Origin of the sequence: Paraburkholderia sp. Cpub6, assembly GCF_014201065.1 — a bacterium.
Taxonomy (GTDB): domain Bacteria; phylum Pseudomonadota; class Gammaproteobacteria; order Burkholderiales; family Burkholderiaceae; genus Paraburkholderia; species Paraburkholderia tuberum.
Map to the genome: position 1 here is coordinate 169,805 of NZ_JACHDM010000005.1, position 112,953 is coordinate 282,757.

A 112,953-nucleotide genomic window follows, 5' to 3' on the forward strand; every position below is an offset into this window, starting at 1 on the left:
TGCTGCGGGCGCAAGCGACGATCGGCGAACTGCTGCGGCAGGCTGCCGGTTCGCATTGCACGGTGCTCGCCGGTGCCGGCTTGACGGTCGATGCGGTCGCGGAGTTCGTGAGCAAAACGCACGTCGAGGCCGTGCATTTCGGCTCCGGCGTGCGTGTGAACGGCAACGGACTCGCACCAGTCGATCCGGCGAAGGTGATGCAGGTGAGGGCGCTGCTCGACGCAATGCAACGGTGAGCAGCGCAACGAACCACTTACTTCGCAACCACCACCGGAATGCCGCGCAACTGTCCGGCGCCCTTCATCTCCTCGAGCGACTTCTTCACCGCGACACCCGTAGCCGCATCGATGCCAAGGCGCGCGGCGAGGTCATGCTCACCACGCTTGACCCCCGCCAGATTCGCCAGCTTCACGTGCCCATACCCGCGCACGCGCGCATGCAGTTCAGCGAGTTTCGCGACGTCGTCGAGATGGCTCGCGTCGAGTTTCGCTAGCGCACGTTGCAGCGTGGCTTCGTAATCGCTCGCGAGCTCGCGCTCCATCTTGCGCTCGAGCGTGCGGCCGAACGGATCGAGCGCAGAGCCACGCAGACCGCGCCATTTCGCGAGCAGGCCGAGCACGGGCCAGATCCACTGACCATAGGTTTTCTTCGTCGGCACGGCGCCGGGCTGCGCACGCGTGAGCGTCGGCGGCGCGAGGTTGAAGCGGATCGTGAAGTCCTTGCCGGCGACGCCCTCGAACTGCGCTTCGAGCGCATCGCGGAACGCGTCATCCGTATGCAGACGCGCAACTTCGTATTCGTCCTTCACCGCCAGCAGCCGGTAGAACGTGGTCGCGACCGCGCGCGTCACGCGCTCGCTCGCCGCATCGACGGCGGCTTCCGCGCGCCGCGCCGCATCGACGAGCGAGCGATACCGCTTCACATAAGCCGCGCCGCCATACGCGAGCAGCCGTGCTTCGCGATGGGCGATCAGCTCGTCGAGCGTATCGACCCGCACGCTCGGCTTCGGTGCATGACGCGACTGCCACAGCGATTCGAGCGCGGCGGGATCAGCCGCGGCCATGCGCCCGATCGAGAACGCGAGCTGGTTCATCTGCACGGCGACGTTGTTCAGTTCGATCGCGCGCATCATCGCGGCGAACGACACCGGCACGAGACCGAGCTGCCACGCGAAACCGAGCATCAGAATGTTCGCGCCGATCGTATCGCCGAGAAAACGCATTGCGAGCGCTTGCGCGTCGCACGTCGACATACGCTCTTCCCCGGCCGCGTGACGCATCTTGTCGATCAGCGCGTCGGCATGCAGCGTCGCATCCGGGTTCTGCACGAAGCTCGCGTTCGGAATCGCATGCGTGTTGACGACGATGCGCGTGCGGCCATGTCGCACCGTCTGCAGTGCATCGGCACTCGCGCCGACCACCATGTCACAGGCGAGCAGCACGTCGGCCTGCTGCGTGTCGATGCGGACCTGGTTCAGCCATTCGTCGCGGGCGGCAAAGCGCACGAACGACAGCACCGCGCCGCCCTTCTGCGCGAAGCCCATGAAGTCGAGCACCGATGCGCTCTTGCCTTCGAGGTGCGCGGCCATGCTGATCAAGGCGCCGACCGTCACGACGCCGGTACCGCCGACACCCGTGATGAGGATGTCGTACGGCGCGGCATCGAGTTGCGTCGCGGGAATCGGCAACGCGTTGACGTGCGTGGCGAGCGCCTGCGGATCGAACGCGTCGCCCGCGGCTTTTTTCAGCGTACCGCCTTCGATGGTGACGAAGCTCGGGCAAAAGCCGTTCACGCACGAGTAGTCCTTGTTGCACGACGACTGATCGATGCGGCGCTTGCGACCGAGCGCGGTTTCCACCGGTTCCACCGACAAACAGTTCGACTGCACGCCACAATCGCCGCAGCCTTCGCAGACTTCCTCGTTGATGAAGAGCCGTTTGTTCGGGTCGGGGAATTCGCCCTTCTTGCGGCGCCGGCGTTTTTCGGCCGCGCAGGTCTGGTCGTAGATCAGCACGGTCACGCCGTCGGTGTCGCGCAACTCGCGCTGCACCGCGTCCATCTCGCTGCGATGGTGAAACGTCGTGCCCTGCGGAAACTGGCCGTGATGGCCGTCGTATTTCTCCGGCTCGTCGCTGACCACGACGAAGCGCGACACGCCCTCGGCTTCGACCTGCCGCGCGATCTGCGGCACCGAGATGCTGCCGTCGACTGGCTGGCCGCCCGTCATCGCGACCGCGTCGTTGTAGAGGATCTTGTAGGTGATCGTCGCGTTCGCGGCGACCGCCTGGCGGATCGCGAGAATGCCGGAGTGAAAGTAGGTGCCGTCGCCGAGATTCTGGAATACGTGGCGGGTTTTCGTGAACATCGAATGCGCGGCCCAGTCGACGCCTTCGCCGCCCATCTGAATCAGCCCGGTCGTGTCGCGCTCCATCCACGACGCCATGAAATGACAGCCGATGCCCGCCTGCGCGATCGAGCCGTCCGGCACTTTCGTCGACGTGTTGTGCGGGCAGCCGGAGCAGAAGTACGGCGTGCGCTTCACGCTGTCCGCCGCGTTCGACAGGATCTGCGGCGCGACCAGATCGACGACGCGTTCACGGCGATCGAGCGCCGGCTTGTGCTTCGCGAGCCAGTTCGCGAACACCGGGAGAATGCGCGACGGCCGCAATTCGCCGAGCGACGACAGCAGCAACGTGCCATCTTCGGCGTGCTTGCCGATCACGACCGGCCGTGTGCCTTGTGTGCGGTTGTACAGATAGTCCTTGATCTGTTGCTCGATGACCGGGCCTTTCTCTTCGATCACGAGCACTTCGGACAGACCCGACACGAACGCGTCGATGCGCGTCATCTCCAGCGGAAACGACAGCCCGACCTTGTAGATGCGCACGCCGGCCGCGTCGAGATCGGCGACCGTCAGATCGAGCCGGCGCAGCGCTTCCATCAGATCGAGATGCGCCTTGCCGCAGGTGACGATGCCGACATTGGCGTGCGGGCTCGGCGCGATCCATTTGTCGATGCTGTTCATGCGCGCAAACTGGCGCACCGCGTCGAGCTTCGCGTGCAGACGCGCTTCGATCGTCAGGCTCGGCAGATCGGGCCAGCGGTTGTGCAGACCGCCGGCTGGTGCTTCGAATTCCGGTGGCGGTGTCCATTCGGTTTGCAGCGCGTCGAGATCGACGGTCGAGCCCGATTCGACGGTCTCCGAAATGGCCTTGTAGCCGACCCACGCGCCGGAGAAGCGCGATAACGCCCAGCCATACAGGCCGAATTCGAGCATGTCCGCGATGTTCGACGGATTCACGACCGGCATGTGCCAGCCGATCAACGCGAAGTCGCTCTGATGCGGCATCGACGACGACACGCAGCCGTGATCGTCGCCCGCGACCACCAGCACGCCGCCGTGCGGCGACGAGCCGTACGCGTTGCCGTGCTTCAAGGCATCGCCCGCGCGGTCGACGCCCGGGCCTTTGCCGTACCACATCGCGAATACGCCCTCGACGGTGCGCTCGGGATCGGCTTCGACGCGCTGCGTGCCGAGCACGGCAGTGCCGCCGAGTTCTTCGTTGATCGCGGGCAGAAAGCGGATGTCGCTCGCGGCGAGCAGTTTTTTCGCCTTCCACAACTGCTGATCGACCATGCCGAGCGGCGAGCCGCGATAGCCGCTGATGAAACCGGCCGTGTTCAGGTTGCGGGTCTTGTCGAGCGCGCGCTGCATCAGCGCGAGGCGCACGAGCGCCTGAGTGCCGGTCAGAAAGATCCGGCCGCGCGTCGCGGTGAGATTGTCGGAAAGCTTGTAGTCGGCGAGAGCGGGCGTGCCGTCGATGGGCAGGCGAGCGGTCATGGGGGAGTCTCCAATGTTCTGGCTTCGCGCGCGGGCGGTGGGGTCACGGATGCCGCGCAGCGAAAGAGACTCTATTTTTTAGCGCTCGTGAGAGTGAATTATTTCTTCTTTAATCGGGCGTGCGCGAATGGGCGCGACGAGTCGCGCGTTTCCGCCCGCTTTTGAGCCGGATTTGCCACGCGGCGGCGCGCTTCGGGTATGCCCTGGGGTGTCGTGAGGCGGCGAATGGGACGATGGCTATTGCCTATTGCTATTGCGCCGTGTTCGCCGCGATGTCCGGTTGGAGCGGTGCCGCATCGAGCGGCACGATTTCGTCGAAGTGCGCGTAGTCGATGTGGCTCACGCCGTCGCGCTCACTCATGATGTCGACGAACCGGTACTGCCAGACGATCTGGTCGCAAGTCCACATGTGGCGCGCCTGCATGGTTTGCGACGTCGATTCGTCGATGCCTTCGAGCGTGAGCAGCAGCGAAACGTCGCGGCCTTTCAACGATTCGGCGTTTTCGCCGAACAGCGGACTCGCTTCGTCGATGATGTGCATCAGCGTCCAGCCGAGCTTGAAGACCGGGTGTTGGTCGCGCACCAGCGCGAGGTCGTAGAGCTTGCGCAGCGTAAAGCCTTCGATCGAGGTCTCCAGGCGCATGATGCGCAGCCGCGCGCGTGCCTCGGCGATCACGTTCTGACGCGCGTTGGCCGAACGCACCATCAACGTCATGCGGCCGTCGATCGGCCGGATCACCGCGTAGCGCGCGAACATGATCTTCGCGTGCGGCCGCGAAAAGCGCGCGAAGATCAGCCCGGTCGCCAACGCGATGCTCGACATGCCAATGAAGATTTCGAGCGTCGCGATCCAGTGCGCGTAGACGGTTTGCGGATGCATGTCGCCGTAGCCGACCGTCGCGAGGGTTTCGACGCTAAAGAAGAACGCGCCGGCGAAGCCCTTCGGAAACTGATTCGCGATCGGGGCGTCGCCGAGCATGTAGAGCATGGCGAACACGGTGTTGAGCAGCAGGAACAGCAGCGCGAGCGACACGAAGAACCCCGGCCAGCGCACGCCGAGCGCGCGGTGATACAGGTCTTGCCACAGCGGCGTCGGCATGCCGTGCGCGATCACCACGCGATCGTCGAGACGCATTTCGCGACTGCCGCGCGCGCGGCGCCTCGGCGCGCTCGCGTCGGTGTCGGTGTCGGTGTCGCCGAGCGTGGAAAAACGGTCTGACGGTTCGCTTGCCATCACGCGCTCGTGGGGATGAAGACGTGCACAGCGTAGCATGGCGCGTTGTGCGCGCTGCGCGAGTTTCCGCGCGGTGCGAAGGCGGCGCGGCGCGATGTATCGCCAGGGTGCGAGGTTGCGCGATGCCGTCGTTGAAATGCTTCCGGGCGCGTCCCGGAATTCAGGCTGGGTCAGGTCGCATCACGCGCGGCGAGCGGGTCGGGCGCAGCCGCGCACCACACGCACCCAACCGCCGTCACGGAAACACGCGCGGCTTTGGAATTCCCGCGCCATGCTCGATATCATCGACTGCCTGCCGATGCGCACTTTCCACCGCTTCGGCCTGCTCGGCATAACCCGCATCGCCGCCGACCGTGGTCCACGCCTTGACGGCCTTCTCGCGATGACGGATTTCGTATTCCGCGTCCCAGCGCGCGCCACTGAGTTCGAGCGGACGAACGTGAATCGAATACACGCCGTATTGGAACAGCTGTTCAGCCATGATCGCCTCCAGCCGGCCGATCCGGCAGCGGCGCGCCGATGCGCGAGGACGCGCGACGCGCTGCCCCCTGGTTCGGCCTACAGTTCGATTTCCCCGAGGATACGATGTGCGAGCGCTTTGGCTTCTTCGAGCGCTTCTCCCGGCGTCGACGACGTCGAGTCGACTTCATAGAGCGTGGTTTCCTGATCGGCGCTCGGTTCGCCTTCGTCGCGCGCGAGGGTGACGACACCTTGCCAGGCGTCATGTGCGACTTCTCTTATCGACGCGGTGGCCGTGTAGAGCCCTTTGGTGTAGGTGACGTCCTCCATGGCCTCGCTCCTTTTCGCAAAGGTTTCGATGTTTTCATCCTAGCACGGCGTGGCGGGATCGGTTCCCGCCCGGGGCAGCTTCGCGCCGCGCGACGTGCTAGACATCCGTTACGCTACGCGCGCCCCAGGGCAGCAGAATTACAGCGCCGCGTTTTATAGCAGCGCGACCACCTCGTCGAGCGTTGGTGCATGCGCACCGGCGTGGCCGCAAGCCGCCGCGCCGGCCGCGAGCGCGAACGCGAGATGCTCGGGCCACCCGCGTTGCGGCGTGCTCATCAGGCTGAACAGCAGACCGCCGATCGACGCATCGCCCGCGCCGACCGTATCGACCACTTCGACGCGCGGCGGCTTCGCCTCGATCACCGCGGCGCCGTCGAGCAGCATCGCCGCTTCGGGGCCGCGCGTGACGAGCACGGTGGCGGCGGGATTCATCGCGCGCAATTGCGCGAGCGCGGCGGCTTCGTCGCTGGTCTTGAAGATCATGCGCAGGTCTTCGTCCGATACCTTGATCAGATCCGCGAGCGCGGCCATCTTGCGCAGCGTCGGCTCGTAGCCGTGCTCCATCAGATTGCGATAGTTCGGATCGAAGCTGATCTTCACGCCGTGCGAACGCAACTCGGCGGCGAGCTTCGCCAGTGTGTCGCCAAGCGGCTGACGCACGAGGCTGATGCAGCCGAAGTGCGCCCACTTCACCGCGTTCATCCAACCGGCGGGCAGCTTCGCCGGCTCGAACGCGAGGTCGGCGCCGTTCTCGCCCATGAAGAAGTACGCGGGCGGATGCGTCTGATGCACGATCGCTAGCAACGGCGGACGCTCGACGCGCTGCAGGAAGCGCACGTCGAGGCCGGCCGCGACGCTCGCGTCCCACAGCTCGTCGGAAAAGTTATCGACGCCGAGCGAGCCCGCGCACGCGGTCGGCAGGCCGAGCCGCGCGACGCAGCGCGCGGCGTTCCAGCCCGCGCCGCCCGGACGCGACAGCCAGTGCGATGCGCCGGTGCGCACGAGATCGGTCAGGATGTCGCCGGCGGATACGAAAACGGGGAGGTTGGTCGTCGCGCTCATTGTGCTTTCTCCGCGGAAGCCGCTGCGGCGGGAGCGGCTGATTCAGCCGCAGCGTTTTCGCCGAGCGCATGGGCGAGCACTTCGTAGCACGCGCCCATCGTGTGATAGTCGGTCTTGCCGGCCGGGCTCTTTTCGTCGCTGTACTTGCGGTTGTCGCAGGTGAGGATGCGATACCACGCGCCGTACTTGTGGTCCACGAAGTGCGTCCAGCTATAGCGCCAGATCTCGTCGTACCAGTCCCAGAAGCGCTCGTTGCCGGTGCGCTTGCCGAGCAGCGCGGCGGTCGCGAACGTTTCGGCCTGCACCCAGAAGTACTTGTCGTGATCGCACACGGTTCCATCGGGGCCGAAGCCGTAGTAGAGGCCGCCGTGATCTTCGTCCCACGCGTACGTCATCGCGGCGTCGAACAGTTCGATCGCGCGCGGCAGCAGCCACGGCAGCGGACGGAAGCGTTCGAGAATCAGCAGCAGCTTCGCCCATTCGGTCTGATGACCGGGCTGGAAGCCCCACGGACGGAAGATGTTCGAGCTGTCCTCTTCGTTGTAGTGCCAGTCGACCGACCAGTCCGCGTGAAAGTGCTCCCACACGAGCCCTTGCGACAGCTTCGCCTGGCGCAGCGTGATATTCGACGCCACGCGCTCGGCGCGATCGAGATACACCAGATGACCGGTCGCTTCGTGCGCGGCGAGCAGCGCCTCGGTGGTATGCATGTTCGCGTTCTGCCCGCGATACGTGCTGACACGCCAGTCGGCCGACGCGTCGTCGGCATAGAGGCCGGCGGCGGCGTCCCAGAAGCGGTGCTCCATCAGCTCGAAGGTCGCGCCGATCATCGGCTTCGCTTCCTCGATGCCGGCCATCGCCGCGTGCGAGTACGCGAGCAGCACGAACGCGAGGCCGTAGCAGTGGCGCGTCGCGTCGAGCGTGCGCTGTTTGCCGTCGCGCCATTCGATTTCCCAGTCGTAGCCCTCGTGCTGCGAGTCCCAGTGCGCGTCGCGCAGAAAGCGCAGGCCGTGGCGCGTGTATTCGAGGTGCTTCGGGTCGCCGAACTGCCGGTACGCCATCGCGTAGTTGAACACGTAGCGGCAACTGCTGACCAGGTGGCGCGTGGTGCGGTTGTAGATCGAACCGTCGTCGCGCAAGAAGTGGTAGAAGCCGCCGCTCGGGTCGAGCACGTTCGGCGCGTAGAAGCGCAGCGTGTCTTCGATGTGCGTGAGCAGAAACTCGCGCTTGCGGAAGCTGGCGACCGGCGGCGCCTTCGCCGCGTCGGTGGAAAGTTGAAGCGGATCGGTTAGCGTCATGACGTTTTCACCAAAGTACTGGCACGGGCAACGAGTTGAACGGGCAAGCGGACTTCGAGTTCGGCGGGCGAGTCTTCCAGCAGCAGTTCGACGCCGCGTCGGCCGAGCGCTTCCTTGTCGACCGCGATCGTCGATAGCGGCGGGGTAGCGTGGGCGGCGGCGGGGATGTCGTCGAAACCGATGATCGCGATGTCGTCGGGCACGCTGAGCCCGCGCGCGAGACACACGCGCAGCGCGGCAAGCGCGGCGGCGTCGTTGAACGCGAATACGGCGTCGGGGTGCGGGCCCGGCGCGTCGAGCAGGCGCTGCATCGCGCGCGCGGCGCCGGTGTCGGGATCGAGCCCGGCGTCGATGTTCACTTCGAGCGACGGATCGAACAGCAGCCCCGCTTCGAAGAATGCGCGCCGGTAGCCGAGCGCGCGCTCGGCGATGCTGAAGTGCGCGAGCGAGCCGCCGATGAACGCGACGCGCTTGCGCTGCTGCGCGAACAGATGGCGCATTGCGAGCGTCGCGCCGCCGGCGTTGTCGAGATTGACCGAGCGCAAGCCCGGCGACCATAGATCGATCAGCACCAGCGGGCGTTGCATCGCGACCAGCGTGGCGAGCGTTTCGGGCTCGACGAAGCCGGCGATCGCGACGGCGTCGGGCGCGTGCAGGCGCATCTGGTGAATCACGTCCTCGGTCGGCCCGGCGGTCAGCACCGACGGCACGATGCCGCGCTCGCGGCACGCGTCTTCGACACCGTGCAGCACGTGCGAGAAGAACGGGCTCGCGGCGAAGTTGTTGTGCTGACGATGCAGCAGGAAAGTTAGCCGGCGGATGCGCGGACGCAGCTGCGCCGAGTCGTAGCCGAGCTGGCGCGCCGCTTCGACGACGCGTTCGCGCGTGGCATCGGAAAGGCCCGGCTGATTTTTGAGCGCGCGCGACACGGTGCCGATCGAAACGCTGGCGGCGCGGGCGACGTCGCGGATGGTTGTGGCCATCGAATGAAGCTGCCGCGCGAGGCGAGGCAGCACGGGTTCAGGTCGGGCGATTGTATAGTAAAACGCAGCTAAAGCCGCCCGCAAAACGCCGGCATGACACAGGTAAATACCCGTATTGTATAGAGTTGTCGGAAATTAAGCTGTTTAGTAAAACAGACTAAACAGCAGGCGGGCCGCCGTTTTCGGGACGGTTCGAGAATCGTCCTATGCCATCCGGCCGAGGCGACAGCGAGAGCGTTTGCGCGTGAAATAACGACAAAGGCCAGTGAAGAGCCAAAAGAAAAGCCGCCCGAAGGCGGCTTGCTTCACACGATCAAAACGACGCTCAGGGAGGGCGCTTATGAATGTCCTGTTTGCATTGCGTGTGTTTTCAACGGCGCGCGACGGTGGCGGCGGGTCGCCGCGCCGCGGCATTGCTCTCGCCGCTGAGGTCGCGGGCGCCCCAGCGTTGCGCGAGCGCGGCGCAGACCATCAACTGGATCTGGTGGAACAGCATCAGCGGCAGCACCACGGCGCCGACCGCATGCGACGCGAAGATCACCTTGGCCATCGGCACGCCGGCGGCGAGGCTCTTCTTCGAGCCGCAGAAGATGATCGTGATCTGGTCCGCGCGGCTGAAGCCGAGCCGCTTGCTCGCGAAGATCGTCACGGCCAGCGCGAGCGCGAGCAGCACGGCGCTCACCACGACGAGGCCGCCGAGCGCCGACAGCGGAATCGTGTGCCAGAGGCCTTCGGTGACGGCCTCGCTGAACGCGCCGTAGACGACGAGCAGGATCGAGCCCTGGTCGATGAACTTCAGCACGCCGCGATTCTTCTCGATCCACTTGCCGATCAGCGGGCGCAGCAGTTGGCCGGCAACGAACGGCACGAGCAGTTGCAGCACGATGTTGCCGATCGTATGCCACGGCGACGCACCGCCGCTCGCGGCCTGACTCGTCACGACGACGCTGACGAGTGCTGGAGTGACGAAGATGCCGAGCAGGCTCGAGGCGGACGCGCTGCATACCGCAGCCGGCACGTTGCCCTTGGCAATGGACGTGAACGCGATCGACGACTGGACCGTCGACGGCAGCGTGCAGAGGAAGAGGACGCCGGCGTAGAGCGACGGCGTGACCAGCGGCGAAAGGACCGGTTTAAGCGCGAGGCCGAGCAGCGGAAACAGCGCGAACGTGCTCAGCAGCACCACGAGGTGAAGGCGCCAGTGCGTCGCGCCCGCAATGATCGCTTCGCGTGACAGCTTGGCGCCGTGCAGGAAGAACAGCAGGCCGACCGCGATGTTCGTCACCCAGTTGAACCCCACGGCGGCCTGTCCATGAACGGGCAGGAAGCTGGCGAGGATCACGGTGCCGACGAGGCACAGGGTGAAGTTATCGGGCAGGAATTTCGGGCGGGCCATGTCGCAATCTCGATTCAATGACGCGGTGTAAGCATGGGACGGGTCTGTCAGGCGTGGTCCATGCCAATGGAAAGCGGCTATTGTTGTCGAAAGCCGATTGAAAACGCAAATTCATTTGCCGAATCGATTAATGAAGTTTGCGCATTGACTCTCCAATCAGGCCGAGCCCATTCGTGCGACGCGCCAGGTTTCAGTATTGGCGAGGTGCTTTCTCGCGACAAACCGTTTAACCATTGACGTTGCAAGCAGCGTTTATTTGCAACAAACGGCGCCCGCGCGGGCTAGGCGAAAACGCCGGCCAGCAAGCCGCCGAGGCGCGTCGGCACGAGGGCTCCGGCGCGAAAAAACGCCGCAGTAACAGGGTGTTACATCCACCGACGAGACCTAACACTTTTTGGCTCGACACCCTCTGCCCCCGACCATAAATTACTCGTTCAAAGGCCGCAGGGATGCCCTGCGTCGCGACAGGAACGCGGCGCTTTTCTCCTCCCGCAACAGGTCCATCGCAGCTCGAACGGTGGATTTCAGGCAAGTCTTCGGGCGTGAGAGTCACAGGTGGACGGGTTGTCGAGAACGAGGCACTGGGCGTGGGGCGCGGTCATCGCCGTGCTGTGCTCGTTCGCCTATGCGAAGGAGCCGGGTGGGCCGCATGGCGGCGGTGCCGCCGCGGGCGGCGCTCATTCGCGCGACACTGCCGGGCGCGCGCCGCGCATGGAGATGCGTGGCGACGACCGTTATGCCGGTGCGGGCGGCGCACCTGCTCCGCGCGGCTCGCGCAGTGCGATGGCTTCTCGTGACGCACGCGCGCAGCGCGGCAACCCGAATATCGCGGACGCCAATTTCGGTTATGGCTTCGGCAGCTACAAGTCCGGCATGCGCCGTGTCGGCAATCCGTCCGGCTATGCGGGCGCGATCACGCCGGTCAGCGCGGAGTCGCGTCCGGTGCCGCATCCCCCGTCCAACATGCCGATGCGCAACGGCTCGATCCGCGCCGACGTTGCCCGCTACAACGAAGAGCGTGGCGCAGCGCGCCCGCTGCAACGCCCAGCCGACGATCCGCGTCAGCCGGGCGGTTCACCGTACCGGAATTAGCTGAGCGCGATTTCGCAAACCACCGCACCGCCCCCACCGCAGTCCCGAAACCCGTCTTCCAGATCCTTCCCGCGATCCCTCGCGCGGCTTCGCGCGCCTTCCTCTGCGCTGTAGCCCCGAATCTGACGTTTCGACGCCACACTTTTTTGAAAACACCTGGCATCGAAGTACCGGTCAGCGTCAAATCCTGGCATTCTGCCGCGTCGCGTCATCGGCCCGTCATTTAAGGCGTTCACGCACGCCGTGGCGCGCCGTTCGCCGCATGCCGCATTGCGTCCAGGAGTCGGCGCCAGTCCGCTCTGAAGCGTCGTATCAAGCCGATAACCGACCAAACTAATCAGACCGATATACCCGCAATAAGCAGCGATATTTTTGTTCATAAAAATGGTCCGCAAAGATGGGACCCGCCCAGATTGACTCGACGATCGAACGGATAACAACAACGTTTCGCGCGAGCGCCCCCTTTCGCACAGCCACACCCTTTTGACAAAGATTGGAGAACCAATGAACACAAGCCTCAGCAGCGCGCTGAAGACTACTCTCAAGGCCACCGCATGCGTCGCCGCGCTGGCGAGCGCGTCGTCGGCGTTCGCGCAATCGAGCGTGCAGCTCTACGGCCAGGTCGACGAATGGGTCGGCTCGCAGAAGTTTCCGGGCGGCAAGACCGCGGTGGTCGTGTCGGGCGGTGGCATGTCGACGTCGTACTGGGGCTTCAAGGGGACCGAGGATCTGGGCAACGGCTACAAGGCGATCTTCACTATCGAAGGCTTCTTCCGCGCGCAAACCGGCGAGTACGGCCGCTTCACCGGCGACACGACGTTCTCGCGCAATGCGTACGTCGGCATCGAATCACCGTACGGCACGGTGACCGCCGGCCGCCTGACGACGCCGCTGTTCGTGTCGACGATCCTGTTCAACCCGTTCGTCGATTCGTACTGGTTCTCGCCGATGGTCTATCACGTGTACCTCGGCCTCGGCACCTTCCCGACCTACACGACCGACCAGGGCGTGACCGGCGACTCGGGCTGGAACAATGCGGTGTCGTATGCGTCGCCGAACTTCAACGGCCTTTCAGCGACGGCGATGTACGCGCTCGGCAACACGACCCAGAACGGCGCGAAGAAGTGGAGCGGCCAGGTGCTGTACTTCCACGGCCCGTTCGCGGCGACCGCGGTGTACCAGTACGTGAACTTCAACAACGTGCCGGGCGACCTCGGCAGCTTCGAAACGTCGGGCGTGCCGGGTCTGCGCAGCCAGAGCGTCGCGCAGGCGGGCGTGTCGTACGACCTGAAGTTCGTCAAGCTGTACGGCCAGTACATGTACACGTACAACAACCAGCAGGTCACGAGCTGGCACGTCAACACGGGACAGGGCGGCGTCACGGTGCCGTTCGGGCCCGGCACGGTGATGGCGTCGTATGCGTACTCGCGTAACGGCGGCGGTTCGAACCAGACGCGCCAGACGGCGGCGGTCGGCTACGACTATCCGCTATCCAAGCGCACCGATGTCTATGCCGCGTACCTGTATGACCACATCACCGGTCAGTCGAGCGGCAATACATATGGCGCGGGGATGCGCGCGAAGTTCTGAGCTCGGCCCACGGTGTCACCGCAAAGCCCGCGTTCCGCCCGGAACGCGGGCTTTGTCGTTTTCGGGTGCCGTCGAATACGAGCGTTTGCTGCCGTCCTTTTGATAAACCCGGCAAAATGACGTCGATTGATTCCTGAAGCGAGCGACTCAGATGGACACCCTCGTCAGCATGAAAGTATTTCGCCACGTGGTCGAAGCCGGCAGTTTCGTCGGCGCGGCGGAGAAGATGGAGATGTCGGCGGCGATGGCGAGCAAGCACGTGATGCATCTGGAGCAGCAGCTCGGCGCGCGGCTCCTGAACCGCACCACGCGCCGCGTCGCGCCGACCGAGGCAGGCCGCGAGTACTACGAGCGGCTGAGTCAGGCGCTCACCGAGCTCGACGAAGCCGGCCAGGCGGTCGGCGCGGCAAGCGTCGTGCCGCACGGGCGGCTGCGGGTGTCGTCGCTGTCGGCGTTCGGCCTGAATCACGTGATGGCCGCGGTCGCGGACTACGCCGCGCAGTATCCGCAGGTCACCGTCGATATGACGCTGTCCGACCGCGTCGTCGAGCTGATCGACGAGGGTTTCGACGTCGCGATCCGCGCGTCGCCGGGCGGGCTCAAGTCGTCGTCGCTGATCGCGCGGCAGATCGCGACCGCGCATCTGGTGCTGTGCGCATCGCCCGCCTATCTGCGCAAGCATGGCACGCCGAAGAGCGTCGCCGATCTCGCGCGCCACAACTATCTGCAGTACGCGGGCGTATCGGCGCTCGAAGTCGCGACCGGCGACGCGGGCTCGCGAGTGCGACTGTCGGGCAACCTGATCGTCAATCAGCTCGAGGCCCAGCGCGTGGTCGTGCTGCATGGCGCGGGCATCGCGATGCTGGGCACCGAGGTGATCGGCAGCGATCTCGCCGAAGGGCGGCTCGTGCCGCTGCTCGTCGACCAGGTGCCGCCGCGGGAGCTGCCGATCCACGTCGTCTACACGAGCCGACGGCATCTATCGGCCAAGGTGCGCTCATTCGTCGATTTTCTGGCGGCGCGGTTCGCAAACGAATCGCTGTGGCCGTCGCTCGACGAAATCAAGGCGTTGGCGGTGCGATAGCGTTTCGCGAAGCACCGAGCATACGTCGCCAATCGCCCGCCCCGCGCCCCGGCGCCGTGTTACCCCGTTTCTATATACTGATTGTGAACACCCATCAGTTAAATGATCTGGGGGAGACATGACCGATCTGTCCACGCCGCAGCGTGCCGGCAGCCACGAACTGCCCGCGGGCCGGCGCCTGCGCTTCGTCACCGCCGCCGCGTTGTTCGACGGCCACGATGCGTCGATCAACATCATGCGGCGCATCCTGCAGGCAAGCGGCGTCGAGGTGATCCACCTCGGCCACAACCGCTCCGTCGCCGAAGTCGCGACCGCCGCGCTCAACGAGGACGCCGACGGCGTCGCCGTGTCGAGCTATCAGGGCGGCCACAACGAATACTTCCGCTACCTCGTGGATTTGCTGCGTGCAAGCGGCGGCGAGCGCATCAAGGTGTTCGGCGGCGGCGGGGGCGTGATCGTCCCCGAAGAAATTGCGGCGCTCGAACGCGACGGCGTCGAAAAAATCTACTCGCCGCACGACGGTCAGCGGCTAGGTCTGCAAGGCATGATCGACGACATGATCGCGCGCTGCGTCGAAGGCGCGCGCGCGGCCGACGCGGCGCGGCCGACGCCGGTGCGCGAATGGCTCGCCGAGCTGGCCGCGCGGCCGTTGCCGCGTTGCGGTGAGGCCCATGCTCCGCACGCTGGCACTGCTGCTGGCTCGCACCCCGCCGATCCCGCCGCGCCGATCTTCCGCCGCCTCGCGCAACTGATCAGCGCGTTCGAAACGAACAGCGTCGACGCCGCCGCGCGCGACCAGCTAGCGACGCTCGCGCAAGCGCCACGCATCCCGGTGCTCGGCATCACCGGCACCGGCGGCGCGGGCAAGTCGTCGCTGACCGACGAGCTGATCCGCCGCTTCCGGCTCGACTACGGCGACACGCTGAACATCGCCGTGCTCGCGATCGATCCGTCGCGGCGAAAATCCGGCGGCGCGCTGCTCGGCGACCGCATCCGCATGAATGCGATCGGCGATTGGGGCGGCGGCGCCCGCATTTATATGCGCTCGATGGCGACGCGCGAGGCATCGACCGAACTCTCCGATTCGCTACCCGCCGCGCTGATGCTGTGCAAGGTGGCGGGTTTCGATCTGATCGTCGTCGAGACGTCGGGGATCGGTCAGGGCGATGCGGCGATCGTGCCGTTCGTCGACGAATCGCTGTACGTGATGACGCCGGAGTTCGGCGCCGCGAGCCAGCTCGAGAAGATCGACATGCTCGACTTCGCGAGCTTCGTCGCGATCAACAAGTTCGATCGCAGGGGTGCGCAGGATGCGCTGCGCGACGTCGCGAAGCAGGTGCAGCGCAATCGCGGGGACTTCGCGACATCGCCCGACGCGATGCCGGTGTTCGGCACGATCGCGTCGCGCTTCAACGACGACGGCGTGACCGCGCTGTACCGGCGCATCGCTAATGCGCTGCGCACGCATGGCCTGCGCGAGGGCGGCGCACGGCTCGGCGCGACCGAAGGCCTGCGCTTTTCGAGCAACCTGCATGCAATCGTGCCGCCCGCGCGAGTGCGCTATCTGGCCGACATCGCGCAGACGGTACGCGGCTATCGCGAGCGGGCCGACGCGCAGGCGCAAATCGCGCGGGAACGCTGGCAGATCGTCGAGACGCGCCGCATGCTCGGCGAGGCGGGCAGCGACGCCTCGTCGGTCGATGCGCTGATCGACCAACGCGGCGCCGCGCTCGGCGAGCGCGAACGCAAGCTGCTCGACGCGTGGCCGCAAACGGTGGCCGCCTATGCGGGCGACGAACATGTGGTGCGCATCCGCGAGCGCGAAATCCGCACCGCGCTGACGGTCACGACGCTGTCCGGCTCCGAAATCCGCAAAGTGTCGCTGCCGAAATTCGTCGATCACGGCGAGATCCTGCGTTGGCTGATGCTCGACAATCTGCCCGGCTATTTCCCATTCACCGCTGGCGTGTTTCCGTTTCGTCGCGAGAACGAGGACCCGACGCGCATGTTCGCGGGCGAGGGCGATCCGCAGCGCACGAATCGTCGCTTCAGGCTGCTGTCGGAAGGCATGCCGGCCATACGGCTATCCACCGCGTTCGACTCGGTGACGCTTTACGGTGAGGAGCCGCACGAGCGCCCGGACATCTACGGCAAGGTCGGCAATTCGGGTGTGTCGGTCGCCACGCTCGACGACATGAAGACGCTGTATGACGGCTTCGATCTGTGCTCGCCGGATACGTCGGTCTCGATGACGATCAACGGCCCCGCGCCGACGATCCTCGCGATGTTCTTCAACGTCGCGATCGACCAGCAGATCGCGCTGGGCGAGCAACAGCAAGGCCGCCCGTTGACCGAAGCCGAACTCGCCGCAACGCGCCGCGCCGCGCTCGAAAACGTGCGCGGCACCGTGCAGGCCGACATCCTGAAAGAAGACCAGGGGCAGAACACCTGCATCTTCTCGACCGAATTCAGCCTGAAGGTGATGGGTGACATTCAGGCGTATTTCGTCGAACACGGCGTGCGCAATTTCTATTCGGTGTCGATTTCCGGCTATCACATCGCCGAGGCCGGCGCGAACCCCATCTCGCAGCTCGCGTACACGCTCGCGAACGGCTTCACCTACGTCGAGGCGTATCTCGCACGCGGCATGTCGATCGACGACTTCGCGCCGAATCTGTCGTTCTTCTTCTCGAACGGCATGGACCCGGAGTACACGGTGCTCGGCCGCGTCGCGCGACGCATCTGGGCGGTCGCGATGCGCGAGCGCTATGGCGCGAACGAGCGTAGTCAGAAGCTCAAGTATCACGTGCAGACGTCGGGCCGCAGCCTGCACGCGCAGGAGATCGATTTCAACGACATCCGCACGACGCTGCAGGCGCTGATCGCGATCTACGACAACTGCAACTCGCTGCACACCAATGCGTTCGACGAAGCGATCACGACGCCGACCGAGGAATCGGTGCGCCGCGCGGTCGCGATCCAGCTGATCATCAATCGCGAATGGGGGCTCGCGAAGAACCAGAATCCGAATCAGGGCAGTTTCGTGATCGACGAATTGACCGATCTGGTCGAGGAAGCGGTGCTCGCCGAGTTCGAGCGACTCACCGAGCGCGGCGGCGTGCTCGGTGCGATGGAAACCGGCTATCAGCGCGGGCGGATTCAGGACGAGTCGATGCTGTACGAGCATCGCAAGCATGACGGCTCGTATCCGATCGTTGGCGTCAATACGTTCCTGAGCGCGCATCCGCATGAAGCGCCGCGGCCGCTGGTGCTCGCGCGTTCCACCGATGCGGAAAAGCAGAGTCAGCTGCGGCGGTTGCGCGACTTCCAGGCGCGCCACCGCGACGCCGCGCCCGAGGCGCTCGAACGCCTGAAGCGCGCGGTGATCGACGACGCCAACGTGTTCGCGGTGCTGATGGACGTGGTGCGCGTGTGTTCGCTCGGGCAGATCACCCACGCGCTGTTCGAGGTGGGCGGGCAGTATCGGCGGAATATGTAGGCCGCGAGCGAGCGAGCGGGCGCCCCGGCCCGCCCCGTTCTTCACCTCAGCGCGCGATGCCGAGCCGCGCCTTCGCGTCGTTGTATTCCTTCTTCAGACGCCGCACGAGCTCGGCGACGTCCGGCACGTCGTCCATCAGGCCGACGCCCTGGCCCGCGCCCCAGATGTCCTTCCACGCCTTCGCCTTGTCGCCGCCGAAGTTCATCTTGGTCTTGTCCGATTCGGGCAGCGCGTCGGGATCGAGCCCCGCGTTCGCAATGCTCTCGCGGATGTAGTTGCCGTGCACGCCGGTGAACAGGTTCGTGTAGATGATGTCCGACGCCTTCGCGTTGATGATCGCCTGCTTGTAGCTGTCGACCGCGTGCGCTTCTTTGGTGGCGATGAAGCGTGTGCCCATGTACGCCAGGTCCGCGCCCATCGCCTGCGCGGCGAGAATCGAGCCGCCGTTCGCGATCGAGCCCGACAGCACGATCGGGCCGTCGAAAATGCGCCGCACCTCGCCGACCAGCGCGAACGGCGAGGTGGTGCCCGCGTGGCCGCCCGCGCCCGATGCGACCAGAATCAGCCCGTCGACGCCGGCTTCCAGCGCTTTCTGCGCATGACGCAGATTGATCACGTCGTGCAGCACGATGCCGCCGTAGCTATGCACCGCATCGACGATCTCGCGTGCCGGCGCGCGCAGGCTGGTGATGAAGATCGGCACCTTGTGCTCGACGCAGACGCGCACGTCGTGCTCGAGCCGCGCATTCGACTGATGAACGATCTGATTGACCGCGATCGGGCCGATCACCGCATCCGGGTTCGCGGCCTTGTGCCCGGCGAGTTGCGCCTGGATCTGCGTCAGCCATTCGTCGAGCAGCTCGGCCGGGCGCGCGTTGAGGGAAGGGAACGAGCCGACGATACCGGCCTTGCACTGCGCCAGCACGAGTTCGGGATAGCTGACGATGAACATCGGCGAAGCGACGACGGGCAGCGCGAGGTTTTGCAGAACGGCGGGCAATGCCATGGTGCGAGTCTCCAGGTTGGGCCAACCGGTGCGACGTGCGCCCGGCAAATAGATGAATGAGTTTAGCGGCACACGGCTTGCGGCGTGTTGACCGGCGAATGCGTGTGACAGTCGAACGATACCGGCATGCCGAAGTCGCGCCAAACATTTAAGAACGGTCGTTCGATTATAGGCGAAGTGGACGACCCGCGAGCGGTAGGCCCGTTTGGAACGGTTCGAAGGAGTATTCAGGTTCCATGTCTGCGTGGGATATCCCACCTCGCACGGACCTGTTGGCCTTCTACAATGCACGGACCTCAAACGATCAACGAGACGTCATGGCCTTCGAAAATTTCACGTCTTTTCGCGTCGCCGTGGGCGATGTCGACATTTTCGGAGTGAAGGGCGGCGCCGGGCCGCCTCTGCTTCTGCTGCACGGCCATCCGCAATCGCATCTGATCTGGGAACGCTGCGCCGCGCCGCTCGCGCAGCACTTCACGGTGATCGCAACCGATCTGCGCGGCTATGGCGCGTCGGGCAAACCGCCGAGCGATGCCGCGCACGCACCGTATTCGAAACGCGTGATGGCCGCCGACCAGGTCGCGGTGATGCGCCACTTCGGCTTCGAGCGCTTCCTCGTCTGTGCGCACGATCGCGGCGCGCGCGTCGCGCACCGGATGGCGCTCGATCACGCCGACGCGGTCGAGCGTTTGATGCTGCTCGATATCGCGCCGACACTCGCGATGTACGAAGCCACCGACCGCGCGTTCGCAACGCACTACTTCCACTGGTTCTTCCTGATCCAGCCCGAGCCGCTGCCCGAAACGTTGATCGGCGCAAATCCGGCTGCCTATGTCGACGCGGTGATGGGCGGACGTCACGCGGGTCTCGCACCGTTCGATCCCACCGCGCTCGACGCGTATCGGGCGGCGCTCGCGCAACCGGGTGCGGTGCACGCGATGTGCGAGGACTATCGCGCGTCGGCGAGCATCGACCTCGAACATGATCGCGCCGATATCGAGCGCGGCAACAAGATCGGCTGTCCGCTGCGGGTGCTGTGGGGCGACAAGGGCGTGATCGAAAAATGCTTCGATGCGCTCGACGAATGGCGGCATGTCGCGCGCGACGTGAGCGGCCGCGCGCTATCGTGCGGGCACTATCTGCCCGAGGAAGCGCCTGACGAACTGGTCGCCGAGATGCTGTCGTTTTTCGAGGCGCTCGAACAATAAGCGCCGGGCTGCTTCGCGCGACCTTCGCTTGACCTGCGCTGGACCTTCGTTAGCCGAGCGGCGGCAGCCGTCGCGCGACCGGCGTCGACTTGACGATCGCCGTGCTGGTCTCCGCGCGCTCGGTCACTTTCGACAGGATCTCGTCGAGCTGCTCGATCGAATGCAGGTACAGGCGGCAGATGAAACAGTCGTCGCCGGTCACCTTGTCGCATTCGACGAACTCCGGAATGCGCCGGATCACTTCCTCCACCAGATGCAGCTGCCCGGGCAGCGGCTTCACGCGCACTACCGCCTGCAGCGTGAAGCCGAGCGCGCGCGGATCGATCTGCACGGTGAAGCGCTCGATCACGCCCTGCGCTTCGAGCCGCCGCACGCGTTCGGCCGTGCTGGGCGCCGATAAGCCGACGACGCGCGCGAGTTCGCTGACCGGCTGGCGCGCGTCCTGCGCGAGCGCGGCGAGCAGTGCGCGGTCGGTGTCGTCGAGTGCGACCGGCGTGATCGATGCAAGGCGTTTGCTCATGATGGCCTTCGTTTATGAGGTGAAAATGCGGTAACGCTTAAGTCTAGCCATGTATTCGCGCGGGTGGATTAATTACACTGCCAGTTATGCAGTCACAATCCGGGATCGAATCATGGCTTCAAACAAGGCTTCCGTCACGACCTCGAGCAGTTCGCCCAGCGACATCCGCCGTGGCGCGGCGGAGATGAGCATCGCGATGCTGATGTCGGGCACGATCGGCTGGCTCGTCGTGTCGTCGCAGCAATGCCCGTTCAACGTGGTGTTTTTCCGCTGCATTTTCGGCGGCGCGACGCTCGCGCTCGTGTGCGCCGTACTCGGCCTGTTCCGCCGCGAGCTGTTTTCGTGGAAGATGCTCGGCCTCGCGTTGCTCGGCGGCGCGGCGATCGTCGTGAACTGGGTATTGCTGTTCGCCGCGTATTCACGCGCGTCGATTTCGATGGCAACGGCCGTCTACAACACGCAGCCGTTCATGTTGGTCGGACTCGGCGCGCTGGTGTTTCGCGAGCGCATCAGCGCATCGACGATCGCGTGGCTCGTGGTCGCGTTCGTCGGGCTCGTGTTCGTCGTGAAGGTCGAGCCGGCCGTGCTCGCGGTGCCGGGGCAGTATCTGGTCGGCGTCGCCTATGCGGTCGGCGCGGCGGCGATGTACGCGGTGTCGTCGATCATCACGAAGCGGCTGAAGGGCACGCCGCCGCATCTGCTCGCGCTGATCCAGGTATCGCTCGGCGTGCTGTTGCTCGCGCCGTTCGTACGCTTCGACGCGTTGCCGGCAAACGGCGCGCAGTGGCTCGAACTGATCGTGCTCGGCGTCGTCCATACCGGTCTCATGTACGTGCTGCTGTATGGCGCGATCCAGAAGCTGCCGACGTCGATGACGGGCGCGTTGTCGTTCATCTATCCGGTGGTCGCGATCATCGTCGACCGGCTCGCGTTCGGACAGACGCTCGCATGGATTCAGGTGCTCGGCGCCGCGCTGATTCTGCTGGCGGCGGCAGGCGTCAATCTCGGGTGGCGGATCGTGCCGCAGAAAAAGCGCTTATCGTCCACGTGATGCCGATTCGACATTCAATCGGATATTGCTACGGATCCAGGAATAACGCGCAAGCGTTCAAGCGCCTAACGCCGTTTGATGACAGATCATGTATGCATTCGTAAAACGTGGCGTCTAATTTCTGTAGGGAAATCACCGATGCGATGCAAAAACCCACACGCGTATCATCGACAGCGACGCTGATCACGTCCAACAGATGTTCCGCCGCTCGCTTCGTCGAGCGGTTTTCTTTTTGGGAGCACGGTTTTGCGTTCCGGTGCGCTTTCCCGCCGCACGGGCCAATCACACGTTCAACGCCGCGCGAGAATGCGCGTGCCGTCCACTTCGAGCGGTCCATCGTTCGCCGCGAGTTCGCCGATCATTCCCTTCAGCAACGCGGGCCATTCGCCGCGCGGCTTCAGCATCGACGCGGCGGCGCGCATCACGGCCGCGTCGTCGAGCATGCGCAATAGCGTGTCCACGCTCATCTCGCGGACTTCGAGCAGCTTGAATACGATCAGCACCTTCAGCGCGTTCCTTGCGTTGCGCGCGGGATCGGCGCGCAACCAGGCGACGCGCGACATCGCGCGGTCGAGCGCCGCTTCGACATGCGTGAACGGCGCGCCGTGGCCTGGGATGACGACGCGCACGTCGAGCGTTGCGATCAGGTCGAGCACGGCTTGCTGCTCGGCGAAGCCGCTTTCGCCTTCGAGTTCGGGAAAGATCACGCCGAAGCCGTTTTCCCACAGCGCGTCCGCGCTGATCAGCAAGCGTTCGTCCGCGCAATAGAGCATCAGCGAATGCGGATCATGGCCGGGCGCGCCGAGCACCTCCCAGTCGAGCGCGCCCAGCCGCAAGCGTGCGCCGGGTGCCAGCGTGCCGGTGAAGCCAAAGCGCTCGCAGGTTTGACCAGTCGCGCGGAAGCTGAGGCGCGTTTCGTCCCAGCCGCGCACGGCATCGGCTTCGGATGACGGAATCAGCGTGCGGCACGACCACGTAGCCTGCAGCAGCGCGTTGCCGCTGCAGTGATCCGAATGCAGATGCGTGTTGATGATCAGATCGAGCGGCCGCGCGCGCAACGCGTTGCGTACCAGCGCGACCGTCTGCGATGCGTGAGTCGCATAGCCGGTATCGAGGAGCGCCGCGCATCTGTCGTCGATGAGCAGCACGTTGTTCGACGACAGCCAGCCGCGCTCGAAAACCCGGATCGATGCGGGCAGCGCGATCATGGCGTGGCCGTGATCGCGTGCGCGTTTGCGACTGCGGGGGGCTTCGGCATCACGAGGATCGTCGAGGTACCCGTCAACATCAGCTCGCCGCGCTGATTGACCACCGAACCTTCGAGATAGGTCAGATCTCCGTTCAAGCTCGGCTTCCAGTGAGCGTCGCGCACACGCCACGTGATCGTCAGCGTGTCGTGCGCCTGCACTGCCTTCTTCAGCTTGATATCGAATTCGAGGCCGAGCGGTTGCGCGTAAGTAGAGAAATGCGTGGCGAGCAGCGCCATGAAATACGCGGTGGGTTGCGTGCCCGACGCGATCAAGCCTCCAAAGCGGCTTTGCGCGGCATACGCTTCGTCGTGATGCAACGGGTTCAGATCGACGACGAGCGTCGCGAACGATTTGATCGAATCCACCGACAACTCGAGCGTCGAACTGAACGTCTCACCGGGCGTCACGATGCGCGGCGCGGCGTTCATTGCTTCTCCTTCGTCGTCGATGTCGTGCGCAGCGCCATTAACGTCGCGTGGCGCACTTCGATCGCGTCCCACACCGCGCGCTTCGCGTCGTTGTCGAGCGTCGACCAGCCGGCGATTTCGTCGATCGTGCGCAGGCATCCTTCGCACCAGCCCGTCGATGCATCCATCCTGCACACGCTGATGCACGGCGACGGCACGCAACCGCCGTCGTCCGTGTCGTCGTAATCGTTGCCGCTCGCCATCGTGTTCAGGCCGGCTCGCGCAACGCGACATCGACGACCGGCGCGCCTGTGAGCGAGATCAGCTCCTGCGCGGTCAGATTGAACACTGCGTGCGGATGACCGGCGGCCGCCCACAGGCTCTCCAGCTCGAGCAGATCCGCATCGATCAACGTGACCGGCTCGGTCGCGTGACCGACCGGGCACACGCCACCGATCGCATAGCCGGTTTTTTCGCGCACGAACTTCGCGTCCGCGCGGCCGATCTCGCCGACCTGCGCGGCCACTTTCTTTTCGTCGACACGATTCGCGCCGCTCGCGATCACGAGCACCGGCGCGTCGTCTTCGCGGCGCCGGAACAGGATCGACTTCGCGATCTGCGCGACCGAGCAGCCGAGTCCGGCGGCCGCTTCGGCGGAAGTCTTGCCGGTTTCCGGCAGCATCACGATTCGCCCCGCGTGACCGCGTCCGCGCAGCAGCAGCGCGACGCGGCGTGCCGAGTCGGGCAGCGCGGCGAGATCGTCGGAGTCGAAGGACGCGAGGTCGTTCATCGTTTGGGACCTTGAATGAAAATGGATGCTGCAGTTATATGCAGGTGTTTGCTTCGCTGCGCGCCTTCGCGAGCAGCGCTTTGCCGGCGCGCGACACGTTGGACCGGCCGATCGCGTTCGAAATGAAGTCACCGATTTCGACCACTTGCGCGAGGTCGATACCGGTCTCGATGCCGAGGCCGTTCATCAGATACAGCACGTCTTCGGTCGCGACGTTGCCGGTCGCGCCCTTCGCATACGGACAGCCGCCGAGCCCCGCGACCGATGCATGAAAAATCTCGACGCCTTCGAGCAGCGCCGCGTAGATGTTCGCGAGCGCCTGGCCATAGGTGTCGTGGAAGTGTCCCGACAGATGCTCGCGCGGAAACACGTCGGTCACAGCCTCGAACACTTCGCGGGTGCGCTTCGGCGTGCCGACGCCGATCGTGTCGGCGATATCGATCTCGTCGCAGCCGAGCGCCGCGAAGCGCTTGACGACGTCGACGACCGACGCGACCGGCACTTCGCCCTGGTACGGACAGCCGAGCGCGCACGACACGCTGCCGCGAATCCGCAGCTTATGTTGTTTCGCCGCCGCGGCGACTGGCGCGAATCGCTCGATGCTCTCCGCGATGCTGCAGTTGATGTTCTTCTGCGAGAACGCCTCGCTCGCCGCGCCGAAGATAACGATCTCGTCGGCGCGCGCGGCGAGCGCGCCTTCGAAACCGCGCAGGTTCGGCGTCAGCACCGAGTAAATCGTGCCGTCGCGGCGCTCGATGCCGGCCATCACGTCGGCGCCGTCGGCCATCTGCGGCACCCATTTCGGCGACACGAACGACGCTGCCTCGACGTTGCGGAAGCCCGCCGCCGACAGACGGTTGATGAGCTCGATCTTGGTCGCGGTCGGCACGAATTCCTTCTCGTTCTGCAGCCCGTCGCGCGGACCCACTTCGACGATTTTCACTTGCTTCGGTAAGGCCATGATGTGTCTCCGATCCGATGCGGTTTGATCGCTGTCCCATCCGGGATGGGTGCTGCCGCGTTGCTGCAATTCAAGTCAGCCCGCACGCCTGCGACGCGTGCGGGCGCGGGTTTCACTCAGTAGCCGCGTTCCAGTTGCACTGCGCCGCTCACCTGCTCGCCGCGCATCATCGCGCCGATCTTGTCCGCGACCTGCGCGACGCTGTCCTCGCGCAACGTCAGCGCCGACGTGTGCGGCGTGATCGTGACGCGCGGCTCGCGCCAGAAAGGATGATCGGCGGGCAGCGGTTCCTCGCGGAACACGTCGAGCGTCGCGGCGGCGAGCTGGCCGCTCGCGAGCGCAGCGAGCAGATCCGCTTCGACGAGATGCGCGCCGCGCGCGACGTTGATCAGATATGCGCCGCGCGCGAGCTTCGCGAAGACTCGCGCATTCAGCACGCTTTCCGTGTCGGGTGTATGCGGCAGCAGATTGACGAGCACCTTCGTGCCGTCGAGGAAGCTATCGAATTGCGCGTCGCCGGCGAACGTCGCGATGCCATCGATCTGCTTCTCGCCGCGAGTAAAGCCGCGCACCGGCAGGCCGAACGAAGCGAGCGTTTGCGCGACCTGCGTGCCGAGCACGCCGAGCCCGAGCACACCCACCGTGAACGTTGCGCGCGGATGCGGCTCGAGCACTTTCCAGCGGCGCTCGCCTTGCAGCACCTGATATTCGTCGAAGCGGCGCAGATAGCGCAGCACCGCATGCGTCACGTACTCGGCCATCTGCGCGCCCATGCCGGTATCTTCGAGGCGAATCAACGGCACCTCGGGCGGCAACGTGCCCGGATGCGCGCGTTCGAGCGCGAGAATCGCATCGACGCCAGCGCCGAGATTGAAGATCGCGCGCAGCGTATTGCGTCCGGCCAGCATCTCGCGCGGCGGACGCCAGACCACCGCGAAATCGGCTGGGCCGGTGTCGCCGGGCTTCCATTCGCGCAGCTCGGCAGCGGGCAGAGCGCGCGCAAAGTCGTGCAGCCACGCGGCGGCTTCGGTGTGCGGTGCGTAGAAGAGTATTTTCATGCGGTCCGGAATGTGTCGGCGTCGATGTGGGCATGAGCGGGACGGACCCGGAGCGCGCGACGACAATTGGACGACGCGTGCGGCATCGGGTCTCCTCCCGGTATGAACAGGCTTCATTCTACTTTTTCGACGCAAATCGCGCGCGTTTGCGCACGGACGTGCGCTTCGAGATGCATGCCGTGGTGGGTGTCGAGTTCGCGGGTACCCGCGCATTTCTTCGTTTGCCCGATAACCAAAGCACGAAAACCTGGTCCATCGATGCGCGACCGAGCGGGACAATGATTGCCTGGATTTCTTGCGCAACGAGGCACGCACATGCTTTCATGCACCCGATCGAGCTGGCCGCCACGGCTCGTCACCGTTCCCGGCTTGCACGGCAGCGAAGGCGCGCATTGGCAAACATGGCTGGAGCGGCAGTTCGCGCGCTCGTTGCGCGTCGAGCAGGCCAACTGGGACGCGCCCGATCTCGCGCTATGGGCGAAGTCGTTGTGCGATCTGCTCGCGCTCGAACGTGGTCCATTCGTACTGGCCGCGCATAGCTTTGGCTGCCTCGCGACGGGGCATGCGTTGCAGCAGGGCGCGCTCGCCAGCGAGGTGGTCGGCGTGCTGTTCGTCGCGCCCGCGAGTCCGCGCAAGTTCGAATTCGCGGGACAGTTCGACGCGCGACGTGTGGGCGTGCCGTCGATTTTGATCGGCAGCGAAACCGATCCGTGGATGACGCTAGCCAATGCGCGCGATCTCGCGCGGCGTTTCGGCAGCGCTTTCGTCAATCTCGGCGATGCGGGGCATATCAACACGGCGGCGGGCTTCGGTCCCTGGCCGCGCGCGAAGTACTTCTTCGATACGCTCGTGCATTGCGCGGCACCGCTGCGCTTTCGCGAAGAGGCGATCGAAACCGCACAGCATGCGCTCGTGTGAGCGGTGTCGATCGTCGACAAGGTCGTCGACAAGCGTGGCACGCGCAAGCAAGCGCAGGCGTATCTCGACTATCTGTGGTCGCCGGCCGTGCAGGAGATCATCGCGCATCATCATCTGCGTCCGCGCGACAAGGGCGTCCTCGCGAAGCACGCGGCCGAGTTCAAGCCGATCAAGACGTTCACGGTGGAGGAGATGTTCGGCAACTGGCAAAAGGCGCAGGACACGCACTTCTCCGATGGGGGGACGTTCGATCAGATCATTGTTGATCGGAAGTAAAGCCGACGTTTCGCTTCGGGAGCAGGTTCGTTGTGTTGCGGGGGCATGACTTTGCTCATGCCGGCCCGTCCGGTCATGCCGCTGACGTGCCCTCATTACTGCTGGTGGCGTTTGCCCGAATAGCCGATATAACCGCCGACTATCGAGCTCACGCATGCCAGCACGAACCACAGAATCAGAAAGATGTTTTCTGCTGTGCGAGAGGTATCGAAGATACTTCCTTTGCCGTGCAGCAGAAAAACACCGTACAGGTAGAGCCCGACCCACAACAGTAGGCTGGCGCAAACTGCTCCCAGGGTGACGCCGACGAGAGTCCTTGAAAATCTCATTTCACTGGAAAGAACAGAATCGTTTTCGAGTTTCGAAAGTCGGACCAGATACCCGGAATGACAATGTTCCAGGCGACTCTGAGTCCGGTGCCGAAGCCGGTCAACCTGTTGCCGTTCCAAAGATCGATGTGACCGCCGCTTGTACTACCCGTCGAATCGGTGTCGCGACTCCAGTACCGGTCAAACATCAAGATGCCGGTACGGCCTTTGACTTTCGTAACCCAATCGGCTCCGGTGACGTTCTCCGGTTTGCCGATGCCCGCAAAGGGCTGAAGTTTGAGCCACTCGCCAAGTTCATTGGCTCGTGTAGCCGTTGCGTTTCCGTCGAGCATGATACGTCCAATGCTGGGCTGTCCATCAAGCGGCGTGATTAGCTTGGAGGAAAACGACTTCATCGGGATGCCGACATGATGAAAGGTCACACTCATGCGAATCGCGCACTGGTCAGGATAGTCCGGATTGTCGTACGGATCGTGCGATGGATAGTTATTCCAAAGTTGCTGGAATGTGACGGCGTTCAACTGAATTGACTTTTGGGAGCCGGGCGTCGAATTGGTCCTGACTACCGTTTTTCGGTTGGGCATTAGTCGGAAACTCCGACCATTCTCGCTAGCGCTTCGTCGCCCCAATATACGGTGTACTCGGCGGCAATCGCGCCACTCGAGATGCGTGGCAATTGACCGCTCGTGTCGAGACGGCCGAACTGTATGCGTTCATCTGCGGTTTCAATGTAATACGGGTAGCCCGGAAGCAGAACACCCACCACGCTGGCACGGACCTGCTCGTCATATACGAGCGCCGTCCGCGACGATGTAGCTGCCGCGAGTGCAGCACTAACCTGGCTATGCGCCAAGCCGTCATCAGTTTCAATGAAGACGCGCGGATTACTGCCCACTATCGCCCGGTTTTTGCCGCAGGGACACAGCACGCGATCGCCATCGAGAACGACATGCCGGCCTTTTTCGGACATGCCTTTGCCGGTGCCGAAAAGCTTGAACGTGCCCTTGCAGTTGCCGCATGTCGCTTCGTCTCCGCTCAGGGCAATCTTTTTGCCGTTATCGGAGATGCTTGACGAATAGGCCATGACGAATCCGCGTGTCGTGGTGGAGTCACCGTGTCGTACTGCTGCCTTACGCATTCATGCCATCCTGAAGTGCTCAGGATCATCACCCTACATGTGCGAGGTTATTTTTGAAATCAGACCGATCGCAACAATTCCTAATTTGACGCAATTTGTATATTGATTGGATTTCTTGAATTGGTGATCAAAGCTTCGCCATGAAAAACACCCCGAAGATTGGATCAACGTCCAACTTTCGGGGTGAATTTCGCCACTATGCGGCGAGGCAGACCATTAGTTCGCGCACGCAGCGCATGCGACTCAGCGGTTCCGCGACTCAATTCGCCACGCCGTGATCCCCATGCCCATGCGCACACCCTTGCTCGCCCCCACACTGCTCGACCGGCATCTGCTGCGCAGCCTCAGCGCGAATCCCCAGGCGCGCGAGCAGCTTGCGATCCGCTTCCGCCTGCGGGTTGCTCGTGGTCAGCAACTGATCGCCGTAGAAAATCGAATTCGCGCCTGCGAGGAAGCACATTGCCTGCAACGCCTCATCCATCTGCTCGCGTCCGGCCGATAGACGTACCATCGCGCGCGGCATCGTGATGCGCGCAATCGCGATCGTGCGCACGAATTCGAACGGATCGATCGCTTCGGTCCCGGTCAGCGGCGTGCCTTGCACCTGCACCAGATTGTTGATCGGCACCGATTCCGGATACGGCTCCATGTTCGCGAGCTGCGCGATCAGCCCCGCGCGTTCGCGGCGCGATTCACCCATACCGACGATGCCGCCGCAGCACACGTTGATGCCCGCGTCGCGCACGCGTTCGAGCGTGTCGAGGCGATCCTGGTACGTGCGCGTCGAAATGATCTGGCCGTAGAACTCCGGCGACGTATCGAGGTTGTGGTTGTAGTAGTCGAGGCCCGCATCGCGCAGCGCCTGTGCCTGGTGCGTTTCGAGCATGCCGAGCGTCACGCAGGTTTCGAGGCCCATCGCCTTCACGCCGCGGATCATGTCCTTGATCGGCTCCAGATGACGGTCCTTCGGATTGCGCCACGCGGCGCCCATGCAGAAGCGCGTCGCGCCGTTCTGCTTTGCGACCTGCGCGGCGGCCAGCACTTCGTCGACCGGCATCAGCTTGTCGGCGACGAGACCCGTGTCGTGATGCACCGATTGCGGACAGTATGCGCAATCCTCTTCGCAGCCGCCGGTCTTGATCGACAGCAGCGTCGACAGTTGCACCGCATTGGCGTCGAAATGCTCGCGATGCGTTTGCTGCGCGCGAAACAGCAGGTCGTTGAACGGCAGTTCGTACAACGCGACGATATCGGCGACGCGCCAACGCGCGAGCGGCTTCGCTTCAGTGGCGGCGGCAGTCGGATTGCTGTTGGTGGCGCTCATGTCGGCGGTGCCTGCTGCGATGTTCAGTTGTGTCATGTGATCGATCCTCGTAAACGGATGAATTTGGGTTCGGCGCTGCGGGGCAGCGCTATGCCGCGCGCAATTGGCGCAGCGTTTGCAGAAGCCGTCGAATGTCGAGCTGTTGCGCTGCAAGCTCCGGCGACGGCGGGCTGATATGCGGCACGACGCCGAGCAACGGCGCGTCGTACGCTTGCGCGAAATGCACGCGAATCGACGCGATGTTTTCGTCGGGAAAGGTCATGTCCGGGTCGATGCGATTCGCGACCCAGCCCGCGAGCGTTAGACCGCGCGCGGCGATCGCCTCCGCTGTCAGCAGCGCGTGGCTGATGCAGCCGAGCCGCATGCCGACCACCAGCACCACCGGCAGCTTCAGCGCGACGGCGAGATCGGCGGTGTCCTGCGTCGCGGTCAACGGCACACGAAAGCCGCCGACACCTTCGACAACGACCACCTCGGCGAGCTTCAACGCCTCGCGATGGCACGCGACGACGTGCTCGAGATCGAACGAGACGTTTTCCAGCGCCGCCGCGATGTGCGGCGCGGCCGGTTCCTTCAGCAGATACGGTGTGCGCATGGCGGGCGGCAGCAGCACGCTCGACGCGGCATCGAGCTGATCCGCGTCCTCGTTGTGCAGTACGCCGTTCACTTCGAACGCGCCCGCCGCGATCGGCTTCATCGCGGCTGCCTGCAGGCCTTCGCGCACGAAGCCGCGCAATAGCGCCGACGACACGAAGGTCTTGCCGATTTCCGTATCCGTGCCGGTGACGAACAGCGACAGCGCGCCGTCATCGTTAATCATGTTGCTCATGCCGCGCGCGCTCCGACCTGTTGCAGGCCGGCCTCGAGCCGGTCGAGATCCGCATGCGAGTGCGCGGCCGACAGCGAGATGCGCAGACGCGACGTGCCGGTCGGCACGGTCGGCGGACGGATCGCGGGCACCCACAGCCCCGCGCGATCGAGCGACGCGGCGATGTCGAGCGTCGCATCGTTCGCGCCGATGATCAGCGGTTGCACGGCCGTATGCGAATCGACGGGCAGCCACGGCGTCGCCTTCAGCATCGCGCGCGTGCGTTCGATCAGTTGCTGGAGATGCGCGCGGCGCGCATCGCCCTCCACGCCACCGATGATGCGCAGACTCGCCGACACCGCATGCGCGGCCGCCGGCACCGACGCGGTCGTGAAGATATACGGACGCGCGCGCTGCACGAGCCATTCGATCACGGTCGCGTGCGCGACGACGAACGCGCCGGAGACACCCGCCGCCTTGCCGAGCGTGCCGATCGAGATCAGATGCGGCGAGCGCAGCGCGGCCTGCGCGATCGCGCCACGGCCTTGCGGACCGAGCACGCCGAAGCCGTGCGCATCGTCGACGATCAGCCATGCGCCGTGCCGCTCGGCGAGTTCGAGCAAACGCGGCAGCGGCGCGATGTCGCCGTCCATGCTGAACACCGTGTCGGACACGATCACCTTGACGTCCGCCTCCGACGCTTCGAGCATCGCGCTCAATGCATCCACGTCGCAGTGCGGATAGATCTGCACATCCGCGCGCGACAGCCGCGCGCCGTCGATCAGCGAAGCGTGATTGAGCGCATCGGAGAACAGCGTCGTGCCGCGGCCCGCGAGCGTGGTCAGCGTCGCGAGATTCGCCATATAGCCGGTGCTGAAATACAACGCGCGGGCATCGTCGAGAAAGCCCCCGGCAAATTCGGCGAGATCGTCTTCGAGTTGCGCATGCGCACGCGAATGACCGCCGAGCAGATGCGAGCCGCCGCTGCCCGCGCCATACAGGCGCGCGCCTTCGGCGATCGCGTCGATCAATTGCGGATGCGCGGCAAGGCCCAGATAGTCATTGCTCGCGAAGCCGATGATGTCACGGCCGTCGACCGTCATGTGCGCGGCGCATGGTGTGTCGGCGGTGCGCCGGCGTCGGCGCAGGCCGCGCGCGTCGATTTCCTTCAGGCCTTCGGCGAGTGTGTCGAGCAGATGCATCAGCGTGCCTCCGCGAGCGTGGCGTCGAAGGTGTCGCGCGAGCGCGTGGCGAGCAGCGCGAGTTCTTCGTCGTCGAGGATGTACGGCGGCATCAGGTACACGGTGGTGCCGATCGGGCGCAACAACAGCTCGCGTTGCAGCGCGTTTTCGAAGAAGCGGCGCGAGAACGTTTTGGCTTGCTGAGGATCGTCGATCATTGCGTCGAACGCGAAGATCGTGCCGCGCTGACGCAGATTGCGCACGTGCGCGTGCTCGACGAGCGGCGCGAGCGCGGCCGCGAGGGTCGCCGATTTGCGTGCGTTGGCGGCGAGCACGTCGTCGCTCGTGAACAGATCGAGCGTCGCGAGCGCGGCGCGGCACGCGAGCGGATTGCCGGTGTACGAGTGCGAGTGCAGGAAGCCGCGCGCGGTGTCGTCGTGATAGAAGGCCGCGAAGATCTCGTCGCGCGACAGCACGATCGACAGCGGCAGATAGCCGCCGCTGATGCCTTTGGACAGACACAGGAAGTCCGGCCACACGTCCGCCTGTTCGCACGCGAAGAACGTGCCGGTGCGGCCGCAGCCGACTGCGATTTCGTCGGCGATCAGATGCACGCCGTACCGGTCGCACAACGCGCGCAATCCGGCGACGTACGACGCGTCGTGCATCGCCATGCCGGCCGCGCATTGCACGAGCGGCTCGACGATCAGTGCGGCGATGCGGTTCGCGCGCGCCTCGAACAGCGCGCGCACATGGTCGAGCGCGCGGCGCGCGATGTCGGCGGCGGTTTCGCCCGCTTGCGCGAGCCGCGCATCGGGCGAGGCGACGACGTGGGCGTGACGAATCAGCGGATCGTACGCGTCCTTGAACAGCGCGACGTCGGTCACGCCGAGCGCGCCGATCGTCTCGCCGTGGTAGCTGTTGGCGATGCAGACGAATTCCTGCTTGTCGGCGTAGCCCCGGTTGCGCCAGCTGTGAAAGCTCATCTTCAGCGCGATCTCGACCGCCGACGCGCCATCCGACGCGAAGAACGCGTGGCCGAGCGTGTTGCCGGTCAACGCGTGCAGACGTTCCGCGAGTTCGACGGCGGGCTCGTGCGTGCAGCCGGCGAGCATCGCGTGTTCGAGCGTATCGAGCTGATCTTTCAGCGCCGCGTTGATGCGCGGGTTCGCATGACCGAAAAGATTGACCCACCACGAACTGATCGCGTCGAGATAGCGATGACCGGCGCGATCGTACAGCCACGCGCCTTGACCGCGCGCGACGGGGATCAGCGGCAGACGTTCGTGGTGCTTCATCTGCGTGCACGGATGCCACACCGCGCGCAGGCTGCGGGCGACCCAATCTTCAGGGGCGACCGGGGGGACTGCTGACTTTTCCAAAGAGGTACTCCAGGGTGCTTTTTTGCCACGCACGCAAGCCTCGGCGAGTGCGCGGGGTCGAGATTAGCGGTTTATTTGGTCGCGCGCATCAACCGCGAAATGCTCGTTTTTCGCGGTGGCGTCGAGGTTCAGCATCGTTCGATGCAGCTCGTTCGATTTCGTGAGGGAAGCTCGCCAATCGACGGAGATAGCGACGTCAAAGTAATGGGCTGTTACTGGCCAGAATTTGGGGTGACGAGGTGTTTTTTTGCGAGGGAACTGAGCGCACAAGAAAAAGCCCGCCGATACGGCGGGCTTGCGGCACATCAGAATCAGGCGCGATTTACGGCTCGACTCACGCCTCTATTCGTACGTCACTCCCGGCTCGCGATCGCTTTGCGGCCATTGGCATCGGCATCGCTTGCATCCGCCGTCTGCGAGTTCTGATTGCCCCACACGACCGCGTTATCGACCGCATACAACCGGCACGGATCGGAGCTCTGCTTCTGGCAATTCGTCACCGCCACCGACATCGGATCGTCGCCGCCCTCGGCCCACGACCACGCGCCCGAATCCGACACCGCGAACGCGCGGCTCGGATACTGATGCAGGAAGTTGCGATAGCCATTGCGGCCCTCGTTGTCGAGGTACGGCACCGAGTCGACCGCGTCGAGCGCGGCGAATCCGGTTGCCTTCGGCGCGGCCGGATCGGCGACGTGATACTGCACGGCAGTCGGCATACCGGCGCGCGCGAGGAACGCTTCGACGGCCGGCCACCATACGTGCACGCCGTCGCGGTCGCCGACCAGCCGATGCGCGTCGTTCTTGTAGTGGCCGAAGTCGACCATCTTCACGCTGGCGCCATGCGCGCCATACGCGGCATACATGCCCGCGACGAGTGGCGCGTTCCACACCGAATCGTTATCGCCATAGAGCCACAGCGACGGCACCGCAGTCTTCTCGCCGTACGCGCCGAATGCGCGCGTCAGATTGCCTTGCCAGTCTTTGCAGGCGTCCTGGCGCAGACCGCCCGAGAAATTGATCAGCGCGCGCACGCCGGGCGCCGCTTCGGTCCCGTATGCGATCGTCGCAAGACCGCCATGCGAGGTGCCGGCCACCGCGATGTGCGTCGCGTCGACATAAGGTTGCTTCGACATGTAATCGATCGTTGCTGCGACGTCGCCGGCCTGGCCAAGACCGTTGCGCTCGACGTCGCAGCCGTCCTGCTCGTACACGCCGTCAGAGTGACCGAAGCCCTGGCGGTTCGGCGCGACGACGATGTAACCGCGGCGCACGAATTCGCGCGCGAACGGCAGCGGGTCGCTGCGTTCCTGGGTGCGCGGGTCGCCCGGAATCTTGCCGTGGTTGAAGACGATCATCGGGAACGGGCCGGGGCCGTCCGGCTTGTAGATCGTGGTTTCAAGCGTGACCGTGCCGGCGGCGTCGACCGGCACGCGGATGATCTTTTCGTTCAGGTGAGCGGTGGGCAGGTAGACGTCGTCGTCCAGCGCGAGGCGCGGCACGCGGGCGCGCGACAGCGGTCCCTGGATGTCGCTCGACGGCGTCGCGTCGTGTGCGGAAAGGGACGAGTAGGCGAGCGGATCGGCATGCGCGATCGTGACAGCACACGTGGCCGCGGCGCAGATCGCCGCACACTTCGTCAGAACCTTGCTCAACACCATTGACGCACCTGCTTTAAAGACGTGTCCTGAACTCCGTGCTGTCCGGTTGCGCAAAACGCGGCTGACATTCAGCTTTCGTTCGCGATTTCGACACAAACAGACTCACTCGCGAGCGTTGCGGGAAGCGCACGCTCGCAAATCGAGATTGCACGGGATGAACCCAACGGCCGACGCGACCCCACGCGCCGAGGATGAACGTCACTTGATGCTGTCGGAGTCCGCGCGGCTCGCGTTCGATCAGCGGCCGGTCAGCCTTCCTTTGCATGTTGCGGAGCCGGTATGACCCGCTCTCGCAATGTGACGTCATGAAGCTACGGACTCATCCTGGCACGACAATTTTGTTTTGTGCAATCAAGGAGAACCCGTGACGAAAAAATTGCTGCATGTGCGAACGACGCTTCAAAGCCTTGCCGGGCAAGGGCCGGGGACATATGGCGGGAAGCGGCGAGTAAAGGTCGTGTAAGTGCTGTGGTGCGAGACCAACGAAGAAGCCCGCGTGAGAGGAACGAAAAAAGGCCTATGCAAAGGCCTTTATAAAGTTTGTCGAGGGCAAGTGAAAGACACGAGAAAGCTTCGGCGCGTAATGCAGCGATTGCTTAATCGGCGCATGCTCTTCATTTACTCATTGACGTCGCCATCGACATAACGCCAGCGGCCATCATCGCCGCGCACGAATCGACTCGATTCATGCAACCGATAAGCACGTCCCCCCACTTTGTAGCGGGCGATGAATTCGACGGTCGCGTGATCGGCATCGCTTTCGGCGAAGCCTTTGATCTGCAGTCCGAGCCAACGGGGCGCGTCGGGCGCGGTGGGATCCACGTCGAGATCGGCGGGGCAGGTGCTGGGGTCCCAAGTCGCGCGCAGGTAGTCGGTTGCACCGAGCACGTACGCGCTATAGCGCGAGCGCATTAGTTCGAGCGCGCGCGGCGCCGCTTCGCCGCCGTCGATATAGCGGCCGCAGCATTGCGCGAAACGCGGGGCTTTGGTCGCGGTGCCCCCGCGTGCGTCGGGCGCCGCGCCGCCGCACGGACAGTCGACAGGTCTTTGCAGTGACAACGATGGCTTGTTCATTGAAATTTCAGCTGAGCGCGCGAGCGATCAGGATCTTCTGGATGTCGCTCGTGCCTTCGTAGATCTGGCACACACGCACGTCGCGGTAAATCCGCTCGACCGGGAAGTCGCTCAGATAACCGTAGCCGCCGTGAATCTGCAAGGCGGCCGAGCAGATGCGCTCGGCCGCTTCGGAGGCGAACAGTTTTGCCATCGCGGCTTCGGTCAGACACGGCTGGCCCGCGTCCTTCAGCGACGCCGCGTGCCAGATCAATTGACGCGCGGCTTCGAGTTGGGTCGCCATGTCGGCAAGGCGAAACTGCACCGCCTGGTGCGAGAACAGCGGCGCGCCGAAGCTCTCGCGTTCTTTTGCGTAAGTCAGCGCCGCCTCGAACGCGGCGCGTGCCATGCCGACGCTTTGCGCGGCGATACCGATGCGCCCGCCTTCGAGACCCGACAACGCGATCCGGTAGCCTTCGCCTTCCGCGCCGATCAGGTTCGCGGCCGGCACGCGGCACGCCTCGAATACGATTTGCGCGGTATCCGACGAATGCTGGCCGAGCTTGTCTTCGACCCGCGCGACCACGTAGCCCGGCGTGCCGGTGGGCACGACGAACGCGCTGATGCCGCGCTTGCCAGCGGCCTTGTCGGTGACGGCCATCACGATCGCGACGTCGCCGTTCTTGCCGCTCGTGATGAACTGTTTGACGCCGTTAAGCACGTACGCGTCGCCGTCGCGTGTCGCGGTGGTGCGCAGCGCCGACGCATCCGAGCCCGCTTGCGGCTCGGTCAGACAGAATGCGCCGAGCATCTCGCCGCGCGCGAGCGGCGTGAGCCAGTCGCGCTTCTGCGCGTCGTTGCCATAGGTGAGCAGGATGCTGCACACGGGGCAGTTGTTCACCGAGATCGCGGTCGACGTGCCGCCGTCGCCGGCCGCGATTTCTTCGAGGATCAACGCGAGCGCGAGCGCGTCCATGCCGGCGCCGCCATACGCTTCGGGCACCAGCACGCCATAAGCACCGAGCTCGGCGAGTTGCCGGTGCACGTCGCGCGGGAAGGTGCGCTCGCGGTCCCATTGCGCCGCGTACGGCGTGATCGCTTCGCGCACGAAGGTGCGCAGCGCGTCGCGCACCATCAGGTGATCCTGATCAAGCACCATGAGCGTGTCTCCGGTCCCATGCAACGTAGTTGTCTACCAGTCGAGCTGCGTGCCGTCGTGCTGAAAGAAGCGGCCGTGGAAGGCGTCGCGCGATGCCGCCGCCTGCGCCAGCACCTCGCGCATGCCCGCCACGCTGCGCGCGGGATCGAGCGCGGCCTGCGCGCCGCCCATGTCGGTGCGCACCCAGCCGGGATGCAGCGACACGCAGGTCGCGCGCTGCGCGTCGAGCGACGCGAGCTTCAGCACGGCGTTTAGCGCCGCCTTGCTCGCGCGATACAGCCAGCCGGTCGTGCCGCTTGCATCGGCGATGCTGCCCATGCGACTCGAAATCACCGCGAGCACGCCGTCCGTTTCCTCGACGAGCGGCAGCAGGATTGGCAGCAGCTGCATCGGGCCGCGCACGTTCGTGTGCATCACGTGATCGAAGTCCTCGGCGGTGATCGTTTCGATGCCTTCGGTGCGCGGACCGTACACGCCCGACACCAGGATCGCGGCATCGAGCCGTTCGCCGTCGAGCTTCCAGCCGAGCGCCGCGATGTCTTCGGGCGCGGTGACGTCGAGCGCGAAGGTTTCGGCGCCGAGTTCGCTGAGCGCGTCGAGCGCGGCGCCGTCGCGCGCGGTCGCGAGCACGCGCCAGCCGCTCTTTCTGTACTGCCGGACGAATTCCTGGCCGATGCCACGCGATGCACCGACGATTAACACTGTCTTCATCGTATTCCTCGAAGATTTTGTGGATGCGTCAGATCAGTTCGACACCCATCGCGGTCGCCTCGCCGCCGCCGATACACAGTGTCGCGACACCGCGCTTCAGACCGCGATTCTTCAGCGCGCCGATCAGCGTGACGAGAATGCGCGCGCCCGAGGCGCCGATCGGATGGCCTAACGCGCACGCGCCGCCGTTCACGTTGACCTTGTTGTGCGGTAAATCGTGCTCTTTCATCGCGGCCATCGTGACGACCGCGAACGCTTCGTTGATCTCGTACAGATCGACGTCGCCGGCGCGCCAGCCGTTCTTCCCGAGCAGCTTGCGGATCGCGCCGACCGGCGCGGTGGTGAACTTCGCGGGCGCCTGCGCGAACGTCGAATGACCGACGACGCGCGCGAGCGGCGCCACGCCGAGCCGTTTCGCGGTCGACTCGCGCATCATCACGAGCGCGGCTGCGCCGTCCGAGATCGACGACGAGTTCGCCGCCGTCACGGTGCCGGTCTTGCTGAACGCGGGCTTCAGCGTGGGGATCTTGTCGAGGTTGGCCTTGAACGGCTGCTCGTCGCGCGCGATCGTGACGTCGCCTTTGCGGCCCGCTACGGTGACTGGCGCGATTTCCCAGTCGAACGAGCCGTCCTCGTTCGCGCGTTTCGCGCGGTTCAGCGACTCGACCGCGAACGCGTCCTGCGCCTCGCGCGTGAAGTCGAACGACGCCGCGCACTCCTCGGCGAACGCGCCCATCAGACGGCCTTTGTCGTAGGCATCTTCGAGGCCGTCGTAGAACATGTGGTCGAGCACCTGGCCGTGGCCCATGCGCATGCCGCCGCGCGCCTTCGGCAGCAGATAGGGTGCGTTCGTCATGCTCTCCATGCCGCCCGCGACGATCACGTCGAGCGAGCCCGCGGCCAGCATGTCGTGCGCGAACATCGCCGCGCGCATGCCGGAGCCGCACATCTTGTTGACCGTCGTGCAGCCGGTGGCGAGCGGCAGACCCGCGCCGAGCGCGGCCTGGCGCGCGGGAGCCTGGCCGAGGCCGGCGGGCAGCACGCAGCCGATCACCGCTTCGTCGATCTGCTCGGGCTTCAGACCCGCTCGTTCTACGGCCGCCTTGATCGCGACCGCGCCGAGTTGCGGCGCGCTCAGCGACGCGAAGTCGCCCTGAAAGCCGGCCATCGGCGTGCGCGCCGCGCTGACGATTACGATTGGATCGGAGTTGATACCACTGTGGTTTGCGTCACTCATGTTCGAGCTCCTTGGTCATAGCTTGGATGGCTACCGCCGCGCGTTGCCCGCTGCGAACCCTTGTGGGATTCATCAAGCCACGCGCACATTTGGCTCGTTCGCCTGCGCATCGGGTGCTTCGGCGAACCACTCCGGATAGCGCACGCAAAAGCGCACGCTCTGGTCGTACGGGAAAAAATCGGGCAGATCGCCCTTCAACAGAAAATCTTTGTATCGCTGCCACAGCTCGGGCTCGAAGAAATCCGCGTGATGCCGCATGAACGAGCGCCGCACGCGTGGATCGCCGAGCAGGAACGTGCCGTACGTCTCCGGGAAAATATCGTGCGGGCCTACCGCGTACCACGGCTCGTCCGACATTTCGTCTTCCTCGTTGCGCGGCGCCGGCACCGCACGCACGTTGCAGTCGGTCAGGTATTCGATCTCGTCGTAGTCGTAGAACACGACGCGGCCATGTCGCGTGACACCGAAGTTCTTGTACAGCAAGTCGCCGGGGAAGATGTTCGCCTGGATCAGCTCCTTCACCGCGTCGCCGTATTCCTTGATGCCGTGCTCGACGTCGTCGTCGTTACCGTTCTGCAGGAACAGATTGAGCGGCACCATGCGTCGCTCGAGGTACAGATGGCGAATCACGAGGTTGTCGCCGTCGTACTCGATCAGCGACGGCACTTCCTTTTCGAGTTCGCGCAACAGCGTTTCGTCGAGCCGCGCGAGCGGCAGCGCGACGCTCGAATATTCGAGCGTGTCGGCCATCCGGCCGAGCCGGTCATGACGTTTGACGAGCAGATACTTCTGCTGGATCTGCGCGCGCGTGGTTTCCTTCGGCGGCGGAAAGTTGTCCCTGATCAGCTTGAACACGTAGGGGAACGACGGCAACGTGAACACCAGCATCACGAGCCCCTTGATGCCGGGCGCGACGATGAAGCGGTCGCTCGAATGCTTCAGGTGATGCAGCAGATCGCGATAGAACAGATTCTTGCCCTGCTTCTGCAGACCCACCGACGTATAGATTTCCGCCTTCGGCTTGCCCGGCATGACCGTGCGCAGAAACTCGACATACGCGGATGGCACTTCCATGTCGACCAGAAAATACGAGTGCGAGAAGCTGAAGATGATCAGCAACTGCTCGCGCTTGAGCAGCACGGTGTCGAGCGCGAGCACGCCCGGTTTCACGTGACGCAGCGGCACCGCGAACGGCAGCAGCGCCTCGCCGTTGATGATGCGCCCGACGATATATGCAGCCTTGTTGCGATAAAACAGCGACGACAACACGTGAATCTGGAAGTTCGGCGCTTCGTCGAACACGCCGAACGCTTCGTGAATCGACTGCATCACGCAGGCGACGTCGCGCGTCAGATCCTCGAACGGCGGATCGAGCTGGAAGTTCGTGACGACCCGTTCGAGCGTTGCGGCAAGTCCATCAGTACCGGGGTAATACGCGCGATAAGTCGGCTTCGCGGCCGGTTCGTCGTTCTCGATGTATTCGGTCGAGATCGCCGGGCGCACGAAAATGAAATCGTTGTTGAAGTACGAGCGATGCAGAATCTTGCAGGAAACCGAATTAAAGAAGGTTTCCGCGCATTCCGGCTGACGGTGCGTGGTCAGGAGGCCGATGTAGTGCAGCTTGATCTGCTGCCACACTTCGCTGTCGATGTTCTCCGCGTCGTACTCGTCTTCGAGCAACTGCACGCATTCCTGCACGCGATCGTCGTACGACGTGATGCGGTCGCGCGCGAGCTTTTGCAGGCCGTGCCAGTCGCCGGCTTCGAACAGCGTCTTCGCGTGGATCGCCGCGTCGCGGAAGATCCGGTAGTGACGGTCGAACCCTTCGAGCATCGTCTGCGCGACGTCGAAACCGATTTGCGACGATAACAGCTTGGGGAAGTGATTCATCACGCGCGCTCCGCAAACGCCGGTCAGAGTCAGGCAGCTTCAGGCAGGCTTCGCTTCGTGCCTCGCGCCATCGAGCAGCGCGCGCGCCTGCGCTTCATACTGCGCGAGATCTTCGAGCGTCGCGTCGAGATCTTCTCGCTGACGTTCTAGCACTTCGCGATGACGCGCGACCGTCGCGAGGAACGCGTGCAACTGCGGTACGGTATCGGTCGGCGATTCGTAGACGTCGAGCAGGTCACGGATCTCCGACAGCGTGAAGCCGAGCCGCTTGCCGCGCAAGGTGAGCTTCAGACGGGTGCGGTCGCGGCCCGAATAGACGCGCCGCAAGCCGCTCGAACCCTCGCGGCTCGGTGAGAGTAAACCCTGGTCTTCGTAGAATCGGATCGCGCGTGGCGTGACGTCGAATTCGCGCGCGAGCTCGGTGATCGTGTATTGCGTATTCATCGGGACATCTCGTGGCCGCTTGGCCGGCACAAAACCGGATTGGACGATAGAATCGACGTTTACGTTATCGTCAACCTGAGCGGAAAGCAACCACAACCCGGCCGACCGGCATCGCACACCTCGCCATGCCGGAGGGTCGTCGGAGGAAGACAGTCCCCATGAATGCACTCGAACACCAGCTCGAATACCCCTTCAACGACACGATGCCCGACGCGGGCCGCACGATGGAAGTCGCGCCCGGCGTGCTTTGGCTGCGCATGCCGCTGCCATTCGCGCTCGACCATATCAACCTGTGGCTGCTGCGCGATGAGATCGACGGCCAGCAAGGCTGGACCGTGGTCGATTGCGGCATCACGTCGGACACGATCAAGGCGAATTGGGAGAGCGTGTTCGAATCGGTGCTCGACGGCCTGCCGGTGCTGCGCGTGATCGTCACGCATTGCCATCCGGATCACATCGGCCTCGCGCATTGGGTGTGCGGCGGTGGCGATAAAAAGCGTTGGGACGCGCGGCTGTGGATGACGCTCGGCGAATACATGCAGGCGCGCGTGATGGCGACCGGCGACGGCTCGAACGCGGGTGGCGAGGCCGCGGCGCGGCACTTCGCGCGGCACGGTCTGACCGACGCCGAATCGCTCGAGAAACTGCGCAATCGCAATAGCTACTACTCGAGCCTCGTGCCGGCGATTCCGGGGCAATACCGCCGTTTGCGCGAAGCCGAGGATGTCAGGATCGGCGGCAGGACGTGGCGCGTGGTGACGGGCTTCGGCCACTCGCCGGAACACTGTGCGCTGCACTGCGCGCAAACCGGCACGCTGATTTCCGGCGACATGGTGCTGCCGCGCATTTCGACCAACGTGTCGGTGTTCGATATCGAGCCTGAGGGTTCGCCGCTCGAACTGTATCTGGAGTCGCTCGGCCGCTACGAGACGATGCCCGAAGCTACGCTCGTGCTGCCGTCGCATGGCAAGCCGTTTCGCGGCGTGCGCACGCGCATTCGTCAATTGCGCGAGCATCACGACGCGCGGCTCGCCGAAGTGCGCGAAGCATGTGCGGAAAAGCCGCGCAGCGCCGCCGATATCGTGCCGTTGATGTTCAAGCGCCAGCTCGATATCCATCAGATGACATTCGCGATGGGTGAGGCGCTCGCGCATTTGCATCTGCTGTGGCGGGCGGGGGATTTGAAGCGGACGCAGGATGCGGATGGGGTGATTCGGTTTGCGGCGGTGTGATCTTTTCGATTCGATGCGCTATATGAGCGCACTCAGCGGCGCAACGGTGCTGGGTGTGTTCATTCGAACTATTTCAACGGCAAGTCAGATGCAGCGTCGCGAAGTTGCTGGGCACGCCGGTTGTTGAGTTCCGCAACGCAAGCCAAACTGCGCACTTCGCGTGCACTGCCGGCTCCACCACCGCTTAGCGAAGCTGCGAACTGGCATTGAGTCTCGCGGTACTTAGCGAATTTGCTGTTTGATGCGACGAGTCTTGCCTTGGCCTGGTTCACGTACTTGTTGTCTTCATCCCATTTGGAGATGGTGCCAGCCATCTTCTCCTCGGCTCGTCTGAGGGCCTTCTGACTGGCCTCTGCTTTCTCTGCCAGACAGTCCCGCATTCCCGCTTGCGAGAATGCACTGCATTCTTCGCGTAAAGCCCGCTCGCTTGCAACGAGAGCAGTTGAGGTCGCAAGGACCAACGTTGGCAGGCAGACGGCCAGGCCTAAACAGATCAGCTTTATCGCGCGCATAGGGCCACCTTTCCTTTACGCACCATTGACAAAGCGTAATCAAGCTTTCTGGCGTAGTTGAGGTCACCGCCTCCGTTATAACGCTCCGCTATCAATGCCGCGGAGAAGGGGCGCCAGCTCGTAATAGCCTTTTGAACTGAAGCCTTCCGGTACATCAACACTTGTCCGGGTCGCAGAACGGTGGCGGTGGGATTCAGCTCTTTTAACGTGTCGATCGTCGTGCCCTGAGCCTTCGCCATCTTGTCGAGGCTGTTTCCTAGCGTGACCGCGATTTCGTAAACCTTAGGGTCAGCACGAAGTACGCTTCGGTACTTAAAATGTGCCATGCGCATCAGCAAATAACCAATACCAGCACGGATGTTATACGCCGGTATCGTTCTGACTGAGGCCATTGTCAGCCGTCCTATCCAGGCTGGCGGCACAATCAAATCGCCGCCTTCATTACCTGAAAGCAGCGATGCTAATCCAGGATCGCCTGCAACCCCAATTCGCATCGGCTTGGCGTTCCACTGAGGATCGTGGGCACCTGTTTCGACCCACAACATCGGCTTGATAAGCTGCCAGTCCAGGGGCACGTACCCGGAAGTGCCGCAGAGATGGCGGTTGTACTCATGGACTGCCATCTGGATCTCGCAGTCCCAGGAATTCCATTTGGCATCGCTTACAGCCTTGCTAACGCCATCCTGCCACCGTTCAAAACCTGTCCTCGTTGGAGCTTGCATTGCCATAACCATTCCTTCTGTCAAAGTGTGGGCGGCTACTTTGCAAGCAATTATCAGCTTCTTGCCTGAGGAAAATTGCATTAGGAATCGGTCTGGCGGGCGAAGGCCCGAGATCATGTCGAAAAAAGGTTACGCAGTGTCAGATGCAACCAGCCAATTCGCGCGTTGAATAAAAAAAGCCCGGTTCAAGAACCGGGCTTTCCTGCAGGGCCGCCTGCGCTAACCGCAGCGCAAAATCACTGCACCACCACCGCCCCAAAATTCTGCCGACCAAACGGACTCACGTGATACCCGCTCACGTTCGTGCGCGTGATCGCGGCAGCGGTCGGATAGCCGAGCGGAATCCACAGCGCTTCGTCGTGGATGATCTGCTGCGCGGCTTCATACGCTTTCGTGCGCTTGGCGATATCGGACGTCGCTCTGCCGTCGGCGATCAGCTTGTCGAGGTCCTGATCGCAGAAGCGCGCGAAGTTGATGCCCGACTTCACCGCGTTGCAACTGAAGAGCGGCGACAGATAGTTGTCCGGATCGCCGTTGTCGCCGGCCCAGCCCATGAACAGCGTGTCATGCTGACCCTGCTTCGCCTGCTTGATCAGCTCGCCCCATTCGATCACCTTTACGTCCGCCTTCACGCCGATCTTCGCGAAGTCGGCCTGCAGCAGTTCGGCACCGGCCTTCGGATTCGGATTGAGCACGCTGCCATTCGGACGCACCCAGATCGTCGTTTCAAAACCGTTCGGATAGCCCGCGTCGGCGAGCAGCTTCTTCGCCTTCGCCGGGTCGTACGGCCAGCCCTTGATCGAATGGTTGTAGCTCCACGTATTCGGCGGAAACGGGTTCACGGCCGGCGTCGCGGTGTTGTCGAACACGGTCTTCAGATATGTCGTGCGGTCGAACGCCATGTTCAGCGCGGCGCGCACCTTCTGGTTTTCAAGTGGCTTCTGCTGCGTGTTCAGCGCGACGAAGGCCGTCATGAACGCGGGCGTCTGCACGATCGCGAGCGACTTGTCGTTCTTCGCGTCGGCAAGATCCTGCGGCTTCGGCGACAGCGCGATCTCGCATTCGCCAGCCTTCACCTTCTGCGCGCGCACGGTCGCGTCCGGCGTGATCGCGTAGATCAGGCGCTCGATCTTCGGCTTCGGTCCCCAGTAGGTCGGGTTCGCGTCATAACGGATCACCGCGTCTTTCGTATAGCTTTTCAGCACGAACGGGCCGGTGCCGATCGGCTTCGCATTCAGATCGACCTGCTTGCCGGCCTTCAGCAACTGGTCCGCGTACTCGGCCGAATAGATCGACGCGAAGCCCATCGTCAGGATCGACAGGAACGTCGCGTTCGGCTCGTTCAGCTCGAACTTGACCGTGTTGTCGTCGACCTTGGTAATCGACTTGATCAGCTTCGGCAGCCCCATCGATTGCGCATGCGGGAAGCCGCTCGCGCCCGCCACCTTGTGCCACGGATTGCTGTCGTTGAGCATGCGGTCGAACGTGAAGATCACGTCGTCGGCATTGAGCGCGCGGGTGGGCTTGAAGTAGTCGGTGGTTTGAAACTGCACGTTGGGGCGCAGGTGGAACGTGTACGTCAGGCCGTCGGGGCTCACTTCCCACTTGTCGGCGAGCGCGGGCACGACCTTCTTCGCGGCTTCGTCGAACGACACCAGCGAGTTGAAGATCACGTCGGCCGATGCATTCGTCGTGACGAGCGAATTGAACTGCACGACGTCGAAGCCGTCGGGGCTCGATTCGGTACAGACGGTCAACGGTTTGGCGAGCACGAGCGCGGGCGCAGTGAGCAGGATGGCGGCTGCGAGCAGTTTGAAACGCATAGGATCTCCGGTAACGAGCGCAGTCAGGCAGTGCGTCTGGTTGTGTTTATGGCGGCGATGCGTGAGCGGGCAGGTCAGCGGTCCCGGCGCGCGCGTCGCCACGATTGTGATACGTTCCCGGCGCCGTCGTACGGGTCGGGCGATCCCGGCCTGAGGCCTGGGCGCCAGGCCTTCGAGGCCTGGCCGGCGGCGCGCCTTCGCGAAAGCTTATCGAAGGGCCATTTTGGCGACAACAATTTAATCGACATATCCATATGGGGGCGGCGCGGCCATGCTGCCGCCTCAGGCTGCGGCGGCCTGACGCAGCAGGTAGCCGATGCCACTTATTGCGCGCACGCCGTACCACGACGTCATTTCCCCATCGATCAGATCGATGCGCTTGCCGGTGAGACGCGGATCGCGCGCGAGCGCATCGCGATGCGCGGCCGTGAAGCGGTACGGCTCGCTCGACAGCAGCACCCGGTCGACCTGCGCGAGCCACGGCGCGTCGTCGAAGTCGAGCGTGGGGTAACGCGCGGCGCCCGCGCTGCCGCCGCGCACGTCGGGGAGCGTATGCCAGTTCACGAGGCGCAGCATCGCGGCGATGTAGGTGTCGCGTGCGACGCTCATCCACGGTTCGCGCCAGATCAGGTACAGCACGCTCTGCGCGGCGAAGGCGTGAGCGCCGGCTTCGCGCAGACGCGCTTCGAGCGAGTTGCTCAAGCGCCGCGCTTCTTCTTCACGCCCGAAGATCGCGCCGAGCAGCGCGAACAGCGCGAGGTTGTCGTGCGGCGTCTGCGGATGGGTGACGACGATGTGCGGCACGAACGCGCGCAGTTGCTCGACGGTGTCGCGTTCGTTCTCGTCGACATTGACGATCAGATGGGTGGGGCGCAGCGCGCGGATCGCGTCCAGTTTGACGGCCTTCGTGCCGCCGACCTTCGGCACCGCCCGGACCTTGTCGCGCGGATGCACGCAAAAGCCGGTGCGCCCGACGATCTGCCGCTCGAGGCTGAGCGCGAACAGCGTTTCGGTGAGGCTCGGCACCAGCGACACGATGCGCGCGTCGGTGCCCGCGGATTCGTGCGCGACGCCGGCTGCATCGACCGCACGGGACTGCATGGCTTACTCGGTGGCGGCGCGCGGCTTGCGCGGCGCGCGTTCGAACACGTGGTCGTAGAGCCAGCGCGGCAGCACATGCAGCAGCATCGCGGCCACGCGCATCTGCCACGGAAACACCCCGAACGACGTCTGCCGTTCGACCGCCCGCGCGACCTTCGCCGCGAAACGGTCGGGGTCCATCAGGAATGGCATGTTGTACGGATTGTGCTCGGTCATCGGCGTGCGGATATAGCCGGGCGCGATCGTGACGACCCCGACGCCGAACGGCCGCATCTCGACGCGCAACGCCTCGAGATACTTCAGGGCCGCCGATTTCGACGCGCTGTACGCGCCCGAACCGGGCAAGCCGCGCACGCCCGCGACGCTCGCAATGCCGACCAGCGTGCCGCGCTTCGATGCGGCCATCGCGGCGGCAAATGGCTCGAACGTCGCGACCATGCCGAAGTAATTGATGTCCATCACCTCGCGGAACGTGCGCAGATCGCCGTGACCCGTTAGCGCGCCGCGGCTGATGCCGGCGTTGGCGATCACGACGTCCGGCAGGCCGTGCGCGGCGATGAAGCGCGCGGCCGCATCGGCGAGCGCTTCCGCGTCGCGCACGTCGACTGCATAGATCGAGACGGTGTTCTGGGGATGGGACCGCTGGAACGCGGCGAGCGCGTCGCCGCGGCGGGCGACGAGGCCGAGAATCGCGCCGCGCCGTGCGTATTCGCCGGCGAGCGCGAGGCCGATGCCGCTCGAAGCGCCGGTAATGAAAACCTTCAGCGGAGAGGTCATACCGGCGCCTCGTGATTACATCTTCTTGGCGCGGACTTGCGAGACGAGGTAGTCGAGCACCTGGACCGTGCCCGGCAGGGTGCCGGTCGCGGCCGGGCCGGTTTCATACTTGCCCTGCACGGCGAGCGTCGGCACGCCGTCGATCTTGTAGTCGTCGAGCAGCTTCTTGTCCTTCTGCAGCGCGCTTTGCGTCGAGAACGAGTTGTACGCTTCCATGTACTTCTTCGGATCGACGCCGAGCTTCGCGAGGTATTTGCTCTGGTCTTCCGGCGTCAGCAGATAGTTCTTGTTGACATGGATTTCGTTGAACACCTTCGGCGTCAGTTCGTTCGCGACGCCGAGCGCGTCGAGCGCGTGGTACATCTTCGAGTGCGGGATGAAGTCGTCGCGGAAGGCGACCGGCACGCGGCGGAACACGACGTCCGGGCCCTGCTTCTTGACCCAGGCTTCGAGGAACGGGTCGAATTCATTGCAATGCGGGCAGCCGTACCAGAAGAATTCGATGACTTCGATCTTGCCGGCCGGCACGTCGGTCGGTTGCGGCGAGGCCAGCACGGTGTAGTCCTTGCCGGCAACCGGCGCGGTCGGCGACGCATGCGCGCTGGCCGCGATCAGGCCTAGCGAGAGAAACAGGATGCTCAGCAGCTTTTTCATGTTGTGTAGACCCAGATAAGGCGGTAGCGCGGCGACGCCATGCTAAGGGCCCGTCGCCGCTGGTCGGATTCGGTGTGGCCGCCCGCCACAATACAGGTCGAAGCTACAGGTCGAAGCGGCCATCGTGCTTGTGACCCGCGCGCCGCGCCGATAGTTCGACGCGCCGTGCGGGCCGGCATTACCGTTTATTTATTGTTTGGTGAAGCGGATCACCGCGGTATCGACACCCGCGTCCGACAGACGCTGACGGCTCGAATTCATGTCCTCGAACTTCGAGAACGGCCCGATGCGCACGCGGTAGTAGGTGACGCCGCCGGCATCGCGCTGCGTGACCTTCGATTCGAAGCCCTGGAACGCGAGGCGCGCGCGCTGCTGTTCGGCATCGGCGGAGGTCTTGTACGCGCCGACCTGCAGGAAATAGCCGGTGTTCGCCTCGCCGGGCGCCGGAGCGGCGGCCGGGCCCGGCTTGGCGTTGGCGGCCGTGGTCGCGCTCTTAGGCGCCGAGCCTGCCGCCGTGGCGGCCGGCGCGCTCGAGGTCTGCGGCTTCTTCGCCGGCGCCGGCGCGACGATGCCGCCGGTACCGTTCTCCTGCGCGGGATTCGGCGCGACCGCCGTGCCGTTGTTATTCGCGTTGCCGCCCGACGGCGGCACTTCGACGATCTGCGGTTCTTCGAGCATGCCCGACTGGGTCTGGGCGTTGGTCTGGCCCGGCGCGGTGTTCGGCGGAGCCGGTTGCGCGGCCTGCGGCACCGGCTGGCCCGGCGTCTTGCCTTGCAGCGGACGGTTCGGATCGTATTGCGGCTGGCTCGCACCGTTGTCGGTCGCCGCTGGCGGCGCGACCTTCGACACGAACGGCGTAGGTGCACGGGTGATATACAGCGCCACCACTACCGCGATCGCCAGGCCGACGATCAGGCCCAGCACGATGCCGAGAAAAGTGCCCCCGGTTTGCTTCGATTGCTTTGTTGTGCGGCGTGGTTTTGCCATCGTACGAATCACCTGCAAAAAGAATCCAGGAACGGCCGCCGATTATAACGACGGCCGCGCGCATATTACGCTGGAGGAGTTACATCTTGACGGGAGCGGAGACGCCGATCGTCGCGAGACCGTTGGCCAGCACCTGGCGCGTGGCCGCGAGCAGCGCGACGCGAGCGTTGCGTTCGGCCGCGTCGTCGACCAGCACGCGCTCGGCACGGTCATTGTAGAACGAGTGAAATTCGCCGGCGAGTTCGCGCAGGTAGAAGGCGACCGCGTGCGGCGCGAGTTCGTCGGCGGCGTGCTGCAGCATGTCCGGGAATTCGGCGAGCTTGTTGAGCAGCGCCATCGAGCGCTCGCTTGTCAGCGGCGCGAAATCCACGCTTGCGAGCGCGTTCTCGTCGAGGCCGTAGCGCGCGTTGCACTCGGCGATCACCGAGCAGATGCGCGCGTGCGCATACTGCACGTAGTGCACCGGATTCTCGTCGTTCTGCTTCAGCGCGAGGTCGATGTCGAACACGAACTCGGTGTCCGCCTTGCGCGAGATCAGGAAAAAGCGCACCGCGTCGCGGCCGCGGCGAATGGTTTCCTCGTCGATCAGATCGACGGCCGCTTCCGAGCCCGGCGTCGCGCCGCCCGACCATTCGATCAGGTCGCGCACCGTCACGTAGCTGCCCGCGCGCTTCGAGATCTTCACCTCTTCGCCGTTGCGCATGACCGTGACCATCTTGTGCAGGATGTAGTCGGGGTAGCCCTTCGGAATGCCGATGCCGAGACCCTGCAGACCTGCGCGCACGCGCGCGATCGTGCCGTGGTGATCCGAGCCCTGCACGTTGATGACCTTGGTGAAGCCGCGCTCCCACTTCGCGACGTGATAGGCGACGTCCGGCACGAAGTACGTGTAGGTGCCGTCGGTCTTGCGCATCACGCGGTCTTTGTCGTCGCCGTCGTCGGTGGTGCGCAGCCACAGCGCACCTTCCTGCTCGTAGGTCTTGCCCGCGGCGATCAGCCCGTCGACCGTTTTCTCGACGCGGCCTTCCGTGTACAGCGACGATTCCAGGTAGTACTGGTCGAACTTCACGCCGAACGCCTGCAGATCCATGTCCTGCTCGCGACGCAGATACGTGACCGCGAAGCGGCGGATCGCCTCGAGGTCCTCGACGTCGCGCGCGCCGGTGACGGGCTCGCCGTCGCTCGCCTCGACCGTGATGCCGTTCAGATAGTCTTTCGCGATGTCGGCGATGTACTCGCCGTTATAGGCCGACGCGGGCCAGCCTTCGTCGCCGGGGGCGAGGCCGCGTGCGCGTGCCTGGGTCGACAGGGCGAGCGTGTGGATCTGCACGCCGGCGTCGTTGTAGTAGAACTCGCGGTGCACGTCCCAGCCCTGCGACGCGAGCACGTTCGCGAGCGCGTCGCCGAGCGCGGCCTGGCGGCCGTGGCCGACGTGCAGGGGGCCGGTGGGGTTGGCCGACACGAACTCGATCAGCACGTGCTTGCCGGCGTCGCGCCGTGAGCGGCCGTACGCGTCCTTCTCGGCGAACACGGCGGCGATCACGCCTTGCTTGGCTGCCGCCGTGAGCCGCAGGTTGATGAAGCCGGGGCCCGCCACTTCGGCGGTGTCGATCAGGCCTTTGGCCTGCGGATTGACGAGCAGCGCATCGACGATCTGTTGCGCGAGCTGGCGCGGATTGGCGCGCAGCGGCTTGGCGAGCTGCATCGCGACGTTGCACGCGACGTCGCCGTGCGCGGCGACTTTCGGGCGCTCCAGCGCGATGGCGGGCGAGACGAAGGCGGCTTCCGTCGCTCCTTGGGTGGCAGTCGCGACCTGCTTCACCGTCTCGGCGAGCAGTGTTTCGAGTGTGTGTTTGTGTGCGGGCAGCATGCTTGTTGCGAGTCCAGTGAGGCAATCCGGTAAGGCGGAAGAGGCGCCGGCCGAGGCCGGTGTCGCAAGCGTTGAACGCGGCAGCGCTTTGCGGCGCCGATGGCAGACTGTCCCCCAGGCCATGCGACGAGACGCAATGCAAGCAGCGCAACGATGCGGATCGCGGCCGATGGTTCGACGCCCCCGCCTGGCACACGTGTGCGATGCTCGTCGAGCCTTGCCATACGTGGCGCTGGGCGGCGCGCTTTTCCGTTCAGACGGATTTTAGCAGGTGCTAATATGTTCAATGAGTTGCCCACGAGGGGCTGGGGCCGCCGCGCCTTGCCGGCGCCACGTCAGGCGCGCGCTGTTGCCGCCCTTGGGACGTTCATGCGTTAACCCGACATAACGAAAAAGGGAACAGTCATGCTGATTACTTTCAAGTGCCACGCCTGCCCGGACGTGATGATGCTGGAGAATCTGGCGCAGTATCTGGTCGGCATTGTCGGCAAACGCCTTGGGCAGCGGGGCGTCATTACTCACGACGAACTGGGCCCGGCCATCGAGAAGCTCGAAGCGGCGATCACCTCCGACAAGCAGGAGCGCGCCGAGCACGAGGGCCATTTCCACGAGGGCGAAGACGGCCGCGATCGTCACGAGATTCCGCCCGGTCTCGCGCAGCGCGCGTATCCGTTCCTCGACATGCTGCGCGCGGCGCAGAAGGAAAACGCGGATATCGTCTGGGGGCTTTGATTTCTGCTGGGTCCCGAGCGCCGCGGCCCGGTCTCAGAAGGCCTTCATAAGCGCTTTTGGGGCGCACTCAAAGAAAGGAGCCCGCTTGACGCGGGCTCTTTGTCATTCAGAGGGCTTGTCCGCCTCGCCGCTCACTGGCTCGCGGGGGCCGCCGACGCTGCCGCGCCTTTCTTCATCTTTTGCTTCTTCGCCTTTTTGACATGCGCCTCGGTGGGGGGCGAGTAGGAGCTGACCGCGCTCGATCCGCCCGGCGCGGCGGGTTGTGCGAGCGCCACGGAAGCGCCCGCGGCCAGCGAAACAGCGGTCAATAACAGTGTCAGCTTCTTCATACGATTTTTCTCCGTTGACGGTTGCAATCTCGGTGAGCCGGCGCGTTGTGCTCGCGCCTGACGGGATGAAAGCCGACTCAGTCTACAAAGCCGAAATTGCCGTGGCGCCAAATATTCTGTCTTTCGGACTCGATATAGTCGCGCACGCGCGGCTCGGGCCGCATGGCCCGGCCACGTATCGCTTCACGCTCAAAGCAACGGCGCCAACGCGCGCTCGGCGTCCGCTTTCGTGAGCGACATCCGCTGCGCGTAGTCGTCGAGCTGATCCGCGCCGATCTTGCCGACCGAGAAATAGGTGCTGTCCGGATGCGCGAGGTAGAAGCCCGACACGCTCGCCGCCGGCAGCATCGCCAGCGATTCGGTCACGCTCATGTTGATTTCGTTCGCCTGCAGCACGTCGAACATGTCGCGCTTGACGAGGTGGTCGGGGCAGGCCGGATAGCCTGGCGCCGGGCGGATGCCGCGGTATTTTTCGGCGATCAGCTCGTCGCTGGAGAGGTTTTCGCTGTTCGCGTAGCCCCACAGGTCGCGCCGCACGCGCGCGTGCAACGCTTCGGCGAATGCTTCGGCGAGCCGGTCCGCGAGCGCCTTCAGCATGATCGCGCTGTAGTCGTCGAGATCCTTCTCGAACTGCCTCTCCTTCACGTCGACGCCAAGACCCGCCGTCACCGCGAACATGCCGATGTAGTCGGCGACGCCCGAGTCCTTCGGCGCGATGAAGTCGGCCAGCGAGCGGTTCGGCCGCATCACCCCGTCGACCACCGGCCGCACGCTCTGTTGACGCAGATTGCGCCACGTCAGCGCGACTTCGGTGCGCGATTCGTCCGTGTAGATTTCGATGTCGTCGTCGTTCACCGTGTTGGCCGGCAACAGCGTGATCACGCCGTTGGCCTGCAGCCAGCGGCCCTGAATCAGGCGCGCGAGCATCGACTTGCCGTCGGAGAACACGCGCCGCGCCGATTCGCCGACGATCTCGTCATTGAGAATCGCCGGATATGGGCCGGCGAGATCCCACGTCTGGAAGAACGGACCCCAGTCGATATAGTTCGCGAGCTCGTTCAGATCGAAGTTCTTGAACACGCGCCGGCCGATAAACTTCGGCTTGACCGGCTGATAGCCTGCCCAGTCGATCTTCGTCTTATTGGCGCGCGCTTGCGCGAGCGTGACCATCGGCTGTGCTTTTTTGTTCGCATGCTGATCGCGGATGCGGTTGTAGTCGGCGTTCAGTTCGTCGATGTACTTCGCGGCGCCCTCGTCGGACAGCAGGCTCGAGGCGACCGATACCGAGCGCGACGCGTCCGGGACGTAGACCACCGGCCCGTCGTAGTGCGGAGAGATCTTCACCGCCGTGTGCACACGCGAGGTCGTCGCGCCGCCGATCAGGAGCGGAATCTTCTTGACGCGGAAGTAGTCGTCGCGCTGCATTTCCGATGCGACGTAGGCCATTTCTTCGAGACTCGGCGTAATCAGGCCCGACAGCCCGATGATGTCCGCGCCCTCGACCTTCGCCTTCGCGAGGATCTCGCTGCACGGGACCATCACGCCCATGTTGACCACTTCGAAGTTGTTGCACTGGAGCACGACCGACACGATGTTCTTGCCGATGTCGTGCACGTCGCCCTTCACGGTCGCGATGACGATCTTGCCCTTGGCGCGCACGTCGCCGCCGGCCGCCGCGAGCTGGCGCTTTTCTTCCTCGATGAACGGGATCAGATGCGCGACCGCCTGCTTCATTACGCGCGCCGACTTCACGACCTGCGGCAGGAACATCTTGCCCTGGCCGAACAGGTCGCCGACGATGTTCATGCCGTCCATCAGCGGACCTTCGATCACGTTGATCGGACGGCCGCCTGCAGCGGCGATCTTCGCGCGCACTTCCTCGGTGTCTTCGACGATGAACGTGGTGATGCCGCTCACGAGCGCATGCGCGAGACGCTTCTCGACCGGCTGCTTGCGCCACTCGAGGTTCTCTTCCTTCTTCGCGGCGCCGCTCTTGAACTTGTCGGCGATTTCGAGCAGGCGGTCGGTGCCGTCTTGACGGCGGTTCAGCACGACGTCTTCGACGAGCTCGCGCAGTTCGGGATCGAGTTCGGCATACACGCCGAGCTGGCCCGCGTTGACGATGCCCATGTCCATCCCCGCCTGGATCGCGTGATAGAGGAACACGGTGTGAATCGCCTCGCGCACCGGATCGTTGCCGCGGAACGAGAACGACACGTTCGACACGCCGCCGCTCACCTTCGCGTACGGCAGGTTCTGCTTGATCCAGCGGGTCGCCTCGATGAAGTCGACCGCATAGTTGTTGTGTTCCTCGATGCCGGTCGCGATCGCAAAGATGTTCGGATCGAAGATGATGTCCTCGGGCGGAAAGCCGACTTCGTTGACGAGCACGTCGTACGAGCGCTTGCAAATCCCGGTCTTGCGCTGGAACGTATCGGCCTGGCCCTGTTCGTCGAACGCCATCACGACCGCAGCCGCGCCATAGCGGCGAATCAGCTTCGCATGATGAACGAACGCTTCCTTGCCTTCCTTCAGCGAGATCGAGTTGACGATCGCCTTGCCCTGCACGCACTTGAGACCCGCCTCGATCACGTCCCATTTCGACGAGTCGATCATGATCGGCACGCGCGCGATGTCCGGCTCCGACGCAATCAGATTCATGAAGCGGACCATTGCCGCCTTCGAATCGAGCATCGCCTCGTCCATGTTGATGTCGATTACCTGCGCGCCGTTCTCGACCTGGTGGCGCGCGACGGCCAATGCTTCGTCAAACTGATTGTTCAGGATCATTCGCGCGAACGCTTTCGAGCCGGTCACATTGGTGCGTTCGCCAACGTTGATGAAGAGCGTCCCGGACGTGACGTTGAACGGCTCGAGGCCGGCAAGGCGCATGGTGTGATCGGTCATGGCGTGTGTGCGAGTCGGGTGCGTGCGTTAAGGGACGTGCAGGACGTCGGGGCGAAGTGTTTCGGCGGGCTCAGGCCGCGTCGCGATACTGGCTCGGCCACTTGCGCGGCTTCAGCTCGGCGAGCGCCTTCGCGATCGCCGCGATGTGCTCGGGCGTCGTGCCGCAGCAGCCGCCGGCGATGTTCACGAGCCCCGCTTCGGCGAATTCCTTCAGCAGGCCAGAGGTATCCGCGGGCAATTCGTCGAAGCCGGTGTCGCTCATCGGGTTCGGCAGGCCGGCGTTCGGATAGCACGACACGTAGGTGTCGCACAGCTTCGCGAGCTCGGCGATGTACGGACGCATCAGCGCCGCGCCGAGCGCGCAGTTCAGGCCGAACGTGAGCGGCCTCGCGTGACGCAGCGAGTTCCAGAAGGCCTCGACGGTCTGGCCCGACAGAATGCGGCCCGACGCATCGGTGACGGTGCCCGAGATCATGATCGGCAGACGCTCGCCGGTGTTTTCGAACAGCTCGTCGAGCGCGAACAGCGCGGCCTTCGCATTCAGCGTGTCGAAGATCGTTTCGACGAGGAACAGGTCCGCGCCGCCGTCGAGCAGCGCTTTCGCCTGCTCGTAGTACGCGGCGCGCAGTTCGTCGAAGGTCACGTTGCGCGCGCCCGGATCGTTGACGTCCGGCGAAATGCTGGCGGTTTTCGGCGTCGGGCCGATCGCGCCGGCGACGAAGCGCGGCTTGTCCGGCGTTGCGTACTTGTCGCACGCGGCGCGCGCGAGCTTCGCCGATTCGATGTTCATCTCGACGGCGAGCGATTCCAGGCCGTAGTCGGCCTGCGCGACCGTGGTCGCGCCGAACGTGTTGGTCTCGATGATGTCCGCGCCCGCCGCGAGATACTGCTCGTGAATCTCGGCGATGATCTGCGGCTGGGTGATCGACAGCAGTTCGTTGTTGCCCTTGATGTCGCGCGCGTAGTCCTTGAAGCGCTCGCCGCGATAGCTGGCTTCGTCGAGCTTGTAGCGCTGGATCATCGTGCCCATCGCGCCGTCCAGAATCAGGATGCGCGAGTTCAGCAGCGCGGGCAGCGCTGCGCCGCGGGTGTAGGCGGGCTCCGAACGGACTGGCGTGATGGATTGAGCAGGCTGGGTCATGGCGGACGAGGGCTTGCGCCGGCGTTGGCGGAAAGCCTGTCATTGTAGCCGCAGCCGGGCGGATGCGCCCGCCGCGGAGGAGAGTGCGAGGCGCGGCCGGCAAAATCGACCGATACCAACGCGCCGCGCCGGGAATTCAGAAACGCGCTAACAAACGATGCAATAAAAAACGGCCCGGCAAGCCAAAGCCTGCAGGGCCGTTTCGCTGCCGCCGACCGCTTGATGGAACCCGCGGGCAAAGCCGCGCGGTGCGGTCGATCGATGTCGCCAGAGCGCCAGCTGAACACCTCCAGTCAATGCAGGACCACCGGTTGATGCATCAGACTGTCGAATTGACCGAGGAATTCATCAACCTCGTCGAGCGTCGGCTCGCCTTCGATCAGCTTTTGCACATGCTCGCGAAAACGCGCCGCCATTGCCCCGTCGATGTAGATTTCGCGCTGCATGTTCTTGTCGACAATCTCGTAGCCGCCCGACTTCATGGCAAGCAGACCTTCCTGCGGAGGAAACTCGACGACACAGTAGTTAGGGCTGTTATAGATCATTTGCATGGCGACACTCCTTATTTCCGTTGGGCTCCTGCCCTTTTCTGCACCGTAGGTGGAGCATGTGGGATGGAATTCAAGGGGTGGGTCCGGACGACGCAAGTAAAAACTCCGGACCTGACGGTTAGACTCGCCGCTCCAGAAACGATTCAAGCAAGGCGGCAAAACGGTGTGATTGCTCGATTGGCGCGAGATGCGCGGCGTCCAGCAACTCGAAGCGGGCGCCCTCGATCGCCTCCGCTATTGCCTGCGTAGCAGCAGGGGGCGTGCCAGTGTCGTGACGTCCGGCCACCGTCAGCGTCGGCGAGCGGATTGCGCCGTGCTGGCCGCGAAGGTCGAAATCGCGCAGTGCCTCGCAGGCCATCGCAAAACCTTCCGGCGAGGTGCGCGCAAATGTCTCACGGATCGGCTCGACCGCTTCGGGATGGCCGGCCTGAAAGTCGGGCGTGAGCCAACGCGCGATCGTCGACGGTAACAGCGCCTCCATGCCGTCGCTGCGCGCGGTGTGGGCGCGCTGATTCCACAACTCACGGTTCTCGGGCGGAGTGCCGCCGGTGCTGTCGGCAATCGTCAGCGTGTCGATGCGCGATGGATGGTCGAGCGCGAACTGCTGCGCAATCATGCCGCCGAGCGACAGGCCGACCAGGTGCGTCGTCCGCGCGCCGAGGGCATCGAGCAGTTTGGCGAGATCGTCGGCCAGATCGCGCATGGCGAACGGCTCGCGCGCAACCGCGCTGTGGCCGTGGCCGCGCACGTCGTAGCGCAGCACCGTGTAATCGTCGCGGAAATAGCCTGCCATCTGATCCCAGATGGAAAGATCGCCGCCCAGCTGATGGATGAACGTGAGCCACGGGCCGCCGCCTTCGTTGCTCAGCACGTAGCGTGTGTCGATACCGTTGATGTTCACTTGCATGCGGGCTCCTTTGAAGGAAACGCAGTGAAAAAGCGCGGTGGGTCGCCTCGTTCGCGCGAACGGGGCTCCATTGACGTGCGAGTCAGCGTTGCAAAGGAAGTTTCGCCGATCTCGTGCGGATTTGCTCGTGACACTGTGTCACGAAAAGTGTCACGGTTTGATGATGGTCGGAGCGGTCGAATCGACCGGTGCAGCTGGGGCGGCCTCGGGAGTTACTGCCGATGCCTCGGCCGGAGCTGGCGCCGGCGTTGCAGGGCCCGTGGCAGCGGGGGCCGCGGGTGCAGCAGGCGTGGCCGGCGCGCCACCATTGCCGCGGTCATCCGGCGACGCGCCATCGACATTCAGCTTGCCGCGCCACACCAGTTCGAACTGGGTACCGTTCGGCTCCGTCTGCAGGATGCGCGCCGGCAGCCAGCCAAGGGACGGGGCGAGCCACACATCGACGCGGCGCTGGTCGCCATCGTGCCGCGGCAGACGTTTGAAGTGACGCGTCTCCAGATAGCCTTGCGCGGCGCGGATCGTTTCGTCGCCGATCGTCTCGATCGGCCAATTCTCCCCGCTATCGGTATCGACGACGAAAAACTGTCGCGTCACGCCAGGCTTATAGGCGTCAGGATCGCCGCGCACGAGGCTCGCGAGCTGCATCACGACACTGAAGCGATCCTGCGCGCCGTCGGGCAACGGCAACGAGGCGGGCGTGCGCGTAAAGCCAACCTTCTTGTCGTTGCGATTGAAGATCGCGATGTCTTCGGCGCGACGGCCACGCTTTTCGCTGTACTGCGCCGGCGCGAGGCCAAAGGCATCGATGCCGCCGTGGCTCGAAAACACGAACGGACCGACGAACGGCAGCGGCACTGATACGACCATTTCGTAGCCCTGCCCATCGCTCGCCCAATGGATCGTGCCGGGCGCGTTGCGCACGCCGTTGTAGAACGTGTCGTAGTCGAGTTCGGCCGACGGCGGTACCGAAAACTTCACGCCCTGCGACGCTTGCGGCGCGCTGGCCGCGGCAGGGGCGCTCGCGACGGCGCCACTGGCATTCGCCTGGGCCGATGCATTCGCGTTCGCGATGGCGGGTGGCGCGCTAGCCGCCACCTCCGATGCCGGCGTGGCCGCGGGCTCGTTCGGTTTGGCCGGTTGCAACGCGGTCATCACATGCTGCTCGCGCGGCGGCCTCGCCGCGGGCTTGCGTGCAGGCGCGGGCGGATGCGGTGCCGGCACGGCGGGCTGTGGCGCGGGTTGACGCTCGACCCTTTCGGGCGTCAGCAGCACGACCTGCACCGGCACATGCTCGCGATTCGCCGGATTCAGATCGACGCGATTGCGCTCGAACCATTGCGCCGCGATCCAGTGCACAACCGCGACGGCCGCGAGGACGGCGATCCAGCGCCTCGCGCGCGCGCCGCGTCCCGGCCCGCTACCAAAAGCGGGCACGCGATCATGACGGCGGTTGGCGGAAGCAAAATCCATCGGCGCTTGAATCGGTGAGAGCGTGAAAGGATACGATGCGTATCAACCGTTGTCACCACGCGGCGTCGCGCTATAGCCGAGTTCGTACGACAGCTTGCGCGCGCATTCGCGCAGCGCGGTATCGATCTCGCCGCCCCAGCGGATATCGAACGCGCCTTCATGGCCGAGCGCGACGAGACCGAGCGCGAGTTCGCCGGTCGAATCGAACACCGGCAACGAAAACGCGTGGATCGTCGGCAGCAGCATGCCTTCGACGCGCGCAGCCTCGTGCTCGCGCACCTCGGCGAGCACCTGGTCGACTTCTTCGCGGGTGCGTGGCGCGCCGCTATACGACGAGCGCCGCGAGTCGGCCAGCTCGCGCTCGAGCATCGCGGCGGTCTTGCCGGACGGCAGGTAGGCGGCGAACAGCAGACCGGTCGCCGAACTGAGCAAGGGCATCACGTCGCCGAGCTTCAGCGACGCCTTGGCCGGATAGCTCGACTCCATCCAGTGCACCATCGTCGGTCCCTGATTGCCCCACACCGCGATGCCGACGGTCAGGTCGAGCCGGTCGCGCAGTTCGGCGAGCGCGATGCGCGCAAGCTTCACACCGTCGACGCGAGCAAGCCGCGCGAGCCCCAACTGCAAAGCGAAGCCGCCGAGTTCGTAGCGGCCCGACAGCGGGTCCTGCGCGACCACGCCGAGACGCAGAAAGCTGACCAGATAGCGATGCGCCTTCGCCGGACTCATGCCCGCGCGCTGCGCGAGATCGCGCAGCATCATCGCGCGCGGCTCGTGGGTCAGCACGTCGAGCAGCCTGAAACCGACCTCGATCGACTGGATGCCCGAGCGCAGTTTTTCTTCGCCGGGTTCGCCGGGTTCGTCATCGGCGCCGGTTGCGTCGGTTGCATGGGCGGGATCGAGCAGATCGTCGGCGGACGCGGCGTCGGTGCGGGTGCGGATCGTGCCGGAGCGGGCGTTGGCGGACATGTGCAAAAGGCGCGGGCAGCGCGTTCGGTGATCGTAATGGAGACGGCTACGGTGACACGACGACGAACACGCAGATATTGGGCCGCGCCGATTCACCATCGTAGAATACATTCCTTCCATCGTCACTAATACACGGTTCACAGCCCTATGAAACTTGCCTCGCTGAAGGACGGCACGCGCGACGGTCAACTGATCGTCGTGTCCCGCGACCTGCACACGGCGGCCATCGCCGACGCGATCGCGCCCACGCTGCAGCGCGTGCTCGACGACTGGGCCTTCTACGCGCCGCAACTGCACGACCTTTACGATGCGCTGAACCAGGGCCGTGCGCGCAACAGCTTTTCATTCGACGCCAAAGAGTGCATGGCGCCGCTGCCGCGCGCGTTCCAGTGGGCCGACGGCTCGTCGTACGTGAACCACGTCGAGCTCGTGCGGCGCGCGCGCGGCGCGCAAATGCCGCCCGAATTCTGGACCGACCCGCTGATGTACCAGGGCGGTAGCGACGACTTCATCGGCCCGCGCGACGACGTGGCGTGCGCATCGGAAGAGTACGGCATCGACTTCGAGGCCGAAGTCGCGGTCGTCACCGGCGATGTGCGGATGGGCGCGACGCCCGAGCAGGCCCTGCGCGGCGTGCGGCTGGTCATGCTCGTCAACGACGTGTCGCTGCGCAACCTGATCCCCGCCGAACTCGCGAAGGGCTTCGGCTTTTTCCAGAGCAAGCCGGCCACCTCATTCGCGCCGGTCGCCGTGACGCCCGACGAGCTCGGCGAACACTGGCGCGAAGGCCGCGTGCATCGGCCGATGATCGTCCACTGGAACGGCAGGAAGGTCGGCCAGCCCGACGCGGGCACCGATATGGTGTTTCACTTCGGTCAGCTGATCGCGCATGCCGCGAAAACGCGCAATCTGCGTGCTGGTGCCATCGTCGGTTCGGGCACGGTGTCGAACAAGGACGCGAAACGCGGCTACTGCTGTATCGCCGAGAAGCGCTGCCTCGAAACGATCGAGCACGGCGCGCCGCAAACGGAGTTCATGAAATACGGCGACACCGTGAGGATCGAAATGTTCGACGATGCGGGCAAGTCGATTTTCGGTGCGATCGATCAGAGCATCGCGCCGCTCGAATGAAGCGCGGCGCTCACGCGGCAATGCTGTGACGCGGGCGGCACGCGCGAAAAGGGTTTCGCCCGATGCCGCCACTTGCGCGCGCGGCTACACTGCGGCAAACATCACAACGAAAACCTCGACGTGAGGACAGCATGCCGCGATTGGACTTCTCCGCAGCTGGACGTCGGCGCGCTTGCGCGTCGCCCATTGAAGCGCGCACGAGCGCGCGTGGCTTGCCTCAACGTGGTCGGCGCTTCGCGCGGCGCGCCGCGACGCTGTGGGCCGCGCTTGCCTGCGCGTTGCCGCTGACATCGTTCGCGCAGGTGAAGATCGGTCTCGTGCTGTCGCTGACCGGGCCGGCCGCGTCGCTCGGCATTCCCGCGCGCGACACGGTCGCGCTGCTACCCAGACAGATCGGCGGGCAGAACGTCGAGTACATCGTGCTCGACGATGCATCGGACACGACCCACGCCGTGCAGGACACCAGGAAGCTCATCAGCGAGAATCACGTCGACGCGATCATCGGCTCGTCGATCACGCCGAATTCGCTCGCGATGATCGACGTGGTCGCCGAGGGCGAAACGCCGATGATCTCGCTCGCGTCGTCCGCGAAAATCATCGAACCGGTCGACGCGAAACGCCGCTGGGTCTTCAAGACGCCGCAGACCGACGCGATGATGGCCTCGGCGATCGCCGAGCATGCGAGCGGACACGGCGTGAAGACGATCGCGTTCATCGGCCAGGCCGACGCGCTCGGCGAGACGTTCTACGCCGAGGTCGCGAAGTTCGCGCAGCTGCATCACATCGACGTGGTCGCGAGCGAGCGTTTCAATCGCACCGATCCGAGCGTGACCGGCCAGGTGCTGAAGATTCTCGCGACCCACCCCGACGCGGTAGTGGTCGGCGCGGCCGGCACGCCTGCCGCATTGCCGCCGAAAACGCTGCGCGAGCGCGGCTACAAGGGCGTCATCTATCACAACCACGGCGTCGGCAATAACGACTTCCTGCGCGTGTGCGGCGCCGATTGCAACGGCACCTTCCTGCCCGCGAGCCCAGTGTTGGTCGCCGCGCAATTGCCGGCCGATCATCCGGCCAGGCGTCTCGCGCTCGATTACATCGAGCGCTTCGAGGCGCAGCACGGGGCGGGCAGCGTGTCGGCATTCGGTTCGTACACGTCGGACGCGGGCGCGTTGCTCGAGCATGCGATTCCGCTCGCGCTGAAAGCCGGCGCGCCCGGCACGCCGCCGTTTCGCCGCGCGCTGCGCGACGCGCTCGAAGGAACACGCGGTCTCGCGGACACCAATGGCGTCGTCAACATGAGCGCGGCCGATCATCTCGGGCTCGATCAGCGCGCCCGCGTGATGGTCGAAATCACCAATGGCAAGTGGCTTTATCAGCCGCATTGAACGGGTCGCGGCGTTCCGCGCGCGACTGAACGAATCTCCTCCGGACTGCTCACCATGCCTCAGCCATCGCAACCGAATGACGCGTACTACGCGCACTACCAGTCGCTGCGTTTGCAGCGTCATCCGCATGGCGTGCTCGAAGTCGTGATGAGCGGGGAGGGCGCGAATAAAAGCGGCCTCGCGACCGCGAACGCACGCATGCATTACGAGCTCGCGGAAATCTGGCGCGATATCGATCGCGATCCCGATACGCGCGTCGCGATCATTCGCGGCGAGGGTAAAGGCTTTTCGGCCGGCGGCGATCTGCAGCTCGTCGAGGACATGGCGAACGATTTCGAGGTGCGCACGCGTGTGTGGCGCGAAGCGCGCGATCTCGTCTACAACGTGATCAACTGCGGCAAGCCGATCGTGTCGGCGATGCACGGGCCGGCGGTCGGCGCGGGGCTCGTCGCGGGGCTGCTCGCCGATATCTCGATCGCGGCGAAGACGGCCCGCATCATCGACGGACACACGCGCCTCGGCGTCGCCGCGGGCGATCATGCGGCGATCGTCTGGCCGCTCCTGTGCGGCATGGCGAAGGCGAAGTACTACCTGCTGCTGTGCGAGCCGGTGAGCGGCGAGGAGGCGGAGCGCATCGGGCTCGTGTCGCTGGCCGTCGACGAAAGCGATCTGCTGCCGAAGGCGTTCGAAGTCGCGCGCAAGCTGGCCGACGGTTCGCAGACCGCCATCCGCTGGACCAAGTACGCGTTGAACAACTGGCTGCGCACGGCGGGGCCGGCGTTCGATACGTCGCTCGCGCTGGAATTCATGGGCTTCGCGGGGCCCGACGTGCGCGAGGGCCTGAGCTCGTTGCGCGAGCGGCGCGCGCCCGATTTTGGCGCGGGCGGTTCACGTAACGACCAACGATCGTGATGTCATACCCCACACGGTATGATCGAATCGACGCGCGCGGCATCGCGCGCTCCACCTATCATCCAGCACCGAGGCGACAACCATGACCGACACCACTGGCTCCGCGCCGCCCTTTCCCGGCTTCCCCGGTTTTCCGCCCGCTGAAATGCTCGATCGCATGTGGAGCATGATTCGGCTGTCGCCGTTCGGCGCCGCCATGACGGGCGCGCAGCCGGGTGGGGGCACGAGTCCGTCGCTGTCGATGATGTCCGACATGATGGCGCCGCTCACGAGCGTCGAGGAGCTCGACAAGCGCATCACCGACATGCGCGCGGTCGAGCAATGGTTGAAGCTGAATCTGAGCATGCTGCAGTCGGCGATCCAGGCGCTCGAAGTGCAACGTGCGACGCTCGCGACGCTGCGCGCGTTCGGCGCGTTCGCGCAATCGTCGATGTCGCAGGCGGCGGCTGCTGCGTCGGGTGCCGCCGCGAGTGGCGCGCCGAACACCGCCCCGAGCCCCGCCCCGGCGCCGAGCTGGACGAAGCCGGCCGAGCCCAGGCCCGAAAGCGCCACGCAGGCCGACAGCGACGAAGAGGAAGCGCCTGCGGCGCCCGGCTTCGATGCGTCCGCGTGGTGGAATCTGCTGCAATCGCAGTTCAACCAGATCGCGCAGTTCGCGATGACGCAGCCGTCCGTCGCGGTCGCCGCGGCGGGCGGGGGCACGCAGGGCAAGCCGGAACCGTCGAAGGCCGCGGATGCGTCGGGCGCCGATGCGTCGGGCGCCGCCGCGCAAAACGCGAAGCCCGCCGTCAAACGGCCGGCGGCGAAGCGCGCCGCGCCGTCGGCCAAACGCGCGGCCGGAACGAGCGCGACAACGCCGAAAAAGTCGACGTGAGCCGGACGGCGCGCCGGGAATCAGTGGCCGATGATGAAGGCGACTGATCGGCTGCGTTTTTCCCTATTCCAGCGCCGGCGGTTTCCGCCCGCGCGAATCGCCGACTTATTGAGAGAAGTCAATACCACAGTGCGCTCGCGCCGCTTCTGTCACGGGTTTCGTGGGAGGCGCGTGCTATCATTATGTAAGCTTGATCTGGCTTTGGGGCGTGCGCCGAAAACGACCAATCCCGCCGCCCTCGCGTCATTCGCCGCCGGCGCTACCGGTGCAGGGCGGGACGGTGCGGTTGTCGACCCAGACTGGCTCGACCTCAGGCAAAGGGTATCCCTCCCCCACGGTTGGCCTCGGCGCCTGATTCACGCTTCAGGCGCCAATACAAAAGCCCGGACTTCTTTGCTGCCCGATGCTTCTGGGCGGCTGATTAACGCGTAAAATTGAATGCTTGGCCGATAAACGGCACGTCCGTTCGTCGTAGGTAAAAACGGCTACACGTAGCAGCAACAGACACAAACAGTATGTGCAGAACAGGGGTGGGACTATGAACACCATGCTTTATCCGGAACTTTATAAATCGCTCGAATCCGTTCGATGGGACATGGAGAAGGACATTCCCTGGGACAAATTCGATGCATCGCTGTTGACCGACGAGCAGGCGGCGACGATCAAGATGAACGCGATCACCGAATGGTCGGCGTTGCCCGCCACGGAAATGTTTCTGCGTGACAATCATCACGACAGCGATTTCTCCGCATTCATGAGCGTGTGGTTCTTCGAGGAGCAGAAGCACTCGCTGGTGCTGATGGAATATCTGCGCCGCTTCAAGCCGGAACTGGTCCCGACCGAAGAGGAACTGCACGCAGTGCGCTTCGAGTTCGATCCCGCACCGCCGCTCGAAACGCTGATGTTGCACTTCTGCGGCGAAATCCGCCTGAATCACTGGTATCGCCGCGCCGCCGAATGGCATACCGAGCCAGTCATCAAGCACATCTACGAAACTATCTCGCGCGACGAAGCGCGCCACGGCGGCGCGTATCTGCGCTACATGAAGAAGGCGATGGCGCAAACCGGCGACATCGCGCGTGCCGCGTTCGCGAAGATAGGCGTGCTGATGGCGTCGGCGCGTCGCACCGAAAAGCCGCTGCACCCCACCAACCTGCACGTGAACCAGGCGCTGTTCCCGCGCGACACGATCCAGTCGCGTCTGCCGGATCCGGAATGGCTCGAGCGCTGGCTCGACGAGCAGATCCGTTTCGACGACGGCTGGGAAAAGAAGGTCATCGAGCGCATTCTGCACAACCTGTCGCTGCTGTTCGAACGCACGTTCAACACCGCGCAGGAACTGAACCGTTATCGCAAGGAAGTGGTCGCGCGTCTGCAAGCTGCTGAACAAAACCCGGCGCAGCAGCAGCCGGCGTAACGACTCAGGCGTTTCAGCACCGTATCAAACGGCGGTCCGGCAAGCGTGAGCTTGCCGGACCGTTTTGCTTCGGGCCGTCCACCGTGTATCGTGACGGCACCTGGCATTCCTGTTCCCGTAACTCCCCAACTCCCAGATTCCCCAACTCTGTGACTGTGCGATGACCGCCATCTTTGAACGCAAGATTCTGACGCGCGATGCCCTGGTGAAGCTTCGTCCTTCGCTGCGCGCGCCGGTCGTGTTTACGAACGGCGTGTTCGATATCCTGCATCGTGGTCACGTGACCTATCTGGCCGACGCAAAGGCGCTGGGCGCGTGCCTGATCGTTGGTGTCAATAGCGACGCGTCGGTGCGGATGCTCGGCAAAGGCGACGACCGGCCGATCAACAACGAGGCCGACCGCATGGCCTTGCTAGCGGCGCTGGAAAGCGTCGATTACGTGGTGGGCTTCGGCGAGAAGACGCCGGTCGAGCTGATTTCCGCGCTGCGCCCGGACGTGCTCGTGAAGGGCGGCGACTATGACATGGACGCGCTGCCCGAATCGGCGCTCGTGCGCGGTTGGGGCGGCAAGGCGCTCGCGATTGCGTTCGAGCACGATCGCTCGACGACCGCGCTGTTGAAGAAGGTGCGGACGCAGGGTTGATGCCGCCCGTTGCCGCAAAACGCGCGGCGCACTGCTGAACTTCTAACCGACCGCGTCGCTCACCTGATTACTGCGGCAACTCCGATGTCGAAATCGGCGCCTGCGGCGCGGGTCCGCCGACCACCGCCTGGTCGGCCGCATCGGCGGCGCTGACCGGCCGCACCTTCAGCCAGTCCGGATGAATCTGGCGGTTCAGATGATTCGGCTCGCGTCCGCTGGCGGCGGGTGTGGGGCCGAAGGCGCCAAGCAGCGCGACGAAAGCCAGCACGTTGACAACAATCAGAATGGCGATCGGCCAGCGCAGCATTGTGGGTGTTTCCAATTCAGAAAGAAGTTGAGCCTGGGGCGTGCGGGAAAAACTCGGGTTCGGAAAATGGGCGGCGAATTGCGCGCAACTCAGGCGCAGGTTCTACACGTACATCACGCTCCACCCGGTCGTGAATCGAACGCTAGCCACGGCAGGCAATCAGCCGCTTTGCCGCGCCATATCCTCGGCTGCGATCAGCGCAAGCCCTGACAGCACCAGCGAATCGTGGCGAGTATGCGGCACTTTCAGGGCGCTCGCCACTTCGTCGGCGGCGCCGCCGCTGACTACGAGACGCACCGGCACCTGCCACTCATCCTGCAGGTCCCGCCACATCCGCTCGATCAATCCGGCCTGCGCCAGCGTGCAGCCCGCCGACAGCGAGCGCGGCGTATCCGTTGCGAAGAACGGCCCGCGACGGCCCGCGCCGGTGGTATCGGCGGCGTCGAGCAGGCCGCGCGCGCGCGCGGCGTCGAGCGTCGGCAGTTGCGCGGTGTGCTCACCGAGCGAGCGCATCATCAGCGTCCAGCCCGGCGCAATCAATCCGCCGATAAACGCGCCATCGGCGCGCAAGGCCTCGAGCGTCGTCGCGGTGCCGAAGGTCGCGAGCAGCAGATGCTCGCCGGGAAAGGTCGCGTGCGCGCCGATCATGCCGGTCCAGCGGTCGCTGCCGAGCGAGTCCGGTGTCGTGTAGCAATTGGTCACGCCGCATCGACGAGCACTTGCGCGGATCGTCGCGAGCGGCAGTCGCGGCCAGTGCGCGTCGACGAGCGCCGCGATGTGCGTCGCGACCTCCGCGCCCGCGACGTTGGAGAGCCACGCGCCGCATGGCGCCGGCCAGTCAGTCCAAGCGGGTTGCGCACCCGACCGCGCGCGTGGCCCGGCAAGGCCGTCATGCGCGAGCGCGCCGCTCGCCAACTGCGTCCCATCGGGCTGCACCAGCGCCCACTTGATCCGGCTATTGCCCGCGTCGATCAGCAGATATGGCGCGCGCTGACTCATGCGACACCGTGGGCGAGGCGCAGCGACACGTCACCGGTCGCGATGCTCTGGCGGCCCTCAGCCGTATCGAGCAGCAACTGGCCACGCTCGTCAACGCCCACCGCCACGCCGCGCGCGAGCTCCTGACCTTGTTCGAGCAGCACGACGTCGCGGCCCGCGTACGCATGCACCGCGTTCCAGCGCGGCTGGAACGGCGCGAAGCCTTCGGCGCCGAAGCGCTGCAGCATCGGTTCGAGCGCGTTCAATTCGGCTGCCAGCGTATCGGTCAGATTCGCGTTCGGCAGCGCGCGTTGCAACGCGGTCGGCACGGTGCCGAGCGCCTGCGGCGGTACCTCGGCGTTCAGCGCGCCCACCTTCGCCGCGAGTTCGTCGGCGCCTTTCACGTTGGTGCCAATGCCGATCACGACCGCGCTCGCGTCGTCGGTGCTCCACGCGGTTTCGATCAGGATGCCGGCGAGCTTGTCGCCTTCGAGCAGCACGTCGTTCGGCCACTTCAGCGCGATCTGTCCGGGACCCGCGACTGGCAGCGAGCGCAGCCCGTCGACGAGCGCGACGCCCACCGCGAGACTCAAGCCCCCGAGCCCTTCGAGCGGTCGCGGCAAGACGCACGCGACCGAAAACAGCAGCGCGTTGCCGGGCTCCGCGTACCACGGCCGCCCACGGCGGCCGCGCCCAGCGGTCTGCAGATACGCGACGCGCACGATCGGCCGCGGCAGCGCGTTCGCGCGGCGCGGCAGGGCTTTCACGTGGGTCATCAAGTCGGCGTTGGTCGAGCCGGTTTCTTCGACGATTTCGATCGGCCAGTCATGCGCATGCGCGCCGAACAGCTTGACCGCGCGTTCGCGATCGATGCGCCAGTCGGGCGAAGCCGACGACGAGGCTGGTGCCGCGCTTGTCGCTGCGGACGGGGAGGCGGGAGTCTTGGAGGCATTCATGTCCCATATTGTAGCCACAGCGAACCCGCCCGGGACTCGAATGCGCAGCGGTGAACGGCGACGCCGATCGATGTGCATCAGCGCGGACCGGCGGCCGAGCCTTCGTTACAATGGCCGCTAATCCGATAACCAGATTCACGCGATCCTTGAACAACGACACTCCGCCCGGCCTTGAAGTCGCGGCCGGCAGCCAAGGCAAGATCGTCCGTCTCTCGGGCCAGTGGACGGCGCTCGCGCTCGCGCGCGATCGCGACACCGGGCACGTGATTCCGCAACTGCGTTCGCTGACCGGCGCGCAGGGCATCGGCGAGTGGGACCTGTCGCGCGTCGACAGGATGGACCACGTCGGCGGCCAGGCGCTGTGGCGCGTGTGGGGCCGCAAGATGCCGCCGGGCACCGCGCTCACGGACACGCAGCGCGACATCTTCGAGCGCATCGCGCTGCTCGACACGGTGCGCGAGAGCGCCGAGCCGGTCACGCGCCTCGATCCCTTTACGCGTCTCGGCCTCGGGCTCTTCTCGTTCGTCGAGCACATGCAGGGCGGCGTCGCGATGCTCGGGCGCTTCGTGCTCGATCTGCTCGCGATCGTGCGCAAGCCGAAACTCACGCCGTGGACCGAAATCTCCGCGAACATTTACAACGCCGGCGCTCGCGCGCTGCCGATCACCGCGCTGGTCGCGTTCCTGATCGGCATCGTGTTGAGCTATCTGTCGGCACAGCAATTGCGCGTGTTTGGCGCGAACCAGTTCATCGTCAATATTCTCGGCCTCGCGGTGATTCGCGAACTCGGCCCGGTGCTGTCGGCGATTCTGGTGGCGGGCCGCTCGGGCTCGGCGATCACCGCGCAGATCGGCGTGATGCGCGTGACCGAGGAGCTCGACGCGATGCGCGTAATGGGCATCCCGCACGGCCTGCGGCTGATCCTGCCGCGCGTGATCGCACTGGCCGTCGCGATGCCGCTGCTCGTGATGTGGACCAACGTGATCTCGTTGACGGGCGGCGCGCTCGCCGCGAAGCTCGTGCTCGGCATCGACATGAGCTTCTTCGCGCGCCAGCTGCCGAACGTCGTGCCGATCGCGAACCTGTGGATCGGGCTTGGCAAGGGCGCGGTATTCGGCATGCTGATCGCGATCGCCGGCTGTCATTTCGGCTTCCGTATCAAGGCCAATTCGCAGAGTCTCGGCGAAGGCACGACGACCTCGGTGGTCACGTCGATCACCATCGTGATTCTCGCGGACGCGGTGTTCGCGATCCTCTTTCAGAACGTGGGGCTAGGATGATCGCGCCACTCACCGAAGCCGTACGCGGCCAACCCGTACCGTCGATCGCCGAGCCGGTGATCGAGGTGATCGACATCACCAAGCGCTACGGCCGCAATATCGTGCATCAGCATCTGAGCCTCGACGTGCGGCGCGGCGAGATCGTGTCGATCGTCGGCGGCTCGGGCTCGGGCAAAACCACGCTGGTGCGGCAGATTCTCGGCCTCGAGCGCCCGTCGAGGGGCACGATCAAGCTGTTCGGCGAAGACCTCGCAACGATCTCGCCCGACACCGCGCTGCTGATGCGCAGCCGCTCGGGCATGCTGTTCCAGCGCGGCGCGCTGTTCTCGTCGCTGTCGGTGTTCGACAACGTCGCGCAACCGGTGCGCGAGCTCGGCAAGGTGCCCGAAGACCTGCTGCGCGACATCGTGATGCTGAAGCTCGAAATGGTCGGGCTGCCGTGCAAGCACGCGTCGAAGATGCCATCGGCGCTGTCGGGCGGCATGATCAAGCGGGTTGGCATCGCGCGCGCGATCGCGCTCGAACCCGAACTGCTGTTCCTCGACGAACCGACCGCCGGCCTCGACCCGGAGGCGTCCGACGAATTCGTCGAGCTGATTTCAGGGCTGCATCGCGCGCTCGGTCTGACGGTCGTGATGATCACGCACGATCTCGATACGATGGTCGCACTGTCGACACGCGTGGCCGTGCTGGCCGATCGCAAAGTGCTCGTCAACGCGCCGGTCGAGGAGGCCGCGGGCGTCGACCATCCGTTCATCCACGAATATTTCCTCGGCCTGCGCGGGCGCCGCGCGCTGCAGGCGCTGCCGCCGGAGCGCCGGGCGAAGCTGCCGCCGGCGGCGCTCGAGCCGGCGTCGTCCGAGTTGCCGCTGTGAGGCGGGCCGCCATGAACCGGGCCGCTATGAACCAGGGAAACTGACAATGGAAAACAAAGCGCATGCGTTCTGGGCCGGGCTCTTCACGGTCGTGCTGACGGCGGCGATCGCGCTGGCGGCGTATCTGTTCAACGTCGACCGCACCGTGCGGGTGCCGTACGACCTGATCGCGCGCACCAGCGTGAACGGCCTCTTTGCCGACGCGGCGGTGCGCTTTCGCGGGCTCGACGTCGGCCGTGTGCAGTCGATCAAGTTCGATCCGACACATCCGGGGCAGATCCTGATCCGCATCATGGTCGACCAGCACGCGCCGATCACGCATTCGACGTTCGGCAGCCTCGGCTTGCAGGGCGTGACCGGCATCGCGTTCATCCAGCTCGACGATACCGGGCGCGATCTGACGCCGCTGCCGTCGTCGGCCCAAAAGGTCGCGCAATTGCCGATGCGTCCGGGTCTGTTCGACCAGTTGCAGCGACGCGGCGAGGTGCTGCTGCGCAAGCTCGAAAAAGTCACCGACAACGTGAACGACATGCTGTCGCCGGAAATGGTCGCGCAGCTGCACGACACTGCGGCGAGCATCGCGCAGGCGGCCTCGGGCGTCGCGACGCTGACTCGTGAGATGGCGCCGGTCGCCAGCAAGCTGCCCGGCACGATCGACCAGCTGAACCACACGCTCGCGTCGACCAACCAGATGATCACGAACCTGAACCGTCCGGACGGACCCCTCGAGCGCAATCTGAACAAGGTCGGCACGGCCGCGCAGCAGGCGGGCGATGCGCTTACGCAGATGAACACGTCGCTGCAGGACCTGTCCGCGCGGGTCGGCTTGGAGACGCTGCCGCGCGTCGATTCGCTGACCGAGGACGCGCGCGCGGCGGCGCAATCGATCGACCGCGCCGCCGACACCTTCAACACCAATCCGCGCAGCGTGCTGTTCGGCGCGCCGCGCCCGGCGCCGGGTCCGGGCGAGGCCGGCTTCGCGTGGCCCGCCGCCGCCGCGCCCGCAGCTCACTAAATCCGCAGGCTAGAACAGAGGAAGATGCCCATGTCACGCTCGATTCACCGACTGTTGTCCTCGCGCGCCGCGCTCGCGGCGCTGCTTGCGTTCGGCGTGCTGGCGGCGGGCTGCGCGGGCACGTCCGCGGTGGTGTCGGACGTCCGCTACGACTTCGGGCCGCCGCCGCAGGCCGCCGCGGCGAGCCGGCTGCCGGCCGTCAAGGTGCTGGAGGTCAGCGCGCCGTCCGTGCTCGAATCCGACCGGCTGATTTATCGGCTGAGCTACGCCGACGCGCAGCAGACGGCCGCCTACGCCAACAGCCACTGGACGATGATGCCGTCGCAACTGCTGACGCAGCGCCTGCGCAACGCGCTGAGCGAGCGCGGCACCGTGCTGACGGGCGCGGACGGCGTGAGCGCGCCGGTGCTGCGGGTCGATCTGACCGAGTTCGAGCAGGTGTTCGACAGCCAGACGGACAGCCACGGCGCGATCACCGCGCGCGCGACGCTGATGCAGGGCGGCAAGGTGATCGGCCAGCAGACCTTCGTCGCGCACGCGCCCGCGCATTCGGCGGATGCGGCCGGCGGCGCGCGGGCGCTCGCCGCGGCCAGCGACGACCTCGTCGCGCAGATCACCACGTGGCTCGGCTCGCAGGCGCTGGTCGCCGCGCAATGACGGGCGGGCAGCGCACGCAACGGAGCGCTGCATGAGCGAACGCCCCTGGCTGCGCCGCCCGTCGACGCTGGCCCGTCAGGCGCTGCTGCTTTACACGGCGCTGATCGTCTACGGGTCGTGGTATCCGTTCTCGGGCTGGCGCTCGCTCGGCATCACGCCGTTCGCCTATCTGTTCGATCCGATGCCGCAGTACCTGACGGCGTTCGACGTCGTCACCAACGTGCTCGGCTATATGCCGTTCGGCGCGCTGGTGGTGCTCGCGGTGTACCCGCGTTGGCGCGGCACGCTGGCCGTCGCGCTCGCGTTCGTGTTGGGCGGTCTGCTGTCAGGCACGATGGAAGCCGTGCAGACCTATCTGCCGATACGCGTCGCCTCCAATCTCGATCTCGCCGCCAACACGCTGGGCGCGCTCGTCGGCGCGGCGGTGATGTCGCCGTTGACCGGCGCGCTGCTCGACCGCGGCCTGCTCAGGCGTTTGCGGTTGCTGTGGTTCGAGCGCGGCCATGCGACGCTCGCGTGCCTCGTCGCCGCGTGGCCGTTTGCGACGATGTATCCGTCGCCGCGTCTGCTCGGTCTCGGCAACTGGCCGCGCGCGCTGTGGCTGAGCGTCGATCCGGCCACCCAGGACGCGCTGCTCGCGTGGACGCCGTCCGCGTGGCATGTCGGCGCATGGCCGGCGGCGGCCGCCGCGTGGCTGGACGACGACACATGGGAAGCGCTGATCACGGCGCTAAACCTGTTCGCGGCGCTCGCGCTTGCATCGCTGCCGGCGCGCCGTCATGCGCCACGCGCGCGCCTGCTGTTCGTGTTCATCGTCGCGACCTTGTGCGTGAAGGCCGGCGCGACGTTCCTGCAATCGCAATCGGGCCTCGCGTTCGACTGGGCGACGCCCGGCGCGCTAATCGGACTTGTGTGCGGCACCGTCGCGGCGCTCGTCGCGCTGGCGCTGCGGCGGCGGTTGCGTGCGACGCTCGCCGGGGTCGCGCTGGTCGTCGCACTCGTGTTCGTCAATCTGCTGCCGGTGAACCCGTATTTCGACGCCGTGCTCGCCGACTGGCGGCAGGGACGCTATCTGCATTTCAACGGGCTCGCGCGCTGGCTCGCATGGATATGGCCCTATGCGGCGCTGGTGTGGCTCGCTTTCGCGGTCGAGCGGGCGTGGCTCAAGCGGCGCGCGAGGCGGGCGTGACGTGCTTGCGCGCCGGCCGCCAGACCCCGACGCCTGCACAGCCCGGTCGCTATAATCGTCCGCACCGCCATTGCACTTCCTTTCAGGCTCGCCTCCCGAACATCATGGATTCCTTCTACAAGCACCACGTTTTCTTCTGTCTGAATCAACGCGACCCCGGCGCCGAGCGTCCGAGCTGCGCGAACTGCAACGCACAGGCGATGCAGGAATACGCGAAACAACGCGTGAAGCAACTCGGCCTCGCCGGGCCCGGCCAGGTGCGCATCAACAAGGCCGGCTGCCTCGATCGCTGCGAACTGGGCCCGACGCTCGTCGTGTATCCCGAGGCGGTCTGGTACACCTACGTCGACGAGAGCGACATCGACGAGATCGTCGAATCGCATCTTGCGAACGGCAAGATCGTCGAGCGTCTGAAGATCGATCAATAACGCGAACCACAAAACGATCCATCCCGATGAACGTCAACACGAAGAAGTATCTGATCGACGGCCCGGTCGGCAAGATCGAGGTCGCGCTGGACCTGCCCGACGGCGTGCGCGAAAAAGGCGCCGCGCCACGCGGCATCGCGCTCGTCGCGCATCCGCATCCGCTGTTTGGCGGCACGATGGACAACAAGGTCGCGCAGACCCTCGCGCGCACGCTCGTGCAGCTGAACTACGTTACTTACCGGTCGAATTTCCGCGGCGTCGGCCAGACCCAGGGCGAGCACGACGCGGGCGTCGGCGAGCGCGACGATCTGCGCGCGGTGCTCGAGCACATGCGCGCAGATCCGGACTACGGCGATCTGCCGCTCGTATTGGCGGGCTTTTCGTTCGGCACCGTGGTGCTGTCGCACGTCGCGGCGAAGCTGCGCGATGAAGGCCGGGAAATCGAGCGCATCGTGTTCGTCGGTACCGCGGCGAGCCGCTGGGACGTCGCACCCGTGCCCGAAAGCACACTCGTGATCCACGGCGAAGTCGACGAGACCGTCCCCGTCCAGTCCGTGTTCGACTGGGCGCGGCCGCAGGAACTGCCGGTCGTCGTGATTCCGGGCGCCGAGCACTTTCTGCATCGCAAGCTTCACATCCTGAAGCGGATCATCGTCGACGCCTGGCGCTGAAAACGCGCGACGCTCATTTTGCGGGGGACAGGTGCGCGCAAACGTGTGCAAATCGACGACACGCGCGCGAAGCTGACCAGGTAGCGCGCGTATAATGGGCGCTCTTTTTTTGGGCACAGCGCCGCCCAGCCGGCAGAATCGCGCGCCGCGGAATCATTTCGCGGGAGGGCGCGGCCGGGTGCGCAGCGCTGCGCTCGCGAACCGATTGCGTCGCCATCAGTCCAACGGGCGCCCGCCGTTTTACGGCCAGATGCCCCGCCGACCGGCTCCCCCAACTCCGCGCGCTGTCGCGCAACGAATTTTTCTGCACGAATCGACCCTATGCGTTTCTCCTCCTCTGGCCGCACGTCATTCCCGTCACTCGCTTCTTTCGTTCCCGCTTCGCTCAATCGCGCCATCGCCGTCGGCCTCGTGCTGCCGGCCACGCTCGTCGCCAGCACCGCGTTCGCGCAGGTGCCGCCGCCGGGCGTCAACGCGCGCTCGTGGGTGCTCGTGGACGCGACCAGCAACCAGGTGCTGGCGTCCGCCAATGCCGACGAGCGCGTCGAGCCGGCGTCGTTGACCAAGCTGATGACCGCGTATCTCGTGTTCGAGGCGCTCGACACGAAGAAGATCACGATGGATCAGAGCATCGAGCCGAGCGAAGCCGTGCGGCGCGTGCGCAACGACGAATCGCGCATGTTCATCGAGGCGCTCAAGCCGGTGACCGTGCACGACCTCGTGTACGGCATGATCGTGCAGTCGGGCAACGACGCGGCAATTGCGCTCGCCGAACTGGTGGGCGGTAGCGAGGCGCAGTTCGTCGACATGATGAACAAGGAGGCGCAAAAGCTCGGCATGACGCACACGCATTTCGCCGACGTGAACGGCATGCCCGACCCGCAGCACTACACGACCGCGGGCGATCTCGCGATCCTGTCGGCCCGCCTGATTCGCGACTATCCCGAGTACTACAACATCTTCTCGGTCAAGGAATTCACGTACAACAAGATCAAGCAGCCGAACCGCAACCGTCTGCTGTGGATCGACCCGACCGTCGACGGTCTGAAGACCGGTCACACGCAAGGGGCCGGCTACTGCCTGATCGCGAGCGCGAAGCGTCCGCTGCCGGGCACGACCGACGCGTCGCGCCGTCTCGTCTCGGTGATGATGGGCGAGACCAAGGAGCACGACCGCGTGCAGGACAGCCTGAAGATGCTGAACTACGGCTACACCGCCTACGACACGACGCGTCTGTACAAGGCGAACCAGGTCGTGGCCACGCCGCGCGTCTACAAGGGTTCGCAGGACAGCGTGCAGGTTGGCGTGAAGAGCGACCAGTACATCACGCTGCCGAAGGGCGCCGCCGACAAGGCGAAGCCGCAGATCGAACTCAACGATCCGCTCGTCGCGCCGATCGCCAACGGCCAGCAGATCGGCACCGCCAAGCTCGTCGCCGACGGCAAGGTGCTCGCGCAATTCCCGGTGGTCGCGCTGCAGCCCGTGCAGCAAGCCGGTGTGGTGGGCCGCGTGTGGGATTCGCTGATGCTGATGTTCAACAAGAAAAAGTAAGGGCTACGTCGCAATGACCGTTGTCTCCGAGGTTTCGCCGGACCCGATCGTTCATCTGAACGGCGACCTGGTGCCGTTGTCCGAAGCGCGCGTGCCGGTGCTCGACCGCGGCTTCATTTTCGGCGACGGCATTTACGAAGTGGCGCCGTTGTACGCGCACGCGAGCGGACGGCGCACCGCGTTTCGTCTGAAGCAGCATCTGGCGCGTCTCGCGCGCTCGGTCGGCAAGATCGGCATCGCCAATCCGCTCGACGACGCTGGCTGGCGCACGCTGATCGGACGCGTGGTCGAGGCCAACGAAACGGACGGCGGCTTGCGTGCCGATCAGGACGCGATCGCATACATCCAGGTCACGCGTGGCGTCGCGAAGCGCGCTCACGCATTTCCGGCCGGCGTGAAACCGACCGTGTTCGTGATGGTCACCGCGCTGAACCTGCCCGCCGCCGCGCAGCGCGCAAGCGGTGTCCCGTGCGTGAGCGCCGAGGATCGTCGCTGGCTCAATTGCGACATCAAGTCGGTGTCGCTGCTCGGCAACGTGCTGATGGCGCAATACGCGGCCGAAAACGACGCCTTCGAGACGCTGCAGTTCCGCGATGGTTTGCTGACCGAAGGGTCGTCGTCGAACGTGTGGATCGTGAAGGATGGCGTGCTGGCCGCGCCGCCGCGCAGCAACAGGATTCTCGAAGGGATCCGCTATGGGCTCATCGAGGAGCTGACGGCCGAATCCGGTATCCGCTTCGAAGCGCGCGACATCACCGAAGCTGAAGTGCGCGCGGCCGATGAAATCATCGTCAGCTCGGCGACTAGGGAAGTGCTGCCGGTCACGCGGCTCGATGGCGCGCCGGTCGGCGCGGGCCGCCCGGGCGCGGTGTTTGCGGAGCTGTATGCGGCGTATCAGCGAGCCAAGGCGGCTGAAGCCGCCGCGGCGGAAGAAGGAGTAGAGAATGAATCCCGAGAACGACTCACTGTTTGAATTCCCCTGCGATTTCCCGATCAAGATCATGGGCAAATCGCACCCCGAGTTTGCCGCGACGATCGTCGAAGTGGTGCGCGTGTTCGATAGCGAGGTCGATGCGTCGCGCGTCGAGACGCGGCCGTCGAGCAGCGGCACCTACACGGGGCTGACCGTCCACGTGCGGGCGACGAGCCGCGCGCATCTCGACGACATCTATCGCGCGCTGACCGGCCATCCGATGGTCAAGGTCGTGCTGTAACACCGCGCGGTTTTTCACCTTACGGCGCGACGCGCAGCGCGTCCGCCGTCACTCCCTGCGCCGCCAGGCGCGCGCTCGCCGCGGGACCCGCCTCGCAGGCGAGATCGAACAGCAGCCTGAAGCGCGCCACCTCGTCGAACAACCAGTCGCGAAACGCCTTGACCCGCGCGGTCCCCAGCATCTGCGGCAGGCAGACCAAATAGTATTGCCACGGGCTCGGCCCATCCACATCAAAGAGCCGCACGAGCCGGCCCGCCGCGATTTCGTGCATCGCGAGCGAGCGGCGCGTCAGCGCGATCCCCTGGCCGTCGACGGCCGCCTGCAACAGATTCGACGAATCCTGATACAGCACGCCGCGCTTCGGCTCCGGCCAGTCGGTGAGGCCGGCGGCGTCGAACCATGGGCGCCATAGCTCGTCGTCGGAGCGCAGCAGCGGGACTTTGGCGAGATCGGCCGGAGTTTGCGGCAGCTTGCCGCCGTTGAAGTTGGGCGAGCAGGCGGGGAAGAAAATCTCGTCGAGCAGCAGCTCGGCGTGCAGCCCCGGATATTTGCCGAAGCCGAAACGGATCGCGACGTCGACGTCGTCGCGCGCGAAGTCCGTCAGCGCATTGGTGGTCAGCAACTCGAGATCCCACTGCGGATTTGCCTCGATAAAGCTGCCGATGCGCGGCGTCACCCAGCGTGCCGCGAACGACGACAGCATCGATATCACGAGGCGCCGCTCGCGGTCGCCGGCACGGATCGCGCGAGTCGCGTCGGCGAGCTCCATCAACGCGGCGCGCACCTGCGTTGCGTAGCGGCGGCCGGTTTCGGTGAGGCGCACGCGCTTGCCGTCGCGCGCGAACAGCGATACGCCGAGTTCGGCCTCGAGCGCGCGGATCTGGTGGCTGACCGCGCCGTGCGTGACGAACAACTCGTCGGCGGCGCGCGAAAAGCTTTCGTGGCGGGCGGCGGCTTCGAACGCCTTGATCGCGTTCAGGGCGGGGAGTTGACGCAGATCCATCGCAATATTTCTCACATAGACGTGAAAATTGATCGTTTTGCCCAAGTCCTTGCTGCACCTAGGATTCTAGTCATGAAACGATTTTTGGCGAGGGCCTCATGCGAGAAATTTCCTCTAGCATTGCATATGAAATCCGCACTGGCGACACGCTGCCGCTGAAGGTCGCGCGCAGCACGAAGTTGCGCGTGCATGGCGGCGCAGTGTGGGTCACGCGCAGCGACGACACGAAGGACTACTGGCTGCAGCCCGGGCAGACGCTGCATCTGCGGCGCGGCGAGCGGCTCTGGCTCAGCGCCGAGGGCGCCACGTTCGCGAAGGTTACGTTCTCGGTGCCGACCCGCTGCGATGAGCGCGCGCTGAACTGGCTCGCTCGCATCGGCGAGCGCTGGATGATGCGTGTGCGCGGCGGCTGGCGCACCGTTTGACGGTGGCGCGGTGCAAAAGCCGTGCATGACGCCGGGGCCGGCAGGGTACCGGCCCCGGCTGTGCAGGTTCCCGGTGGCCGCGGGCGCGGTTTCCGAGATTTCGGTAAACTCCCGGAATCATGTGCGCCACCCCGGTCTCTCCGTCTCCTCTACCTGCCATCGAGCCGCCCATGCTGCGCTGGCTCGGCCGCGAACCCTACGAAGCCAGTTTCGACGCGATGCGCGCCTTCACCGACGCCCGCACCGCCGACACCGCCGACGAAATCTGGCTCGTCGAACATCCGCCCGTCTTCACGCTCGGCCAGGCCGGCGATCCGGCGCACCTGCTCGCGGCAGACAGCAACATTCCGCTCGTCAAGGTCGACCGCGGCGGGCAGATCACGTATCACGGGCCCGGCCAGGTGGTCGCCTATCTGCTGCTCGACCTGCGCCGGCGCAAGCTGATGGTGCGCGAGCTGGTCACCCGGATCGAGCAGGCCGTGATCGACACCCTCGCGGCGTATAATCTCGCCGGAGAACGCAAGGCGGGCGCCCCCGGCATCTACGTGGCGCCTGGGCCCGACGCCGGGCTCCATGCCGGCGCCAAGATCGCGGCGCTTGGCCTGAAAATCCGCAACGGCTGCAGCTATCACGGCGTGAGTCTGAACGTGAACATGGACCTGCGGCCGTTTCTCGCGATCAATCCATGCGGCTACGCGGGGCTCGAAACAGTCGACATGGCGACGCTCGGCATCGCCGCCGGTTGGGACGACGTGGCCCGTACCCTCGCAGCAAGTCTCACCGCAAACCTCGACGGCAATCCCGCGGCCGTCGCCCAACCGCAGGCTGGTGCGCTCACCGCCTGACTGGATCGAACGAATGACTGACGTAACCGCGAATTCCGCAGCAGCCACCCCCGCGCCCGAAGGCGTGCCGGCCCCCGCCGCCTACGACGCCACCGCGAAGCAGAAAGCGCAAGCCAAGACCGCGCGCATCCCGATCAAGGTCGTTCCGATCGAAAAGCTGAAGAAGCCGGACTGGATCCGCGTGAAGGCGGCCACCGGCAATTCGCGCTTCTACGAGATCAAGCAGATCCTGCGCGAGCACAATCTTCACACGGTGTGTGAAGAGGCGAGCTGCCCGAACATCGGCGAATGTTTCGGCAAGGGCACCGCGACCTTCATGATCATGGGCGACAAGTGCACGCGCCGCTGCCCGTTCTGCGACGTCGGCCACGGCCGTCCCGATCCGCTCGACGCCGACGAACCGGCCAACCTCGCGCGCACCATCGCTGCGCTGAAGTTGAAGTACGTGGTGATCACCAGCGTCGACCGTGATGATCTGCGCGACGGTGGCGCGGCGCACTTCGTCGAATGTATCCGTCAGACGCGCGAGCTGTCGCCGCAAACGCGTATCGAAATCCTGACGCCGGACTTCCGTGGCCGCCTCGACCGCGCGCTCGGCATCCTGAATGCGGCGCCGCCCGACGTGATGAACCACAACCTCGAAACGGTGCCGCGTCTGTACAAGGAAGCGCGCCCGGGGTCGGATTACGCGCATTCGCTGAAGCTGCTGAAGGACTTCAAGGCGCTGCATCCGCACGTCGCGACCAAGTCCGGCCTGATGGTCGGCCTCGGCGAAACCGAAGAGGAAATCCTGCAAGTGATGCGCGATCTGCGCGAGCACGACGTCGACATGCTGACGATCGGCCAGTACCTGCAGCCGTCGGAGCATCATCTGCCGGTCCGCGCTTACGTGCATCCGGACACCTTCAAGATGTACGAGGAAGAGGCGTACAAGATGGGCTTCACGCACGCCGCGGTGGGCGCGATGGTTCGTTCGAGCTATCACGCCGACGTGCAGGCGCATGGAGCCGGCGTGGTCTGACGCGCTCGCGCCTCGCCGCTGTTGCCTCGCTTCACGCCCGCAGAAACGAAAAGCCCGCCGATGTGCGGGCTTTTTTCATAGACCGCTCTTCTATCAGCAAGGAAACGACACGTGGCAACCCCGATGGATCGCGGGACCTCCGCACAATGGCCTTATCCGCGGCTGATCGCGCACCGCTGCGGCGGTACGCTCGCGCCGGAAAACACCTTGACCGGTTTCGACGCCTGCGTGCGCTACGGCTATCGCATGGTCGAATTCGACGCGAAGCTGTCCGCCGACAACGCGCTGTTCCTGCTGCATGACGACACGCTCGATCGCACGACCAACGGCCACGGGCCGGCGGCCGCGCACACATGGCAGCAACTCGCCGCTCTGGATGCCGGCGCGTGGCGCGGCGCGGAGTTCGCCGGCACGCGGCTGCCGACGCTGGCCGACGCGGCCGAGCGTTGCGCGCGCGACGGCATCGCGGCGAACATCGAGATCAAGCCGTGTCCGGGCCGCGAAGTCATCACCGGCGCACTGGTCGCCCGGGGCGCGCTCGAGCTTTGGCAAGGGCAGACGCCGCCGCTGGTGTCGTCGTTTTCGTTCGACGCGCTCGCCGCCGCGCGCGATGCCGCGCCGCCGCTGCCGCGCGGCATGCTGTTCGAGCGGGTGCCGGCGGACTGGCTGAAGATCGTGCGCGAACTCGACTGCGTCTCGCTGCACGCGAGTCACCGCTATCTGAGCGAACCGCTGGTCGCGCAGATCCGCGCGGCCGGGCTGCGCGTGCTCGCCTACACGGTGAACGATCCGGCGCGCGCGCAGTTGCTCGAAGAATGGGGCGTCGACATGATCTGCACGGACCGGATCGATCTGTTGACGTGACGTCGCGCTCGCAAGCTCCGCACAAACCCCTGCGGGTTTCCCCGCAAACGCGCGCGCACCGAATTCCGGATTCCCCGACAGCGCTCGTCCGGATTTCCGGAAACCCGGACGGCGTGCGCCGAGCTGTGCCGGAAAACCCATAAAAATCAAGGCTTCCAGTCTGAAATCAAACTGGCATCGACCTTGCAAAAGAAAGCGCGTGGCCGCCACGGCCCGACAAAAAAGCAAGGAGACAAAATGTCCGATTTCCCCTCCCGGTATTTCTGAATTCGTCGTCTTTGCAGCGGTCCGCTAACGTGCGCCCGCGCGACGACGTTTCGTTCGCGTGTCGCGCCTCGCGGCGGGTCATCAGCTCATATCCCTCGCAGGAACCATCGTGAAGAAACCTATCCATAAAGTGCTGTACGTCCAGGTGATCGTGGCGATCATCATCGGCATCGTACTCGGGCATTTCTACCCGAACCTCGCCATTGACATGAAGCCGCTCGGCGATGGCTTCATCAAGCTGATCAAGATGGTGATCGGGCCGATCATCTTCTGCACGGTCGTGACGGGCATCGCCGGCATGGAGGACATGAAGAAGGTTGGACGCGTCGGCGGCAAGGCGCTGTTGTACTTCGAAATCGTCTCGACCTTCGCGCTGGTGCTCGGCCTCGCCGCCACGCACCTGCTGCGACCCGGCGCCGGCTTCAACGTCGATCCGGCCTCGCTCGACGGCCGCGCGGTTGCGTCGTATGCCGCGAAGGCGCACGGCCAGTCGACGGTCGACTTCTTCATGCACATCATTCCGGACACGCTGTTGTCGGCGTTCGCGCAGGGTGAGATCCTGCAGATCCTGCTGATCGCGCTGCTGTTCGGCGCCGTGCTCGCGACGGCCGGTGAGAAGGGCAAGCCGGTGACCAACTTCATCGAAGGGCTCTCGCACATCCTGTTCGGCATGGTGCGCATCATCACGAAGCTCGCGCCGATCGGCGCGTTCGGCGCGATGGCCTTCACGATCGGCAAGTACGGCATCGGCTCGCTGCTGCCGATGCTCAAGCTGGTCGGCACGTTCTATCTGACCTCGATCGTGTTCGTGGTGGTCGTGCTCGGCGCGATCGCGCGGGCGGTGGGCTTCAACATCCTGCGTTTCGTCGCATACATCAAGGAAGAGATGCTGATCGTGCTCGGCACGAGCTCGTCCGAAGCCGCGCTGCCGCAGCTGATGCTGAAGCTGGAAAATCTCGGCTGCTCGCGCTCGGTGGTGGGCCTCGTGGTGCCGACCGGCTACTCGTTCAACCTCGACGGCACCAACATCTACATGACGATGGCGGTGCTGTTCATCGCTCAGGCGACCAACACCGACCTCACGTGGGGCCAGCAGCTGACGCTGCTCGCGGTGACGATGCTGACCTCGAAGGGTGCGAGCGGCGTGACCGGCGCGGGCTTCATCACGCTCGCGGCCACGCTGGCCGTGGTGCCGACGATTCCGCTGTCGGGCATGGTGCTGATCCTTGGCATCGACCGGTTCATGAGCGAGTGCCGCGCACTGACGAACATCGTCGGCAACGGCGTCGCGACGGTCGTCGTGTCGGCCTGGGAAAAGGAGCTCGATCGCAGCAAGCTGAACAAGATGCTGCGCGGCGAGGTGGCGGTCAAAGAGCCGGCCGGCGTTTGAGTCGCGCCTCGCCAACCCTGTCGTGACCAGCGCGGACGCTTAAGCATGAAACCGGCGTCCGCGCGACCTTTCGAGGCGTCTGCCGGCGAGACCGCCGGCAAAAGTCGCGGCCCAGCCCGCGACGCGTCTGGCGGCGACGCCTTGCCGCCCTATGCCACAATGTCCGATGCACATCGATCGGACTTTGCCAACGTGACCCGCCGCCTGCTGATTCTCTTCGCGCTCGCAGCCGGGCTCGCGGCGGCATGCTGGCTTACCTACAACCTTGCGTGGAAAAGCGGTGTCGACACGCTGCGGCGCAACGCCGCCGTGCGCGCCGAGCGCACCGCGAGCGCGCTCAAGAGCACGCTCGAACGCTACGAATCGCTGCCGTATCTGCTCGCCGAGCATCCGATCGTGCAGGACGTGCTGATCGATCCGAATCCCGCCAACGTCAAGCGCGCGAATCTCTATCTCGAAGACCTGAACCGCCATGCGCGCGCGACGGTCACCTACATCATTTCGCTCGACGGCTACTGCATCGCCGCCAGCAACTGGCGCGGGCCGGGCAGCTTCGTCGGCGCGGGCTATCAGTTCCGGCCGTATTTCGTCGATGCAATGAAAGGCGGCGTCGGCCGCTTCTTCGGCATCGGCACGATTTCGCAGGCGCCCGGCTACTACATCTCGCAGCCGGTGCGGCGCGACGGCAAGATCGTCGGTGTGGCGGTCGTCAAGCTCGATCTCGAATGGTTTCAGGGCGTGGACGCGTCCGAGCCGCTAGTCGTCACCGACGATCATGGCGTGATCTTCCTGTCGTCGGTGCCGGCATGGAAGTACCACACGATTCGGCCGCTGCCCGGCCAGATCGCCAATTCGATCTACCAGGCTCGCCAGTACGCGCAGCAGCCGATCGAGCCGCTACCGGTGACGGTCGAGCGCATGCTCGAAGGCAATGCGCAGATCCTGCGCATCGGCGGCGGGCGCTCCGCGCCGCGCTTCCTCGCGTCGCGTCACGCCATGGGCGAGCCGGACTGGCATCTGATCACGATGTCGCCGGTCGATCCGGTCGATGCCGACGCGCGCAAGGCGACCATCGTCACCGGCTTCGGCTATGTGTCGCTGGTGCTGCTCGCGTTCTACTGGCGCATGCGGCGCGCGCGCGTGCGCGAAATGATGCGCAGCCGCGCGCTGCTGCAGAAGGCCTATGCCGAGCTGAACCAGCGCGTCGCCGAGCGCACCGCCGATCTGTCCGAGGCGAACGAGCAGTTGCACAAGGAAGTCGCCGAGCGTACACGCGCCGAGCAGGAACTGCGCGCCGCGCAAGACGAACTGATCCAGGCGAGCAAGCTGGCCGCGCTCGGTCAGATGGCGGCCGGCATCACGCACGAGCTGAACCAGCCGCTCGCCGCGCTGCGCAGTTTTTCCGATAACACGCGCGTGCTGCTCGAACGCGGCGATCAGGCATCGGCGCGCGAGAATCTCGAAGCGATCGCGGCGCTCACCGAGCGCATGGGCAAGATCACGAACCAGCTGAAGCTGTTCGTCGGCCGCGCGCGGCCGCGCAGCGCGCGCGCGTCGATCGTGCGGGCCCTGCGCAACGTCGTCGCGTTGCTGCAAAAGCGCCTGCAGGGCGTCGAACTCGAGTTCGTGCTGATCGATGCCGCGGCCGACACCGACACCGACGCCGCCGCTGCGGCAGCCGGCGCGCGCACGCCGCTGAATCTCGCCGACGATCATCCGGAGCTGGTCGCGAATTGCGACGATCTGCGGCTCGAACAGGTGCTGATCAACCTGCTCGGCAACGCGCTCGACGCAACCGCCGGCATGAACCCGCCGCATATCACGGTCGAGGTGGAGGCCGGCGCCGCGAACCTGTCGATCGCGGTCGGCGACAACGGCCCCGGCATTCCCGACGACGTGTTGCCGCACCTGTTCGAGCCGTTTTTCACGACGAAGGAAATGGGCCAGGGGCTCGGCCTTGGCCTCGCGATTTCATCGTCGATCGCGCGCGATTGCGGCGGCTCGCTTGTCGCGCGCAACGCGCCGCACGGTGGCGCATCATTCGTGTTGACGCTGCGTCGCGCGCGTGTGCAGACCAGCCCCTCGCACGATTCGCTGACCGCGGGCTCCTGATTTCACCCCGACGCATCACCCGGAACACGCAATGAACGACGGCCTGCAAGTGCTGTACATCGAAGACGACGAACTGGTGCGCCGCGCGAGCGTGCAGAGCCTGCAACTGGCGGGCTTCGACGTGGTCGGCCATGCGTCGGTCGAGGCCGCGGCGAAGCTGATCAGCGCGGACTTCTCCGGCGTGATCGTCAGCGATATCCGGCTGCCCGGCGCGAGCGGTCTCGACCTGCTCGCGCAGTGCCACGAGCGCGCGCCCGACGTGCCGGTGATTCTGGTCACCGGCCACGGCGATATCTCGATGGCCGTGCAGGCGATGCGCGACGGCGCCTACGACTTCATCGAAAAGCCGTTCGCGTCCGAGCGGCTGATCGAAACCGTGCGGCGCGCGCTGGAGCGCCGCAAGCTCGTGCTCGAAAACCTCGCGCTGCGCCGTGAGCTGGCCGGGCAGAACGCGGTCGCGCCGCGCATCATCGGCCGCAGTCCGGCGATCGAGCAGGTGCGGCGGCTGATCGCCAACGTTGCGCCGACCGATGCGTCCGTCCTGATCAACGGTGATACCGGCGCGGGCAAGGAGCTGATCGCGCGCAGCCTGCACGAGTTGTCGCCGCGGCGTGACAAGCCGTTCATCGCAGTGAACTGCGGCGCGCTGCCCGAGCCGATGTTCGAATCGGAGATGTTCGGCTACGAGCCGGGCGCGTTCACCGGCGCGGCCAAACGGCGGATCGGCAAGCTCGAACATGCGTCGGGCGGCACACTGTTTCTCGACGAGATCGAGAGCATGCCGCTCGCGCTGCAGGTCAAGCTGCTGCGCGTGCTGCAGGACGGCGTGCTGGAACGGCTCGGCTCGAATCAGCCGATTCGCGTCAATTGCCGCGTGGTCGCGGCTGCAAAAGGCGACATGGCCGAGCACGTCGCGGATGGCTCGTTCCGGCGCGATCTGCTGTACCGGCTCAACGTGGTGACGATCGCGCTGCCGCCTTTGAGCGAGCGTCGCGAGGACATCGTGCCGCTGTTCGAGCATTTCCTGCTGGATGCTGCCGTCCGTTATCAGCGGCCGGCGCCGATGCTCACCGATCGCCAACGAGCGAGTCTGATGCAGCGAGACTGGCCGGGCAACGTGCGCGAACTGCGTAATGCCGCCGACCGCTTCGTGCTCGGCATCGCCGACGAACCGGTGCTGTCGTTCGGCGAAGACGGCGGGGCCACCCATCCGCTGAAGGAGCGTGTCGAGCAGTTCGAGCGCGCGATGATCGCCGAGGCGTTGGAGCAGGCGGGCGGCGTGGTCGCGGTCGCGGCGGACCGGCTGCAGCTCGGCAAGGCGACGCTCTACGAGAAGATCAAGCGATATGGCCTTGCGGCCAAAGGGGAAGGGGAGCGGTGAGGAGGCGGACGCCGGCGGCGGGAGGTTGCGCCGGCGTGTGGGGATCTGCTTGCGCCGGCTTAAGCCGCGCCAGCCTTCAGCGCTTTCGCGAGCAACTGGTCGAGTTCCGCGAACTGCGGCTCGCCGACATAGCGCTTCAGGATCTTGCCGTCTTTATCGACGACGAAGGTGGTCGGCGTGAGCTGCACGTTGCCGAACCGCTTGGCGGCCGAGCCGTCGTCCATCGCGACCTTGAACGGCAGCTGGCGCGTTTGCGTGTAATTGGTCACGTACATCGGCGCGTCGTAGTTCATTGCCACCGCGACGAATTCGAGGCCCTGGCCCTTGAAGCGGTTATAGGTCTCGACCATCTGCGGCATTTCCTTCATGCAGGTGTCGCAACTCGTTGCCCAGAAGTTGACCAGATAAACCTTGCCTTTGAGGTCCGCGGTCGTGAGCTTCTGTCCCGATAGCAGCGTGAAGGTCGCATCGGGTACGCGCTGCTGGCCGGCAAACGCGAAGTAACCGGCGACGGCGAGCGCAATGGCCACGGCCACCGCAATCAGATAGCGAAGCGGGTTCGTGCGCCGGACGGCGGTCGGTGAATTGGAACTCATGGACGGAACCTCGTGAGTCGCGCGCGGCGCGGAACAATGGGGCGGTGTGGTGGCCCGCGGGCCGGTACTGAACAACTCTTCTATTCTAGCTCCAATGGGTTCGGCTGCGCCGAAATGGCGGGACGGCTGCGCTCCGGGTCGGCCCGGCAGTCGATCAGCGGATAATGGCGCTTTACGCTCCGAGAAGCCCGATCTTCCGTCCCATGCTCCGAACCGTTCTTCGCGTCTGCTCTTTAGTTGCCCGCGTTTCTTGCCGTTTTCCGTTGATCAGCCGATTGTCCGCCCGCCGTGCGGGCGTCTTCCAACCGGCGGGCCTATTTCTCCGCGCATTCACGCGATCCGGTCACGCTCGAACCGTGATCGGCGCGGCGACGGCCGCGTTGGCGCTCGGCGTCGCGCTCAGCGCCTGCTCACCGACCTTCGACTGGCGCACCGTGATGAACAACGACAAGGGCTACACGGTCGACTTCCCAGCCAAGCCGGGCAACGATCAGCGCGCGGTGCAGATCGGCGGCACACCGATGCAGATGGCAATGCAGACCGCCGAAGCGGGCAATGCGGTCTTTGCGGTCGGCACCGTGATGCTGCCCGACGACAGCGACGCGACCCAGCGTGCCGCACTCGATTTCCTGCGCGCGGGACTGGCGCGCAATGTCGGCGCGACGCCCGATGCTCACCCAGCGCAAATCCCGCTGGCGGCGGGCGGCAAGATACCGGGGCTGGAAATGACGGTGAGCGGCGCGGCGGGCGCCAAACACGAGACGCGCACGGTGTATGCGCGGCTCGTCGCGCGCGGCCGGCACGTGTACCAGGCGGCGATCATCGCCGATCAACCGCTGCCGCAAGACCAGGTCGACCAGTTTTTTTCGTCGTTCCAGCTGTACTAAATGCGGTATTTTTGGCCGCTCGGGCGCACCTCAGAGTGCCGAACGCAGTGAAAGTTCCTTCGCAGGTTTGTACGCTAATTGCCGGTTTACGTTGAGATTTTTGAGTTACGCGCACAGCCTGTGGATAACTCTGTTGAGAAGTCGGCCTCAATGGCCGCAAAAGCCCATCAGGCGGGCCTTCCGGCAAAATCCACAGGCGTAGGGAATTTAAAAAAATACAATAAAATCAATGGATTGGCGAGATGCTGGTCTGCGCGCTTTTGAGTTGTATCAAAATCTAACAGGATCGCGCGTGTGTGAATAAGTCAAGTCTTGACAGTCGTTTTTTCTCCTCATAACGAGCCAAAAGCGCGGCGGTATTGGATTGCCTCGGCGACCTGCGCGGCGCTCGGCATCGCCGCGCCAGCCAGGTCCGCGACGGTGCGCGCGACCTTCAACACCCGGTAGTACGCCCGCGCCGACCAGCCAAAGCGCTCGCCGGCTTCGCGCAGCAGCGCCTCGCCCGCTGCGTCCGGGCGGCATACATCGTCGACTTCGCGTCCGTCCAGCTCGCGGTTGGTCTTGCCTTGCCGGGCCAGTTGCCGCTCGCGCGCAGCGCTCACGCGCTGTGCGATCGCCACGCTTGCTTCGCCGGTGGTGGCGGCGCGTGCCGCGAGTTCGGTGGCGGTCAGTGCTGGAATTTCGAGCTGGATGTCGATGCGGTCGAGCAGCGGTCCCGACAATTTACGCAAATAGCGCGCCGCAACTTCAGGCGTACAGCGGCAGCGCCCGCCCGGATCGCCGCGCCAGCCGCACGGGCACGGGTTCATTGCGGCGATCAGTTGGCAGGCGGCGGGGAAATCCGCTTGCCAGGCGGCGCGCGAGATCGTGATGCGGCCAGCTTCGAGCGGCTCGCGCAGCGTTTCGAGCACCACGCGATCGAATTCGGGAAGCTCGTCCAGAAAGAGCACGCCCAGATGCGCGAGCGTGATCTCGCCAGGCTGCGGCGGATTGCGTCCGCCGACCAGCGCCGCCGCGCTCGACGAATGGTGCGGCGCGCGAAATGGCCGCTGGCGCCACTGCGACGGCTTGAAGCCGATGCGGCTCGCGGACAGTAGCGCGGCGGAGGCGAGCGCTTCGTCGTCGGTCATGGGCGGCAGCAAACTGGGCAGGCGTGCCGCGAGCATCGACTTGCCGGCGCCGGGCGGTCCGATCAGCAGCACGTGATGGCCGCCGGCCGCCGCGACTTCGAGGGCGCGCCGAGCGGCGCGCTGACCAATCACGTCGGCCATGTCCGGCGCCGGGGCGGCGGCGTGCTCATTGTGCTCGGGCGCGGCGACCGGACTAAGACGCGCGTCCGGCGAGCCTGCGAGATGCGCGCATAGCGACGGCAGATCGGCGGCGCCGAACACGTCGACGCCGGGCACGAGCGCCGCTTCCGCCGCGCTCGCGGCCGGCAGGTAAAGCTGTGGGGTATGGAAGGCCGGTGCGGCTAGTTGATCGAGGAGGGCGGGCACCGCAGAACGCGCTTCAGATGAAGCGTCGGCGTTGCCGGCGTTCGCCAGAGCGCCGCGCGCGGTGCCGCAGGCCATCGCGAACGCGCCGCGCATCGGCCGCAGCGCGCCGGTCAGCGACAGCTCGCCGGCAAACTCGCGATGGAGCAGCGATTCGGCGGGAATCTGCCCGCTTGCGGCGAGGATGCCGAGCGCGATCGGCAGATCGAAACGACCGGATTCTTTCGGTAGATCGGCCGGCGCGAGGTTGACGGTGATGCGGCGGACTGGAAAATCGAAACCGCAGTTCTGCAGCGCCGCGCGCACGCGTTCACGGCTCTCGCGCACTTCCAGGTCGGGCAGGCCGACGATCGAAAAGGACGGCAGTCCATTGGCGAGGTGAACCTCGACGGTCACTTCGGGCGCACGGCCAGCGGCCGGCGCGCGGCTGCGCACCACGGCAAGCGACATATTCTCTCCCGTCGGACGGCGCGCTCACATCGCGCGCAAATCCCCTAAAACGCTGATGACGTCACGGCCCGCTTGCCTGTGATGTGCGGCACTGCGCAGCGCGAAGGCTGCGAGCAGCGCTTACGGCGTCTGCGTGAGCGGCAATTTCTGTTCGAGCTCGGCGACGCGGCGTTCGAGTTCTTCGAGGCGCGCGCGCGTACGCACGAGCACCTGGGTCTGCGTATCGAATTCCTCGCGCGTGACCAGATCGAGCTTCGAGAAGCCCTGCGACAGCATTGCCTTGACGTTGCGTTCGACATCCTTGGCCGGCGAATTCTTGAACAGATCGCTGACGCGGGCCTGGAAGTCGTTAAAAACGTCGTTCGGTTGTTTCATCGTGTTCCCCTTGGTGCACAAAAAATGTGCATGTTTCATTGCGCCCGTGCCCCGTTACGGCGAACGGGCGATCCTGGTGCGCGCGACGTATTGGTTGCTGCGGCCGCGTGAGCGTGTTTGGTGCGCGCCCTCGCGTTCAGAACGTTCGAACACTCTAGCAACGATCCCCCCGCCGCGCCACCGCCCGCCGCGCCGCTGGCCGTTCGGACAAGGCCGCTCGGGCGCGCTGCGCCACGCGCGCGAGGCGCGCTCCGACACAACATGGCATAGGAGTTGCTGTTACTGCCCCGCGCGCGCACTGCCAGGGCGCTTTTCCCGGTAGCGCAGGAGACCGCCGTCACGGGTACGCTACGGGGCACAACGGATCAGCAATAACTAGCGAGGATTTCATGAAACTCATTACCGCAATCATCAAGCCGTTCAAGCTGGATGAAGCGCGCGAAGCCCTGTCGGCGATCGGCGTGTCGGGCATCACGGTGACTGAAGTCAAAGGCTTCGGACGGCAGAAGGGCCACACCGAGCTGTATCGGGGCGCCGAATACGTCGTCGACTTTCTGCCGAAGGTGAAGATCGAAGCGGCGGTATCGGACGACATCGTCGATCAGGCGATCGAGGCGCTCGAGCGCGCCGCGCGTACCGGCAAGATCGGCGACGGCAAGATCTTCGTCACGCCGATCGAGCAGGTGGTTCGAATCCGCACCGGCGAGACCGGCGCGGACGCACTGTAAAAGACCAGAACATAGCGACACGGATAGCGACAAGAGGAAAACCAAGATGCGCAAACTAATGATGTCCCTGCTGATGGCCGGCTCGCTGCTCGCGGGCGGTGTCGGCACCGCCCTCGCGGACGATGCGTCCGCTCCCGCAGCCGCCTCCGCTCCCGATACGACGGCGAGCGCGCCCGCACCGGACGCCTCCGCCGCAGCTGCTGCCCCGGCGGCCTCGGCTCCCGCCGCCGATGCGTCCGCCGCGCCGGCCACCCCGACCGCGCCGTTCTCGGTCGATTCATCGAAGATCAACTCCGGCGACACCGCGTGGATGCTGACCTCCACCGCGCTGGTGCTGTTCATGACGATCCCGGGTCTCGCGCTGTTCTACGGCGGCATGGTCCGCAAGAAGAACGTGCTCGCGACGCTGATGCAAAGCTTCGCGATCACCTGTGTCGTGACGATCGTCTGGACCGTGGTGGGCTACAGCCTCGCGTTCACGCCGGGCGGCTCGTTCATCGGCGGCTTCTCGCGTGTGTTCATGACGGGCATGAACTACATCAAGGGCGACAAGGCCACGACGCTGACCGTCAGCCACCTCGCGCCGACGATCCCGGAGACGGTCTACTTCGTCTACCAGATGACCTTCGCGATCATCACGCCGGCGCTGATCACCGGTGCCTTCGCGGACCGCATGAAGTTCTCGGCGATGCTGGTGTTCATGACGCTGTGGTCGATCATCGTCTACTCGCCGATCGCACACATGGTGTGGGAGCCGAGCGGCTGGCTGGCTAGCGCGGGCATCCTCGACTTCGCGGGCGGCACGGTGGTGCACATCAACGCCGGTATCGCGGGTCTGGTCTGCTGTCTGGTGCTCGGCAAGCGCGTCGGCTATGGCAAGGAAGCGATGGCGCCGCACAACCTGACGCTCACGCTGATCGGTGGCGCGATGCTGTGGGTCGGCTGGTTCGGCTTCAACGCGGGTTCGGCCGTGGCAGCGGATGGCCGTGCCGGCTTCGCGATGTTCGCGACGCAGGTGGCGACCGCCGCGGCGGCGCTCGCGTGGATGTTCGCCGAATGGGCAGCCAAGGGCAAGCCGTCGGTGCTCGGTATCGTGTCGGGCGCGGTCGCGGGTCTGGTGGCGATTACGCCGGCGTCGGGCTTCGTCGGCACGCTCGGCGCGCTCGTGATCGGTATCGTCGCGGGTGTGGTCTGCTTCTGGGCGGCCACGTGGCTCAAGCACAAGTTCGGGTACGACGATTCGCTCGACGCGTTCGGCGTGCACTGCATCGGCGGGATCATCGGTGCGCTGCTGACCGGCGTGTTCGCGGTCAAGGACATCGGCGGCGCGGACGGCAGCGTGATCCTGCAGGCGAAGGGCGTGCTGACAACGCTGATCTACAGCGGCGTGGTGAGCTTCGTGCTGCTGAAGATCATCGACCTGGTGATGGGCATCCGCGTGACCGAAGAGCAGGAGCGCGAAGGCCTCGACGTGAGCCTGCACGGCGAGAAAGTCGAATAACGGAGAACCTGTCCCGGTTCGGCCCGGGCTCCCGGGCCCGTCAGTAAGAAAAAATGGTTAAGCAAGCGCAGCAATTTCGCCCGCCTTCATGGCGGGCTTTTTTCTTGCTGATCGGGTTGCGAACGGCGATTTTCCGCGCCTATCATCGAGATAGGGAGAATGCATTCGAGTCTGCTTGCGAATGGAGAAACCGTCCCCAAATGGACAAAGCATTTGCTCTACAATCTTTTTTCTCCAGTCTGCGAGTGATCAATGGTTCCGCACCTAGTTACGGCGTTAAACGGCCCGCTGCTCGACCTCGAGCGGAAGATCCTCGACGCCACGCCCGCTATCGAACGCTGGTTCCGGCTCGAATGGCAGGAGCACACGCCACCGTTCTACTGTTCCGTCGATCTGCGTAACGCGGGCTTCAAGCTCGCGCCGGTCGACACCAATCTGTTTCCCGGCGCGTTCAACAATCTGCCGCAGGAAGTGCTGCCGCTCGCGGTGCAGGCCGCGATGGCCTCGATCGAAAAGATCTGCCCGGACGCGAAGAATCTGCTCGTCATTCCCGAGCGTCACACCCGCAACGCGTTCTACCTCGAAAACGTCGCCCGGCTTGCGTCGATCATGCGCCAGGCGGGTCTGAACGTACGCTTCGGCACGCTCGACGAAACCATCAACGGCCCGGTCACGATCGCGCTGTCGGACGGCCAGAAGCTGGTGCTCGAACCGCTCGAGCGCTCGCCGCGGCGCCTTGGTCTGAAGAACTTCGACCCGTGCTCGATCCTGCTGAACAACGATCTGTCCGGCGGTATTCCGCCCGTGCTCGAAAACCTGCACGAGCAGTACCTGCTGCCGCCGCTGCATGCGGGCTGGGCGGTGCGTCGCAAGTCGACGCATTTCTCGTGCTATGACGACGTCGCGAAGAAGTTCGCGAAGATGGTCGAGATCGATCCGTGGATGATCAATCCGTATTTCGCGCACGTCGAGGGCGTCGACTTCCAGCAGCGCACCGGCGAGGAAGCCCTTGCCGATGCGATCGACGGCGTGCTGAAGAAGATCGCGCGCAAGTATCGCGAGTACGGCATCTCCGAAAAACCGTATGTCGTGATCAAGTCCGATGCGGGCACCTACGGCATGGGCGTGATGACCGTGCACGACGCGTCGGAAGTCGCCGCGCTGACGAAGCGCGAACGCACGCGCATGGCCGCGACCAAAGACGGCCTCGAAGTGCACGACGTGATCGTGCAGGAAGGCGTCTACACGTTCGAGCGCATCGGCGAGGAAGTCGCCGAGCCGGTCGTCTACATGATCGACCGCTATGTGGTGGGCGGCTTCTATCGCGTGCACGGCAGCCGCGAGCGCGACCAGAACCTGAACGCGCCGGGCATGCACTTCGTGCCGCTCGGCTTCGAACACACGGCGCTGCCCGATGCGCACGCGAAGCCCGGCGCGGCGCCGCCGAACCGCTTCTATATGTATGGCGTGGTGGCGCGGCTCGGGTTGCTGGCCGCATCGGTCGAACTCGAAAAGACCGATCCTGAAGCGATCCAGGTCTAAGCCACCTCGCGCGGCAGGATGGCGGCATGCGTGCCGCCATCGCCGTCTTCAAAGACTATATTGACGAACAATGTCACGCCCCTCAGGGCGCACCGGGACTTTCATGGACATTCTTTTCATCGCCGATCCGCTCAGCCATTTCAAGATCTACAAAGACACGACCTACGCGATGATGGCCGAAGCGGCGCGGCGCGGTCACACGGTGTACACCTGCGAGCCGAAGCATCTGGCGTGGACGGGCGGCGATGTCGAGGCGAACGTGCAGCGCATTGCGATCGTCGGCGATACCACGGATCTGCATCGTGATGTCTGGTTTGCCGCCGATGCCGCCAAGCCGCGCGCGCTCGCGAGCTTCGGCGCGGTCGTGATGCGTAAGGACCCGCCGTTCGACATGGAATACGTGACGTCGACCTGGCTGCTCGAACTGGCCGAGCGTGGCGGCGCGCGCATCTTCAACAAACCGCAGGCGATCCGCGATCATTCGGAGAAGCTCGCAATCGGCGAGTTCGCGCAGTTCGTCGCGCCGACGCTGGTCACTCGCGACCCGGCGCGTCTGCGCGCGTTCCACGAACAGCACGGCGACGTGATCCTGAAGCCGCTCGACGGCATGGGCGGCATGGGCGTATTCCGCGTGAAGGCGGACGGCATGAACCTCGGCTCGATCGTCGAAATGCTGAGCCACGACGGCGCGCGCTCGGTGATGGCGCAGAAATTCATCCCCGAGATCAAGGAAGGTGACAAGCGCATCCTGCTGATCGGCGGCGAAGCGGTGCCGTACTCGCTCGCGCGCATTCCTCAGGGTAATGAGGTGCGCGGCAATCTGGCGGCCGGCGGACTGGGCGTCGCGCGGCCGCTCAGCGAGCAGGATCGCAAGATCGCCGATACGCTCGCGCCGGTGCTGGCGGCGCGCGGCCTGCTGCTGGTCGGACTCGATGCGATCGGCGACTGGCTCACCGAAGTCAACGTCACGAGCCCGACGTGTTTCCGCGAGATCATGGACCAGACCGGCTTCGACGTCGCCGCGATGTTCGTCGACGCGCTGGAGCGCGCGGTCGGCTGACGCGTGGCGCTCGCGTGGCGCGCCGACGCAGCGGCCTTGATTGCCCGGCTGCACCCCCAATCTGTGTAGTGAATCCGCATCAGGCGTGGCGTCGGAATTGGCGCGAAAATGAGGCTGCTACAATGCCCGCTCGCCCGACGATGCATTCCCGCCCTCGCGACCCACGGCCGGTCCGGGGCGATGGCGAACCGGGCTCGAGTCCCGGTCCACGGTTTGGGGCCGTTCTTTTGCAGTAAGGCTGATATGGCAGGCATTCTGATCATTGCGCACGCTCCATTCGCCACCGCGTTGCGCGATTGCATTTCCCACATCTATGGCGGATTGCCGGCGCGTATCGGCGTGATCGACGTGTCGCCGGATTGCGATCCTGCGCAGGTCGTCGCGTTCGCGAATTCGGAAGTCGTGCGGCTGAAGGAAGAGAACGGCGCGCTCGTGCTGACCGACATGTTCGGCGCGACGCCGGCCAACATCGCGGGCCGGCTCGCCACCGTGCCGGACGTGCGTGTGCTGTGCGGCGTCAATCTGCCGATGCTGGTGCGCGCGGTCTGCTATCGCGCGACGCCGCTCGACACGCTCGTCGACAAGGCGCTCGCCGGCGCGACCAAGGGCGTGCACGCGATCGGACCGGCAATGCCGACACCGGTCACGCCGCCAGTGTGCGCTGCCGAGTGCCTGCCGGCGCTGCCGCCTGACGCGGCGGCCGCCGACTGTGTCCCCGCTTTGCCGGCCGATGCCGATCTGACGCAAAAGACGGACGCGCCCGGCCTGTAAGCCGGGCTGGTTCGCAGGCAAGCTTCGACGGATTCAAGCGGTTTCACAACGGTGCCGATCGCATTGAAGCCGCTTTGCAGTAACACTTTTCACCATTTCATTCACCCGCGCTTCGGACCATCACATGCTGCAACAGGAAACGACAATTGTGAACAAGCTGGGGCTGCACGCGCGCGCGTCGGCCAAGTTGACGCAACTCGCGGGCAACTACCAGGCGGAAATCTGGATGAGCCGCAATGGCCGTCGTATCAACGCGAAGAGCATCATGGGCGTGATGATGCTGGCCGCGGGCATCGGCAGTACCGTGCTGATCGAAACGGAAGGCACCGACGAACAGGACGCAATGGACGCGCTCTTGAAACTGATCGCCGATAAATTTGGCGAAGGTCAATAAAGCCGCGCGCTTTGCGTTCGACAAACCCGAAAATGCCGCGGCTCAGTCCGCGGTTTTTTTTCGCCGCCGACATCTGAATATCAGAAGAGGCGCGCCGTTAATCGACACTAAAGGGATCTAGATGCGGCGCGAAAGCCATCGGGAAGAGCGCGCAAGACGACATGCGTTTTCAATGTTTAAACCATATGTTTTGCGCGACGTGTATAAAGCGAAGCTTCGCCGGGTACGAGGGCACCTCATTGCGATAATCCGTGCTGCGCTGCACACACCGCTGACACACTTCAAAAAGGCGCGGAATTTATAATGCCCAGTACAGTCTGAGAGCATTGCAGCGGTTTGCCGCGGCATTACACAACTAGAGGAGGTGCGCGTGTCATTCACGCTGCATGGAATTCCCGTGTCACGCGGTATCGCCATCGGGCGGGCCTATCTGATCGCCCCGGCAGCACTCGACGTAGACCACTATCTGATCGAACCGCCCCAGATCGAAGGGGAGGTCGGGCGTTTTCGCGCGGCTCAGCAACGCGTGCATGAAGAACTCAACGTATTGCGCGCCGATCTTGCCGCGGATGCCCCGAGCGAAATGGGCGCGTTCATCGACGTTCACACGATGATCCTGAACGACGTCATGCTCGTTCAGGAAACCATCGACCTGATCCGCACGCGCCGCTACAACGTGGAATGGGCGCTGACCGAACAGCTCGAAAGACTGTCGCGCCATTTCGACACTATCGAAGACGAATACCTGCGCGAGCGCAAGGCCGATATCGAGCAGGTCGTCGAGCGCGTGCTGAAGGCGCTCGCGGGCGCGCCGGGCATCGTCGGCAACGTGCATGGCGCGTGCGACGAGATGATCGTGGTCGCGCACGACATCGCGCCGGCCGACATGATGCAGTTCAAGACGCAGACGTTCCAGGGCTTCGTTACTGATCTCGGCGGGCGCACGTCGCACACCGCGATCGTCGCGCGCAGCCTCGGCATTCCGGCCGCGGTCGGCGTGCAGCATGCGAGCGCGCTGATCCGCCAGGACGATCTGATCATCGTCGATGGCGACCACGGCATCGTGATCGTCGATCCCGCGCCGATCGTGCTCGAGGAATACTCGTACCGGCAAAGCGAGAAGGAGCTCGAGCAGCGCAAGCTGCAACGGCTCAAGTTCTCGCCGACGCAAACGCTGTGCGGCACGCGCATCGAACTGTGCGCGAACATCGAGTTGCCGGACGACGCGCGCGCGGCGGTCGAATCGGGCGCGACCGGCGTGGGTCTGTTCCGCACCGAGTTTCTGTTCATGAATCACAAGCACCGGATGCCCGAAGAGGAGGCGCAGTTCAGCGCGTATCGTCGCGCGGTCGAACTGATGAACGGCTTGCCGGTCACGATCCGCACGATCGACGTCGGCGCCGACAAGCCGCTCGATTCGATGGGCGGCGACGGCTACGAGACCGCCGCGAATCCGGCGCTCGGTTTGCGCGCGATTCGCTGGAGCCTGTCCGAGCCGCAGATGTTCCTCACGCAGTTGCGTGCGATCCTGCGCGCGTCGGCGTTCGGCAGGGTGAAGATCCTGATCCCGATGCTCGCGCACGCGCAGGAAATTGACCAGACGCTCGATCTGATCCGCGAAGCGAAGCGTCAACTCGACGACGCGGGTATCGCTTACGATCCGAACGTGCAGGTGGGCGCGATGATCGAGATCCCGGCCGCCGCGATCGCGTTGCCGCTGTTTCTGAAGCGGCTCGATTTCCTGTCGATCGGCACCAACGATCTGATTCAGTACACGCTCGCGATCGATCGCGCGGACAACGCGGTCGCGCATCTGTACGACCCGCTGCATCCGGCCGTGCTGCATCTGATCGCGTTCACGCTGCGCGAGGCGAAGCGCGCGGGCGTGCCCGTGTCGGTGTGCGGTGAGATGGCGGGCGATCCGGCGTTGACTCGTCTGCTGCTCGGCATGGGTCTGACCGAGTTTTCGATGCATCCGAGTCAACTGCTCGAGGTCAAGCAGGAGGTGCTGCGCTCGCATCTGAAGACGCTCGAAAAGCCCGTTGCCGATGTGCTGGCTTCGTTCGAGCCGGAGGAGGTGCAGGCGGCGCTCAAGCGGGTCGCGCTGGTTTGAATCTGACGCGCATCGTCGTGCCTCGTTGAACGAAAAAACGCCGCACATGTGCGGCGTTCTGCTATTTCGGCGTCACGCCAACGGGCAGTGCAGAACCGCCTCAAGACCGTGCGCGTGGCCGCACACCGGACAATCCGGCTGACGTCCGATGCGCATCGTGTTCCATTCCATCCGCAGCGAATCGAGCATCGTCAGGCGGCCCACGAGCGGCGTGCCGATTGCGCCGATCAGCTTCAGCGCTTCGGCAGCCTGCATCGAACCGATGATGCCGACCGTCGGCGCGAACACGCCCATCGTCGAGCATGCGACTTCCTCGAACGGCTGGTCTTCGGGAAACACGCACGCGTAGCACGGCGACGCTTCATCGCGGAAATCGAAAGTGCTGATCTGGCCGTCGAAGCGCAGCGCCGCGCCCGACACGAGCGGCACGCGATGCTTGACGCACGCGCGGTTGATCGCGTGACGCGTCGCGAAGTTGTCGGTGCAATCGAGCACGACACTCGCGTGCGGCACCTCGCGGTCGAGCCACGCATCGTCGACGCGCTCGGCCACCGCGTTGACGACGACCTCGGGATTGATCCGCGCGAGCATGTCGCGCCCGGACTCGACCTTCCTACGTCCAACCGACGCGCTCACGTGCAGGATCTGTCGTTGTAGATTAGTCAGGTCGACGGTATCGGCATCGACGAGCGTCAGACGGCCGACGCCCGCCGCCGCGAGATACAGCGCGGCTGGTGAACCGAGCCCGCCCGCGCCGACGATGATCGCGTGGGCGTCGATAAAACGCTGCTGCGCCTCGATGCCGATCTCATCGACGAGGATGTGGCGGGAGTAGCGAAGGAGTTGATCGTCATTCATGGCGGGGCGCGTGGGATGTGTCGCTATGTCGCTGTGTCGCGCAAGGAGAGGCAGGCCGAGGGGCCGCGGCGCGCATTCGTGGCTGTTATTTTAATCGCGCGGGGAGGGTGGCGGTTGCGGCTTGCCGTGATGCGCCACCGGTTAGGCGGCGGCTTTTGCGGAAACTGTTGCGGCGTGTCTTCGCAGACTATCGTGCTGCGAAGACACGCGCGGGGTTCGCTGCCTGTCGGCCAGCTTACTTGCCAGCGGGAGCCGGTGCCGAAGCCGGCGCCGGTCCCGATGCGCCCGGCACCGGTTGCGTCGGCTTCACCGCGACCGGCGCGGAGGCCGACGTGCCCGGCTTGTTCTGCGCGAGACGGCGTTCCATCAGCGACTTCGATTCCTGAACCGGCTTGCCTTCGAGCTTGTCGACCGCCTGTTGCAGCATGAAGTCGTCGGCCGAACCGAACTCGACCGGCTTGCGTTCGCGCTCCTTCTGGCGCTGTTCCGGCGTCTTCTTGTCGTTCTGTTCTTCGAGCTGACGCAGTTGGTCCATGCGCTCCTGCTCGCGCTGCTCCGCTTCCTTCTTCTCGTTCGGGTCCTGCGTGTTCGCAAGGTGATTCGAGTAGTCGACTTCGCGGGTCACGAGCGCGTCGTCCGGATCGCCTTCCGCGTATTGGTCGACAGGAAGGTCGGGGCGGATGCCCTTGTTCTGGATCGAACGGCCGCTCGGCGTGTAGTAATACGCGGTGGTCAGGCGCAGTGCGGTGTCGGCCGTCATGGGGCGCACGGTTTGCACCGAGCCCTTGCCGAACGTGGTCTTGCCGAGAATCAGCGCGCGGTGCTGATCCTGCAGCGCGCCCGCGACGATTTCCGACGCCGACGCCGAATACGCGTTGGTCAGCACGATCATGGGCACGGTCTTGAAGATGGCCGGGACGTCCTTGAGCGGATCGCTGTCGAACGATTGCAGACGGTAGTTATCGTAGGTGTCGCGATAGATCTGCTTCGAATCCGGAATCTGGCCGTTGGTCGACACCACCACCGAATTCGGCGGCAGGAACGCGCCCGCGACGCCGACCGCGCTTTGCAGCAGACCGCCGCCGTTGTTGCGCAGGTCGAGGATGAGGCCCTTCAGGTTCGGCTCCTGGCGTGCGAGATCCTGCAGCTTGGCCGCGAGGTCGGGCGTGGTGCGTTCCTGGAAGCTCGTGATGCGCACGTACGCGAAGCCCGGCGCGACGATCTTGCCCTTCACCGACTGCACCTTGATGATCGCGCGCGTGACGGTGAGCGGGAACGTGCGGTCGTCGGTCTTGCGGAAGATGGTCAGCGTGACCTTGGTGCCCGGATCGCCGCGCATCTGCTTGACCGCCTTGTCGAGCGTCATGCCGCGCACGGGCTTGTCGTTGATGCGCGTGATCAGGTCGCCCGGACGGATGCCGGCGCGGAACGCGGGCGTGTCTTCGATTGGCGAAATTACCTTGATCAGGCCGTCTTCCGACGAAATTTCGATGCCGAGGCCCGCGAAGCGGCCCTTGGTCTGCTCCTGCAGCTCTTCATAGTCGGTCTTGTCGAGGTACGACGAGTGCGGGTCGAGGCTCGACACCATGCCCTTGATCGCGGCAGTGAGCAGCTTCTTGTCGTCGACCGGTTCGACATATTCGTGCTTGATCTGCCCGAACACTTCGGCGAAAAGCCTGAGCTGGTCTAGCGGCAGCGGGGCGACCGCGGCGCTAGCGGGTTGCTGGGCCGAGGCGGAGTATTGCAGGGTGGCAAAGACACCGGTAGCAAGGCCCGCGGCAATCAGGCCGAAATTTTTCAGGTTCTTTCGCATAGAGTCTGTTGCGGTCGGAAGCGCGTGGCAGCGTCGATAAAGATTGGACGGACAAGTATAACTGCACACCCGCCTGCTCAGGGCGCGGCGCAGGCAATCGTGCTTCGACAGTACGGGAAGGTCCTGGTTCTTGCGACCCGAGCCGCGGACGGCGAGCCGTACGACATGGCACTCGGCGGGTCGGAACTGAGAGTTGCCGCGCAAGGCCAGCGGATGCGCTCGCCGCTACGGTGAACCCTGCAGCGGGCCTCTGAATCTGACCGCCGGGCGCAATACAGAATTTCTTGTCGGCCCGGTTGTCTGCGTGCGGCCCCGCGCGTTTTCGTGGCGTGGGCCACGCCCGGAAATGCCGGATCAGCCCGCCTTGCCCTGGCTCGCGACCGCGGCTTGCGCCTTGGCGATCGCGTCCTGGTCGCCGAGATAGTAGTGCTTGATCGGCTTCAGGTTCTCGTCGAGTTCATAGACGAGCGGCACGCCGTTCGGGATGTTGAGGCCGACGATGTCGCTGTCCGAGATGTTGTCGAGATACTTGACCAGCGCGCGGATCGAGTTGCCGTGCGCGGCGATCAGGATGCTGCGCCCCGACTTGATGGCCGGCGCAATCGACTCGTTCCACAGCGGCAACACGCGCGCGACCGTGTCTTTCAGGCACTCGGTCAGCGGCAGTTGCTCGCGCGGCACCTTGGCGTAGCGCGGATCGGTGTACGGCGCGCGCTCGTCGGTGGGATCGAGCGCGGGCGGCGGCGTGTCGTAGCTGCGGCGCCAGACCAGCACCTGCTCGTCGCCGAACTTCGCGGCGGTTTCGGCCTTGTTCAGACCCGACAGCGCGCCGTAGTGGCGTTCGTTCAGGCGCCACGAATGCACGACGGGCAGGTACATCAGATCCATCTGGTCCTGCACATGCCACAGCGTGCGGATCGCGCGCTTGAGCACCGACGTGTAGGCGATGTCGAACGTATAGCCCGATTCCTTGAGCAGCCCGCCCGCCTGCTGCGCCTCGAGGTTGCCCTGCTCGGTGAGGTCGACGTCGACCCAGCCGGTGAAGCGGTTTTCCTTGTTCCAAGTCGATTCGCCGTGGCGGATGAGAACGAGTTTGTACATGAGAGTTGCCGGTCGGTAGTGAGGAAGCGGTCTCGCTCTGTGCGGCGCCTCGGGCGGCGCATCGCCATCGCGTCGAACGGTTATTTTATAATGCTCGGGTTGACCTTTTCGATTTCTCTCTTTCCGGCGGATCTTCCGTGAAGTTTTTCACCGAATACACAAACCTTGTCCTGATCGCAATCGTCCTTATCTCTGGTGGGTTGCTGCTGTGGCCGACCATCAGTCGGCGTGGACGTGGCGGCCTGTCGGCCGCTGAAGCCACCCAACTGATCAACCGGCGCAACGCGGCGGTCATCGATCTGCGGCCGTCCGCCGATTACGCCAAGGGGCACCTGCCCTCGGCACGGCATTTCGAATTCGCAGAGTTGCAGGCGAAAGTCACGCAACTCGCGAAGAACAAGAGCAACCCGGTGCTGCTGGTGTGCCAGACCGGCCAGCAGTCGAACAAGGCCGCGCGTATCGTGCAGGAAGCGGGATACGCGGAAGTCCATGTTCTCGAGGGCGGCGTCGATGCCTGGCAGAAAGCCGGTATGCCGGTTGTGAAACAAGGAGCAGCCAAGTGAACAAAGTGATCATGTACAGCACCCAGGTGTGCCCGTATTGCCAGATGGCCGAACGTCTTTTAAAGTCGCGCGGCGTCGAGCACGTTGAGAAAGTACTGATCGACAAGGACCCGGGCCGTCGTGAGGAAATGATGACCCGGACCGGTCGTCGTACGGTGCCGCAGGTGTTCATCGGCGAGACGCATGTGGGCGGCTATGATGACCTTTCCGCGCTCGATCGCGCGGGCGGTCTGACGCCGCTGCTCGAAGCAGCCTGAGTTCGCGCGTTTCGCGCCGCGCGAGCGGGCGGACCACTCGATAAGCCGGCGCACGCGCTCCTCGTGGAGCCGGCAAGCCGGCGCAATAATCTGGCGGCCCATGCGTGCATCGGCCGCCGCCACGCACACCTATCAGGAATCACCATCATGTCCGACGAGAATAACCAGCCGTTCTTCAACATCCAGCGCATCTATCTGAAGGACATGTCGCTCGAGCAGCCGAATTCGCCGGGTATCTTCCTCGAGCAGGAAATGCCGTCGGTCGAAGTCGAAGTCGACGTGAAGGCCGAGCGCCTCGCCGAATCCGTGTTCGAAATTCTCGTGACGGGCACGGTCACGGCCAAGGTGTCGGACAAGGTCGCGTTCCTGATCGAAGCGAAACAGGCCGGCATTTTTGACATTCGCAACATTCCTGCCGAGCAAATCGATCCGCTCGTCGGCATTGCCTGCCCGACCATCCTGTTCCCGTACCTGCGCTCGAACATCGCCGATGCGATCACCCGCGCCGGCTTCCCGCCGATCCACCTCGCCGAGATCAACTTCCAGGCGCTGTACGAGCAGCGTCTCGCCCAGATGAGCGTGGCCCAGCAGGACGGCGCGGCGCAAAAAGGCGTCACGCATTAAGGCGCCGCGCGCAGTGCCGGCTATGAAAGTCGCCGTTCTCGGCGCTGGCGCCTGGGGCACCGCCCTCGCCGGCCATCTAGCCTTAAGGCACCACACGGTGTTGTGGGCGCGCGAGTCCGCGCTCATCGCCGAGCTTTCCGCTTCGCATGAAAACGCCCGCTATCTTGCGGGCGTCGCGTTGCCGCCCGCGCTTCGCTTTGAAGCGGATCTCGGAGCGGCGCTCGATCACGCGCTCGACGACGATGCGCTGTGCGTGGTCGCGACGCCCGTGGCTGGCCTGCGCGGCCTGTTGCGCGCGATGCGCGATGCGGGCAAGGTGCCCGCGCATATCGTGTGGCTGTGCAAGGGGTTCGAAGCGGATTCGCAGTTGTTGCCGCATCAGGCGGTCGCGGCGGAATTGCCCGAGCATGCGAGCAACGGCGTGTTGTCCGGACCGAGCTTCGCTCGCGAAGTCGGGCAGGGGCTGCCGGTTGCGTTGACGATCGCGAGCCCGTCGGCGGCGTGCCGCGAACGCACGGTCGCGGCATTCCATCACGGCGCGATGCGCATCTATACCGGCGACGACGTCGTCGGCGTCGAAGTGGGCGGCGCGGTGAAAAACGTGCTCGCCATCGCCACGGGCATCGCCGATGGCCTCGGCCTCGGCCTCAATGCACGCGCGGCGCTGATCACCCGCGGCCTCGCCGAAATGTCGCGCCTTGGCGTGACGCTCGGTGGGCGCGCGGAAACCTTTACCGGGTTGACCGGCCTCGGTGATCTGATTCTGACTGCCACCGGCGATCTGTCGCGCAACCGCACCGTGGGCCTGCAACTCGCCACGGGCCGCACGCTCGACGACATCCTCGGCGGTCTCGGTCACGTGGCCGAAGGCGTGCGCTGCGCGCGGGCGGTACTCTCGATCGCACGTGCTCATGCAATCGAAATGCCGATCACGCAGGCGGTCTGCGCGGTGCTGTTCGACGGCGTGGCGCCGCGCGATGCGGTTAGCGCGCTCCTGCGCCGCGATTCGAAGGCGGAATAAAGCCTTTTCTATCAGCCGTTTAGCGCAAATTCGCGTTGAACGGCTGCCTCGCCCGGTTGTCCACTTCGTTAGCGAGACTCGGGTCAGCGAGGTTCCCATGCCCACCTTCAATCTCAGGCTTGGCGCGTGCACGCTCGAAGCGCGCGTGGTCGATATCACGACGCTCGCCGTCGATGCGATCGTCAATGCCGCGAATACTTCGCTGCTCGGTGGCGGCGGTGTGGATGGCGCGATTCATCGCGCGGCCGGCAAGGAGTTGCTGCGCGAATGCGAAACGCTCGGCGGCTGCGCGACCGGCGACGCCAAAATCACCGCCGGCTATCGTCTGCCCGCGAAGCATGTTATTCACGCGGTCGGTCCAGTGTGGCGTGGCGGCGCGCATGGCGAGGCCGACCTGCTCGCATCGTGCTATCAGCGCTCACTCGAAGTCGCGCGCGAAACTCAGTGCACGAGCATCGCGTTTCCAGCGATCAGCTGCGGTATCTACCGTTTCCCCGCCGACGTTGCGGTCAGCATCGCGGTCGCGACCGTACTCGACACGTTGCCGCGCACACCACACATGAAGCACGTGACGTTCGCGTGCTTCGACGACGCGATGTTCGCACGCTACGAGGCCGAGTTCGAACGCCGTCAGGCGCCGCCTTCGAAGCCGGCCTGACGCCACGCTTCGAACACCACGATCGCCACCGTATTCGACAGATTCAGACTGCGATTGCCGGGACGCATCGGCAGACGCACGCGCTGTTCGTTCGCAAAGCGCTCGAGCACCGTGCCGGGCAGGCCGCGCGTTTCGGCGCCGAACACGAACCAGTCGCCCGGTTGAAACGCGTGGTCGTGAAAGCGCCCCGAGCCGCGCGTCGTGAATGCGAACATGCGCGACGCGTCGGGCGTTTCTTTCGCGATGAACGCGTCCCAACCGGCATGCACGTTCATTTCCGCGTACTCGTGATAGTCGAGGCCGGCGCGCCGCATCTTGGTGTCGTCGAGAGGGAAGCCGAGCGGCTCGATCAGGTGCAGCCGGGCGCCGGTGTTCGCGCACAGGCGAATCACGTTGCCGGTGTTGGGCGGAATTTCGGGTTCTACGAGAACGACGTTGAACATAAGAAGACCACGTAAAAGCTAGTTTTTCGGAGTGCGCAGCGCGACGAAGTTCGTAACCCGCCGCGCGCCGGCGGCCTTCAGCGTATGCGCGAGCGCTTCGAGCGTCGCGCCGCTCGTCATGACATCGTCGACGATGCCGACGTGCAGGCCGCGCACTGGGCGCGCGACGCGAAACGCTCGGCCGACGTTCTGCCGGCGCGCATCGAGATCGAGGCGCGATTGCGGCGCGGTGTCGAGCGTTCGTTCGAGCAGCGTGGGGTCGCCGCGCACGCCGAGCGCCCGGGCGAGCGGCCGCGCGATCTGCCAGGCCTGGTTGTAGCCGCGCTCGACCAGACGGCGACCGGCGAGCGGCACTGGCGCGATCACGTCGGGCCGCTCGGCCGCGTCGTGCCAATTGGCTTCAGCGAGCCGCGCGAGGCGTTGCGCGAAGTCTCGCGCGAGCATCAGCCGGGCGCGGAACTTCAGGCCGACCGCGAGCGTATCGAGCGGCGCGCGATAGTCGGCGAGCGCGAAGCTCACGTCGAACGGCGGCGGCTCGGCCACGCAATCCGCGCAGCGATACCGCGCCTGAGCGACCCAGCGTGACGCCGGCAACGGCACCGCGCAAACGGTGCAGCGCAGCCGGCTCTCGTTCCAGTAGGCCGCGTCGCAACCGTCGCACAACGTCTTATGCGACAAATTGCCGCACAACGCGCACAGGTTCGGCAGCGCGGCGTTCAAGGCCCGCGGCCATGCCGAACGCAGATCGCGCGCAAAACGCGCCACCTGATTTCGACACGACGAAGAAAATGACTGGAATCGCACGAGTGAGCGCCGGTGAAAGCCGTTCTCGCTGAATGGAGGGGAACGACCGAGTATACTTCGAGCTCACGCCAGCACGACACACATGTCTCCAACATCCGCTCAATCTGGCCGTCCGGCCTACGATTCACGGCGCCTCAGGCGTATTTTCGACCGTCGCGCTGCCACCTTCGACGAGGTTGCGTTCCTGCCGCGAGAGATTGCGCAGCGCATGCGCGAGCGTCTCGATTACATCAAGGTGGCGCCCTCGAGCGTGCTCGACGCCGGTTGCGGCGCGGGCGAAGACCTCCCCGCATTGCGCGAACGCTTTCCCGAGGCGCCGGTGTTCGGCGCTGATCTGTCGCACGGCATGCTCCGCCGCGCGCTGCGTCACGATGCCGGCGACACCAGTTGGCGGCGCTTTCTTCCCGCCTCGCTCGGCAAGGCGCTCGGCGCGCGTGGCCCGCGCTTCGCGCAAACCGATTTCTCCGCGCTGCCGTTCACGTCCGGCGCATTCGAATTCATCTGGTCCAACCTCGCGCTGCACTGGCACTCGCGGCCCGATCTGGTCTTTCCCGAATGGCAGCGCGTGCTGAAGGTCAACGGCCTGCTAATGTTCAGCACGCTCGGCCCCGATACGCTGAAGGAGTTGCGCGGTGCCTACGCCGAGATCGAGGCCGCGCACGGCGTCGCGTCTCGCAAGCATGTGATCGACTTCGTCGACATGCACGACCTCGGCGACATGCTCGTCGAGGCCGGCTTCGAGATTCCGGTGATGGACCAGGAGACGCTGACGATCACCTATAAGTCGCCCGAGTCGCTGCTCGCGGACGTGCGTCGCTGGGGCGCGTACCCGTTCGAGCGCGATGCGCATGACGGCGTGCTCACGCGTCGGTTGCACAAAGCCCTGCTCGCCGCGCTCGAAGCGCGCCGGCGCGCCGACGGCACGATCGCGCTGACCTTCGAGGTGATCTACGGCCACGCATGGAAAGCCGTGCCGCGCACCACGGCGGAAGGACATGGCATCGTGCGGCTCGAGGACATCGGACGAGGTCCGGGCAAGCGTGGATAGCAGATTGCGGTGCTGTCATCAACTGCTTGCCGACGGTGCGGTTGACGTGTTGCAAAAGCGGTAAAGAGGACATCCGTTATGCCTGGGATTTGCCCTTCAAAAGAGCCGCAAAATGCTGGGCAAAATGGCGCGAAGGCTTGTCGCGCCTGGCTTGCGGGCCGATCGGGGCTTGCTTGTCGATGCTATGGATCGCGCCTATAATGCGTCAGTTTGTCACCCGAGGTTCCCACATTTGGGGTGGCAAGCCCGAGGCGCGGGGCTGCAAAATGAAGTGATGCGGTAGGGGTTGGCGCGCTCGCGAGTGATGCTGGAAACAGTGACTCGAACGGCGGCCGCGAGATGCATCCGGAAGTAAAAGAAGGCAGGCCGGACGCGACGATTCGCAGGAGGCAGCGATGGGCGCATCAGATCATCTGCTGGCGGATTCAGAACCGGTCCTCAGGGACTGGACCATGAAGCGCAACTGTTCGATATCGCCGCGGCAGTTCGTCTGTCTGTACGTGTCGCTTGCGTTGTTTTCGTTGGCAATTGCATTCATGCTGGTTCTGGTCGGCGCCTGGCTGGTGTTGCCGTTCACCGGAATCGAATTGCTGGCCGTAGGTATCGCGTTTGCAATATATGCGCGTCATGCTGTCGATTACGAGCGCATCCGGTTGTTTCCGAACCGGCTCGTGATCGAGCAGGTCAGCGCCGAGCAGATTACGCAGTTCGAATTCAATCCGCGCTGGGTGCGGATAGAGCCGGGCGCAACGCCGCGCGATCAGATCAAGCTGGTCTCGCGCGGGCAGACGATCATGATCGGGCAACACCTCGCGCAGAATCGGCGCGCGCAGTTCGCAGGCGAACTACGTATGTGGCTGGCACGTTGTTAGATGGTGCCGGACGCGCGGCGTTCAAGGGGGCGCGACACGCTGCCAGCGGGGTCGAGGGGTTTGAATGGAAAATTTGGGTAAGGAAGCTATGAAAACAATCAAGCGAGCGCTCATGAGCGTGCTGGCGACGAGCGGACTGCTTTTCGCCGGTGCCGCCCTGGCAGTGGGCGATGCTCCGGGCGGCCCTGCCGTCAACGCGATCAATCTCCAGCCGCCTGCAACGAGAATCGCTGAGGAGCTGTTCAGCCTCCACATGTTCATGCTGGGACTTTGCACCGTGATCTTCATCGGTGTGTTCGGCGTGATGTTCTATTCGATCTTCGCGCACCGCAAATCGAAAGGCCACAACGCAGCCAATTTCCACGAAAGCACCACCGTCGAAATCATCTGGACGATCGTGCCGTTCGTCATCGTCGTGCTGATGGCGCTGCCCGCCACCAAGACCGTCGTCGCGATGAAGGACACCTCGAACGCCGACCTCACGATCAAGGTCACCGGCTACCAGTGGAAGTGGGGCTACGACTACGTGAAGGGTCCGGGCGAGGGCATCGGGTTCCTGTCCACGCTCGCCACGCCGCGCGCGCAAACCGATGGCCGCGAGCCGATCTCCACGCTGTATCTGCAGGAAGTCGACAACCCGCTCGTGGTGCCGGTCGACAAGAAAATCCGCATCATCACCACCGCGAACGACGTGGTCCACTCCTGGTACGTGCCGGCCTTCGGCGTCAAGCAGGACGCGATTCCCGGCTTCGTGCGCGACACGTGGTTCAAGGCCAACCGCACCGGCACGTTCCGCGGCTTCTGTACCGAACTGTGCGGCAAGGAACACGCGTTCATGCCGGTCGTCGTCGAGGTGCTGTCTGCCGACGACTACGCGAAGTGGGTCGACGAGCAGAAGAAGAAAATGGCCGCCGGCCAGGACGATCCGAACAAGACCTACACGATGGCCGAGCTGATGGAACGCGGCGGCAAGGTCTACGCGTCGAACTGCGCGGTCTGCCACCAGCCGACCGGCAAGGGCGCGGGCGCATTCCCGGCGCTCGACGGCAGCAAGATCGCCAACGGTCCGATCGGGCAGCACGTGAGTCTCGTGTTGAAGGGCAAGAACGCGATGCCTTCGTGGGCGCCGACGCTGAACGACGTCGAAATCGCCTCGGTGATCACGTACGAACGTAACTCGTGGGGCAACCACACGGGCGACATCCTGCAGCCGAAGCAGGTCGCCGACGCGCGCAACGGCAAGCTGCCGGAAGGCGGCGATCATCTGGCCAACGCCGGTGCTGCCGCGAGCGGCGCCGTTGCGGCATCGGGCGCGGAAGCAGCGTCGGGCGCAAAAGCGGCGTCCGCACCGGCCGCATCGGGCAACGAGGCTGGCGCGGCTGCTTCGAACAACGCAGAGGCCGCGCTGCCGGCGAGCATCTACTTCGAGTCCGGCAAGAGCACGCTGCCGGCCGACGCGAAAGCGGCGGTCGACGCAGCCGCGGCCTACGCGAAGGCGCATCCGGACGCGAAATTCACGCTGTCGGGCTTCACCGACGCAACCGGCTCCGCCGACGTCAACGCGAAGCTCGCGAAGAGTCGTGCCGAAGCCGTTCGCGACGCGCTGAAAGCAGCCGGCATTGCCGACGATCATATTATTTTGAAGAAGCCGGAAACGATCACCGGCGGCACCGACGCGAAGGAAGCCCGGCGCGTTCAGATCAGCCCGGCAGCCTGACGTGTTCATGGTCAGCACCGCAGAATTCGCTTTAGGAGATTGTCATGTCTAGCATCGGACACGATGTAGTCGCGGGCCACGAGCACGTGCACGGCGACCATGCCCACGAAACGCCGCACGGCTGGCGCCGTTGGCTGTTCGCAACCAACCATAAGGACATCGGTACGCTGTACCTGATCTTCTCGTTCACCATGTTCCTGTCCGGGGGCGTGATGGCGCTGATGATCCGTGCCGAACTGTTCGAGCCGGGTCTGCAGATCATGCGTCCCGAGTTCTTCAACCAGTTGACCACCATGCACGGGCTGATCATGGTGTTCGGCGCGATCATGCCGGCGTTCGTCGGCTTCGCGAACTGGATGGTGCCGCTGCAGATCGGCGCATCGGACATGGCTTTCGCGCGGATGAACAACTTCAGCTTCTGGCTGCTGCCGGTCGCCGCTGTGCTGCTGGTCGGCTCGTTCTTCGCACCGGGCGGCGCGACCGCCGCGGGCTGGACGCTGTACGCACCGCTGTCCACGCAGATGGGCCCGGGCATGGACTTCGCGATTTTCGCGATCCACCTGATGGGCGCGTCGTCGATCATGGGCGGTATCAACATCGTCGTGACGATCCTGAACATGCGCGCACCCGGCCTCACGCTGATGAAGATGCCGATGTTCGTCTGGACCTGGCTGATCACCGCATACCTGCTGATCGCCGTGATGCCAGTTCTGGCGGGCGCGATCACGATGGTGCTGTTCGACCGTCACTTCGGCACGTCGTTCTTCAATGCGGCAGGCGGCGGCGACCCGGTCATGTACCAGCACATCTTCTGGTTCTTCGGGCACCCCGAGGTGTACATCATGATCTTGCCGGCGTTCGGGATCGTCTCGCAGGTGATCCCAGCGTTCTCGCGCAAGCCGCTGTTCGGCTATAGCTCGATGGTGTACGCAACCGCGTCGATCGCGATCCTGTCGTTCATGGTCTGGGCGCACCACATGTTCGTGACCGGCATGCCGGTCACGGGGCAGCTGTTCTTCATGTACGCGACGATGCTGATCGCGGTGCCGACCGGCGTGAAGGTGTTCAACTGGGTCGCGACGATGTGGCGCGGTTCGCTGTCGTTCGAAACGCCGATGCTGTTCGCGGTGGGCTTCCTGATCGTGTTCACGTTCGGTGGCCTGTCGGGTCTGATGCTCGCCATGGCGCCGCTCGACATCCAATATCACGGTACCTATTTCGTGGTCGCGCACTTCCACTACGTTCTCGTAGCGGGGTCGCTGTTCGCGCTGTTCGCCGGCTGGTACTACTGGTCGCCGAAGTGGACCGGCTGGATGTACAACGAAACGCGCGGCAAGATCCACTTCTGGGCGTCGATGTTCTTCTTCAACCTCGCGTTCCTGCCGATGCACTTCGTCGGTCTCGCGGGCATGCCGCGTCGTTACGCCGATTACCCGGCGCAGTTCACCGACTGGAACCAGGTGATCTCGATCGGCGCATTCGGCTTCGGTCTGTCGCAGGTCTACTTCCTGTTCGCGGTGGCGTTGCCGGCTTACCGTGGGGGTGGTGAGCTCGTCGAGGCGGGCGACAAGCCGTGGGACGGCGCGACGGGCCTCGAGTGGACCGTGCCGAGCCCGGCTCCGTTCCATACGTTCGAGCATCCGCCGACCGTCGAGTAAGCCTATCCCGGCGAGGTGCCGGGTTCCGGCGGCGCGACATGCCGCCACCGGACTCGGGCGCTTCGCGCGGCGGCCTCGCCAGTCAAGAACCGTACTCGGAAAGTCGAGCATGACGCGCAATCCACAGGAAAGACGTACGCCGGAGCAGATTCGCGCGGGCAACAGGCGGATAGGGTTGGTGATGTTCGCGATCGCCGCGGTGTTTTTCGCGAGCGCGATTCTGAAGCAGTGCTGGTTCAGCTAACGCCGCCTTCGCAGTCCGTATGCAGGTTTGTTGAGGATTCAGATGTCGACGCAACCGCCGGCCGAGGCCGACCGCTCTTTCAACCGTTCGATGCTGATCAAGCTATTCGTCGTCGCGTTGATGATGTTCGGTTTCGGTTTCGCGCTGGTGCCGATGTATCGCGCGATCTGCCAGATCACCGGCGTGAACAACCTCGTGCAGCGCGACGTTTCAGCGCGCGAGGCGAAGAATACGCAGGTCGACATGAGCCGCACGAT

108 protein-coding genes and 2 pseudogenes (2 of these 110 only partly in view) are annotated in these 112,953 nt (G+C 64.9%); 53 read left to right on the forward strand and 57 right to left on the reverse strand.

Translation table 11 applies throughout. The features are described from left to right. Positions 1-236: the final stretch of a copper homeostasis protein CutC gene (locus tag HDG33_RS11785; RefSeq protein ID WP_184026264.1), read on the forward strand. Its footprint begins 481 nt before the window's first position; the window shows 236 of its 717 coding nt (coding positions 482-717); its start codon lies beyond the left edge, outside the window; the stop codon is at positions 234-236. 17 nt (positions 237-253) lie between these two features. Here the strand turns inward: HDG33_RS11785 and HDG33_RS11790 are convergent, their stop codons facing one another. The 8 genes from HDG33_RS11790 to HDG33_RS11825 all read right to left on the reverse strand — a co-directional run bounded on the left by HDG33_RS11790 (position 254) and on the right by HDG33_RS11825 (position 10,603). Then, positions 254-3,841 carry an indolepyruvate ferredoxin oxidoreductase family protein gene (locus HDG33_RS11790; RefSeq protein ID WP_184026267.1) on the reverse strand — a complete coding sequence of 1,196 codons (3,588 nt, stop codon included), beginning with the start codon at positions 3,839-3,841 and terminating at the stop codon, positions 254-256. A 250-nt stretch (positions 3,842-4,091) separates the two neighbouring features. Continuing rightward, the gene (locus HDG33_RS11795) at positions 4,092-5,075 is read right to left on the reverse strand and encodes an ion channel (protein ID WP_184026270.1); all 984 of its coding nucleotides are present in this window, start codon (positions 5,073-5,075) and stop codon (positions 4,092-4,094) included. A 235-nt stretch (positions 5,076-5,310) separates the two neighbouring features. Continuing rightward, the gene (locus HDG33_RS11800; RefSeq protein ID WP_090802738.1) at positions 5,311-5,556 is read right to left on the reverse strand and encodes a hypothetical protein; all 246 of its coding nucleotides are present in this window, start codon (positions 5,554-5,556) and stop codon (positions 5,311-5,313) included. 77 nt (positions 5,557-5,633) lie between these two features. Then, positions 5,634-5,864, reverse strand: coding sequence for a hypothetical protein (locus HDG33_RS11805; RefSeq protein WP_018419210.1), 231 nt, complete (start codon positions 5,862-5,864; stop codon positions 5,634-5,636). Positions 5,865-6,017: 153 nt separating this feature from the next. After that, on the reverse strand, positions 6,018-6,926 hold the full coding sequence (locus HDG33_RS11810) for a carbohydrate kinase (RefSeq protein ID WP_184026272.1): 909 nt from the start codon (positions 6,924-6,926) through the stop codon (positions 6,018-6,020). Continuing rightward, the gene (locus HDG33_RS11815) at positions 6,923-8,224 is read right to left on the reverse strand and encodes an AGE family epimerase/isomerase (RefSeq protein WP_184026275.1); all 1,302 of its coding nucleotides are present in this window, start codon (positions 8,222-8,224) and stop codon (positions 6,923-6,925) included. Before HDG33_RS11815 ends, HDG33_RS11810 begins: the two co-directional genes overlap by 4 nt. After that, on the reverse strand, positions 8,221-9,207 hold the full coding sequence (locus HDG33_RS11820; protein WP_184026278.1) for a LacI family DNA-binding transcriptional regulator: 987 nt from the start codon (positions 9,205-9,207) through the stop codon (positions 8,221-8,223). The genes HDG33_RS11815 and HDG33_RS11820 overlap by 4 nt, the downstream gene beginning before the upstream one ends. 370 nt (positions 9,208-9,577) lie before the next feature. Continuing rightward, positions 9,578-10,603 (reverse strand): bile acid:sodium symporter family protein, encoded by a 1,026-nt coding sequence (locus tag HDG33_RS11825; RefSeq protein ID WP_184026281.1) that lies wholly within the window; start codon positions 10,601-10,603, stop codon positions 9,578-9,580. 555 nt (positions 10,604-11,158) lie between these two features. Here HDG33_RS11825 and HDG33_RS11830 point away from each other — a divergent pair. Then, positions 11,159-11,695, forward strand: a complete 537-nt coding sequence (locus HDG33_RS11830; protein WP_311548291.1) for a hypothetical protein — start codon at positions 11,159-11,161, stop codon at positions 11,693-11,695. Here the strand turns inward: HDG33_RS11830 and HDG33_RS11835 are convergent. After that, on the reverse strand, positions 11,692-12,075 hold the full coding sequence (locus HDG33_RS11835; protein WP_184026284.1) for a hypothetical protein: 384 nt from the start codon (positions 12,073-12,075) through the stop codon (positions 11,692-11,694). The two genes, HDG33_RS11830 and HDG33_RS11835, sit on opposite strands and share 4 nt — an antisense overlap. A gap of 124 nt (positions 12,076-12,199) precedes the next feature. Here HDG33_RS11835 and HDG33_RS11840 point away from each other — a divergent pair, with 124 nt between their 5' ends. The 3 genes from HDG33_RS11840 (at position 12,200) to icmF (ending at position 17,868) form a co-directional block, all read left to right on the forward strand. Beyond that, on the forward strand, positions 12,200-13,285 hold the full coding sequence (locus HDG33_RS11840) for a porin (RefSeq protein ID WP_184026288.1): 1,086 nt from the start codon (positions 12,200-12,202) through the stop codon (positions 13,283-13,285). 151 nt (positions 13,286-13,436) lie between these two features. Then, the gene (locus HDG33_RS11845) at positions 13,437-14,369 is read left to right on the forward strand and encodes a LysR family transcriptional regulator (RefSeq protein ID WP_184026292.1); all 933 of its coding nucleotides are present in this window, start codon (positions 13,437-13,439) and stop codon (positions 14,367-14,369) included. Between the two features lie 118 nt (positions 14,370-14,487). Next, the gene (icmF, locus tag HDG33_RS11850) at positions 14,488-17,868 is read left to right on the forward strand and encodes a fused isobutyryl-CoA mutase/GTPase IcmF (protein ID WP_184026296.1); all 3,381 of its coding nucleotides are present in this window, start codon (positions 14,488-14,490) and stop codon (positions 17,866-17,868) included. Positions 17,869-17,914: 46 nt separating this feature from the next. Here icmF and HDG33_RS11855 read toward each other — a convergent pair whose 3' ends face one another. After that, positions 17,915-18,874, reverse strand: coding sequence for a nitronate monooxygenase family protein (locus HDG33_RS11855; protein ID WP_184026299.1), 960 nt, complete (start codon positions 18,872-18,874; stop codon positions 17,915-17,917). Positions 18,875-19,191: 317 nt separating this feature from the next. Here HDG33_RS11855 and HDG33_RS11860 point away from each other — a divergent pair, with 317 nt between their 5' ends. After that, complete coding sequence (locus HDG33_RS11860) at positions 19,192-20,082, forward strand: alpha/beta fold hydrolase (RefSeq protein ID WP_184026304.1); 891 nt, start codon at positions 19,192-19,194, stop codon at positions 20,080-20,082. A 49-nt stretch (positions 20,083-20,131) separates the two neighbouring features. Here HDG33_RS11860 and HDG33_RS11865 read toward each other — a convergent pair whose 3' ends face one another. After that, on the reverse strand, positions 20,132-20,602 hold the full coding sequence (locus HDG33_RS11865) for an Lrp/AsnC family transcriptional regulator (protein WP_184026307.1): 471 nt from the start codon (positions 20,600-20,602) through the stop codon (positions 20,132-20,134). A 112-nt stretch (positions 20,603-20,714) separates the two neighbouring features. Here HDG33_RS11865 and HDG33_RS11870 point away from each other — a divergent pair, with 112 nt between their 5' ends. Then, a complete protein-coding gene (locus tag HDG33_RS11870; RefSeq protein ID WP_184026311.1) occupies positions 20,715-21,653 on the forward strand; it encodes a DMT family transporter in 939 nt (312 codons plus the stop codon). Positions 21,654-21,943: 290 nt separating this feature from the next. On the opposite strand, the gene HDG33_RS11875 is transcribed toward HDG33_RS11870, so the two are convergent. The 6 genes from HDG33_RS11875 to HDG33_RS11900 form a co-directional block, all read right to left on the reverse strand. Next, the gene (locus HDG33_RS11875; RefSeq protein WP_184026317.1) at positions 21,944-22,861 is read right to left on the reverse strand and encodes an MBL fold metallo-hydrolase; all 918 of its coding nucleotides are present in this window, start codon (positions 22,859-22,861) and stop codon (positions 21,944-21,946) included. Beyond that, entirely contained in the window at positions 22,858-23,331 is a 474-nt protein-coding gene (locus HDG33_RS11880; RefSeq protein WP_184026320.1) for a MaoC family dehydratase, read from the reverse strand. Before HDG33_RS11880 ends, HDG33_RS11875 begins: the two co-directional genes overlap by 4 nt. Further along, positions 23,328-23,573 carry a DUF1289 domain-containing protein gene (locus HDG33_RS11885; protein ID WP_184026326.1) on the reverse strand — a complete coding sequence of 82 codons (246 nt, stop codon included), beginning with the start codon at positions 23,571-23,573 and terminating at the stop codon, positions 23,328-23,330. Before HDG33_RS11885 ends, HDG33_RS11880 begins: the two co-directional genes overlap by 4 nt. 5 nt (positions 23,574-23,578) lie before the next feature. Further along, positions 23,579-24,100, reverse strand: a complete 522-nt coding sequence (locus HDG33_RS11890; protein ID WP_184026331.1) for a YbaK/EbsC family protein — start codon at positions 24,098-24,100, stop codon at positions 23,579-23,581. Positions 24,101-24,134: 34 nt separating this feature from the next. After that, positions 24,135-25,061, reverse strand: a complete 927-nt coding sequence (locus tag HDG33_RS11895) for a hydroxymethylglutaryl-CoA lyase (protein WP_184026336.1) — start codon at positions 25,059-25,061, stop codon at positions 24,135-24,137. 116 nt (positions 25,062-25,177) lie between these two features. Then, positions 25,178-26,119, reverse strand: a complete 942-nt coding sequence (locus tag HDG33_RS11900; protein WP_184026341.1) for a glyoxylate/hydroxypyruvate reductase A — start codon at positions 26,117-26,119, stop codon at positions 25,178-25,180. 315 nt (positions 26,120-26,434) lie between these two features. Here HDG33_RS11900 and HDG33_RS11905 point away from each other — a divergent pair, with 315 nt between their 5' ends. Continuing rightward, entirely contained in the window at positions 26,435-27,037 is a 603-nt protein-coding gene (locus HDG33_RS11905; RefSeq protein ID WP_184026344.1) for an alpha/beta hydrolase, read from the forward strand. Positions 27,038-27,040: 3 nt separating this feature from the next. Beyond that, positions 27,041-27,313, forward strand: a pseudogene (locus tag HDG33_RS11910) (sulfate ABC transporter substrate-binding protein); the annotation flags it as partial. 325 nt (positions 27,314-27,638) lie between these two features. Here HDG33_RS11910 and HDG33_RS11915 read toward each other — a convergent pair. The 13 genes from HDG33_RS11915 to HDG33_RS11975 all read right to left on the reverse strand — a co-directional run bounded on the left by HDG33_RS11915 (position 27,639) and on the right by HDG33_RS11975 (position 41,630). Beyond that, positions 27,639-28,226, reverse strand: coding sequence for a type VI secretion system amidase effector protein Tae4 (locus tag HDG33_RS11915; RefSeq protein WP_184026347.1), 588 nt, complete (start codon positions 28,224-28,226; stop codon positions 27,639-27,641). Further along, entirely contained in the window at positions 28,226-28,780 is a 555-nt protein-coding gene (locus tag HDG33_RS37285) for a PAAR domain-containing protein (protein ID WP_260330408.1), read from the reverse strand. Before HDG33_RS37285 ends, HDG33_RS11915 begins: the two co-directional genes overlap by 1 nt. A gap of 259 nt (positions 28,781-29,039) precedes the next feature. Continuing rightward, the gene (gene bioB / locus HDG33_RS11925) at positions 29,040-30,140 is read right to left on the reverse strand and encodes a biotin synthase BioB (RefSeq protein ID WP_184026350.1); all 1,101 of its coding nucleotides are present in this window, start codon (positions 30,138-30,140) and stop codon (positions 29,040-29,042) included. 52 nt (positions 30,141-30,192) lie between these two features. Beyond that, complete coding sequence (gene bioD / locus HDG33_RS11930; protein ID WP_184026353.1) at positions 30,193-30,933, reverse strand: dethiobiotin synthase; 741 nt, start codon at positions 30,931-30,933, stop codon at positions 30,193-30,195. Then, on the reverse strand, positions 30,930-32,114 hold the full coding sequence (bioF, locus tag HDG33_RS11935) for an 8-amino-7-oxononanoate synthase (protein WP_184026356.1): 1,185 nt from the start codon (positions 32,112-32,114) through the stop codon (positions 30,930-30,932). Before bioF ends, bioD begins: the two co-directional genes overlap by 4 nt. Beyond that, entirely contained in the window at positions 32,114-33,475 is a 1,362-nt protein-coding gene (gene bioA / locus HDG33_RS11940) for an adenosylmethionine--8-amino-7-oxononanoate transaminase (protein ID WP_184026359.1), read from the reverse strand. The genes bioF and bioA overlap by 1 nt, the downstream gene beginning before the upstream one ends. Before the next feature lie 353 nt (positions 33,476-33,828). Beyond that, complete coding sequence (locus HDG33_RS11945) at positions 33,829-35,136, reverse strand: dienelactone hydrolase family protein (protein WP_184026362.1); 1,308 nt, start codon at positions 35,134-35,136, stop codon at positions 33,829-33,831. A 618-nt stretch (positions 35,137-35,754) separates the two neighbouring features. Beyond that, on the reverse strand, positions 35,755-36,210 hold the full coding sequence (locus HDG33_RS11950; protein WP_184026364.1) for a YchJ family protein: 456 nt from the start codon (positions 36,208-36,210) through the stop codon (positions 35,755-35,757). A gap of 7 nt (positions 36,211-36,217) precedes the next feature. After that, positions 36,218-37,348 carry an acyl-CoA dehydrogenase family protein gene (locus HDG33_RS11955; protein ID WP_184026367.1) on the reverse strand — a complete coding sequence of 377 codons (1,131 nt, stop codon included), beginning with the start codon at positions 37,346-37,348 and terminating at the stop codon, positions 36,218-36,220. A gap of 33 nt (positions 37,349-37,381) precedes the next feature. Beyond that, complete coding sequence (locus HDG33_RS11960) at positions 37,382-38,059, reverse strand: SDR family oxidoreductase (protein WP_184026369.1); 678 nt, start codon at positions 38,057-38,059, stop codon at positions 37,382-37,384. Between the two features lie 28 nt (positions 38,060-38,087). Then, positions 38,088-39,296 carry an acetyl-CoA C-acetyltransferase gene (locus HDG33_RS11965; protein ID WP_184026372.1) on the reverse strand — a complete coding sequence of 403 codons (1,209 nt, stop codon included), beginning with the start codon at positions 39,294-39,296 and terminating at the stop codon, positions 38,088-38,090. A 72-nt stretch (positions 39,297-39,368) separates the two neighbouring features. Next, a complete protein-coding gene (gene aceK, locus HDG33_RS11970; RefSeq protein ID WP_184026374.1) occupies positions 39,369-41,186 on the reverse strand; it encodes a bifunctional isocitrate dehydrogenase kinase/phosphatase in 1,818 nt (605 codons plus the stop codon). 39 nt (positions 41,187-41,225) lie between these two features. Further along, positions 41,226-41,630 (reverse strand): MerR family DNA-binding transcriptional regulator, encoded by a 405-nt coding sequence (locus HDG33_RS11975; protein ID WP_184026376.1) that lies wholly within the window; start codon positions 41,628-41,630, stop codon positions 41,226-41,228. Between the two features lie 158 nt (positions 41,631-41,788). On the opposite strand from HDG33_RS11975, the gene HDG33_RS11980 reads away from it, so the two are divergent. Then, positions 41,789-42,862, forward strand: coding sequence for an MBL fold metallo-hydrolase (locus HDG33_RS11980; protein WP_184026379.1), 1,074 nt, complete (start codon positions 41,789-41,791; stop codon positions 42,860-42,862). A 68-nt stretch (positions 42,863-42,930) separates the two neighbouring features. Here the strand turns inward: HDG33_RS11980 and HDG33_RS11985 are convergent, their stop codons facing one another. The 8 genes from HDG33_RS11985 to argS all read right to left on the reverse strand — a co-directional run bounded on the left by HDG33_RS11985 (position 42,931) and on the right by argS (position 51,308). Further along, on the reverse strand, positions 42,931-43,374 hold the full coding sequence (locus tag HDG33_RS11985; protein WP_184026382.1) for a lysozyme inhibitor LprI family protein: 444 nt from the start codon (positions 43,372-43,374) through the stop codon (positions 42,931-42,933). Further along, positions 43,362-44,177: a LysM peptidoglycan-binding domain-containing protein gene (locus tag HDG33_RS11990; protein WP_409259002.1), complete on the reverse strand. Its 816-nt coding sequence runs from the start codon at positions 44,175-44,177 to the stop codon at positions 43,362-43,364. Before HDG33_RS11990 ends, HDG33_RS11985 begins: the two co-directional genes overlap by 13 nt. Before the next feature lie 155 nt (positions 44,178-44,332). After that, positions 44,333-45,919: an ABC transporter substrate-binding protein gene (locus HDG33_RS11995; RefSeq protein ID WP_184026385.1), complete on the reverse strand. Its 1,587-nt coding sequence runs from the start codon at positions 45,917-45,919 to the stop codon at positions 44,333-44,335. Positions 45,920-46,201: 282 nt separating this feature from the next. Continuing rightward, positions 46,202-47,020 (reverse strand): helical backbone metal receptor, encoded by an 819-nt coding sequence (locus tag HDG33_RS12000; protein ID WP_184026387.1) that lies wholly within the window; start codon positions 47,018-47,020, stop codon positions 46,202-46,204. Positions 47,021-47,023: 3 nt separating this feature from the next. Next, positions 47,024-47,797: an SDR family oxidoreductase gene (locus tag HDG33_RS12005; RefSeq protein WP_184026390.1), complete on the reverse strand. Its 774-nt coding sequence runs from the start codon at positions 47,795-47,797 to the stop codon at positions 47,024-47,026. A gap of 15 nt (positions 47,798-47,812) precedes the next feature. Beyond that, positions 47,813-48,451 carry a thiol:disulfide interchange protein DsbA/DsbL gene (locus HDG33_RS12010; protein ID WP_184026393.1) on the reverse strand — a complete coding sequence of 213 codons (639 nt, stop codon included), beginning with the start codon at positions 48,449-48,451 and terminating at the stop codon, positions 47,813-47,815. Between the two features lie 189 nt (positions 48,452-48,640). Next, a complete protein-coding gene (locus tag HDG33_RS12015) occupies positions 48,641-49,438 on the reverse strand; it encodes an SPOR domain-containing protein (RefSeq protein WP_184026396.1) in 798 nt (265 codons plus the stop codon). 79 nt (positions 49,439-49,517) lie between these two features. Further along, the gene (argS, locus tag HDG33_RS12020; RefSeq protein WP_184026405.1) at positions 49,518-51,308 is read right to left on the reverse strand and encodes an arginine--tRNA ligase; all 1,791 of its coding nucleotides are present in this window, start codon (positions 51,306-51,308) and stop codon (positions 49,518-49,520) included. 405 nt (positions 51,309-51,713) lie between these two features. Between argS and HDG33_RS12025 the strand changes: the two genes are divergently transcribed. Then, positions 51,714-52,040, forward strand: a complete 327-nt coding sequence (locus HDG33_RS12025) for a DUF1840 domain-containing protein (protein ID WP_018419249.1) — start codon at positions 51,714-51,716, stop codon at positions 52,038-52,040. A gap of 131 nt (positions 52,041-52,171) precedes the next feature. Here HDG33_RS12025 and HDG33_RS12030 read toward each other — a convergent pair whose 3' ends face one another. The 7 genes and pseudogenes from HDG33_RS12030 to HDG33_RS12060 form a co-directional block, all read right to left on the reverse strand. Next, complete coding sequence (locus tag HDG33_RS12030; RefSeq protein WP_018419250.1) at positions 52,172-52,369, reverse strand: hypothetical protein; 198 nt, start codon at positions 52,367-52,369, stop codon at positions 52,172-52,174. 189 nt (positions 52,370-52,558) lie between these two features. Further along, positions 52,559-55,288, reverse strand: a pseudogene (gene metH / locus HDG33_RS12035) (methionine synthase); the annotation flags it as partial. Positions 55,289-55,346: 58 nt separating this feature from the next. Next, positions 55,347-56,417 carry a homocysteine S-methyltransferase family protein gene (locus tag HDG33_RS12040; protein WP_184026456.1) on the reverse strand — a complete coding sequence of 357 codons (1,071 nt, stop codon included), beginning with the start codon at positions 56,415-56,417 and terminating at the stop codon, positions 55,347-55,349. A 293-nt stretch (positions 56,418-56,710) separates the two neighbouring features. After that, positions 56,711-56,968 carry a DUF3567 domain-containing protein gene (locus HDG33_RS12045; protein WP_062125693.1) on the reverse strand — a complete coding sequence of 86 codons (258 nt, stop codon included), beginning with the start codon at positions 56,966-56,968 and terminating at the stop codon, positions 56,711-56,713. A 118-nt stretch (positions 56,969-57,086) separates the two neighbouring features. Next, on the reverse strand, positions 57,087-57,875 hold the full coding sequence (locus HDG33_RS12050) for an alpha/beta fold hydrolase (protein ID WP_184026471.1): 789 nt from the start codon (positions 57,873-57,875) through the stop codon (positions 57,087-57,089). 150 nt (positions 57,876-58,025) lie between these two features. Then, entirely contained in the window at positions 58,026-59,345 is a 1,320-nt protein-coding gene (locus tag HDG33_RS12055) for a DUF3108 domain-containing protein (protein WP_184026473.1), read from the reverse strand. A gap of 42 nt (positions 59,346-59,387) precedes the next feature. Beyond that, a complete protein-coding gene (locus tag HDG33_RS12060) occupies positions 59,388-60,314 on the reverse strand; it encodes an IclR family transcriptional regulator (RefSeq protein ID WP_184026476.1) in 927 nt (308 codons plus the stop codon). 147 nt (positions 60,315-60,461) lie between these two features. Between HDG33_RS12060 and HDG33_RS12065 the strand changes: the two genes are divergently transcribed. The 6 genes from HDG33_RS12065 to rfaE2 all read left to right on the forward strand — a co-directional run bounded on the left by HDG33_RS12065 (position 60,462) and on the right by rfaE2 (position 66,676). Beyond that, complete coding sequence (locus tag HDG33_RS12065; RefSeq protein ID WP_184026479.1) at positions 60,462-61,445, forward strand: fumarylacetoacetate hydrolase family protein; 984 nt, start codon at positions 60,462-60,464, stop codon at positions 61,443-61,445. A 131-nt stretch (positions 61,446-61,576) separates the two neighbouring features. Further along, a complete protein-coding gene (locus tag HDG33_RS12070) occupies positions 61,577-62,830 on the forward strand; it encodes an ABC transporter substrate-binding protein (protein ID WP_184026482.1) in 1,254 nt (417 codons plus the stop codon). A gap of 54 nt (positions 62,831-62,884) precedes the next feature. After that, entirely contained in the window at positions 62,885-63,742 is an 858-nt protein-coding gene (locus tag HDG33_RS12075) for an enoyl-CoA hydratase/isomerase family protein (protein ID WP_184026485.1), read from the forward strand. An 82-nt stretch (positions 63,743-63,824) separates the two neighbouring features. Beyond that, on the forward strand, positions 63,825-64,616 hold the full coding sequence (locus HDG33_RS12080; RefSeq protein ID WP_184026488.1) for a PhaM family polyhydroxyalkanoate granule multifunctional regulatory protein: 792 nt from the start codon (positions 63,825-63,827) through the stop codon (positions 64,614-64,616). Positions 64,617-65,154: 538 nt separating this feature from the next. Then, the gene (locus HDG33_RS12085; protein WP_184026492.1) at positions 65,155-66,033 is read left to right on the forward strand and encodes a ferritin-like domain-containing protein; all 879 of its coding nucleotides are present in this window, start codon (positions 65,155-65,157) and stop codon (positions 66,031-66,033) included. Positions 66,034-66,193: 160 nt separating this feature from the next. Next, positions 66,194-66,676 (forward strand): D-glycero-beta-D-manno-heptose 1-phosphate adenylyltransferase, encoded by a 483-nt coding sequence (gene rfaE2 / locus HDG33_RS12090; RefSeq protein WP_152851779.1) that lies wholly within the window; start codon positions 66,194-66,196, stop codon positions 66,674-66,676. 67 nt (positions 66,677-66,743) lie between these two features. Here the strand turns inward: rfaE2 and HDG33_RS12095 are convergent, their stop codons facing one another. The 3 genes from HDG33_RS12095 to HDG33_RS12105 form a co-directional block, all read right to left on the reverse strand. Next, complete coding sequence (locus tag HDG33_RS12095; RefSeq protein ID WP_184026497.1) at positions 66,744-66,983, reverse strand: hypothetical protein; 240 nt, start codon at positions 66,981-66,983, stop codon at positions 66,744-66,746. 159 nt (positions 66,984-67,142) lie between these two features. Next, positions 67,143-67,982, reverse strand: a complete 840-nt coding sequence (locus HDG33_RS12100; protein WP_184026500.1) for a type III pantothenate kinase — start codon at positions 67,980-67,982, stop codon at positions 67,143-67,145. Then, the gene (locus HDG33_RS12105) at positions 67,979-68,917 is read right to left on the reverse strand and encodes a biotin--[acetyl-CoA-carboxylase] ligase (RefSeq protein WP_184026503.1); all 939 of its coding nucleotides are present in this window, start codon (positions 68,915-68,917) and stop codon (positions 67,979-67,981) included. Before HDG33_RS12105 ends, HDG33_RS12100 begins: the two co-directional genes overlap by 4 nt. Positions 68,918-69,063: 146 nt before the next feature. Between HDG33_RS12105 and HDG33_RS12110 the strand changes: the two genes are divergently transcribed. The 10 genes from HDG33_RS12110 (at position 69,064) to HDG33_RS12155 (ending at position 77,797) form a co-directional block, all read left to right on the forward strand. After that, on the forward strand, positions 69,064-70,197 hold the full coding sequence (locus HDG33_RS12110; RefSeq protein WP_184026505.1) for an ABC transporter permease: 1,134 nt from the start codon (positions 69,064-69,066) through the stop codon (positions 70,195-70,197). Further along, entirely contained in the window at positions 70,194-71,072 is an 879-nt protein-coding gene (locus tag HDG33_RS12115; protein ID WP_184002655.1) for an ABC transporter ATP-binding protein, read from the forward strand. The genes HDG33_RS12110 and HDG33_RS12115 overlap by 4 nt, the downstream gene beginning before the upstream one ends. Positions 71,073-71,118: 46 nt before the next feature. Further along, positions 71,119-72,087, forward strand: coding sequence for an MlaD family protein (locus tag HDG33_RS12120; protein ID WP_184026507.1), 969 nt, complete (start codon positions 71,119-71,121; stop codon positions 72,085-72,087). A gap of 30 nt (positions 72,088-72,117) precedes the next feature. Further along, the gene (locus HDG33_RS12125; protein ID WP_184026510.1) at positions 72,118-72,744 is read left to right on the forward strand and encodes an ABC-type transport auxiliary lipoprotein family protein; all 627 of its coding nucleotides are present in this window, start codon (positions 72,118-72,120) and stop codon (positions 72,742-72,744) included. A 31-nt stretch (positions 72,745-72,775) separates the two neighbouring features. Next, positions 72,776-73,933, forward strand: a complete 1,158-nt coding sequence (locus tag HDG33_RS12130) for a VanZ family protein (RefSeq protein WP_184026513.1) — start codon at positions 72,776-72,778, stop codon at positions 73,931-73,933. A 104-nt stretch (positions 73,934-74,037) separates the two neighbouring features. Beyond that, positions 74,038-74,361: a ferredoxin gene (locus HDG33_RS12135; protein ID WP_090802831.1), complete on the forward strand. Its 324-nt coding sequence runs from the start codon at positions 74,038-74,040 to the stop codon at positions 74,359-74,361. A 26-nt stretch (positions 74,362-74,387) separates the two neighbouring features. Next, entirely contained in the window at positions 74,388-75,032 is a 645-nt protein-coding gene (locus HDG33_RS12140) for an alpha/beta hydrolase (protein ID WP_090802833.1), read from the forward strand. A 321-nt stretch (positions 75,033-75,353) separates the two neighbouring features. Continuing rightward, complete coding sequence (locus HDG33_RS12145) at positions 75,354-76,583, forward strand: D-alanyl-D-alanine carboxypeptidase family protein (protein ID WP_184026516.1); 1,230 nt, start codon at positions 75,354-75,356, stop codon at positions 76,581-76,583. Positions 76,584-76,596: 13 nt separating this feature from the next. Then, positions 76,597-77,556, forward strand: a complete 960-nt coding sequence (locus HDG33_RS12150; protein WP_184026519.1) for a D-amino acid aminotransferase — start codon at positions 76,597-76,599, stop codon at positions 77,554-77,556. Next, positions 77,528-77,797, forward strand: coding sequence for a DUF493 family protein (locus HDG33_RS12155; RefSeq protein ID WP_129960330.1), 270 nt, complete (start codon positions 77,528-77,530; stop codon positions 77,795-77,797). The genes HDG33_RS12150 and HDG33_RS12155 overlap by 29 nt, the downstream gene beginning before the upstream one ends. A gap of 19 nt (positions 77,798-77,816) precedes the next feature. On the opposite strand, the gene HDG33_RS12160 is transcribed toward HDG33_RS12155, so the two are convergent. Further along, positions 77,817-78,800, reverse strand: coding sequence for a transcriptional regulator GcvA (locus tag HDG33_RS12160; protein ID WP_184026524.1), 984 nt, complete (start codon positions 78,798-78,800; stop codon positions 77,817-77,819). Between the two features lie 98 nt (positions 78,801-78,898). Between HDG33_RS12160 and HDG33_RS12165 the strand changes: the two genes are divergently transcribed. The 7 genes from HDG33_RS12165 (at position 78,899) to HDG33_RS12195 (ending at position 87,105) form a co-directional block, all read left to right on the forward strand. Beyond that, positions 78,899-79,225 (forward strand): DUF2917 domain-containing protein, encoded by a 327-nt coding sequence (locus HDG33_RS12165; RefSeq protein WP_184002639.1) that lies wholly within the window; start codon positions 78,899-78,901, stop codon positions 79,223-79,225. Positions 79,226-79,344: 119 nt separating this feature from the next. After that, complete coding sequence (gene lipB / locus HDG33_RS12170; RefSeq protein WP_090802840.1) at positions 79,345-80,070, forward strand: lipoyl(octanoyl) transferase LipB; 726 nt, start codon at positions 79,345-79,347, stop codon at positions 80,068-80,070. A 13-nt stretch (positions 80,071-80,083) separates the two neighbouring features. Then, positions 80,084-81,091 carry a lipoyl synthase gene (gene lipA, locus HDG33_RS12175; protein ID WP_018419279.1) on the forward strand — a complete coding sequence of 336 codons (1,008 nt, stop codon included), beginning with the start codon at positions 80,084-80,086 and terminating at the stop codon, positions 81,089-81,091. Between the two features lie 111 nt (positions 81,092-81,202). Continuing rightward, positions 81,203-81,955 (forward strand): glycerophosphodiester phosphodiesterase, encoded by a 753-nt coding sequence (ugpQ, locus tag HDG33_RS12180; protein ID WP_184026527.1) that lies wholly within the window; start codon positions 81,203-81,205, stop codon positions 81,953-81,955. A gap of 376 nt (positions 81,956-82,331) precedes the next feature. After that, positions 82,332-83,612, forward strand: coding sequence for a dicarboxylate/amino acid:cation symporter (locus HDG33_RS12185; RefSeq protein WP_184026530.1), 1,281 nt, complete (start codon positions 82,332-82,334; stop codon positions 83,610-83,612). Positions 83,613-83,657: 45 nt separating this feature from the next. Continuing rightward, positions 83,658-85,724 (forward strand): ATP-binding protein, encoded by a 2,067-nt coding sequence (locus tag HDG33_RS12190; protein WP_184026533.1) that lies wholly within the window; start codon positions 83,658-83,660, stop codon positions 85,722-85,724. 31 nt (positions 85,725-85,755) lie between these two features. Then, positions 85,756-87,105, forward strand: coding sequence for a sigma-54 dependent transcriptional regulator (locus HDG33_RS12195; protein WP_018419283.1), 1,350 nt, complete (start codon positions 85,756-85,758; stop codon positions 87,103-87,105). 59 nt (positions 87,106-87,164) lie between these two features. On the opposite strand, the gene HDG33_RS12200 is transcribed toward HDG33_RS12195, so the two are convergent. After that, positions 87,165-87,701, reverse strand: coding sequence for a TlpA disulfide reductase family protein (locus HDG33_RS12200; RefSeq protein WP_184026536.1), 537 nt, complete (start codon positions 87,699-87,701; stop codon positions 87,165-87,167). A 203-nt stretch (positions 87,702-87,904) separates the two neighbouring features. Here HDG33_RS12200 and HDG33_RS12205 point away from each other — a divergent pair, with 203 nt between their 5' ends. Continuing rightward, on the forward strand, positions 87,905-88,588 hold the full coding sequence (locus tag HDG33_RS12205; protein ID WP_184026540.1) for a hypothetical protein: 684 nt from the start codon (positions 87,905-87,907) through the stop codon (positions 88,586-88,588). Positions 88,589-88,920: 332 nt separating this feature from the next. Here the strand turns inward: HDG33_RS12205 and HDG33_RS12210 are convergent, their stop codons facing one another. Continuing rightward, the gene (locus HDG33_RS12210; protein WP_184026543.1) at positions 88,921-90,531 is read right to left on the reverse strand and encodes a YifB family Mg chelatase-like AAA ATPase; all 1,611 of its coding nucleotides are present in this window, start codon (positions 90,529-90,531) and stop codon (positions 88,921-88,923) included. A gap of 120 nt (positions 90,532-90,651) precedes the next feature. Further along, complete coding sequence (locus tag HDG33_RS12215) at positions 90,652-90,906, reverse strand: accessory factor UbiK family protein (protein WP_026228952.1); 255 nt, start codon at positions 90,904-90,906, stop codon at positions 90,652-90,654. Between the two features lie 389 nt (positions 90,907-91,295). Between HDG33_RS12215 and HDG33_RS12220 the strand changes: the two genes are divergently transcribed. The 7 genes from HDG33_RS12220 (at position 91,296) to ptsP (ending at position 99,015) form a co-directional block, all read left to right on the forward strand. Then, positions 91,296-91,634 (forward strand): P-II family nitrogen regulator, encoded by a 339-nt coding sequence (locus tag HDG33_RS12220; protein WP_013088261.1) that lies wholly within the window; start codon positions 91,296-91,298, stop codon positions 91,632-91,634. Between the two features lie 46 nt (positions 91,635-91,680). Next, positions 91,681-93,135, forward strand: a complete 1,455-nt coding sequence (locus HDG33_RS12225; RefSeq protein WP_184026546.1) for an ammonium transporter — start codon at positions 91,681-91,683, stop codon at positions 93,133-93,135. 252 nt (positions 93,136-93,387) lie between these two features. Then, positions 93,388-94,677, forward strand: a complete 1,290-nt coding sequence (gshA, locus tag HDG33_RS12230) for a glutamate--cysteine ligase (RefSeq protein ID WP_184026549.1) — start codon at positions 93,388-93,390, stop codon at positions 94,675-94,677. Between the two features lie 103 nt (positions 94,678-94,780). Next, positions 94,781-95,737 (forward strand): glutathione synthase, encoded by a 957-nt coding sequence (gene gshB, locus HDG33_RS12235; RefSeq protein WP_184026552.1) that lies wholly within the window; start codon positions 94,781-94,783, stop codon positions 95,735-95,737. Positions 95,738-95,980: 243 nt separating this feature from the next. Next, positions 95,981-96,508 carry a PTS sugar transporter subunit IIA gene (locus HDG33_RS12240; RefSeq protein WP_184026555.1) on the forward strand — a complete coding sequence of 176 codons (528 nt, stop codon included), beginning with the start codon at positions 95,981-95,983 and terminating at the stop codon, positions 96,506-96,508. Between the two features lie 124 nt (positions 96,509-96,632). Continuing rightward, positions 96,633-96,902: an HPr family phosphocarrier protein gene (locus tag HDG33_RS12245; RefSeq protein WP_018419292.1), complete on the forward strand. Its 270-nt coding sequence runs from the start codon at positions 96,633-96,635 to the stop codon at positions 96,900-96,902. A 370-nt stretch (positions 96,903-97,272) separates the two neighbouring features. Further along, positions 97,273-99,015 (forward strand): phosphoenolpyruvate--protein phosphotransferase, encoded by a 1,743-nt coding sequence (gene ptsP / locus HDG33_RS12250; protein WP_090805570.1) that lies wholly within the window; start codon positions 97,273-97,275, stop codon positions 99,013-99,015. Between the two features lie 72 nt (positions 99,016-99,087). On the opposite strand, the gene HDG33_RS12255 is transcribed toward ptsP, so the two are convergent. The 3 genes from HDG33_RS12255 to gpmA form a co-directional block, all read right to left on the reverse strand. Next, the gene (locus tag HDG33_RS12255) at positions 99,088-99,873 is read right to left on the reverse strand and encodes a molybdopterin-synthase adenylyltransferase MoeB (protein ID WP_184026558.1); all 786 of its coding nucleotides are present in this window, start codon (positions 99,871-99,873) and stop codon (positions 99,088-99,090) included. A gap of 235 nt (positions 99,874-100,108) precedes the next feature. Beyond that, positions 100,109-101,686, reverse strand: a complete 1,578-nt coding sequence (locus HDG33_RS12260) for a S41 family peptidase (RefSeq protein WP_184026562.1) — start codon at positions 101,684-101,686, stop codon at positions 100,109-100,111. Positions 101,687-102,040: 354 nt separating this feature from the next. Beyond that, positions 102,041-102,787: a 2,3-diphosphoglycerate-dependent phosphoglycerate mutase gene (gene gpmA / locus HDG33_RS12265; RefSeq protein ID WP_184026565.1), complete on the reverse strand. Its 747-nt coding sequence runs from the start codon at positions 102,785-102,787 to the stop codon at positions 102,041-102,043. A 137-nt stretch (positions 102,788-102,924) separates the two neighbouring features. On the opposite strand from gpmA, the gene HDG33_RS12270 reads away from it, so the two are divergent. The 5 genes from HDG33_RS12270 to HDG33_RS12290 all read left to right on the forward strand — a co-directional run bounded on the left by HDG33_RS12270 (position 102,925) and on the right by HDG33_RS12290 (position 105,910). After that, on the forward strand, positions 102,925-103,350 hold the full coding sequence (locus HDG33_RS12270) for a rhodanese-like domain-containing protein (protein WP_013088271.1): 426 nt from the start codon (positions 102,925-102,927) through the stop codon (positions 103,348-103,350). Next, positions 103,347-103,607 carry a glutaredoxin 3 gene (gene grxC / locus HDG33_RS12275; protein ID WP_090802871.1) on the forward strand — a complete coding sequence of 87 codons (261 nt, stop codon included), beginning with the start codon at positions 103,347-103,349 and terminating at the stop codon, positions 103,605-103,607. Before HDG33_RS12270 ends, grxC begins: the two co-directional genes overlap by 4 nt. 147 nt (positions 103,608-103,754) lie before the next feature. Continuing rightward, positions 103,755-104,231: a protein-export chaperone SecB gene (secB, locus tag HDG33_RS12280; RefSeq protein WP_184026568.1), complete on the forward strand. Its 477-nt coding sequence runs from the start codon at positions 103,755-103,757 to the stop codon at positions 104,229-104,231. A gap of 22 nt (positions 104,232-104,253) precedes the next feature. Next, positions 104,254-105,252: an NAD(P)H-dependent glycerol-3-phosphate dehydrogenase gene (locus tag HDG33_RS12285; RefSeq protein ID WP_184026571.1), complete on the forward strand. Its 999-nt coding sequence runs from the start codon at positions 104,254-104,256 to the stop codon at positions 105,250-105,252. Positions 105,253-105,349: 97 nt separating this feature from the next. After that, positions 105,350-105,910 (forward strand): O-acetyl-ADP-ribose deacetylase, encoded by a 561-nt coding sequence (locus tag HDG33_RS12290; protein WP_184026573.1) that lies wholly within the window; start codon positions 105,350-105,352, stop codon positions 105,908-105,910. On the opposite strand, the gene trmL is transcribed toward HDG33_RS12290, so the two are convergent. Together trmL and HDG33_RS12300 are read right to left on the reverse strand one after the other, a co-directional pair. Further along, positions 105,883-106,353, reverse strand: a complete 471-nt coding sequence (gene trmL, locus HDG33_RS12295) for a tRNA (uridine(34)/cytosine(34)/5-carboxymethylaminomethyluridine(34)-2'-O)-methyltransferase TrmL (protein WP_184026590.1) — start codon at positions 106,351-106,353, stop codon at positions 105,883-105,885. The two genes, HDG33_RS12290 and trmL, sit on opposite strands and share 28 nt — an antisense overlap. An 18-nt stretch (positions 106,354-106,371) precedes the next feature. Continuing rightward, a complete protein-coding gene (locus tag HDG33_RS12300; RefSeq protein WP_409259003.1) occupies positions 106,372-107,118 on the reverse strand; it encodes a phosphoribosyltransferase family protein in 747 nt (248 codons plus the stop codon). 121 nt (positions 107,119-107,239) lie between these two features. On the opposite strand from HDG33_RS12300, the gene HDG33_RS12305 reads away from it, so the two are divergent. The 6 genes from HDG33_RS12305 to HDG33_RS12325 all read left to right on the forward strand — a co-directional run. Beyond that, entirely contained in the window at positions 107,240-108,205 is a 966-nt protein-coding gene (locus HDG33_RS12305; RefSeq protein ID WP_090802880.1) for a methyltransferase domain-containing protein, read from the forward strand. A 395-nt stretch (positions 108,206-108,600) separates the two neighbouring features. Then, positions 108,601-109,077 (forward strand): DUF2244 domain-containing protein, encoded by a 477-nt coding sequence (locus HDG33_RS12310; protein WP_184026596.1) that lies wholly within the window; start codon positions 108,601-108,603, stop codon positions 109,075-109,077. 64 nt (positions 109,078-109,141) lie between these two features. After that, on the forward strand, positions 109,142-110,794 hold the full coding sequence (coxB, locus tag HDG33_RS12315; protein ID WP_184026599.1) for a cytochrome c oxidase subunit II: 1,653 nt from the start codon (positions 109,142-109,144) through the stop codon (positions 110,792-110,794). Positions 110,795-110,838: 44 nt separating this feature from the next. Further along, positions 110,839-112,452: a cytochrome c oxidase subunit I gene (gene ctaD / locus HDG33_RS12320; RefSeq protein ID WP_184026602.1), complete on the forward strand. Its 1,614-nt coding sequence runs from the start codon at positions 110,839-110,841 to the stop codon at positions 112,450-112,452. A gap of 109 nt (positions 112,453-112,561) precedes the next feature. After that, positions 112,562-112,696 (forward strand): cytochrome oxidase small assembly protein, encoded by a 135-nt coding sequence (locus HDG33_RS36945; protein WP_018419308.1) that lies wholly within the window; start codon positions 112,562-112,564, stop codon positions 112,694-112,696. 42 nt (positions 112,697-112,738) lie between these two features. Continuing rightward, positions 112,739-112,953: the 5' portion of a cytochrome c oxidase assembly protein gene (locus HDG33_RS12325; RefSeq protein ID WP_184026605.1), read on the forward strand. 424 nt of this gene lie beyond the right edge of the window; 215 of the gene's 639 nt are visible here — the first part of the coding sequence; the start codon lies at positions 112,739-112,741; its stop codon lies off the right edge, out of view.

Coding starts and splice junctions, on each gene's coding strand:
- HDG33_RS12080 (WP_184026488.1), top strand. CDS start 63,825: ATGACCGACACCACTGGCTCCGCGCCGCCCTTTCCCGGCTTCCCCGGT.
- gshA (WP_184026549.1), top strand. CDS start 93,388: ATGGTTCCGCACCTAGTTACGGCGTTAAACGGCCCGCTGCTCGACCTC.
- HDG33_RS11915 (WP_184026347.1), bottom strand. CDS start 28,226: ATGCCCAACCGAAAAACGGTAGTCAGGACCAATTCGACGCCCGGCTCC.
- HDG33_RS11860 (WP_184026304.1), top strand. CDS start 19,192: ATGGCCTTCGAAAATTTCACGTCTTTTCGCGTCGCCGTGGGCGATGTC.
- HDG33_RS11990 (WP_409259002.1), bottom strand. CDS start 44,177: ATGCAATTTTCCTCAGGCAAGAAGCTGATAATTGCTTGCAAAGTAGCC.
- HDG33_RS12120 (WP_184026507.1), top strand. CDS start 71,119: ATGGAAAACAAAGCGCATGCGTTCTGGGCCGGGCTCTTCACGGTCGTG.
- HDG33_RS11810 (WP_184026272.1), bottom strand. CDS start 6,926: ATGAGCGCGACGACCAACCTCCCCGTTTTCGTATCCGCCGGCGACATC.
- HDG33_RS12240 (WP_184026555.1), top strand. CDS start 95,981: ATGGCAGGCATTCTGATCATTGCGCACGCTCCATTCGCCACCGCGTTG.
- rfaE2 (WP_152851779.1), top strand. CDS start 66,194: ATGACCGCCATCTTTGAACGCAAGATTCTGACGCGCGATGCCCTGGTG.
- HDG33_RS12195 (WP_018419283.1), top strand. CDS start 85,756: ATGAACGACGGCCTGCAAGTGCTGTACATCGAAGACGACGAACTGGTG.
- HDG33_RS11845 (WP_184026292.1), top strand. CDS start 13,437: ATGGACACCCTCGTCAGCATGAAAGTATTTCGCCACGTGGTCGAAGCC.
- HDG33_RS12050 (WP_184026471.1), bottom strand. CDS start 57,875: ATGCAAGTGAACATCAACGGTATCGACACACGCTACGTGCTGAGCAAC.
- bioF (WP_184026356.1), bottom strand. CDS start 32,114: ATGCATCTGCTCGACACACTCGCCGAAGGCCTGAAGGAAATCGACGCG.
- HDG33_RS11865 (WP_184026307.1), bottom strand. CDS start 20,602: ATGAGCAAACGCCTTGCATCGATCACGCCGGTCGCACTCGACGACACC.
- HDG33_RS11870 (WP_184026311.1), top strand. CDS start 20,715: ATGGCTTCAAACAAGGCTTCCGTCACGACCTCGAGCAGTTCGCCCAGC.
- gpmA (WP_184026565.1), bottom strand. CDS start 102,787: ATGTACAAACTCGTTCTCATCCGCCACGGCGAATCGACTTGGAACAAG.
- HDG33_RS11955 (WP_184026367.1), bottom strand. CDS start 37,348: ATGGTGCTTGATCAGGATCACCTGATGGTGCGCGACGCGCTGCGCACC.
- secB (WP_184026568.1), top strand. CDS start 103,755: ATGTCCGACGAGAATAACCAGCCGTTCTTCAACATCCAGCGCATCTAT.
- HDG33_RS37285 (WP_260330408.1), bottom strand. CDS start 28,780: ATGCGTAAGGCAGCAGTACGACACGGTGACTCCACCACGACACGCGGA.
- HDG33_RS12225 (WP_184026546.1), top strand. CDS start 91,681: ATGCGCAAACTAATGATGTCCCTGCTGATGGCCGGCTCGCTGCTCGCG.
- HDG33_RS11855 (WP_184026299.1), bottom strand. CDS start 18,874: ATGGCATTGCCCGCCGTTCTGCAAAACCTCGCGCTGCCCGTCGTCGCT.
- aceK (WP_184026374.1), bottom strand. CDS start 41,186: ATGAATCACTTCCCCAAGCTGTTATCGTCGCAAATCGGTTTCGACGTC.
- bioB (WP_184026350.1), bottom strand. CDS start 30,140: ATGACACAACTGAACATCGCAGCAGGCACCGCCGACATGAGCGCCACC.
- HDG33_RS12005 (WP_184026390.1), bottom strand. CDS start 47,797: ATGACCTCTCCGCTGAAGGTTTTCATTACCGGCGCTTCGAGCGGCATC.
- HDG33_RS11905 (WP_184026344.1), top strand. CDS start 26,435: ATGCTTTCATGCACCCGATCGAGCTGGCCGCCACGGCTCGTCACCGTT.
- HDG33_RS12085 (WP_184026492.1), top strand. CDS start 65,155: ATGAACACCATGCTTTATCCGGAACTTTATAAATCGCTCGAATCCGTT.
- HDG33_RS11890 (WP_184026331.1), bottom strand. CDS start 24,100: ATGAACGACCTCGCGTCCTTCGACTCCGACGATCTCGCCGCGCTGCCC.
- HDG33_RS12015 (WP_184026396.1), bottom strand. CDS start 49,438: ATGGCAAAACCACGCCGCACAACAAAGCAATCGAAGCAAACCGGGGGC.
- HDG33_RS12030 (WP_018419250.1), bottom strand. CDS start 52,369: ATGAAGAAGCTGACACTGTTATTGACCGCTGTTTCGCTGGCCGCGGGC.
- ctaD (WP_184026602.1), top strand. CDS start 110,839: ATGTCTAGCATCGGACACGATGTAGTCGCGGGCCACGAGCACGTGCAC.
- HDG33_RS11790 (WP_184026267.1), bottom strand. CDS start 3,841: ATGACCGCTCGCCTGCCCATCGACGGCACGCCCGCTCTCGCCGACTAC.
- HDG33_RS12220 (WP_013088261.1), top strand. CDS start 91,296: ATGAAACTCATTACCGCAATCATCAAGCCGTTCAAGCTGGATGAAGCG.
- HDG33_RS12105 (WP_184026503.1), bottom strand. CDS start 68,917: ATGAATGCCTCCAAGACTCCCGCCTCCCCGTCCGCAGCGACAAGCGCG.
- HDG33_RS12115 (WP_184002655.1), top strand. CDS start 70,194: ATGATCGCGCCACTCACCGAAGCCGTACGCGGCCAACCCGTACCGTCG.
- lipB (WP_090802840.1), top strand. CDS start 79,345: ATGTGCGCCACCCCGGTCTCTCCGTCTCCTCTACCTGCCATCGAGCCG.
- HDG33_RS11995 (WP_184026385.1), bottom strand. CDS start 45,919: ATGCGTTTCAAACTGCTCGCAGCCGCCATCCTGCTCACTGCGCCCGCG.
- HDG33_RS11985 (WP_184026382.1), bottom strand. CDS start 43,374: ATGCGCGCGATAAAGCTGATCTGTTTAGGCCTGGCCGTCTGCCTGCCA.
- argS (WP_184026405.1), bottom strand. CDS start 51,308: ATGCTGCCCGCACACAAACACACACTCGAAACACTGCTCGCCGAGACG.
- HDG33_RS12125 (WP_184026510.1), top strand. CDS start 72,118: ATGTCACGCTCGATTCACCGACTGTTGTCCTCGCGCGCCGCGCTCGCG.
- trmL (WP_184026590.1), bottom strand. CDS start 106,353: ATGTTCAACGTCGTTCTCGTAGAACCCGAAATTCCGCCCAACACCGGC.
- HDG33_RS11900 (WP_184026341.1), bottom strand. CDS start 26,119: ATGAAAATACTCTTCTACGCACCGCACACCGAAGCCGCCGCGTGGCTG.
- HDG33_RS12245 (WP_018419292.1), top strand. CDS start 96,633: ATGCTGCAACAGGAAACGACAATTGTGAACAAGCTGGGGCTGCACGCG.
- HDG33_RS12150 (WP_184026519.1), top strand. CDS start 76,597: ATGACCGTTGTCTCCGAGGTTTCGCCGGACCCGATCGTTCATCTGAAC.
- HDG33_RS12070 (WP_184026482.1), top strand. CDS start 61,577: ATGCCGCGATTGGACTTCTCCGCAGCTGGACGTCGGCGCGCTTGCGCG.
- bioD (WP_184026353.1), bottom strand. CDS start 30,933: ATGAGCAACATGATTAACGATGACGGCGCGCTGTCGCTGTTCGTCACC.
- HDG33_RS12140 (WP_090802833.1), top strand. CDS start 74,388: ATGAACGTCAACACGAAGAAGTATCTGATCGACGGCCCGGTCGGCAAG.
- HDG33_RS11980 (WP_184026379.1), top strand. CDS start 41,789: ATGAATGCACTCGAACACCAGCTCGAATACCCCTTCAACGACACGATG.
- HDG33_RS12260 (WP_184026562.1), bottom strand. CDS start 101,686: ATGCGAAAGAACCTGAAAAATTTCGGCCTGATTGCCGCGGGCCTTGCT.
- HDG33_RS12160 (WP_184026524.1), bottom strand. CDS start 78,800: ATGGATCTGCGTCAACTCCCCGCCCTGAACGCGATCAAGGCGTTCGAA.
- HDG33_RS12210 (WP_184026543.1), bottom strand. CDS start 90,531: ATGTCGCTTGCCGTGGTGCGCAGCCGCGCGCCGGCCGCTGGCCGTGCG.
- HDG33_RS12215 (WP_026228952.1), bottom strand. CDS start 90,906: ATGAAACAACCGAACGACGTTTTTAACGACTTCCAGGCCCGCGTCAGC.
- HDG33_RS12055 (WP_184026473.1), bottom strand. CDS start 59,345: ATGGATTTTGCTTCCGCCAACCGCCGTCATGATCGCGTGCCCGCTTTT.
- HDG33_RS12285 (WP_184026571.1), top strand. CDS start 104,254: ATGAAAGTCGCCGTTCTCGGCGCTGGCGCCTGGGGCACCGCCCTCGCC.
- HDG33_RS11895 (WP_184026336.1), bottom strand. CDS start 25,061: ATGGCCTTACCGAAGCAAGTGAAAATCGTCGAAGTGGGTCCGCGCGAC.
- coxB (WP_184026599.1), top strand. CDS start 109,142: ATGGAAAATTTGGGTAAGGAAGCTATGAAAACAATCAAGCGAGCGCTC.
- HDG33_RS11950 (WP_184026364.1), bottom strand. CDS start 36,210: ATGAACAAGCCATCGTTGTCACTGCAAAGACCTGTCGACTGTCCGTGC.
- HDG33_RS12305 (WP_090802880.1), top strand. CDS start 107,240: ATGTCTCCAACATCCGCTCAATCTGGCCGTCCGGCCTACGATTCACGG.
- HDG33_RS12075 (WP_184026485.1), top strand. CDS start 62,885: ATGCCTCAGCCATCGCAACCGAATGACGCGTACTACGCGCACTACCAG.
- HDG33_RS12025 (WP_018419249.1), top strand. CDS start 51,714: ATGCTGATTACTTTCAAGTGCCACGCCTGCCCGGACGTGATGATGCTG.
- HDG33_RS11965 (WP_184026372.1), bottom strand. CDS start 39,296: ATGAGTGACGCAAACCACAGTGGTATCAACTCCGATCCAATCGTAATC.
- HDG33_RS12190 (WP_184026533.1), top strand. CDS start 83,658: ATGAAACCGGCGTCCGCGCGACCTTTCGAGGCGTCTGCCGGCGAGACC.
- HDG33_RS12060 (WP_184026476.1), bottom strand. CDS start 60,314: ATGTCCGCCAACGCCCGCTCCGGCACGATCCGCACCCGCACCGACGCC.
- HDG33_RS11805 (WP_018419210.1), bottom strand. CDS start 5,864: ATGGAGGACGTCACCTACACCAAAGGGCTCTACACGGCCACCGCGTCG.
- HDG33_RS12000 (WP_184026387.1), bottom strand. CDS start 47,020: ATGCAGTCCCGTGCGGTCGATGCAGCCGGCGTCGCGCACGAATCCGCG.
- HDG33_RS11800 (WP_090802738.1), bottom strand. CDS start 5,556: ATGGCTGAACAGCTGTTCCAATACGGCGTGTATTCGATTCACGTTCGT.
- HDG33_RS12010 (WP_184026393.1), bottom strand. CDS start 48,451: ATGAAAAAGCTGCTGAGCATCCTGTTTCTCTCGCTAGGCCTGATCGCG.
- lipA (WP_018419279.1), top strand. CDS start 80,084: ATGACTGACGTAACCGCGAATTCCGCAGCAGCCACCCCCGCGCCCGAA.
- HDG33_RS12310 (WP_184026596.1), top strand. CDS start 108,601: ATGGGCGCATCAGATCATCTGCTGGCGGATTCAGAACCGGTCCTCAGG.
- HDG33_RS11945 (WP_184026362.1), bottom strand. CDS start 35,136: ATGGTGTTGAGCAAGGTTCTGACGAAGTGTGCGGCGATCTGCGCCGCG.
- HDG33_RS12100 (WP_184026500.1), bottom strand. CDS start 67,982: ATGAGTCAGCGCGCGCCATATCTGCTGATCGACGCGGGCAATAGCCGG.
- HDG33_RS12040 (WP_184026456.1), bottom strand. CDS start 56,417: ATGACCCAGCCTGCTCAATCCATCACGCCAGTCCGTTCGGAGCCCGCC.
- HDG33_RS12065 (WP_184026479.1), top strand. CDS start 60,462: ATGAAACTTGCCTCGCTGAAGGACGGCACGCGCGACGGTCAACTGATC.
- HDG33_RS11975 (WP_184026376.1), bottom strand. CDS start 41,630: ATGAATACGCAATACACGATCACCGAGCTCGCGCGCGAATTCGACGTC.
- HDG33_RS12255 (WP_184026558.1), bottom strand. CDS start 99,873: ATGAATGACGATCAACTCCTTCGCTACTCCCGCCACATCCTCGTCGAT.
- HDG33_RS12205 (WP_184026540.1), top strand. CDS start 87,905: ATGCTCCGAACCGTTCTTCGCGTCTGCTCTTTAGTTGCCCGCGTTTCT.
- HDG33_RS12165 (WP_184002639.1), top strand. CDS start 78,899: ATGCGAGAAATTTCCTCTAGCATTGCATATGAAATCCGCACTGGCGAC.
- HDG33_RS12130 (WP_184026513.1), top strand. CDS start 72,776: ATGAGCGAACGCCCCTGGCTGCGCCGCCCGTCGACGCTGGCCCGTCAG.
- HDG33_RS11880 (WP_184026320.1), bottom strand. CDS start 23,331: ATGAACGCCGCGCCGCGCATCGTGACGCCCGGTGAGACGTTCAGTTCG.
- HDG33_RS12200 (WP_184026536.1), bottom strand. CDS start 87,701: ATGAGTTCCAATTCACCGACCGCCGTCCGGCGCACGAACCCGCTTCGC.
- HDG33_RS12135 (WP_090802831.1), top strand. CDS start 74,038: ATGGATTCCTTCTACAAGCACCACGTTTTCTTCTGTCTGAATCAACGC.
- gshB (WP_184026552.1), top strand. CDS start 94,781: ATGGACATTCTTTTCATCGCCGATCCGCTCAGCCATTTCAAGATCTAC.
- HDG33_RS11820 (WP_184026278.1), bottom strand. CDS start 9,207: ATGGCCACAACCATCCGCGACGTCGCCCGCGCCGCCAGCGTTTCGATC.
- HDG33_RS12290 (WP_184026573.1), top strand. CDS start 105,350: ATGCCCACCTTCAATCTCAGGCTTGGCGCGTGCACGCTCGAAGCGCGC.
- HDG33_RS12155 (WP_129960330.1), top strand. CDS start 77,528: ATGAATCCCGAGAACGACTCACTGTTTGAATTCCCCTGCGATTTCCCG.
- HDG33_RS11875 (WP_184026317.1), bottom strand. CDS start 22,861: ATGATCGCGCTGCCCGCATCGATCCGGGTTTTCGAGCGCGGCTGGCTG.
- HDG33_RS11960 (WP_184026369.1), bottom strand. CDS start 38,059: ATGAAGACAGTGTTAATCGTCGGTGCATCGCGTGGCATCGGCCAGGAA.
- HDG33_RS12045 (WP_062125693.1), bottom strand. CDS start 56,968: ATGCAAATGATCTATAACAGCCCTAACTACTGTGTCGTCGAGTTTCCT.
- HDG33_RS11835 (WP_184026284.1), bottom strand. CDS start 12,075: ATGAACAAAAATATCGCTGCTTATTGCGGGTATATCGGTCTGATTAGT.
- HDG33_RS12095 (WP_184026497.1), bottom strand. CDS start 66,983: ATGCTGCGCTGGCCGATCGCCATTCTGATTGTTGTCAACGTGCTGGCT.
- icmF (WP_184026296.1), top strand. CDS start 14,488: ATGACCGATCTGTCCACGCCGCAGCGTGCCGGCAGCCACGAACTGCCC.
- HDG33_RS11885 (WP_184026326.1), bottom strand. CDS start 23,573: ATGGCGAGCGGCAACGATTACGACGACACGGACGACGGCGGTTGCGTG.
- HDG33_RS12145 (WP_184026516.1), top strand. CDS start 75,354: ATGCGTTTCTCCTCCTCTGGCCGCACGTCATTCCCGTCACTCGCTTCT.
- HDG33_RS11795 (WP_184026270.1), bottom strand. CDS start 5,075: ATGGCAAGCGAACCGTCAGACCGTTTTTCCACGCTCGGCGACACCGAC.
- HDG33_RS11815 (WP_184026275.1), bottom strand. CDS start 8,224: ATGACGCTAACCGATCCGCTTCAACTTTCCACCGACGCGGCGAAGGCG.
- HDG33_RS11825 (WP_184026281.1), bottom strand. CDS start 10,603: ATGGCCCGCCCGAAATTCCTGCCCGATAACTTCACCCTGTGCCTCGTC.
- HDG33_RS11840 (WP_184026288.1), top strand. CDS start 12,200: ATGAACACAAGCCTCAGCAGCGCGCTGAAGACTACTCTCAAGGCCACC.
- HDG33_RS36945 (WP_018419308.1), top strand. CDS start 112,562: ATGACGCGCAATCCACAGGAAAGACGTACGCCGGAGCAGATTCGCGCG.